Here is a 115,343-nt window from a genome sequence, read left to right on the forward strand (position 1 = left end):
ATGATCCCCCTAGGCGCGCTAATGCAACATTTCTCCCTGCTGACAGGCAAGGGAGTCTTCTCTTTTTTTCTTGGAGCGATGTTATACTACATCTATGTCTACTTCCTTCAACAAAATAAAACCCGTCAATATTTCCGGATATTAGGCCCGGCCACCCTGTTACTTTGGGTGTTCGTCATTGTAGCGCATTATTATTCTTTCCTGCAACCTGCGTGGGACCACACCGTCAGCCGGTTCCGTCCAAACCTCAACGCGGAGCAGTCTGCCGCCGCATATACCAGCGTGAGAAACCTGATATTCCGGCTTACCGTCGCCCCCTGCACCATCCTGTCTTTGGTGTTATGGGAAACCGTCAGGGGCCAGTTTCATCCGCGATGGACCATATTGGGTAAATGCAGCTACGCCATTTACCTGCTGCATTTCCCATTACAGCTCATAGTGGTACTGATCATGCGTGAATGGCACCTGAACCGTCAGCTATTGCTTTCTCCCTGGGCCCTGATCACTTTTATCAGCGGACTTGTTTTACTCAGCCTCGTTGTTTACTATTATTTTGAACGCCCCATTCAAAACAAGATCAGGCAATCCTCCCTCTCCAGGCAAGGTATACTGACGCAGTAAGGTGACGATGATCACCGTCATATGATACCGGAAAAATAAAAATCCATAAGCTATCCGGCCCCCGCTTGCCGGGACTTTTTACAAGCGGGCATTTTGCGCCTCGAAAGCGGCTTTTGTATGAGGCGGCTCCATTTTAAAACGGTATACGTGCACTATCTTTTCGTCCCCGGAAGAAAGATCGTATAAGGTTAGGGCGTAACTGCCATTTTCGTCCGACCAGTCATACTGCAATACTTGCCGGATCAATGTTTCCACTTCCAGCGTGGAGTGGCATACAGTGGTATAGTGTATAGTTTGTTCAGGTCCGCTAAAGTCTATCCTGTATTTCATGTTCGCAGGTTAGGAGTTCAAAAAAAACGATAAAAAAACATCCGCTTAATTGCATAGATTGCTACATCAATATACACAAATCTTCTTAACGGCACACGTTGCTTATTCATTTTGTTCAGCCACCCCCAACCCGATTTTTTTATTCAATACATTCTCATCACTCCATCAGAGATAAATTCTTGGTAACTTCCCAATTATCAGGAAACCTACATTCAATTGAAAACCTTTTAACCCTAGATGATATGATGGAAGCCCGCCCTCCTGTTGTTCCGACCTATTTTCATAGCCTGGACGCCTTCAGGGGCATCGCGGCTATCATTGTGGTATTATTCCACTGGCAAATGTTTTTCTATCCGAATGATGTGTTTATACCCCGTGGTGAACGCAACATAACAATGCCCCTCTATCCTGTTTTATCCATATTCTATACCCATGGAATGGTTTCTGTGGATATTTTCTTTCAGCTTTCCGGTTTTATCTTCTTTTGGTTATATGCTGATTCCATTGCCAAGGGTAAAACAGATTTCAGGAAGTTCTCCATCTACCGGATATCCAGGTTGTACCCGCTTCATATCGTCACGCTGATAGCGGTGGGTATTCTGCAGGCCATCATGTTGCGTCGTATGGGGCACTACTTTGTGATTCAGTATAATGATGCCTATCATTTTTTTCTCAACCTGTTTTTTATGCAGAACTGGGGATTGGAAGTAGGTCCATCTTTTAATGCACCTTCCTGGTCTATTTCGGTGGAGGTGTTTATCTACCTGTTATTTTTTCTTATCTGTAAGATGAAATGGCATACCAACAAGGCGTTGTTGATACTGCTGATACCAGCCGGCGCGCTGACACAGCATTTCTCCCTGTTGATAGGCAAAGGTGTTTTCTCCTTTTTCCTGGGTGCCATGTTGTATTATGTGTATGTATACCTCCTGCAACAGCAAAAAGCCCGTCAGTACTTCCGGGTATTGGCGCCGCTGACGCTGGCACTGTGGGTACTGGTCGTTGTATTCTATTATTATCCTTTTATAGAACAGGCGTGGATCCATAACATCGGGCGTTTCCGTCCTGGTCTTACTGAGGAGCAATCCACCGCCGCCTATGGCACCGTCCGAAATCTCGTGTTCCGGGTTACCGTAGCTCCCTGCACGATCCTTTCTTTGGTGTTATGGGAAACTATCCGGGGACAGTTACATTCCCGGTGGTCCATGCTGGGCAATTGCAGCTACGCCATTTACCTGCTGCATTTCCCGCTTCAAATCACTACCGTATTGATCATGCAACAATTGCACCTGGACCGCCGCCTGTTGCTATTGCCCTGGGTCATGATCGCCTTTATCAGCGTAGTAGTTTTACTCGCAGGGTTGGTCTATTATTATTTTGAACAGCCGGCCCAGGACAAGATCCGACAAGCTACCCTTTCCCGGAAGGGCATGCTGGCTTCCTGAGATAATGATCGCCGCCGTGAAAAGCAGGCAGGCCCGACATACATATTGAATTTATAGTTATCATTTAAAGCGTCAGATACCCGTATGCAGTCATTCCGTGTGACCTTGCTGGTGCTATCCATTTGGATGGCAGGATGCACCGGCAGCAGAAAAGCGACTTATTTTAATGATATTGCTGCCACTACCGGCACCGATGCCGTCGGCCAGTATCCACAGCTAAAAATCCAACCGGGGGATGTACTACAGATCACCGTCAGCGCACCGGACAAGGAGGTGACCCAACTCTTTAATCCCAACGTCACCACTCCTTCCGGCTCTTCAGGAACAGGCATCGATCAGGGATACCTGGTAGACAGCGCCGGCTACATCAGCCTGCCCGTTGCCGGCAAACTGTATGTCAAAGACAAAACCACGGCAACGATCAATGAGGAGGTGATCACCGAACTATCGAAGACGCTTAAAAATGTGTATGTGTCCACACGGATGGTCAATTTTAAAGTCTCCGTACTGGGCGATGTAGCCCATCCGGGCATCTTCAGGATCGGCGCCGAAAGGGCCTCCATCCTCGATGCGCTCAGTATGGCCGGGGACCTGAACACCACCGCCGTCCGTAATGACGTGATGGTGATCCGCGAAGTAGATGGTGTGAAACACTACACCACCCTTAATCTTAACAGTAGTAAAACATTGAGCTCACCGTATTACTATCTGGCCAATAACGATGTGGTCTACGTTAAACCCGGTCCGGGTAAACAGTTTCCCACATCGCGACTGGTACAGCTGCTACCAGCTATCCTCAGTGTTATTTCACTGGCAACTACCATTGTCCTTCTTAGTAGATGAAAAACCGTCCTATGGCACCACTCAAAGCAATCCATCACCGGCCCGCCGCCATCGATATGGGCGACCTGTTCCGGAAAATGCTCTTCCACTGGCCTTTATACCTGCTGGCTATCGCACTGGCCGCAGCGGCAGGATGGGCCTACCTCCGGTATACCCCCCCTTCTTATATGTCATCGGCACGCCTGTACATCAAAGACGAGAAAAAAACAGGCGGTGAGGAAACAGACGTATTAAAATCCCTATCCCTGTTTAATAGTGGCAAAAACATGGAAAATGAAATGGAACTATTGCACTCCCCCATCCTGCTGCAACGTGTCATTAGCATCAACCATTTCAATATCCGGTATTTTACGCCACAGCACCTGCAGGATAAAGAATGGTACCCACAGGCACCGGTGCTCATGAAAATACTGAGCGACAGCTCCCGTACCGGTAACTACACCTTCGATGTCACTACCAACAAACAACCATTCGATATAAAAATACATACCGGTAAAAATAAACCGGTCCTTCACGTAAGCGTAGCCGCTAACATCCCGTTTGTAGTGGGCAGAGATACCTTCTCCCTGCAACAAACCCCGCTATCAGCGATGAACGCCGGTCCCTGCCGCATCGAGGTAGATTCCGCCATAGAACAAAGCTACAAATCAGTGGACGATATCACCACAGCCCTGGTCAACCGCGACGCTACCGTGATCGCTATCACCTACAAAGATGCCCTGGCCCGGCGAAGCGCCGATTTCCTCAACGCCCTGCTGGATGAATACAACGACTATACCCTGAGCGATAAAAATAAAGCCGGCATTAAAACGATCCATTTCCTCAACGCCCGGATCGATTCCTTAAAAGAAGAACTAGGCCTGCTGGAAAAAACAGAAGAAGAATTCAAGGTACAACGTGGTATCACCGACATTGATGCCAGCTCCGACCTTGCCCTCGAACAGATAAAAGATGCTGACATTAAACTCAATGAAGCCAACCTTCAACTGGCCGTAATGGACCAGGTAGAACAATATATCAACAACCCCGATAACCGTTATCCTTTCACTCCGGTTACCGGCAGCGTGGACCAGACCCTCACGGGAATGATCAATCGTTATGAAGAAGCCCTGGGGGAACAACGGAAATTGTCGCTCTCCGTACAACCTTCCAATTTCCTCATGGAAAACCTCAGCGACCAGGTGGATGCCGCACGTAATACCATCCGCAACTATATCAGCGGATACCGCCGCAATGCAAACGTGGCCCAACAAGCCACACAACAAAAGGTAAATGCCATACAAGACCAAATAGCCAATATACCGGCTTATGCACGCGAATATATCAATATTAAAAGGCAACAAAGTGTAAAGGAAAACCTCTACCTCTTTCTGCTGAAGAAAAAGGAAGAAGCCTCTGTTACCAACGCCAGCAATGTGATCGACAATAAAGTAATTGCACCGGCTTTTGTACCTGAAAAACCAGTATCCCCCAAAAAACCGATGGTGCTGATCAGCTTCATGGTACTCGCCATCGTGGCAGTGAGCATCTATGTGTACATCAAGTATTTCCTCAATCCACGCATCCTCAGCCGTAAAGAGGTTGAACAAATATTTAACCTGCCGGTGATCGCGGAGATTTTTCAGCATACGGAAGGCACACGTGACTTTTCCCTCAAAAACCACCATATATTGACTGAACAAATTTTTAATCTCCGTACCAATCTCCGCTTTCTCCTGGCAGATCATAAAGGTCCCGCTACCGTGATGCTCACCTCCAGCATCTCCGGAGAAGGTAAAACCTTCCTGTCGGCACACCTAGCCAATTCACTCACCGTTAACAATAAAAAGGTAGTGCTGCTGGAAATGGACCTGCGCAAGCCGAAGCTCTCCGCCTTCTTCGGCCTGGATCATAAGACCGGCATCACCAACTACCTCCTGGGTAATAAGTCCATGGATGAAATCATACGCGAGGTACCCAATACCAGCAACCTGTACCTCGTATCGGCCGGACCGATTCCGCCTAATCCGATAGAACTTATCGAAAGTCCGCGGATGGCTGGTTTGCTGGCAGAGCTCAAAAACAGGTTCGATTATATCGTCATCGACACCTCCCCGGTAGGCGTTGTATCAGATGCGAAGAGTATTGCCTCCTATGTGGACTGTACCCTGTTCACTATCCGGTACAACTACACCCATAAAGCGAGACTGATCGCCCTGGAAGAGAGTATGCGGGAAACAGTCTTCCGGAAAAAAGGACTCATTTTCAATGGCATCGTACAAGACACTTTTTATCCATACTACTATTACGGCAGATATTCGTACAACGAACAAAAGAGCCGTAAGAGCAACTGGGCGACCATCTTCAAAAAAACAGCGAAACGAATTGCGTAGCGTATTTGAAAACAGCAGCTGGCTGCTGATCGATAAAATCAGTAAGCTCTTCCCGGGCATACTGGTGCTGGCCTTACTGGCCAGGCACCTGGGCCCCCGTGTATTTGGTATCTGGAACTACACCATTGCTTTCAGCGCCATAATGGGCAGCATCGCCATACTGGGCATGGACAAGCTGGTGATAAAGGAACTGATGGCCAATGAGGAAGAGCCCTCCCGTATCGTGAGCACCATAGCGTTTATGCGCCTGGTTGCAGCCCTGCTATGCGTAGGTATCAGCATTTTCCTGGTGCACCTGATGAATCCCGACCCGGTATACCTGCTGTGTATCAGCTTTACCTCTTTCACCGTAATATTTCAGTCGTTTGATGTGATGGACGGCTTTTACCAGGTCAGCAACAGCCTGAAAACAGTGATCGTACCCAAGGTGATGGTCTTCCTGCTGTTTTGTATTTTTAAATGTATCGCCATATTTTATGATGCCCCCCTGCGCACCTTCCTCTGGCTGTCCCTGCTGGAGCTGGCCACCACCTACGCCTGGATACTGGGAAGGTATACGTTGCACCATGCGCCGTTATCACTGCGGCAGGTAAGTTTCCATATGGCGCGGCGCCTGCTGGGCAACAGCTGGATGCTCATTATGGCTAACCTCCTGGTAGTGTTGTTTATGAAAGTTGACAACGTCCTGCTGAATATATTGTCCACCCCGGAAGAACTAGGCAACTACGTAGTGGCGGTACGTATCTCTGAATTATGGTATGCCCTGCCTACCGTAGTATCCACCGCCATGTTACCGATGTTGTTCAGGAAGAAGGAAGAAGACAAGGCAGCCTACCTGCATGCCCTGGGCCGATGGCTGCGCATCTCCTGTCTCATCAGTGTATTGCTGGCGATCGTGATCAGCCTGTCAGCCGGCATGCTTATGCAATTGCTTTACGGCGCGGCCTACGCTACCGCCGCCGGTATTCTCCGCATCCATATCTGGTCTGCCATACCGGTGTTTATGATGATGGTAATGGTACAATATCTTTTTGTGGAAGGAAAATACAAGTTATACTTCTATAGCAATATGATGAGTCTTGCGCTAAACATCGTCATCAACCTTGTACTCATTCCACGCATGGGTGGCAAAGGCGCCGCTATTGCCACCGTAGCAGCCTACTTCGGCGTGTATATCATGATGGTCGCGCAAGACAAAAGTAAACAGGCCTGGCTACTAACACGTAAGCTGATACATCCTGCCAGTATATATGGCGATGCAACAGATATCCGTCATACGCTGCGCAAATCATGGAATAACTATTTACTGCCCGGTTCCCATAAATCAATTACCCATGAATAAGGTAAAAAATATAATCAAAAAACTCCTGTCCTCCCTTTTTCCCCGCATCCGCTACAGTGTGGTGGCCTATAGTGCCGAAGGTGAAGACCTGATCCTCAAACGGCTCTTTGAGAAAAAGAAAAAAGGCGTATATGTGGATGTAGGCGCTCATCACCCTTTCCGGTTTTCCAATACCTATCTTTTTTACCGGAAAAACTGGCGCGGTATCAATATAGATCCGCAACCCGGTATGCACCTGTTATTCAACAGATACCGGCCCGGCGACATCAATCTGGAAATGGGTGTTTCCGGCATCCCACAGGAACTTACCTACGCTATTTTTAATGAACCGGCGTTGAATACTTTTTCCGCCGAAAAAGTACAGGAATACACGCAAAAACCCTGCTACCAGGTAATTGATCGCAAAAAAGTAAAAACTGCACCATTGGCGGATATACTGGACCGGCACCTGCCACAAGGCACCTCCATTGATTTTATCACTATCGACGCAGAAGGAATGGACCTCGAAGTACTTCGCTCCAACAACTGGGACAAATACCGCCCGTCCTATGTGCTGGTAGAATCACAGCCGTTTGAACTGGAAAAAGAAGGCGATAGTGAGCTGCTCGGTTTCATGCGGGAAATGGGCTATTTCATTTTTGCCAAAACCTACTATACCTATTTCTTCAAAAACAATCGCCTGAAAGGCAATGAATGGTTATGATACAGACGCCCGTTTTGATATTGGTATTTAACCGGCCCGATAAAGCCCGGGAACTAATGTTGCAGCTACGGCAACAGCAACCCGCCATTTTGTACGTCGCGGCTGATGGCCCCCGTGCTGATAAGCCGGAAGAAGCCCTTCAGTGCGAAAGAACGCGGCAGGCGGTGTTATCGGCCATCGACTGGCCCTGTGCAGTAAAAACCTTGTTCCGTCCGCACAACCTCGGTTGCGGCAAGGCAGTGAGCAGCGCCATCAGCTGGTTTTTTGAGAATAATGAAGAAGGAATTATACTGGAAGATGATTGTATGCCCGACCCTACTTTTTTTACTTTTTGTACTGCGATGTTACGGCACTACCGCCATGATTCGGCCGTGATGCATATCAATGGCAGCAACTTTCAGTTTGGCCGGCAACGTGGCGATGCCTCCTATTACTACTCCCGCTTTGCACATATCTGGGGCTGGGCATCCTGGCGCCGTGCATGGCAGCAATACGATTTCACCCTTCAGCGTTACCGGGGCTTTTCAACAGAAGGACTTGGTCCCGCACTGAAACATGATATGCATGCCATTGCTACGCAACGGCTGGACACCTGGGATGTGCAATGGTTCCTCAGCGTTTGGTTTAGCCGCGGATGGACGATCACGCCCAATGTAAGCCTGATCAGGAATACCGGCTACGGTGCCACGTCCACGCATACACTGCGTGAACCTCGCTGGTTTAAAAAAATAGTATATGGCGAGCTGCCCGCTATCACTCATCCTTACGTACGCCGTATCGATGAAGCCGCCGACAGCTACGCCGCCACAGTGATGTTTTCGCCCAGTCTCTGGTATACCACTGTTCGCCGTATTATCAAAGGAAGCCCTGCACTCTTCCGGCTATACGAAAACCTGGTTATACGAAGAAAACTTTTCAACAGGAAAATAACCAAATAAAAAAATAACCAAATAAAACCATAACAACATGGATACCGCTTACCTGGACGTTAAAAGCAGCAATATCCTGGTGGAAATTTTCAGGGAAAGTATGCCCCTGCTGATTGCCGCATGGCTGCTGACGGCCTACCACCGCAGGCGGATCAATGTCCTCGACATGTTGTTATATGCCACCGCCACCGAGGCTTACGCCATGATGGTCATTGGACCTACTTTTAACGCAACCTTCTTTGTATCCCTCTTTCTTACCATTGATCAAATACACCAGGTACTGACCGGCCGTTTGCGTATCCGGCGGGAGTACCTGGTACTGCTGTTGCTACCCCTACTTTCACAGATGATGGTCATGATGCTGAGCCAGCTATATCAGGACCCGTTTTCCCTGAGCGGCAGTATGACGGCCTATTACATCCGGCCTATTTATTTCTATCTTAAAAATTACCTGCCCCTGCTGGCAATTGGCTCCCGTATTCTACAGGAGAGAGATAGCCTGTCGTTTGAAGGAATGCTGCGTACCATAAAAAAAATAGCGCTGTATTCCGCCGGTATCGGGATGTTACAGCTGTTTGTACAGGTAGTGCTACAAAACGATATACTGAGCGAGCTGCTGGGACTACAGCAACGTTATATGCTGGAACAGATCAACGGTCCCATGGGCGTAAGGATACAGGCATTTTTTGCCGAGCCGAAGGTCTTCTGCGCTTTTATATCCCTCACCATCCCGGTATTTTTGCGCGACCGGCAATACAAGGCTGCGATCTGGGTTTTCCTGATGGCGGTACAAACTTCTTCCCAAACATTCTGGATCAATATGCTGTCGGCCCTTATTGTATTCCTGCTGCTGAAACCTATCCGGCTGGTGCGTTTTAAGGCGCTGGCCAGTTTGGGCGTTATCATCGGTATTTTCCTGGGGGTTGCGGCAGCGAAGGATTCCCTGATACAATATTACCTGCAGAACAGGAATGGGGCGATTTCACGGATGTTGCTGGAACGTTCCGTCAGCCGCTACGATACACAGTACTGGCAGCAAGACAACCAGGTACTGGGCATTCCGCTGCAACGCGATATGGAGTTACCGATAGTGGACTTTTTAAAAGATCATCCTTACCTGATATGGACCGGTTATGGACCGGGTAACAGCTCTTTTATACCAGGACACTATTTTTCCGGGCAGCTGCGGTACATGCAACAACTCGAAGGTGTAGGCGGGCATAACCTGAATATGCGCTGGTTTTATATCCTCGCGGAATTTGGCATAGCGGGACTGTTGTTCTTTTTTTGGTTGTTCACACGGGCCGACAGACAACTACCTCCCTTTCAGCGCAACTACCTGGCGTATATAGTCGTCTGCTTTTTTTTCAGCCAGATAGATTTGTTCCTCGTGATCACGGCGATGTTATGTCAGACGGACGTTGCGGAGGAAAGCATAGAGCAACCGGTTTTAACTTAAAAAGATGAAAATATACCTGGACAATATCGTTTTCTCCATTCAACAGGCAGGCGGTGTTTCCGCCTACTGGCACGAACTGCTGAAAGGCGTTTGCCACAGCGGGCTGCCGGTATACCTGCTAAATGTGAATCCGGCGTCCACCAATGTTTTCGAGCGGCAGATACCCTATCAGCAATGGCCTTGTATACAGGAAAGCATCCTGCCGCGGAAAGTCCTGCGTTATCTGCCGCTTCGATGCCGGCTGCCGGCCAGGTCCATTTTTCATGGCGGTTATCTGAGGGTATCCCCGCAAAAAGACGTACTGAACATCCTTACCGTACACGATTTTGCACATGAGCGGAAACTGTCCACCGCCTTTCCCAGGGGGCTTGTCAACATACGGCAGAAAGCCTATGGCATCCGTAAAGCAGACGGTATCATCTGTATCTCCGACAGCACCCGGCGGGAGCTGCTGCATTTTTATCCGCATACTGATCCGGATAAAATCACGGTGATACATCATGGTATCAGCGACGATTTTTTCCCGTATGTACTGCCTGTCCCACCCGGGCTTCGTCCGCCTTTCATACAGCAACCATTTGTGTTATATGTGGGTGGCCGGCATCACTACAAAAATTTTTCCGCCGCGGTAAAAACTGTCGCGCTGTTGCCACCCGAATACCGGCTCGTCGCTGTGGGTGGCGGACCAGCCACCAAAGCGGAAAAAACGCTGCTGCAACAATTTATCCCGGGCCGGTATCAATTATTCCCCGTAGTGAACACCCCCGAACTCAACTACCTGTACAACCAGGCTTTTTGTCTGTTGTATCCTTCCGTATACGAAGGGTTTGGATTTCCGCCGGGAGAAGCCATGAAAGCGGGGTGTCCGGTGGTGGGCTGTCGCTGCACCTCTGTGCCGGAAGTAGTAGGCGATGCGGGACTGCTGACTACCACGCCCGATGCAGCAGCCTTTGCGGCCTGTATCCGCAGCCTGGAATCGGCCCCGCTGCGGCAGGAGCTGGTTGACAAAGGTTACCGGCAGGCAGCGCTGTTCTCCTGGAAAAAAACAATCGCCGCCACTATCCGCTTTTATCATCATTGCTGGAACCATAAATTTTCAGAACATGAATATCCTGTTTAAAATGGCGGATGCCGCCAGAATCATGATCCGGTCGGGAAGGGGGCCCGGCGCCCTCCTGCGGGGTGGCGCGTCCATTGCCTCTACCCAGCTGGTGTACAACTGCAGCCATTATATCCGGTCGCTGCATACGATATTGGACGTGGGCGCCAACATCGGCCAGTTTGCGCTGGCGGTAGCGCATCGCTATCCGCAGGCGCGTATTTATTCCTTTGAGCCAGAACCGGATACCTACCTCCGCCTGCAACAACATACCCGGAAAATACCCGCTATCCGGACGTTCAATTTCGCACTGGGCAGCAGCGATGGCGCGCTCACCTTTTACAGCAACGCCTACTCTCACGCCAGCTCAGCACTACAGGTATCGGCGGAACAGATACTGCTGAAACCTCAGACCGCCCATACCCGTAGTATGGAAGTGCCGGTAAAACAACTCGACCAGCTGCCGGACCTGCCGATGAAAAGCCCTACCCTGCTGAAGCTGGACGTACAGGGATTTGAACAGGAAGTGCTGCGCGGGGCTTCCGCCACCTTACGGCAAATAGACTATCTCTTGTTTGAAACCTCTTTTATTCCGATGTACAATGGAGAACCCCTGTTTGATGAGATGCATCATTTTGTAAAATCGCTTGGATTTGATTTCATAGCACCGGTCGGATTTCTCCAGTCCGACAACCTGCAGATCCTCCAAATGGATCTCTTGTACCAGCGAAGAGATAATTGTTAGAAGAATCGGTACGTGATTAACTAATCGTTTATGCATATCTGATTATGAAAACCGCCCTTAATGTCCCCCTACTGCTCCGGCAACTGGTAGATTGCCTGGTACTTACGACAGCTTATCTGCTGGCTCAGCAGACTGTTGCAGTTTTTCAGCATATTTCCCATAACCCCTTCAATGTTGTTGGCTGGTGCATCAGTCTCACGGCCTGGCTCATCGCCGGGTCATACCTGCACCTGTACGACGATTTCCGCTCCCGCCCCTTTTCCTATGAGTTTATGGCCATCGTTAAAACACTGCTGATGCATTTTTGTATCCTGACGTTTGTCATATTCTACTTCTTCAAACTGTTTTATTCTCCCAGAGCCTTCATTGGCATATACAGCGCCTATATATTCGTTGGTATGATGTTTTCTAAAATCCTGATCAAAAAACTATTTCTCCGTATCAGGATGAAAGGTTACAATATGAAAAACATACTGATCGTAGGCGCCGGGGAAACAGCAATGCACTTCCACAATACCATTGCTTCCAATGATCATTATGGATATCAATGCGTGGGGTTTGTAGATAATACGCCCAATCAATCTATCAATGGTAAATACCTGGGACCTCTTTCTTCGCTCGGGCATATCCTTGAAAATCATGAGATCGACGACGTAGTGCTGGCTATTCCGGAAAGCAGCCGGGAAGAAACGGAAAGCATCATCATTGCCAGTGAGAAAGCGGCCAAAAGGGTGAAGATCATCGCCGATTGTTACCAGCACTGCACCGCTACGGTGAGTATGAGCCTGTTCGGGCATTTCCCGGTCATCACCATTCACTCTTCCCCGCTGGACCATACCGGTAATCAACAGTTCAAACGCCTGTTTGACATCTGTTTCACCCTTTGTCTGCTGATCACCTTTTCCTGGTTATTTATATTGATTGCTATACTGATAAAAATTTCTTCTCCCGGACCTGCTATCTATAAACAGGAGAGATGGGGACTGAAAAATAAAAAACTGACCTTTTATAAGTTCAGGACCATGAAAATGAACAGTGAATGTAACAGCGATGGCACCTTTCAACCTACGCTGCGCAACGACCCACGGGTAACCAGGATCGGTAAGTTTCTGCGGCGTACCAACCTCGACGAACTGCCACAATTTTTCAACGTCTTAAAAGGTGATATGTCTTTCGTCGGCCCGCGGCCACATGTTACTCCCATCCACCTGGAATTGCAGAAAACAGTGCAGCACTATATGCTGCGTCACCTGGTAAAGCCCGGCATCACCGGCTGGGCTCAGGTGAATGGCTGTCGCGGTGAAAGCGAACGGCTGGACCGGCAACAGCAACGTATCAACATGGATATCTGGTATATCGAGAACTACAGTTTCTGGCTCGATTGTCAGATCATTTTTCAAACCATCGTGAATATGATTAAAGGAGATAAAAATGCCTATTGAAATAAAGCCCTCCGGTAAACGTATCCTGATGATCACCACCAACTATGCACCGGAGCCCAATGGCACCGGTAAATACAACGGTGAACTCATCAACTGGCTGGCCGCCAGGGGTTACGACTGTACCGTACTCACCACCTATCCCTATTATCCCGAATGGCAGGTCAGCGCGGCCTACCGTCCTAAAAAGTATTTTTTCTCCCGGGAATATATCGCCGGTGAAAGCAGGCCCGTGCGGGTGTATCGTTGTCCGCATTACGTACCCGCGTTGCCTTCCGGGAAAAAACGGGTGCTGCAGGATTTCAGTTTCAGTCTCGCTGCCTCCGGAAAAATGATGCACCTGTTGCTGCAACGCCGTTACGACGTGGTGATCACCATTGCTCCTTCGTTTCACCTCGGATTACTCGCCGCCGGCTACAAAACGTTGAGGCGTACCCGTTTTATTTACCATGTGCAGGACATGCAGATAGAAGCCGCGCGCAACCTGGGTATGCTGCGTTCTCCGTGGTTATTGCAGCAGCTCTTCCGGCTGGAAAAATTTATTCTCCGGAAGGCAGATGTGGTGTCCTCCATTTCCCCGCAAATGGTGAGCAGTATTGCCGCCAAAGCCAATCGTGATGTACAGCTGTTTCCCAACTGGGTAGACGTCACGCGTTACTTTCCCATAAACAACCGTGCCGCGTTAAAGGAACAATTTGGTTTTCCGGCAGATAGTAAAATAATATTATACTCCGGTGCGCTGGGTGAAAAGCAGGGACTGGAAACCATGCTGGCGGCCGCCCGGCAGCTAAAGCATGATCGCTGTCTGCGTTTTGTGATTTGTGGCGACGGGCCTTACAAACAACAACTGGCAGCGCTGGCGGCCGAATGGGGACTAAAGAATATCTCGTTTCTGCCCTTACAGCCCGCGTCTCGTTTCAACCTGTTCCTGAACATGGCCGACCTGCACCTGGTGATCCAGAAAGGACAGGCCAGCGACCTGGTGATGCCTTCCAAACTGACGACTATACTGGCGGTAGGCGGCGTACCTATTGTAACCGCCAATGAAGGCTCCGGTTTGTACGAGCTGATCAGCAAACACCGTATAGGCATTGCCGTGAAAGCAGATGATGCCACGGCGCTAAGTACCGCGATTGTAAAAGCATTACAGGAAGAAACAGTAGTAATGGCGGAGAATGCCCGTCGCTATGCATTGGAGCAACTGGCCCTCGACGGGATCATGGAACGTTTTGAACGAACGATTTTGCAGGCGCCTTGATGGCCACGATATTCTGGAAAGAAAAAATTTCATAGTGGGCGGGGTTGTATTTACCAAGGGGTTGCAGTCCATCCGGTAATAAACGATAAAAATGATATCCCGGCAGGAGATCGATAATATCTTTAAAAAAGGTGCGGGATATTACATTCATCTCATTAAATTCTATCTGTATCACTTTTACCATACCAGCGGCAATACACTGCCGGGCTCCTTTCAGCACGGGCAATTCATGCCCTTCCGTATCAATTTTCAACAGGGCGATCTCCCTGATTTCCCGGGAATATACAAAATCATCCAGCGTAGTTTGGGTAATAGCCACTTCTTCCGCCACACCATCGTGTAATGTTTCAATTACTTCCCGGTACATGCTGGCATGTTCAGAGCCACCGGCGCCGGAATAATCGTAGATCACGGTATTGGTTTCCTCTTCGCCGGCAGCCATCTTAACGGGTATAAAATCATTTTTGCCGGCGCTGATCTTCAGCTTCTGATAGGCGACCGGATGGGGTTCAAAAGCAAAAATAGGCAGGTGTATATCATATCGCCGCAGCATCTCGGAATAGTTCCCCACATTGGCGCCAATATCGAAGATAACGCCGGAGGCTAACATCCCTTTTCGTTTCAGGTATCGGATAAATGCTCTTTCTCCTGAAACCCGTTCATTTTCGTGGTTTCGGATGCCTAGTCCCCACATGCTGATTTTGTAAACGATGAGGTGCAGGGGATAAAACAATTTTCTAACAAACAAAAAAACGAATAACTGCTTGAAGGCACGATTCACTATGTGCATATGTTTCCGGTATTAAAGGGTAAATATTGCAGTCATTAATACAACATGAAGATACGTCCTTAATAAGGACAAACAGCCATTCATTTTGTTCATTCCCTTATGTAAAAACCGGTCTGATCAACATCAGAAAGGAGTCCTTATTAAACGACAAAACCTTTAAACGGGGTAGTTTAAAGGCTTTGTCGTTTTGTTTCATTTTACGCGGGCTTTCACCGCTCAAACCGTTCCGGATGGAAAGGTTGCAGGTCCATCGATGTTGGTTGGCCAGCGACCAGTTCAGCCACCAGTTTACCGGTAGCTGCACCGAGACTGATACCCAGCATCGAGTGACCGGTGGCAACTGTCACATTGCGATAACGCGACAGGTTGCCGATATAAGGCAGGCCATCGGCGCTGCAGGGACGGTAACCGTACCATACCTGGTCTGCCGGTGGCACTGCCATATCAAAACCGGGGAAGTACCGTTTCACCGAATCGAAGATACCCTGCACGCGCCGCATCCGCGGCGGAGTATGCAACGGGGTGATTTCCATGGTACCACCGAAGCGGATTTTATTGCCATCCATCGGGGAGATAGCCACCCTCGCTTCACTGAGGATGATGGAATGATGCACTTTAAAAGGTGTATTCTCAAAGGTGACGGAATAGCCCCTGCCGCCTACCATAGGGATGTTGAGTCCAAACTGCCGGGCTAAGGCAGTACTCCACACACCGGCGGCCAGTACTACATGGTCCGCTTCATGGGTAGCAGCGCCGGAGCGCACCCCCGTGATCCGGTTACCGGCCGTCACAAAGCCGTTCACCTCCTGCTCCCGCAGGAACTGAACCCCTTTTTTTTCGAGGAAGGTCAACAGGCTGCGCATCAGCAAATTGGGATACAACTGCGAATCGCCGGGAAAATACACCGCGCCCAAAGCCTCCATAGGCATGTCCGGCTCCATTTGCGACAACTGCTCCCTATTCAGCAAGCGGGCTTCTATACCCAATGCAGCCGCTTCTTTGATGGTATCCTGTGCATGATGTGCGTTCTGCTCCGTTTGAAACAGTTCCATCATACCGATAGGCGCGTAGGCGAAATCAAGCCCAGGTACGGCAGCCCATGATTCGTAAAGCTGTTTGCTCAGCAGGGCAATATCACGCAGCGGCACGGCCGAACGCTCCACATGTTGTTTGGTAGCGCTTTTCATGAATTTCAGTCCCCAGTTGACCAGGTCGCGGTTAAGGGAAGGCTGGATATAAAACGGACTGGAGGCATTGAGCATCCATTTAAGTCCCTGCCGGATAATGCCCGGCGTAGCCAGGGGTACAAAATGGCTGGGACAAACATAGCCGGCATTACCATAGGAACAGCCCTGCAGCAGGTCGCCACGGTCAATGACAGTAACGCTGTAACCTGCCTGTTGCAGGTAAAAAGCGCTACCCAGCCCGATAATGCCGCCGCCGATGATGATTACTTTCATAGTATCAGATTACCTGTAGTCCGTAAGCGTAAGGATCGTCTTCCGGATCAATAGAAATAGTGTTGTATCCATATACCCTGGCCCATCCTTCGATGCTGGGACGGATAGCCGGCATGCCACCTATGGTGGTCTCCTCTTCTATCCTGCCGGTGAAGCGGGAACCGATGATGCTTTCATGTACAAAAGCATCGCCGCTTTTCAGCTTTCCTTTGGCATACCATTGCGCCATCCTTGCGGAGGTACCGGTACCACAGGGAGAACGGTCAATCGCTTTATCGCCATAAAACACCGCATTGCGTGCCGTGGAAGTGGAATCCAATACAGCGCCCGTCCACAGCACATGCGAGCAACCATTGATCTGCGGATTGTCCGGATGCACGAAACTGCGGTTTTCGTTGATCCGTTTCCGTAGTTCCCTGGCCCAACCGATCAATTGGGAAGCAGTGAAATGTTCCAGTCCCGGGAAACGTTCCTGTACATCCACGATGGCGTAGAAGTTGCCGCCATAAGCCACATCGACTGTCAGCGGGCCCAGATCGGGGCAATCTACCACGATACCGGTAGCCGCCAGGTAAGACGGAACATTGGTGAGCTTCACGCTTTTCACTTTGTTACCCTGCTGCTGGTATTTTACTTCCACCAATCCGGCAGGTGTTTCCATTCTTACCCGTCCCCGTGTCTGCGGATGAATGAGCCCTTCTTCAATAGCGATCGTAATGGTACCGATAGTGCCATGGCCGCACATAGGCAGACAGCCGCTGGTTTCGATAAAAAGCACTGCCACATCATTGGCCGGATCATGAGGCGGATACAGGATACTGCCGCTCATCATGTCGTGGCCGCGGGGTTCAAACATCAGGCCTTTCCTGATCCAGTCGTACTCACGGAGAAAGTGGTCTCGTTTTTCGCTCATATTACTGCCTTTCAGGACAGGGCCACCGCCGGCCACCAGCCTGACGGGGTTACCGCAGGTATGTGCATCGATGCAGAAAAAAGTATGCTTCAAGTGGATATAATTTGCTGGTTAATAAAATGGCACGCGCTTAACGGGTGAACTGGTTATCCACCAAACGCCATATAGCACGGGGGTTGGCGGACTTGAGTTCATCCGGCAGCAGCGTGTCCGGGAACTGCTGGAAACATACCGGTCTTACCCAGCGACGGATAGCCGCAGTACCGACGGAAGTGAAACGGGCGTCAGTAGTGGCCGGATAGGGACCGCCATGTACCATGGCAGCGCATACTTCCACACCGGTAGGGGGTCCATTCAGGATGATACGGCCGGCGAGGGTGATTTGTACATCGATGACTTCCTGCCATTGGGCGAGGTCTTCATCGGTAGCCATCACGCTGGTGGTGAGCTGCCCTTTCAGGCTGCGCAGCACGGCCAGGAGTTCCGTTTTGTCTTTACAGTTAACAAGCAGCGCATGTGGTCCGAATACTTCTTCCCTTAGTACCGGGTTGGCCAGAAGGGCAGCGCCTGTAGTAAGTGCCAGCGACGGCCGTACTGCGTCGTCGTCGAAATCGGGTACCGGTGCGGATGGCAGTGTTACCTCACTGTTTGCAAACATACGACTACGGCCCTGGATAAACGAAGTACGAATGCCGGGATGCAACATTTTCTGCGGCGCCGTTTTTTCCAGCGCAGCACCCAGCTGTTGCTGGAACTGCGTAAAAGCAGGGCTTTCCAGCCCTATCAGCAAACCGGGATTGGTACAAAATTGCCCGGCTCCGAGCGCAATGGAGGCGGCAAAGGTCTCCGCCAGTTCCCCGCTACGGGTATGCAGCGCCTGCGGCAGAAACACCACCGGGTTCACACTGCCCATCTCGGCAAAAACAGGGATCGGGTTCTCCCGCTCCGCCGCATAGGCGCAGAGGGCTTTACCGCCCTGTAAGGAACCGGTAAAGCCAACGCCTGAGGTATAGGGATGAACGACCAGTGCTTTGCCGGTATGATAGTCGCCGGTAACATGTTGCACCGTATGCACGGGCATACCGCATTGCGCCACAGCCGCCTGTATCGCTTCAAAAACCAATAAAGACGTACGGGCATGCGCCGGATGACCTTTCACCACCACGGTAGCACCGGCGGCCAGTGCGCTGGCGGTATCACCGCCGGCAGTGGAGAAAGCAAAAGGAAAATTACTGGCGCCAAATACCACTACCGGTCCTACCGGCAACAACATCCGCCGGATATTGGGGGTGGTGTCTATCACGGCTTCCACCCAGCTGCCTTCTTTTATCAGGTCGGCAAAACGTTGCAGCTGTGTGGTGGTGCGTACGATTTCGCCATTCAGCCTGGCCGCAGGCAGATTGGTTTCTTCTCCGGCAGCCTGCACCAGTACTTCGCGCCGGGCGGTGATCTCCGCACCGATGGCTTCCAGGAAAGCCGCCCGTTGTACGGGCGGAATATCTTTATACTGTTCGTAGGCTGTGGCAGCCTGTTGCATTATCTGATCTATCTGCATCCTGTTGAAATTATAGAGAGAGATAATCGGGCAGTACAGGGCGTTGGGCTACTGCCGTACGTATTACCTGCAGCACTTTTTCCCTTTCGGCACCCTCCAGTACTAAACGCGGCGCTCTTACGAATTCGCTGCCCAGTCCTACTTCGGCTTCCGCCAGCTTGATAAATTGTACCAGTTTGGGATACAGGTCCAGCTCCAGCAGTGGCAGGAACCAGCGATAGATATCCAGCGCTTCTTTAACCCTGCCGGCCTTTACCAGGCGGTAAATGGCTACTGTCTCCGCAGGGAAAGCATCTACCAGTCCGCCTACCCAGCCATGCGCGCCCAGTACCATTTCTTCCAGTGCTAACGTGTCGAGACCGCATAATATTTTAAAGCGGTCGCCAAAACGGTTAATCATCCGTGTTACATTGGATACGTCGCGGGTAGATTCTTTAACCGCCTGGATATTAGGCAGTTCCTGCAGCTGGTCAAAGATATCGAGGGTGACTTCAATTTTATAATCGACAGGATTATTATATACCATGATGGGCAGGTCGGTGGAAGCGGCTACGGTTTTAAACCAGGTAGCGGTTTCGCGGTCGTCGCTGCGGTAGCGCATAGGTGGCAGCAGCATAATACCGGAAGCGCCCCATTTTTTGACTAACCCGGCCTGACGGATGGCTTCACGGGTAGCGCCTTCGGCGATGTTTACCACAACGGGAATTTTACCGGCTACTTTTTCTACGGTGAATTTTGTCAGGGATTCTTTTTCAGCCGTTGTCAGCGTACTGGCTTCTCCCAGTGAACCGCCGAGGATAATACCATCAATACCGGCTGCCAGCTGAGCCTGCAGATTTTTCTCAAACAAGGGGAGGTCCAGTTCATCGCCTGCGGTAAATTTGGTAGTGATGGCGGGAAATACGCCTTTCCATTCGATAGACATCATGTTTTCTTTTTTCCTCAAAAATATCCCGGACGCCCGCAGGCGGCTTTCCCGATAGTAATCAATTATAGCCTGATATTAACCAGTTTTGAAAAAAACAGGCATACCTTACCGTTTTTTAACCAGTTCCCCGACCAAGCGGTTACAATACGGTTAATATTCGTAATATTGACCCATTCACCAACAATCCGCCAATGTTATGAAAGTCTTACAGTTTACCGTACCTGTGGCACTCGATAAATCCATCATCGTGCAAAAAGACGTATTACCCTTTTTTTACCCGCACCTGCACCGGCACCAGGAAGTACAGCTCACCTGGGTACAACAGGGAGAAGGCACCCTCGTCGCCGATAACAACATGCATGCATTCCGCCCCAGCGACATCTTCTGGCTGGGCGCTAATCAACCTCATATCTTTAAAAGCGACCCGTCCTATTTTGCACCGCGGAACCGTAAAAAAATTATGGCACTGGTGATCTTCTTTAATCCCGATGGCAACCTCGCATCCCTGTTCAACCTCCCTGAGATGAAACCCCTGAAGAACTTTGTACAACAGCAGCAATGCGGTTTTAAAGTACCTTCCCTGCAAACACCGGACATCTCTGCACAGATGCTACGCATATCCAACAGCAACGGGCCTGAACAACTCATGCACTTTGTGGAACTGCTCCGCCTCCTGTCCGGCTACACGGATATTAGCCCGCTGGCTACCGTCAATAAAAAGGTAACGGTGAGCGATCATGATGGTATCCGCATCGGGAATATCTATAACTATATCATGCATAATTATGAACATCCGATCACCCTGGAAGATGCTGCCAGTCAGGTTCACATGACACCACACGCTTTTTGCCGCTTCTTTAAAAAACATACGCTGCATACTTTTGTGTCGTTCCTCAATGAAGTGCGTATCAACGAAGCCTGTAAAAAACTGACGGACGGTAATTATGATAATATTGCTACAGTAGCCTATACAAGCGGGTTTAACAGCATCACCAATTTCAACCGGGTGTTTAAATCCGTTACCGGTAAGTCCCCCAGCGAATATCTTAACAGTTATTTTCAACATGTGGAGAAAACAAACTAAGAAGGCTGACCAAATGGTCAGCCCGGTAGTTTTATCGTGTATCCGTTATCGTAAGTTAATTCACTTCACAGGGATTTCCATATTCCTGCCATTCTTTTTGGAGTCTTCATTTTTGGGTAACCTGATTTTCAGCACACCATCATCGTAATGTGCATCAATCTTATCTTTGGATACCCCTTCGGGAAGATGAAAACTGCGGGAAAAACTGCTGTAGTTATACTCCTGCCGGCTGTATTTGCCGCTCTTTTCTTCTTTCTCTGTTTCTGTTTCCGCACTGATAGTCAGCAATTCGCCTTCCAGTTCTATTTTAAAATCAGATTTCTTTAAGCCAGGGGCTGCCATCGACAGCCTGTAACTTTCTTTGTCTTCTGTTACATTCACCGCAGGAACAGTCAATGCATGTACCCCGTAAAAATCGCTCGCCCAGTCTTTCCAGGGGCGGAAAAAATCATCAAATACAGATGGTAAACCTGCACGTTTGGTTACTGTTTGTGTAGCCATAAGTACCTCCTTTTTTTAAAACAAACCTACAACATCGTATACATGCAAAGAATGAGGCCAGTCAGCCGGAAACCTGATTAAAATCAATCTTTTACCCGTCTCAACAGTTATAACATTCATTGCAGGATAACTGTTAATAGGGTATAAAAACTTATCAGTCACCCCTATAAATAATAACCCCATGCGCATATATCAGCTGCTGATGCTCATTCCCTTCTCATGGATATGTTATCACACTTCACAGGCACAACAATCCGAAAGTAAAGCCGCCGCTGCCATCCGGCATATCAAGGAAACAACCAGGGCAGGACTGGATTCGCTGGACCGCGAACAGGAGAAAATAGATGGCGATGCCATCCACCTGAAAAAAGAAGCGATCGCTGACTATAAAAAAGAGATAACCGATATCCGGCGCAGCGAGGTTAAACTGCGGCGACGGGTCAGAGAAGAATCGAAGATAGCGGATGAAAAATGGGAATCTTTCAAGACCTCGGTGGAAAAGGATTTCCACACGATTAAACAACGGGTGGAACATCTCCGGGAAAAAGTAAAAAAAGGGCTGCCGGACAACGACCAGCAGGGGCCACCATCCGAAAACAATTCCGCTCCCACTACCCTGCTGACATAAACAGTTTACATCACCAGCACCGCAGCGCCTTTCACATGGCCGCCCCGCAACGCCAGTATCGCTTCATTAGCCTGTTCCAGCGGATAGGTTTGTATAATGGCAGATACCGGTACATGCTGCAACAGTTCCATCAGCAACTTCCCGTCCTCGCGGGTAAGATTGGCTACCGAATGAATGCTGCGTTCTTCCCACAACAAACGATAAGCAAACCCGGGAATGTCGCTCATATGGATGCCGGCGCAAACCACCACCCCGCCTTTGTCTGTCTGCGATAACGCTTTCGGCACCAGCGCACCATCCGCCGCAAAAATGATAGCCGCGTCCAGCGGTACCGGCGGCTCGTCCAGTGAGCTACCCGCCCATGCGGCGCCCATCTTCAGCGCAAAACTTTCGCCGGCCTTATCATCGGGACGGGTAAAAGCGTAAATGGATTTATAATGAAACTGCGCTATCTGCACAAGGATATGTGCGGCGGCGCCAAAACCATAAAAACCAATATGCTGCGCGTGTTCGGGCAGCATACGCCAGCTGCGGTACCCGATCAAACCAGCGCACATCAGCGGCGCACCACCGGGATGCACATAGGTTTCCGGTATAGGTAAACAATAAGCGGCCAGTGCAACGGTGTATTCGGCATAACCGCCGTTAACGTTGTAACCGGTAAAGAGCGCATGTTCGCACAGGTTCTCCTGGCCGTGTGAACAGAATTTGCAATGCCCGCAGGTATACGCCAGCCAGGGTATGCCCACCTTATCGCCTATCGCCGGAGAAGTTACACCATCTCCCACAGCCACTACTTCACCAATAATCTCATGCCCGGGTATGAGTGGCAATTCAGGCGTCGGCAGTTCACCATCGATGATATGCAGATCTGTTCTGCAAACGCCGCAGGCGATCACCCGCACCAGCACCTGTCCGCCTTCGGGCACAGGTACCGGTACCGTTTGCAACGTCAGTGGCTGTCCTTTCTTTTCCATCACCATAGCGCGCATGGCGGAGGGGATATTATTCATGATAAGAGCGTTTATTGCGTTCCATACAAAGTCATCTCATGCAGCAGTTGAGCGCCGGACCAGCCACCGTTGACTATCAGGCGGCGGAGCGTAAACAGTACCTTTCCCGGCGCAGGCAGGTGGTTCAGCTGAAAAGCAGCCTTATAACCGGCCTGCTGTACGTGTGTGATGATGCTGTCGTTGTACGCACCAAAGGGATAGGCGAAATACACGACCGGTCTGCCGGTGATTTTTTCCAGCTGCTGCCGGGGCGTCACCAGTTCCTGATGCCAGTCCTTGTAACCCTCCGGAAAAGGATGGTCCCAGGTATGACTGGCCACCACATGCCCCTGGTCTGCCAGTGCTTTGATCTGTGCGGATGACAGGTAATGCGGTTTGTTTAAAGTAACCGTCATCACAAAAAACACGCCTTTAAAATGATACCGTTCTAACAACGGCGCTGCTACCGTGTAATGCTCGGCATGGGAGTCATCAAAAGTGATCATACAGGCATGGGCAGGAAAAGGTTTACGCTGCTGTAGCAGCGCCACCATCTCATCCGGCAGGATGGTATGATAGCCGCTGTCAGATAACGTTTTCAGCTGCCGTTCGAACTGATGACGGTCAATATGCAGCCCGTCGTTTTTATGTGTTCCCGGTTCTGTGATATTGTGGTAACACAATACCGGGAGTTGCTGGGCGGAAGCCATGAGGGAGAGGCAACAGCCCCAGATAACAAGGAAACGTTTCATGGTTATTGGTATTGAATATAAACCGGGCGGGGAAACAGTGCCAGCACTTCTTCCGGTTCCATCAGGTGGCCGCCCGTGGCGATGTCTACCTCATAAAACAGTTTAAAGCCGGTAAACTGTACCGGTTGACCGGCAATCCAGCTCCGGTAAGTGTTTTTCTTTTTTGCCACGCTGCCGAATCCGTCCATGTCCATCACCAGCTGTACTTCCGGGCGCAGTTGTATGTTTTTATAGCCGGTGACCATGCCTTGCGTAAAACGGTGCACCACCAGTATTTTCGGCGGCAGCTGATGTTGTTTCACCAAATTAGCCAGCCAGGAACTGGCGTAGTTGATATCCTCCGCATCCATGGTGCCAATTACGGAACACGGTACCTCGCCATGTTTCATGGAATATTCCGGATCAATACCCAGGTGTACTTCCGGCCGCAACAGGTATTTCTCCAGCAGCGGCAGTTCTTCCTGTACGGTGCTGTGCCCGGGTTGTATATCCAGGAAAACGATCGCATGTGCCTGCGCGGCTATCTCCAGCGCTTTATTGATCGCGGATTCCGGCATCCGTAAGCGGTATTTACCGTCTTTACCCGGGCTACGCTGGGCGGTGACCGCGATATAATGAAAAGCCGGCAATACAGGCATAGACGAATCTGCCGCCTGCCACATCGCAGCGGCAGCGGTCAGATGCGCCAGCATGGTATCTACCGGCACGGTACCCAGCACGCCCAACCTGGGGGTATAAAAATTCCCATAGTAGGCCACAATGCGGTAAAAAGGCAACAACGCCCCCGGCAGCGGGTAGTCACGCTGATAAGGCCAGGCAATGGCAGCAGAATCATGCAACAGGTGCAACATCTTTTGCCGGTAAACCAGGGTATCCGGCGCCGTTGGTTGATTGACAGGAGCCGTTTGTTCGGTTACAACAGGTTTGGAGGGCCTTTCTTCTACCGGAGACCGGGAGGGCTTCCATATCATCCATGCCAGCAATAATAAGATCAGTAACAAGATCAGTATAACAATGATCAACTTTCCTGCTTGTTTCATCGTAGTACTTTATAACACTGTCATAACAAACTCCGAAGGCAATCGGTTGTGGATAAAACGTATATTGCTGGTATGACAGACAAAAAAGAGGTAGGTTTATTCGAAGACTGGTTAAAAAGAATTGTGGAGCATCCGCTTGAAGCAGAAAAACGCCGTTTTATATGGGAAGTGATGAGAAGTCCGTTTGTGGAGTTTCATTATAGCCTGTTAAAAGACAACTCCCTGGATGAACAATTCAGAAGGGATTTAATGCACCGGTTCAACGAACACGGAGAAAAAGCCGAAACACTTTTACTATCAAAATTAGATAACGGCGAAGACAAGGATTTCCAGGCAGACATGATTTTCCTGTTGGGGAAAATGAGTAAAAAGCATAAAGCCACTACCCTCGCATATGCCCGCAAATTTGCCGAAAGTAAAAACATCTATGAAAGAGACCGGGCCATTATTGTACTGGGCTGGATAGGCACGATGGAAGATACCCACATTTTTGAAAATCATCTGTTACAGGATACCGATATGCATTGCAGAGCCTGGAGTGCCTCTTCCTTTATGCAATTGTGGTTCAAAGAGGAAAGTGAAATGCTGAAACAAAAGGCATTCCGGGTCTATAAAATCGCGCTGGCAGCCGAAAAGGACTATTTTGTGCTTTCCGTGATCTTGTCTGCTATCAGGGAAATGGGCAAAACCAAACTCGGCATTTCCCAAACTGCCTTAGATGAATTGGATACCGAAAAAATCGATGCATCAAAAGTCAAAGCCCTGAGATTTTTGGATAAAGCGTTAAAATCCTGACGATCATCGGGAAGATGATGGTTGTTTTTCCCTTTCGGGAGATGACTATAAGGGAGAAAAAACAAAACGTACCATATTCTTAAAACAAAAAGTACAATTCCCGTTATCATTGGCATTTAGCTAAAAACGCTACTGTAGCCAACTCTCACCTATCAGGCATTTTCAATAATACACCTGATAATACACCTTTCTGTACACCCAATGCGTATTATTAATAGAATAGCACTATCTAAATCATTATAAATTGATAGCATAAACATTAGACAAATTTATATAGCTATTTTATTCAAACGTTTTGCAGCCTTCCACCTGCCAGGGTATCAGCGCCAAAACCAATACTGTCAATGATTTCCAACATATTATCATTTTATCCAATTATACGTTTCGTTCGTACGCCCCTACAGTCAGCCAATTTTTTTTTAAGTGCCTTGTCACAAAAAGTCCACTTCACCTGTCCTTGCTGAAAATGGATTTTATGACTAAAAGCGCTCATGCTACCTCCTGCAGCAAAACAATTCATTACTGGTCAGGTATTACCCTATCCGTATTTATCGGTTTTCATCTTTTTAACCAGCTGACTTCATTGATAGGCGCCGACGCGCATATAAAAGTGATGCAGGCTTTCCGGACCGTATACCGGCATCCGGCAGTGGAAACCATTCTCCTGATAGCGGTCCTGTTCCAGGCAGTAACCGGGCTGAAAATGGTTTTTACGCGTAAACGCAGCAGTACCGTAGAAAAGATCCAGGTGTATTCCGGGTTATACCTCTCCTTCTTTTTGTTTTTTCATGTGGGAGCCGTGTTATACGGCCGTTGGCTGGGGATGAACACTCATTTCTACTTCGCGGCAGCCGGACTGAATATGTACCCGGCTATGTTCTTTTTCATTCCGTACTACCTGTTGGCCGTGGCGGGGGTAACCTTACATGTGGCGGCTGTTCATTACCGCAAAACCGGCTCCCTGGGCTGGTCACGGGCCATTGCGATCACCGGGGTGCTGGCTGCCCTGTTGATTATCATCGGCTTCACCAATCGTTTTCAATGGCGGGAGATACCGCCTGCCAACAAAGCCTTTATCCAACAATCGTTCGGGGGCTAACGGAGCTTGTCGGGGTTGCGTACAAAATAAACCGTATGGATACCTTCCCCGTCCATCGATAATAGCATAATGGTATCCACCGCACCGGTGGCGGCATTGTAACAGATGATGCCTGGTTCGCCATTGATACCGGCTACCTCGTAACGCAGTTCCCGATCGCGTTTGGTATAGATGCCCAGCAGGAAAGCTGTTGCTGCAGTACGGCCGGTTAACGGTATGCGGGCGGCGGCAGCTTTTCCTCCACCATCGGAGTAGATGGTAATATCTTCTTTGAGGCAACTCATGAGGCGCGCTGCATCGCCACCGGAGCAGGCTTCCATAAATGCCTGGAATAAAGCGTTGCGCCGCTCACTTGCCGGCGTATACCGTATTTTACCGGCTGCTATTTTTTCCTTCGCGCGGTGAAACAGCTGCCGGCAATGATCCGGCGCGAGGTCCAGTATCGCCGCAATTTCTTCATAATTATAACTCATTGTTTCCCGCAGGATAAACACCGCCCTTTCCGATGGATTGAGGGTTTGCAACAGGATCAGCAAGGCAAAGGAAATATCCTGGTCATGGATATACGAAAAACGTTCCTGGAATATGGGGGAGGGTAAATCGATACCGGGATAGACCGTTTTTTTACGTGCTTCCAGCAGGGAAAAACAACGGTGCATCACCGCTTTAACGAGGTAGTTTTCCGGATGCCGAATGGCGGCTGTGTCCTGCCGGGAATACGCCAGGAATACTTCCTGTAGTATATCTTCCGCATCCATGGCATTTTTGGTCATCTTATAGGCTACCGCAAACAAAGTGCTGCGGTATTGTTCAATCACTGTCATCTAACAATTTTGGGAACCTTTTATGGCATAGTAGGCATCGCCCCAGTCGCATAACGCCTGGATAGTGGGCACCAGTTGAATACCGATGGGGGTGAGTTTGTATTCCACGCGGGGTGGTGTTTCCGCATATACTTTCCTCTCGATGATACCGTCACGTTCCAGTTCGCGCAATTGCAGCGTGAGCGTGGCATGGGTAATGTCTTTCATCTTTTTGCGTAATTCTCCGAAACGCATCGGGCATTCCTTGCGGATAGCATTCAACAATAACAATTTCCATTTCCCGCCGATTACCTTCATGGCTTTTGTCATGGCACAGTTATTTTCTTCTTCCCATAGGAGTTTCCCCGACTGTGTATCTATCTGAATATCATCAATAGTATTTTTTTTCATACCAGGTATTGTTCTTTAAACTACTTGTTACAATTCGCCACCATGCTCAACTTTGACATCCTAAAGTTAACGAAAACAGGATATTATGAACAGACTGTCTCTAAAATGGTTATCGCTGGTGATTGTATCAACATCCGTATTTCTCGCCGTCATCGATATTTTTATTGTGAACGTGGCTTTGCCCTCCATTCGCCAGGGGGTGCAAGGTACTGAATCCGATATGCAGCTGATTATCGCATTGTATTTATTGGGCTATGCCGCCTTCCTGATCACCGGCGGACGGCTGGGTGATCATTACGGTAAAAAAAGGGTATTCATCGTATCCATGCTGGTATTTACTTTCAGCTCATTGTTGTGTGGCATTGCTCAAACGGCGTGGCAGCTGAATACCGCCCGTTTCATTCAGGGCATCAGTGCCGCCTTTATGATCCCGCAGGGTATCAGCTATATTCATGTGTTGTTCCCCGAACATAAGGAGCGTATCAAAGCACTGGGTGTTTATGGCAGCATTGCCGGTTCTGCTTCTGTAATCGGGCAGTTCCTGGGCGGTATCTTACCGGATATACACTGGATAGTATCCGGCTGGCGTTTGTTATTTCTTATCAACCTGCCGCTGGGATTGGCTGCTGCGTTGTTAGCAGCCCGCTATCTTACAGACACGGTACAACAGCGGGAAGGCCGTTTTGATATCAGCGGAGTGGCCTTGCTCACCATAGCACTGTTCGGACTCGTATATCCGTTGATCCGTGGCCGTGAGTCAGGCTGGCCGCTGTGGAGCATACTTGCCCTGGCAGGCGCTGTAGGAGCCTTATTCCTGTTCCGCTACGATCAGCAACGCAAACTATCGGCCCGGAAAAATCCGCTGATCGATATGCAGTTGTTTTCCTACAAGGATTTTAACATCGCCTTATGTGCCGTATTGTTTTATTTTATGGTGCAGGATTCTTACTTCCTCATCAATGCTATTTTCATGCAAACGGGCCTGGGATATAGTTCTTCCGAAACCGGCGTCCTCTTTGTTTTTCAGGGGGTGGGCTACGTTGTGGCGTCACTGTTATCTATCCCATTGGTAAAACGTTATGGTAAACGGGTATTGCAGGGAGGCGTGCTGATCATGATGGTATCGCTGGTGATGCACCTGGTGTTTTTCTCCACGGGCAGCATTCCTAAAGCAGCGTTGCCGGTTATTCTATTTTTCTATGGTACCGGCTGTGGTTCCGTATTACCATCACTGCTGACCATGGCGCTGAAGAGTATTCCGGTACGTTTTGCCGGCGCTGCCTCCGGTACCTTTTCCACTTTCCAGCAAACCGCTATCGCATTAGGCATCGGCGTCAGCGGCGGGATATTCTTCAGTTTACTGGGGCATGTGCCTTCCCTCGCCGCCTATATGGGCGCCTATCAGGTCGCAACAGGCGTCAACATTGGTTTTCTCGCGCTGGTCAGCATCTTCCTGTACATCCTGCCCGAAGGGCAGCAAACAACAACGGTAACGGCTATACACTAGGTCTCTTTTTTTTCTCATAATGCCGGTGGAACCAGTTTTTCACCACCTGCGTCAACGCTACGTAAGCGATCAATATCAACACCAGCCAGCCCCAGAAAGCCGCCGGCAGCGGTACAAAACCGAAAGTACCTGCCAGCGGTGATACGGTGAGCCAGGCGCCTGCCGCCACAATAGCCACTGAAGTAAAAATCAGTGGCCAGCTGGCCCGGCTCTCAATAAAAGGAATGCGGTTGGTACGGATCACATGAATGATCAGCGTTTGCGTAAACAGCGATTCTATAAACCATCCGGTGTGAAACAGGTCAGGATTGTGCCAGGCATTAAATCCATATAGCAAAAGGAAAAAAGTAATGTAGTCAAAGATGGAACTGATAGGACCTATGACCAGTATAAAGTTCCGCAGTTCTCCCATCGTCCATTTGCGGGGTTTCACGAGCCAGCCGGCGTCTACATTATCGGTCGGAATAGCGGTCTGTGAAAAATCATACAGCAGGTTGTTGATCAGCACCTGTATGGGTAACATCGGCAAAAAAGGCAGGAACGCACTGGCGCCTACCACGCTGAACATATTACCGAAATTGGAGCTGGCCGCCATACGGATATACTTGATGATATTACCAAAAACGCGGCGGCCTTCTTCCACCCCTTGTTCCAATATCAACAGGCTATTTTCCAGCAGGATGATATCGGAAGCTTCTTTGGCGATATCTACGGCAGTATTCACAGAGATACCCACGTCTGCGGCTTTTAATGCCGGTGCATCATTGATACCATCGCCCATAAAACCTGTCACGTGGCCGTTTTGCTGAATCGCTTTGATGATACGCAGCTTATGAACAGGCGCCAGCCGCGCAAATACGTGATAATTCATGACGTCTGCCACCAGTTGTTCGTCTGTCATTTGCTCTATTTGTGGCCCGGGCAGGATGCGGTCCACATTCACTCCTACTTTGCGGCAGATGTAGGTGGTGATGGTTTCATTATCCCCCGTCAGTATCCTTACATCCACTTTCAGCGCACCCAGTTTTTGCAGGGCTTCGGAGGCTGTTTCCTTGGGCGGGTCCAGGAAAGCGAGGTAACCGGACAGTATCAGATCTGTTTCATCTTTAACACCATATACCGGCGCATCCGGCGCGCCTGGCATCCATTTGTAGGCCAGCGCCACTACGCGGAAGCCCTGTGCATTCAGGGCCGCTACCCGCTCCAGGCATTGTTGCCGTTGCGCCGGGGTTACCGGCATGGCGCGACCAGTAATTGCCACCTGGGTGCATTGTTCCATCACACTTTCCACCGCACCTTTGCAAATGAGAATATTGAGTCCTTCCTTATTTTCCAGTACAACAGACATGCGTTTACGCACGAAATCAAACGGGATCTCATCAATTTTACTGAATGCCTCCCGTACCTGCAAGGCAGCCGCCATCTCCTCATGGTCCAGGATCGCTTCATCCATGAGGTTTTTGAGGCCGGTATGGTAATAACTGTTCAGATAGGCATAATCCAGCACCTGCTGGTCGGCATCGCCATCCGGATTGAGGTATTGTTCCAGCACGATACGGCCTTCCGTGAGCGTACCGGTTTTATCGGTACAGAGAATGTCCATGGCGCCGAAGTTCTGGATGGCATTGAGTTTTTTGACGATGACCTTTTTACGGGACATGGCCATAGCCCCCTTGGAAAGGTTCACCGTTACGATCATGGGCAACATTTCCGGGGTAAGTCCAACGGCGACAGACAAGGCAAACAGGAACGCTTCCAGCCAATTGCCCCGGCTGAATCCATTGATCACAAATACCGCCGGCACCATCACGATGATAAAACGGATCATGAGCCAGGTGAAACTGTTGATACCTTTATCGAAACTGGTAACGACCTGCTGGTTGTTCATTTGCGCAGCCAGCGCGCCGAAATCGGTAGCTTCCCCGGTGTGTACCACCAGTGCGGTAGCGGAGCCGCTTTCCACATTGGTGCCCAGGTAACAGTTGTTGTTGGTATAACCGGCAGGTTCCGGTGTGGCAGTTTTCTCTACCGGCAATGATTCCCCGGTCAGCACAGCCTGGTTGAGAAACAGGTCTTTGGCATTGAGGAGTCTTACGTCTGCCGGTATCATATCTCCGGCGCCGAGCCGGACGATATCGCCGGGAACAAGCATCTTCAGCGGTATTTCCTGGTCTTGTCCATTGCGGCATACGGTGGCATGGGTGCTCACCAGCGCTTTTAGTTTCTCCGCCGCTTTATCGGCCCGCATTTCCTGTACATAACGGATGGCTACGCCCAGCACGACCATGGTAAAAATGACGATAGTAGAACGCACATCACCGGTCAGTAAGGATACTAATCCAAGAACCGTCAGCAGGATCACCAACGGGTTTTGCAGGCTGCGCCATAACCGCCGCCAGGGCGACAGCGGCTTTTCCGCCTTTACTTCATTGAGACCAAACTGCGCTCTCCGTTGCGCTGCTTCTGCGTCCGTCAGGCCTTCCGCCACAAATCCAACCCTCGTCTTAACATCTTCCAGGGGAAGCTCCATCAGGCTTCCGGTTTTATGATTGCTCATCGGGAAATGATTGCATGATTAACAGCCGGCATAGCCTTCCTGTTCAATATAGGGGGTTACGGATGGGTGATAAATATGGGGATATTGGCGGTGCGCAATACATTCTCCGCGTCGCTGCGGTGGAAAAAACGGGAAGTAGCGCTACGGCCGTATGCGCCGTAGGTAACGATACAATCATTCCGGCGGATCAGGTAAGCCAGGAAAGCAGTGGCCGGCTCACCGGTCAGTTTTTCGGTGGTTACCTGGTCATAGTGAAGCGACAGGTAGCTAATGATCTTCTCTTCTTCCGGGATATGATAATGGTTCTTTTCCTCTACATACAGCAGTTTTACCGGGGTACTGCCATACTCCGGAAAGAGGGAGGTAAAGGTGCGGATGGCATAAACGGATGAGAAAGTTCCGTTGTACGAAAAAATGATTTCCCGGACAGGCCGTACTGTTTCCGGCAATACCATCACCGGACATTCGGCAGCAGCCAATGTTTCCTTTACAAAACGGGTAGGTATGCTATCCGGCATGTCGCCAAAGGAAATGTCAGCGGTGAGTAACAGCAGGTCGGCGAAGCGGCTTTCTTTGACAATTTCCTGTACCGGGAAACCATTTGTTTCCACTATCCGCAGCCCGACAGCCGCTTCACTGCAGACATCCTTTAACTGACGGATATTGGTAGTGCGTTGCCATTCCAGCGCAGCCCTCCCTTCGGCAGTGATCTGGGCATAATTCACCGCATAACACTCGGGATACATGGAAGTCATGGGTACCATTTCCGCAGAGAAATTATCCAGGCATATGATAGTCAGCCTGGCTTGCTGTTCCTGAGCAAAATAGCGGAAGGCTGCTATCTGAGAGGCAGAAAAATGCAGCGCATCCACCGCCGCGATGATCTTTTTCATGGTAATATGATTTAGTGGTGAGCGACAAATACAGGCTGACTAACCAGTTTTACAACCGGCTTCATTGGGTTCGGCACAAACAGGTTGGACAACTGGTTTCTGCCGAAGGCTCCCATCACGATCATCACTTTTTCCTTCATAAAAAGGTATTCCATCAGGGTAGCTTGTACATTATTATCTTCCAGTATCTCCAATGAACTGTCGACATAGTGCATATGCAGCCATTCTTCCAGCTTTTCCCTATCGCCTTTTATCGGTTGTCCTTTGGGCGTTACACTGAGCAAGGTGGCCTTGACCCCGAAGAGTTGCGGTAACAGGTAGGTGAACTGTTTGATGGCATACATCGCGGCATGGCTGCCGTTATAGGTAAAAATAATCTCGTCTATTCCTTCAAAATTTTCCGGGGCAATGAATACAGGACATTCCGCCTTTTCCAATATTTCCTCTACAAAGGAGGTGGGAGTAGATTCCCGGCGCCAGGAGAAGGAGGTGCTGCCATCTACTACCAGCAGATCGGCATACCTGCTTTCCCGCAATACAGCAGTTAGCGGAATACCTGTATGCTGATGAATGACACAGTTTACGCCGCTGTTTTCACAATGGTCGCTGAAGCGTTTGATATTCTCGTCCCGGTACAATTCTTTCTGCTGTTCAATACGCGCCCCCGGAACCGGTGCTATCACACCTTTTTCCCGGATTTCATCCACCGAACGCAATTCCATTTCCTGGTTTTCCAGGAATACGCCGGTCAGCCTGGAATGCGTGAGATTGCCTAAATAACAGGCAAAATCCAGGCAACTTTTGCTCATGCAAACAGCATCTGTTATAAATAGTATCTTTTCCATAAACTGTGGTTTATTCAGTTTCAGGTTCTTCCGGCAATTGGAAAGCGGTCGCTTTTTCGCTATCACCGGCATTTAATTCTTCGAGGGTAAGGTGGCCGGTAGTAGTGGTTTGTAACCAGAGATTACCTTTTTTGTGCAGGACGCGTCCATGCAGGCCGAAAAGGCACTTCAGGTCATGTTCCACTGCCAGCGCGGTACGGTAGTGGCTGACATCCAGCCAGCCAAAGCTGTGCAACATTCTGACTTTTTCAATAGGGGTATTGGAGGATAACCGGTCTTTTTCATCCGTACATTCACCGGGCAAACCGGATTTGCGGAAAAATGCCAGCTTCAGCCCCGGATACAGGTGGTGAAACCGTTCCTGTATATCGGATATAATCGCTTCTTCACTAATATAGATCTGCATAACCCAAGCTTTAAAATGCTGATACAATATTACAACAGGCTCTGTTTCCTGGAAATGAGATCAGTCAGGACAGACCCTGACAGTGGTCATATTCTTTGCCGCAAGCGCATAAATCCTTAACTTTCGGGCGATAGTGCCTTTATACCTGAAGAATCATCGATATGAATTTACATGTCAGCGATCTGGACATAGATTTACAGCTCAGCATTTTCGCCGCGCTGATGCAAAAAACGCCTGGCCTTGTGGCGGTGCGGGAAATAGGCTCCGGCAGGTTGAAATACATCAATGAAACCGGTACCAAAATGCTGGGCACAGACGATTTTCCATCACTGGAACTACTGCTGGAACAACATCAGCTCGGCGCCGGAAAAGTAGCCCTCGGCAATGCGTTTCTGCAGGACGAAGCTGTATTACAGGAACGGCAATGGCATAATATACAGGGAGAAACCTTTACCGGTCTCTATGAAGAAATGGTATTTAAACACGGTAAAGAGCAGTACTGCTTTTTCCGTATTTCAGACAGCCAGTCCGACCGCCGTTACCGCCTGCAACTCAGCAAAGAACTGCAACGTTTCGGCGCATTGTTTAACTATGCCAGCATTGGTATTATCGTTGCCAACCAGGAAGGTAATATCATCCTGATCAATGATTTTGCCCTTTCCCAGTTCGATTACCGCCGGGAAGAGCTGACCGGACAGAAAGTGGAAGTACTCATTCCCCGGCGTGTACATGATAAACATATCGGGCACCGCGAAAGATACAACAACGCACCTCAGAGCAGGCCTATGGGCATCGGGCTGGATCTTTTTGCAGTACGCCGCGATGGTTCTGAGTTTCCGGTAGAAATCAGCCTTAGCCACTATTCCAATGAAGAAGGGCATTTTGTGATCGCCTATATCAGCAATATCACCGAAAGGAAAAAAGCGGAAGAAAGAATAGAACGGCTCAACAATGAGCTGGAAAGCATGGTGGAAGAACGTACCCGGCAGCTGGTACAGGCACTGGCCGATCTGGAAGCATCCAAAGAAGAACTTACGGCGGCGCTGAGTAAGGAAAAAGAACTCGGTGATCTTAAATCCCGATTTGTATCCATGGCCTCCCATGAGTTCAGGACACCGCTGAGCACCATCCTGTCGTCCGCCTTCCTCGTCAAACACTACGCTGCCGAGGCAGAACAGCCGGTGCGCAACAAACATATCCAGCGTATAGTCAACGCCGTTAGTTTTCTCACCGATACGCTCAACGACTTCCTGTCTGTCGGCAAAATCGAAGAAGGCAAGCTGCAGGCGCGGTATTCCATGTTCCAGATCAATGATTATTTCCAGACTATTATACAAGAGATGCAGGGCATCATCAAAGAAAGTCAGACGATAAGCTATGAACACACCGGTGGAGACGTTTGCTGGCTGGACACCTCGCTGCTCCGGCATATTGCCATGAACCTGCTGGGCAACGCCATTAAATTTTCCCCTCCCGATAGTACCATTGAGATGTATACCACAATGGAAGATAACCTGTTCACCCTGATGATCAAAGATTATGGCATCGGTATGTCGCAGGAAGACCAGCAACATCTCTATGAGCGGTTTTACCGCGGCGCCAATGTGAGCAATATCCAGGGTACCGGCCTGGGACTGCATATAGTACAGAAATACAGTGAACTGATGAATGGCGCTATTTCCTGCGCCAGCGAACTGGGCAAAGGCACCGTGTTCACCATCACCTTTCCAACTGATCCGATAAACACCCCGTAAGCATATGAAAACGATTTTGCTGATAGAAGACAATGAAGAATTAAGGGAAAACACCGCAGACATCCTGGCCATCGCCGGCTACCAGGTACTGACGGCTGAGAATGGAATGACTGGTTTTGAGAAACTGCTGGAACACCAACCAGACCTGGTGATCTGTGATATCATGATGCCTGTGCTGGATGGTTTCGGCGTACTGCACCTGATGCAACAGCATGAAGCGGTAAAAGACACTCCTTTTATTTTCCTGACAGCTAAAACAGAAAGAGCCGATTTCCGGAAAGGCATGGGCATGGGAGCCGATGACTATCTCACCAAACCCTTTAGTGGCACGGAGCTGTGGGAAACCGTCGCCAACAGGCTGCGCAAGGCCGACATCCGCCGCAAAGAATTTCCGTCCAACCTGCAGGGGATGAACAGCCTCATGTATGAAGCTACCGGCAAAGGTACTTTGGAAGGACTGGCCGAAGGACGCAACACCGATAAATACCGCAAAAAACAAGTGATCTATACCGAAGGTAACCACCCTACCCGCCTCTTTTTTGTACAGAAAGGCAAGGTAAAAACCTGCAAAACCAACGATCAGGGCAAGGAACTGGTATTGGATATTTATGCAGAAGGGGATTTCCTCGGCTACAACGCCCTGCTGGAAGGCACCATATACAAAGAAACAGCGGTGGCCATGGAAGAGAGTGAAATTGCCGTGATACCGGCTTCGGATTTCCAGGAGCTGTTAAATAATAACCACGAAGTAGCCGCGCAGTTGATTAAAATGCTGGCCAAAAATGTGACCGATAAAGAACAACAGTTACTCGGACTGGCTTACAATTCCCTGCGTAAAAAAGTAGCAGAAGCCCTGCTGAACCTGCTCAAAAAATACAATCCGCCTAAAGGCACGCCGCTGGTGATCAACATCAGCCGGGAGAACCTGGCTAATATTGCGGGTACCGCCACCGAATCATTGATTCGTACCCTGGGCGATTTCCGCGATGAACAACTGATCGAGATAAAAGAAGGTGCGGTGGTTATTCTCAACGAAAAGAAGCTGGCGAATATTCTGGCTTAAACCTGCGGGAAAGACTGTTGCAGGTAGTGCCGGAAATCAGTATCGAGCCGGTCAAAATGCTGCTGTACCATGGCAAATCTTTTTTCTATCATCCATTCCGACGCGGCGGCTGTCTCCAGTTCCACGGTGGCCGGCACGGATGCCAGTACGCCCTGTTGCTCACTGATCTCGTGACGCAGCAGGGCTATTTGTTCGTCCATTTTAAGAAACCGGCTCTGAAAATGTTCCAGCCACCCCAGCTCCTCCCGGTCGAACTCTGTTGATAAAATACGGGCCAGTTTCAACTTAAAACGTATATTCCCGTCTTCCAGCACTTTCAGCAGGTATTTACGTGATTCATGCTGAGCCCGCAGTTCTTCCAATTTGTCCTTCATCTCCGTTGTTTAACGTAATCCGGCACAAATTAAAACAGCGGCAGGTCCCTATCTATGACCGGAATCAGATCCGTTCCTGATATCCGTCATTGCTCCTGCTTTCGCCTTATATTTCAATGCCTTCCGGCCCTCACGGCTGTTTGGCTGCGGTCAGGGGGCGAAGCAATTTATCCAATACATTGATGCCGGTGGCAGGGATTACCACCGATTGTTTGATCATTAACAAACGGGAGATAGTATAGTTATCACCCCGGATCTGTGAAAGCAGCACCACTTGCCCCTTCCGGGGTTTGTCTTTCCAGAGATAGACACGATTGTTTCCTTCCGTATAGTGGTCAGCGTTAGTACCCATCAACGTCTGCAGCTGCGATACGATTTCAGCATTGCGCGGACTGGCAACACGGTTGGTTTCCGTCATCTCCACGCCGGCCTTATTGGTACGGGCTTCATCTTCAAACAAAAAGGAAATGTTTTTATCCCAGCCATGGACATTATCGGAGTCATCTGTCAGCAGCAGGCCACCATAGCGGTAATCACCTACCCTGTCTACCATCTTACGGGGCAACCCGGTTACCGGGTCGGTATCGGTCACATGTTTTTTGAAGGCCAGACTGCTGTTTACATCCATGGTCCAGTAATACTGATAAAGATCTGTCCTGATATTACAGGCACCGGTCATCATCAACAACAGGCACATCACCCCATAAAAAGTAATACGGTACATACGATAGTTCAGGTTCGTGTTTCAGTAAACGGTGAGGCTGCAAAGGTATTGCATACCATTCATAAAAAATTGGCAGGAAAGCCTTGCAAACTAAATCGTTTAAGCTTATTTTTATTCAGACTGCTGCAAACTTAAATTCCACGACATGAAAAAAATGCTTCTCCTGTTGACCACGGCCTGTATACAGCTATCGGTCTATGCCCAACAACCTTTCAATGGCCTGGACATGAACCTGGGCAACCTCTCCCGCCTCTCAGATGCCAAAACGCGCTCTATCAGCCCGGAAAACATTACCGGCGAGCCCGGCAAAGGCGGCATGGCCTCCCTGGAACAGGGCAATGCCCGTCACGCGGCCCGCGAACTGGGCCAGGGCTGGAAGGTAAACCCCTATATTTTCATAGAACCCGGCAAAACCGTTACCCTGGCAGAAATTACCGGTCCGGGTGCTATCCAGCATATCTGGATGACCCCCACCGGCAACTGGCGGTATTCTATTCTCCGTTTTTATTGGGATGATGAAACCACTCCTTCGGTAGAAGTACCTGTAGGCGATTTCTTCGGAATGGGCTGGGGCGAATATGCCCAGCTCAATTCCCTGGCCGTATGCGTGAACCCCGGCAGTGCTTTTAACTGCTACTGGTCCATGCCTTTCCGGAAAAAATGCCGCATCACCATGGAAAATATCAACACAGAAAAAATGACCCTGTATTACCAGGTAGACTATACGCTGACCACCGTTCCGGAAGATGCCGGTTATCTCCATGCGCAGTTCAGACGCGCCAATCCCGTGAAAGACGCCAGTTACACGCTGGTGGACGGCATCCGTGGAAAAGGCCAGTACGTAGGGACTTACCTGGCCTGGGGTATCAACAATAACGGCTGGTGGGGAGAAGGAGAAATCAAGTTTTTTATGGATGGCGATAATAAGTTTCCTACTATCTGCGGTACCGGCACAGAAGATTACTTCTGCGGTTCCTATAACTTCGATGTGAAAGGAAAATACCAGGAGTTTTCTACACCTTATGCAGGGCTGCCACAAGTGATACGGCCCGACGGACTGTACAAATCACAGCAACGGTTCGGACTGTACCGTTGGCATATCATGGACCCCATCCGTTTTGAGAAGGACCTGAAAGTAACTATACAGGACCTGGGCTGGCGTAGCGGCGGCCGTTATCTGCCACAACAGTCCGATATCAGCAGCGTAGTGTTCTGGTACCAGCGCGAACCGCATGCCCCTTTCCCGAAACTACCGGATATGAATACACTGGAAGTGAACTAAACTATTCCCATTTAAACATTCTCACAGACAATACCGCAATAATAGCCGCCCATACGGTAAGGCCGCCCAATTCCACCGGCACCTGCCAGATATGAGCGCCTTCAAAGGCGATTTTACGCAGGCCGTCCACAAAAAAAGTCAATGGCAGGTATTCGCAGAAAGTGCGCAGCCATACCGGGTAATTTTCCACTGGGAAAAAGAGTCCGCATAACAATATCTGCGGTACCGTAATGGTATTGGCTACCGGGGCGATGGAACTTTCATTGCGGATTACGCCGCTGATCATAAACCCGATACCGGTGAAGATGACGAGCCCGAAAACGGAGAGCAGCAACATTTCCAGGAAAGTGAAGATACCGTTGATCAGGGTGAAATCGAATGCGAAATAGCCCAGTGCGGTGATGATGATAAAACAGATGATCTGGAACACCAGCCGGCTCAGCATTTCACCGAACAACAGCGAAGCGCGGCTGATAGGCGTTACAAAAATACGTTTCAGTACCAGCGTATGCCGCAGGTTAAACAGCAGGAAAGCGGAGCCGAATACGCCTGCCATCAGCAGGGAAAAGCCCAGCTGTCCGGGGAGGATAAAATCGATCTGGCGGTATACGCGGCCGGGAACCGTTATCACATCCATTTTGGCGGCGATTGGCTGGCCTTGCAGTACTTTTTGATTGATGCCGTTGGTAACCGACTGCAGCGCCGCTTCTACCAGGGGCCTTTTATCGGCTACCGCACCGGAGCTGAGCAGTGTAAAACCATATTGCGGCACAGGACCCGTTAATACGGGGCTGGCTATACGAATAATACCGGCGATACGTCCTTTCTTTAAAGCGTTTAGCTGTGCCAATGAGTCTGTTTCCTTAGACAGGCTGAAGATGCTGACTTCTTTCACCGCATGGTAAACAGGGCTGCTGGTATCGCTGCCGGGAGCAATGGCTACAGGGATTTTCACGGCGGTATTATCTACCATCGCACCAAATACCGTTACAAAAATAATAGGAAATAATAGGGCGAATACAACTGAAGTAGGGCTACGCAGGGTAGCTATCAGGCTTGCCCTGGCCATGACCAGGCCCGCCTTCAGCTGACTATATTTTTTTGTCATACGGGGCCAAAGCTACAGTATTCTTTCAAAGATTCATTTTCCCGGAACATATTATATTTGCCGATTATCTTGCAGCCCCCTAATACCCAAGCTACTCATGAAAAAAGTGATTACAGGCAAAGATATCGTCCGCCAACTACGGGCAGACCTGATCGGCAAAGACTCGTACCGTGGCGTAACGCTCACTTACACCTGGCTGGCTAATCAGTTCGGGCATTTCTCCCTGGGTTTTATTCCCACTTTTGTCGGATTCCTGATACTGAAAAAATACGTCACCGAAGAACAAGCCGCCCTTTATGCCGCCGGTGCCGTCAGTTTGTTCTGGCTGGCCTTTGAAACCTTCAATTTCCTGGGACCGTTACTGTCCCGTAAATCCAGGAGCGCCTATGTTTTTCAGCCTGCCTGGGGCAATATTGCGTTTGATACCATCACCGATCTGATCTATTTCTGGTCAGGCGCCCTGATGGCCTCTATCCTTTGCGCCTATACGACCATGGCGCTCGTTATGTTGCTGATCCTGACGGTGATGGTGTTATACCCTGCCTATTACTGGTATCTCACCAAAATGTACCTGCAAACGCCCTCCTACCCTTTTCAGTTCAGGTTGAGCCAGTGGAGCACCGAACATATCCCCGACCAGCAAATTGCCCTGATACGCCGTTTCCTGGATAACAGGGACCAGGGCATGCACCTGTTCCTCTTTGGGCCCAAACGCAGCGGTAAAACGAGTCTGAGCGTAGGCATCGCCACGGAACTGTCTATCCGCCACCATACCGCCGTATATACCTCTGCCATGAAGCTGTACTGCATGTTCTTTGAACATGACGACGATACCGCTGCCGATGTGTTATGGACCTGGCGTAAGGCTTCTATCCTGGTGATTGACGACATCAATCCGGGTAGCCCTATCAAAAACGACCTCATTACACCGGAGCAGTTCCTGAGTTTTGTGGATACTTTTTCGACCAATGATATTAACCGCACGGTGTTGCGGCAGACCAACGTGATCTGGGTATTGGGTGATGATGATGTATCACGGAAACTGTCTGAACGATGGCAGGATATGCTGCTCAGCATTGGTGTGGAGAAAGAGAAACTGTTGTCTCTCAATCTCCAGCTATATAGTCAGCCTGCACCTAAGGCAGAATATGATTTGCATATGCAAAGCTGATCAGATGTGTGAGGCTCTTCACCTCGAAACGTTTATACATCGGGATGATCCGCTTTTCGATGGCCGATTGGGACACCCCGAAACGGGCAGCGATTTCTTTAAAAGAGAATCCTTCCGCCACGAGGGACAGGGCCTCTTTTTCCTTTTCTGAGATAGCGTAGTGGCGGAACAACTGTTTATTCAGCTCTTCCTCGAAAGCTGATTTTCCCGGACCGTAGGCGGCGTAACGCATCACGTTGCCCAGCTGGATACTTTCATTTTTCTGGGAATGCCCGATAATGGCTGTCACATGGCCCTCTTCTGTCGCAAATACACCTACTTTGGAGATGAGCGGCACATGCGTACCGTCTTTATGTATCTTTTTCAGTTCGATGGTAAAACTGTATTGTTCGAGATCCTTCTCCCCGGTCATGTTATGCAGGAACATCAGGGCCTTATCGTTCAGTTCATTGGAAAAGGGGGCATATTCCGGGGCGGTAATGTTGACGATGGTCATCATGGTAATTTCATCGTCGCGGTACCCCAGGAGTGGTTCCCAGCCATCCGCATATAGCATGCGGTTTTCCTTAAATGAATAGATATAGATCGCCTCATCCGGGAATCGCCGGATGTTTTGTTTGTAAAGCCTTGCTTCCGGACTGTTCAGGTCAGCCGGTACGTCTGTAATAAATGTTTTGGAATAATGCCCCAACTTATCAGGATCCATTCGTTTTTTGTCCTAAAAATAGAAATAATATCACAACCTGCGTAATTACACAGTTGACTGATTATGAACCTACTGGTAATTTTGCGCCTGTAAACCATCCGTAATGGATCTGCAGGAAAGACCGTTCAGAGGCCTTTTGTCCAGCGAATTCACCCGGCTGTTGGTCCGGCAGGAGGCAAGAACCGGTGACCACAGCAGGGATGGGTTACCAACCCGAAGTTGACTTTAAAGAATGTGTTAAAAACCGAGGAAAAGTTTGTTAGAAAAAACCCCATCCTCATTGTTGCAATGTCCCCCCAGGGATACAGTTACGGAGCATGGACCGGCTCCATCCGGGTCCATGCCTGTACTTATCCTGACCGGAGAACAGGCAGCGCCTTAAAAAGAGATTTTGTGTTAAGGTTGTCATGATTTTTTTGACTGTTGAATTACCCGAAAGTTGTTAATCCTACTTGTTTCGTTTGTGAAGCAGTGAGGTGGAGCTCCCCGGCTCCACCTTTTATTTTAATCCGGTATCCGTTATATTTGTTATACGCAATTGTAACACCCAAAGACACCCAGCAAAAATGAAGATTATTATTTTCGGGGCCTCCGGCGCCGGTACCAGTACCCTGGCTAAAGCATTTGCCCGGGAAAACGGTTATACGTACGTAGAGGCAGACGACTATTACTGGCTTAAAACCGAACGTCCTTTCGAAACCAAGCGGAACCCTGCCGAACGGAACCAGCTGTTCCTCGAAGAACTGAACAGCCACGATAAAGTAGTGGTAGCCGGCTCTGTTTTTAATTGGGGTCCTGACATCCCCGGCCTGTTCGACTTCGCCGTATTCCTCTGGCTGCCCCCTGAAATCAGGATGCAACGGCTCATACTGCGGGAAAAACAACGCTACGGTACCCTGCTGGACTCCGACCCCTGGTTTAAAGCAGAAAATGAGGCCTTTATTACCTGGGCATCCCGGTACGACGAGCCCGGTTTTGCCGGCAGGAGCCTCACCCATCATAAACACTGGATCACGCAATTAAAGGTGCCGGTACTGGAAATCAGCGGAGACTTCCCCCTGGCCGAAAGATTGCGGCGGGTGCAGGAGAAACTGGCCATTATCAGTCAAAAGGAGCCGCAACGCTAAGGCAAACCCCTCTTCCTGCAGTGATATGAAACAAAGCGCAGGCATCCTGCTCTACAGAAAAAATAACCGGATCACGGAATATTTCCTGGTACATCCCGGCGGACCTTTTTTTGTTAAAAAAGATGCCGGCTGGTGGAGTATCCCCAAAGGAGAAATAGAGCCAGGCGAAGCTGCGCTGCAGGCTGCTATCCGCGAATTTGAAGAAGAAACAGGTTATCAGCCCCACGGTACGTTCATTCCTTTACAACCTATCGTACAAAAAGGCGGCAAACAGGTTATGTGCTGGGCCACCGAAGGAGACCTCGATCCTGAAAAAATTATCAGCAATACCTTTGAAATAGAATGGCCTCCCCATTCCGGCAAAAGAAAACAGTTCCCGGAAATTGACCGGGCCGGTTGGTTTGATGCAGATAACGCGAAAAAGAAAATCAACCCGCAACAGGCTGCCTTTATTGAGGAGTTATTAAAAACCCGGCGCTAAAGCACCGGGTCAGGGCACTAATATTTTATGATCAATTGCTCTTTTAATGAGCATCGCAGTATTGCGGGCGTTTAATTTCCCCAGCAAATTACGGCGATGGCTATCCACCGTGTCACTGCTGATAAACAGTTTTTCGGCTATTTCATGGTTGGTATGCCCGTTGGCGATGAGCCACAACACCTCCTTTTCCCTTTTGGTGATATGCAGCTCCCGTGTACGCGCAGCACCCGCAGCTGTCTGCAGTTCAGCCGACAGATACGTGTGACCACTGTATACATCATGAATAGCCCTGAGTAACTCTTCCTTATCAGCGTTTTTCATCAGACAGCCACTGGCGCCGCTTTCCAGCATCTCCTGGATACCCCGGTCATCTTTATGATAACTGAGCCCCAATACCATCACCCCGGGATGATTTTTTTTGATGCGTAAACATAAATCAGCCCCGGCAATATCCGGTAACATGGTATCCAACAAGACAACGTCCGCCTGGTGATGCAACAGGAAATCCAGACAAGATTCCCCTGTTCTCGTTCCACCTGCCAGTTCTATATCTTTTTCAAAGCTGAGTAAAGCGCGTAGTCCCTCCAATATCAATGGATGATCATCCACAAAATATAATCTGATCATGGTTTTTCATATTTGCTGTAACGTTGGCATGCTTCGGCATGGCATTCCGGGCAAACAACCTGTTTTAGATTTCATTTACTACCCGTAATATATAAAAAAAAGAGAGATGATGCGCATCATGAAAAGTTCATGATATTAACAGGCTATTATTCCATCCCGGTTTTACGTCCGGTTGCAGAAAACCTAATAGTGACAGTCCCACGCCGGCAATACCTTCGAGTACGTTATAACTGTTGTGATAATCGGGATGATGAAAAAATTTATACCCGGCGGGCCCATCCTGCCAGGTGTTCATACCAAGCGTTATTTGCAGCCAGTTGGCCGCTGCTTTTTCTATCGCGGGATCACCGGTAGCCATTGCGGCCTGTTGCAATATATGGGCAATACCCGCACTACCATGGCACAGGCAAGCATCGTATACAGCGCCGTTTTTTTCATTGCGGTGTTTTGCAACATCGTGGAAAATAGTGAGCGCCGTTTCAGTATAATCCGCCCGCTGCAATCTTTTCCCCGCACCCAGTAACATAGTAGCGATACCCAGATCCCCATAACACCAGCCCAAACGGCTATGGACATCGCCAACGCTGTTGCCGGAAGCGTCTTTTAAAACCGGGAACAACGACTCCCCGTCTTCCTTCTCACTTTTCCGGGTAGTCATCAGCCAGCTGATGCCTTCCTCTATCAAACGACGCGCAGTATCCCTGGCAATCCCTTTTTCGTATATCCGTCCCAGTATGGCAAGGATAGCCGGTACACCATGCGCCAAACCGAGGTTGTAGAGGTCGGTTGTTTTATACTGTTCACTGCGGGAAGAAAATACATCCTTCCACGTAATGCCCGCCGGATAACGGTGCGCGGAGCTGGCCAGATAACCCACCAGTCGCTCCAGTACCGGTTTTGCCACGGGCAATGGCCGTTCCAGGAAATACAACGCGGTACCCAGGCCTTCATGCAGAAAATCATTTTTACCGGCTGATAAGGTCTCCTCCATAAAATCGGCTACCATCCCGTCAATCTCCCCGAAAGCATCTTCCAGCTCATCTTCTTCAATAAAGCCCATTTGTGTAAGATGCTGCACACACCACCCTACACCCGCCACGCCGCCGCAGAAAGAGCCATTCATAGGTTGTTCCGCCAAAGCCTGTATACTCTTTTCCATTATCATCAGCACCTTATTCAGGTGTTCATCACCGGAGGTATGCTGATAGTAGTAGGCATAAAACAACGCGCAACCGGTATATCCTCCTAAAAGCCCGGCATTGTTATCGTTGGCAGTAAATACGTCCAATTCCCGGCTGATATTTTCCAGCACGGTTGAAATTTCTTCTTTATGGTTCATCGTTCGAGATAATAAATCGTCACCAGGTTCCCGGATTAAAATCCCGGGTTATGAATGTTTGTGAACAGCATTTTTTGCATACCCCTAAATATAATAGCCCCGGGCTTTAACCCGGGGCAGCCGTAATCCGTGAATTCCGTTTAATACACGCAGGAGTCTACACTGCAGATCGGCGCGCCTGTGCTTACGCACTTGCGGGAACCCGCCAGGTTTTCTGCACCGGCAGTCTGTATGTTTTTGCTAAGGTCAGATACCCTGATCTTGCCTAAGCTGAGTTTTTTTTCAGTTTGCTTTTTCATCAGTATCGTTTTTAAATACAAATGTTTTGTTTAGAATCTGCAGGAGCCCTCGCTGCATACGGGTGCGCCCTGACTCAGACAAGCGAAAGGGTGAGAGTTGCAGGCAGCAGAACGCTGCTCAGCAGCGCCGGTAGCCAGCGTACCTTTGCTAAGGTCAGATACTTTGATCTTTCCCAGGCTGAGCTTTTTTTCAACTTGTTTTTTCATGTGCAATGGAATTTATTTTTTATAAACAATTAACCACCTTGGAAGCCGGAGGCGTACATTTTGCCATCAGGCTGCATCCTGTATAAGTAGGCGCTTTTACGTCAATATTACCAGGTTGGGAAGCATTCAGTTTAGCTACTTTAATTTTGTTGAGCACAAGCTTTTTCTCAAATGTTTTTCTCATAAAACAAATTTTATAGGTTTAAATAATAAAGAAGAATGATAAACAGATAAATGAATTTTGGACAGACATCATTTATTTTGAGGGTGATAAAACAGGTTTTCTTTCGGATTACAGGATACTGATAAATATAAGCAGAAACTATGAGATCCCGGCTCACGGAAAAACGTGATTTTTAGGAAAATATTTGTTGAAACATGAAATTTAACGGTTTTACGGGATAGCCATTCGCGCCTTATTCTATTATCTTCAGTGATTTAAGCCGCGCACGAGAACCATGATCCAGGCCGAAAACTTTTATGTTGTCAGAACGCCGCTGCTGCCGGTAGACACCGCCGGCAGCCTGGCCCACCCGCACCTCGCTCAACAGATACAACAACTGCTGCAAACACCTTATATCCGCGAAGCTATCTACATCGCTTCTCCGGAATTATTCCGGGAACTGGAAAAATGGGAACAGGGACAGCCCGACGATAAACTGCTGTATTCCCTGTACCGCTATCTGTTACGCATGAGCAGCCGTTGTACGCCCTACGGCCTCTTTGCCGGCTGTGCTACCGGTACTATCAGCGATCAATCCGGTATACGCCTGCATCACCACCGGCACCATGTGAAACAAAGCCGCCTCGATATGAACAACGTAGCGGAACTGGTGGCTGCCTTTACGGCGATACCGGCCATCCGGGAACAACTGCTGTATTTCCCCAATAGCTCCCTGTACTTATCAGGTAGCCGTTACCGTTATGCCGCCTATAGCCTCTCCAATAAATTCCGGCACTATTTCCTGACGGCCGTCAATACCAGTCACTACCTGGATAGTATACTGGAAAAAGCGGCGCATGGTATCACCCTGCAGGCCATACGTAATAGCCTGATAGACGAAGCGGCCGGTATCACGGCAACAGATGCCGCCGGGTTTACGGAAGAACTGCTGCAAAGTCAGCTGCTGGTCAGTGAACTGGAACCTTCTGTTACGGGTGAACTGTTTTTCCGGCGCTTCCTGGAACGGGTGTCGCAACTACAGCATACCGGTCCGTGGTTGCCCACCCTGCAACGGATACAGACTTTGTTGCAAGACCAGCAAAGCGGCATTCCCGCCTACCAGGAGATACACGCGCTGATCAAATCCTTATTACCCGATACCAGCGAAAAAGATCTTATCCAGACGGATCTATTTATGGCCACCTCGCAGAATACGCTGAGCCATAGCCTGGTACAGGATATTACCCAACAGGTGGACCAGCTGCGTAAACTGATGCGGCACCGTCCGCATACCGATCTGGATAATTTCCGGCAGGCTTTCAGTCAACGGTATGAAGAAAGAGAAATACCCCTCTCCCTGGCGCTGGACCCTGAAGCGGGCATCGGCTATGGCAGCCAATCAGGGCACCATACCGATCATACACCGCTGGCAGACGACATCATCATCACCACACCTGATACGCCCATCACACAAACCGGCAGTAAACTACAGCAGTTCCAGCAACGCCGGTTATACCGCTGTCTACAGGAAAACAGCGCCGAAATTTTACTCAGCGATGCCGACCTGGACGAGCTGCGGGAAAAAGAACTTCCTCCGCTACCCTACAGCATGTACCTGATGGGCAGCATACTGGGCGCCAGCGCCGCCGCTATAGACGCCGGCGATTACCTGTTCGATCTCAATGGTTGTTCAGGGCCTTCAGCCGCTAATTTACTGGGACGGTTCTGTCACGGCGACGAACAGCTGACCGCCCGCCTTAAAGCCAGCCTCGACCGGGAATCCGCACAGGAACCGGACAAGATCTTCGCCGAAATTGTGCACCTTCCCGAAGCCCGCACCGGCAACATTCTCATGCGCCCACCCTTACGCCCCTACGAAATTGTATACCTCGCTCATTCATCCGTATCCGCCGATCATCAGCTACCCCTGTCCGATCTGATGGTAAGTGTGCAACAGGGCCGTATAATATTACGTTCCCGCAAACTGAATAAAGTGATCGTGCCACGGCTCAGCACCGCCCATAATTATCGCCATGGTCTGCCGGTGTATAAATTCTTATGTGAACTGCAATACCAGGACTATCCCGGTAACCTGGGCTGGTCCTGGCTGCTGCAGGGCAACGAAACATTCCTGCCAAGGGTACGTTACCGCAACATCCTCCTCAGTAAATGCACCTGGACACTGGATAAAAAAGATTTCCCTGAATCCGACAGCGGCAAATCCTCCCTGGCTATCTTCCAGGCCTTTAAAACCCAATGGCAACTGCCCCAGCACCTCGTCATCATAGAAGGAGACAACGAGCTGCTGATAGACACTTCCCAGGAATCCGCCCTGCAACTGCTTCTCCAGCAATTGCGCAAAAAGGGCCGGCTCACCGTACAGGAGTTTTTACATACGCCTGAAAACTGCTGGATAGAAGGTCCGGAAGGCAAACATACCAACCAGCTCGTGATACCTGTATACGACGCGGTACCCGCTGCTATAACCCCAACGGACACACGCCCCGATACCACCTCCCTGCCCCGGCAGTTTATGCCCGGCAGTGAATGGCTATACGTAAAAGTTTATTGTGGCACCCGTACTGCGGAGGATTTCCTTGAGGTAACATTACTGCCACTGGTACAGCAACTGGAAGAAGCACAGCTGATCGACAAATGGTTCTTTATCCGGTATAACGACCCCGATCATCACCTGCGTATCCGTTTTCACCATGCTACCAATACTGATTTCTGGAAGACCGTGCTGGAACAGTTCTACGCCGCCGTGCAGGCTTTCCCGGGTAAAGACCTGCTATACCGTATACAAACAGATACCTATGAACGGGAAGTAGAGCGTTACGGTGCTGCTACCATGGAAATGAGCGAGACCGTTTTTTATTACGACAGCGAAGCGGTCCTGCAAATCATTCAGCTATTGGATGAAGAAGAAGGTGAAGATTACCGCTGGCAGCTGGCACTACGCGGCACAGACATGCTGCTGCATGATTTCGGTTTTACGCCCGACGAAAAAACCGCTTTTATGGAAAGACTGCAACAGGGATTTTTCCGTGAATTTGGCGGAGACAAAGCACTATTGCTACAACTCAATAACAAGTACCGGCGCGAAATGCGTACCGTACAGCAGATCCTCAATCCTCATGAAGATGAAGCCAGTGGCTTCCTTACGGCAGTGTCCTTCTTCCGGCAGCGCTCAGAAAAGATCCGCCGGTTGCTGCATCAATATGGGCCACTGCCGGAAAAAGCAGCTTTATTATCCAGCTATATCCATATGTTCCTGAACCGTATCTTCCTCGCCAATCAACGTAAACAGGAACTGGTACTCTATCACTTCCTGCACAAACACTATGCTTCCCAGGCCGCCATCCGGAAGCAACACACTCCCTCCGGCTCTATTCATCACATAAAATCAATACAGTATGAAAAAGAAAAATGAGAAAAAAATGAAGCTGACCACTATTAAAGTAGCCAGACTGACCAGCGCTCAAACTGAAAAAAACGCCGCCGGCGTTATCCATCCTACCACTACGGTGATACGGACATTTGATTGTTAACAAAACCAGGGTTGCGTTACCACCCGTAACGCAACCTATATATTCTCAAAAAACACTTCCTCGATCTTTACAGCGGCGGGCGTTGTTTCAGTCGCTATATGCGCAGCATAGCCACCATGGAGCGTTAACGGCGTCAGCGTCCAGGTAAACCCTTGTAATTCCACTGCTTCAGCAGAGAGGATATGTATTGATGGCAACTCCACAATACCGACCCCATTTGCTTTTCCTACCGCTTCCTTGATGGTCCAGTATTCATAAAACTGTAACTGTGGGTCCGGGGCAGATAATACCTGTTGCCATTCCGTTCCGGTAAACTGATCCTTAAAATCACCGATATCAATAGCACCTCTTGCTTCAATATCGATCCCTATTCTGCCGGCGGTATCTACCGCACACACCACCATATTGCCCGAATGAGAAATATTAAAATCCGGTCCTGACGGCCAATACGGCCGCCCTGACGGCGTAAAACGCAATCCTGCCAGGTCCAGCGATTTGCCCAGGTCCGCAAATGCCCGTAGCAGCAGATGTTTCCCCAACAATGAAGCATGGGCGTCCTGCCAGCGATGAAATCTTAAGACTTTCTGTTGCCCCTGTTCCGGTAATTTATCCAGCAGCCGGTTAAAACTGCGATCAGACAAAGGCGTATCAAAAATGGAATAATAAATAGAGACAGCCATAAACGGAAGTTATATTCTTTTCTTCGATTTGGCTATACTGGGGTGATGATAAATTTATACCCGCTCCAGCTGAGAGAAGGCATCTCCCGGTATCCAATAGCCGGAGCCGGCTGCGCAGGGCTAAAATTGGGAAATAAAATATTATCTTTAAACGCTTGCTAATTTTAACATCTGATTAATATTCGGGTTAGTATTCGGGCAAAAGAGCTTTGGGAAAGCTGCTTTGTCTTTTATAACACAATGGTCGTAATCTTCCCCCAAAATTGTCGCAACGCCCCCTGAAGCATTATCTGTACTTACAATAGTTTTGCTTAAAAGCATGTTATGTCACAGATTAATGTATACCTCAATTTCGACGGAAAATGTGCCGAGGCGATGAAGTTCTATCATTCCTGCCTCGGCGGCGAGCTGTTCCTTCAGACAGTAAAGGAATCTCCTATGGCCAATGACTGGCCCGCCCATAAACAGGATCATGTGTTGCACTCCAGTATCACCAAAGGACCATTACTGTTGCTGGCCTCCGATATGGGTGAAAACCCTGCCGGTAATAACATCAGCATCAGTCTCACCTGTGATAGTGCTGCAGAGCTGGAAGAAGCTTTTGAAAAACTATCCGCCGGCGGCGAACGCACCCGGCCTATACATGATTTTTTCGCCGGCAAAATAGGCGCACTGAAAGACAAATACGGCTTCTATTGGGTACTCTATTCCCATAACGGAAAACAGTAAAGTTGACAGTACTCCTGACCAACCTGGCAGCCACCGCCGGCGTATATTGCCAAAACGGCGGAATTTTAATCTGGATACATATTTGAGCGCCTTGCCATTATGGAAAATGCACTCACTTTTTTAACTCATCATCCGGTAAACGACGCCGGTTTACTGGATGCATATTCTCAAACGGTTACCGGTGTGGTAGGCACGGTCGCCGAATCAGTCGTACACATTGAAGTACAACGTCCTGTCAATGACAGACGCAACCCGGAACGGAAAACACAAGGCGGCTCGGGATCGGGCTTCATCATTTCTTCCGACGGCTTTATTATCACGAACAATCACGTGATTGAAAAGGCAACCAGCATCCGGGTTTCTTTTGTTGACGGCAGGAAAGTCAACGCAGAAATAAAGGGCGCCGACCCTTCTACCGATATTGCCGTGCTCAAGATTGATGAGACCGGGCTAAAAGCCATGTCTTTCGCGGATTCGTCAGCGTTACAGGTAGGCCAGATCGCTATCGCCATCGGTAATCCCATGGGCCTGCAATACACCGTTACTGCCGGCGTGGTAAGTGCATTGGGCCGCACCCTCCGCGCCAGCAACGGCAGGCTTATCGATAACGTGATCCAAACAGATGCCGCACTCAATCCCGGCAACAGCGGCGGACCGCTGGTCAACTCCCAGGGACAAATCATCGGCGTTAACACCGCCATGATCCCCGCTGCACAGGGACTCTGTTTCGCCATCTCCTCCAATCTCGCCGCCCAGATAGCCGGCCAGCTCATTCTTCACGGCAAAGTAAGACGCGCCCAACTCGGCATCGCCGCCCAACCCGTGAAACTCACCCACCGTATGATCGCGGCCAATAAACTTACTGCCGAAACCGGTGTATACGTTTTTGAAACCGTTCCCGATGGGAATTATGATAACAGCCAGTTACATACCGGCGATATCATCGTGGCCTTCGATAACATACCGGTGGCTACGGTGGATGATATGCATCAGCAACTCACAGAAAAACAGATTGGACGGAAAGTATTGGTGGATGTGTTGAGAGGAGGACATAAAATAACGGTTACGGTTATCCCAGGGAACGCTGATAGCCATGATTATCAAGGGTTTCGCTGATTAGCAAAGATCGAACCGAAGATCATCTTTAACTCATTAAAACTGAAAAGGCTGACCGTTTGGTCAGCCTTTTCAGCAATTATTTCAATCTCCGCATATATCTTCGCTAATCAGCGATAATCATGGCCATCACAGTTATGTTTTGGCTTTCTCGAAATTTCCTCCTTCTTTATTCCCCTCTTTTGTACTTGTTTTTAGCAGGATGACCACCGGAACGTCCGACTGTTTGTTGGGCAGACGCAGGAAATACTCTTCTCTGCCGATCAGTTCAGGTGTGAGCGGAACATTATTTTGCAGCATGGAAACACCTGTCAGGTAGGTACGGGCAGGCATTTTCACCCGGAGATTACCGGAAACGGGCATATTGAACACTACCATGTATACGCTGTCGGTACCGGTTTTGCGGATATAATAACCCCAATCCTGTTTTTCAAAACCGGCATAGGTGCCGTTATAAATAGCGTCGCCATTCACTTTCATCCAGGCGCCGATGTTGGTCATCAGGTCCTGTTCTTCTTTGCGGAAGGTGCCGTCGGCTTTGGGACCGAAGTTGAGTACGAAGTTGCCGTTGAGGGAAACGCTTTTCACCAGCATCTCCAGGATTTCGTTGGCCGACTTCACATGTCCCATCCATTTGGCATGGTAGCCCCATTGGTTTTCCGGTACGGTCATGACTGCTTCCCAGTCGTTGCCATGCACATCTTCGATTTTTTCGGGGAGTTTTCTTTCCCATCCTTGTTCATAATCGCCCATCAAGCGGCCGTTGGAATCGAAGTGGCGGGCGCCTTTTTCATCGGCACGTAAGCGGCTACCCATCACCAGTCCGGGGTGGATGGATTGCAGGTACTGTTCCAGTTCGTCCGTGAAAGCGCCGTCGTTTTTCCAGGACGCGTCCCAGGTACCGTCGAACCAGAATCCTTTAATAGTAGGATAACGTTGCAGCAGTTCCGCCAACTGATTTTTGACGAACACCTGGAAACGTTTTCCGGCAGCGGAATCGGCGGCGTTCTTCAGAGAAGGCCGGTAGTCCGGATGATTCCAGTCAATGATGGAGAAATAGAGATATACGTCGATTCCGGCTTTGTTGTAGGCATCGATCATCGGTCCCAGCAGGTCTTTTTTCCAGGGGGAAGCGGCGATATTATATTTGGAATATTTGCTGGGCCAGAGGCAAAAACCGTCGTGGTGTTTGGTGGTAATGATCATATACTTCGCACCCATATCCTTCGCCTGGGAAGCCCACTGCTGCGGGTTGAAATTCACCGGGTTAAACTGACGGTACAGTTTATCATATTCCTCATGTGGCATCTCTTTCCAGGAGCGTATCCATTCCGCGGCGCCGTTATAGACCTTACCATTCCATTCACCGCCGGCGATGGCATATACACCCCAGTGAATGAACTGTCCGAAGCGGAGCGACCGCCAGCGGGCCATATCAGCGTCTGTACGGTTGCCGATGCGATGCGCACCATGTTGCAATGCGATCGTATCTTTCTTAGGCGGTTGGGTTTGTGCGGTAGCCTGCATCATCAAACTGCAGCAGGCAGCGGCCAGCAGGCCGGTAAACGTTTTATTCATAACGATGAAGTCTGTAATGTCCAGGTGATAGTGTCGGTCAGTGTTTTGCCCTGCTGTATACCGGTGGCAATAATGGTGTTCACACCCGGTTGCAGGGTAACATGATCGAACAGGAAATCTTTTTTGTTGGCGCCGGTTTTGCCGGGCAGCGGCTTGCCTCCATTCACGGAAATGGTAACGTGATCCATATTACTGAATACTTCTACCTGTACGCTGGCTTTCTGACGAATGTTGTTGCGGCGTTCCGCGATATAGATCATCGGCTCCGGATTCCAGTTGGCTTTGTACCAATAGAAAGCGTCTTTTTTCTGCTTACGGTCGTAGGTAATCAGTCCTTTCAGGTTGCGGGCATTCACACCTCCCCTGTTCCACATGGGTACCGCAAACTCAAAGGTATTCCACAAATAGGAAGCCGCTATATACGGATGCTGCTCGATAATAGCCCATTGCTTCACATGCGTGGCGGTTTGATAGGTTTCCGGGAAAAACTGCCCGCTTACCGGGTTAAAATGCGTGGACAGCGTATCGGTGTGTTGGTTGATATTACCATCAGCTCCATACTCGGTCAGCATCAGTTTATAATCCGGATATTTTTGTTCCAGTCCTTTTACCCAGCCTTCCAGGTCTCCGATCTTTCCTTCATACCAGCCATAGTAACGATTAATGCCCTGTATATCGGCAGCCAGGTTAGCGGGACGGTCCATCTCGCCATAACCGCTCACCGCAGTGGTATAACGGTCAGGATCTTCTGTTTTAGCCACATCATTCAGTTGACGGGTGAGCACCGCCACATGTTCATCGGGTGTTTTGGCATACACTTCATTGTGCAGGCCCCACACGTAAACAGACGGGTGGTTGAAGTTCTGCCGGATCAGTTCTGTCAGTTGCTGTTTGGCATTATCGCCTTCTTTACCGGAAGCGTTGTTGACAAAAGGTATTTCTGCCCAGATCACAAAACCCATACTATCACAGCGGGAATACAGGTACTCCGCCTGCTGGTAGTGGGCAAAACGAATCGTGGTAGCGCCTATTTCACGGATCATGTCCAGGTCGGCCTTGTGTTGGGCGTTGCTGAGCGCGTTGCCGCAGTCCTGCCATTCCTGGTGACGGGTAACGCCGTGCATAATATACGGCTGACCATTCAGGAAAAAACCTTTGCCGGGCACCACTTCAAAACGACGGATACCCAGTGGTTGCGTCACGGCATCCAGTGCTTTACCATCCACGATAACCGTGGTGGTCAGCGAATACAGGTAAGGGTCTTTCAGGCCGTTCCACAAATGCGGACGGTTCACCTGCAGGTCCTGCCGGATGATATTAATGCCCTGCGGGCTGACATTGATTTTTTTACTGTTGATGGCCACCTGCTTGCCTTGCTGATCTTTGATCACGGTTTGCACCACGATGTCTTTATGATGCAGTTGTTTGTTTTCGATTTTAGCCGTGACGTTGATCGCCGCTTTTTGTGCACTGACATCGCTTTGACGGATATAGATGCCAGGCGATGCATAGTCGGTGGTGGAGATATTGATATCGTTGGTAACGATTAAACTAACCGGCCGGTAGATACCACCGAAGATACCAAACAGGAAATGGTTGATAGGCAACACATCTTCCCGGGCGCTGTTATTGGCTTTCACCACAATGGTATTTTCAGCGCCATACTTCACGGAATGGGTGATCTCATAACAGAAAGCAGAATAGGAACCTTTGTGTTCGCCGATCAACCGGTTGTTGACATACAAACTGGCGACAGAGCCTACGCCTTCAAAACGCAGGAACAGGCGTTTACCCTTTAATTGCGGATCTACGGTAAACACTTTACGGTAGCAGGCTTCGCCGGCATAAAAGTTTTTACCTTCCTGCATATCCTGGTTATTCCAGGTATGCGGTACCGTTATATTTACCCAGCCGGTATCCGGCTGGTCTTTATCGGTTGTAAGCGCACCTTTACGGAAAGACCAGCCATCGTTAAAAGACTGTACTTTACGGCCATCCTGCGCGTAGCCCTGTAAAAACAGGGTTGCGCACAGGATGGCGGTTATAGAGAATTTCTTCATCATGTAAATTTATTTCTGGTAACCATCGTTCTGCGTCAGCACCGCATCTTTGTTGACATCGATTTCAGATTGCGGGATCGGCAGGTGTATATTGAAATCGCTGATGGTAGGCGCCGTTTTCGGATTGTACTTCCGTACACGGTCCACCAGTTTTTTGGTACGCACCAGGGTCAGTCTTCTCAGCTCTTCTGCGGTGAGTTCCCTCGCTCTTTCATCCAGGATGTAGTCCATGGTTACCTGGGCAGCCTGTACCGGCGTAGCATGGGCACGGCCACGGATTACGTTGATACTGGCAGCAGCATCGTCCAGGCGGCCTTGCAGCAACTGGGCTTCTGCCAGCAGCAGGTAGGTTTCGCCCAGGCGCATCTGTATCCTGTCTTTATAATCCTGCGCCCCTTGTATGTCCTGTGGCTGGAACTCATACCACTTGGTGGTATGTGCATAGATGTTCTGAATGGTATCAAATCCGGTCACCACTACCTGCTGACCATACTTCGGAGAAGCAGGATCGTTGTAATAATAAGTACGGCGAATGTTGTACGGTGAGTTACGCATGTCTGTTTTTTCATACAGCTCGTAAGTCCACCAGTTAGTAGGTCTGATCCTGCCAATACCGCGGCCACCGAGGGAATCGGCGACTTTCATCCCCGCCACGTTGACGTAGAAAGGTCCCCACTCACGACGACGCTGGTCAAATTCAGTAGAGCCGCCACCGGGAACATTGTATTGCTGCTCTATCACCCAGATAGCTTCTGTATTACCCTGGCTGCGGCGCATGTTACCGTAGATAAACATATCCGCGAAAGGATCGCCGGGCTGTGCTGCTTTTACACCATAACGGGCAGTAACGAGATTGAAAAATTTACTGTCGATCACTCTTTTGGCAGCGGCTTCTGCGTCAGCAGGTTTATTGGCACGCAACAGCGCTTCTGCCAGCAACTGCGAAGCAGCGAACTTATTGATACGGCCCTGTTTTTTTACGTTGGCCGGATCGGGCAGGTTCTTTTCTGCAAAAGTGAGATCATCAATCATAAACTGTATCACGTCCGCTTCAGCAGCACGGGTATAATCCGTACGCGGTACGGTTACCGGCTCTTTGATGATGGGCACGCCACCAAACAGGATAGACAACTGGTTATACGCATAGGCACGGAAAAAGCTGGCCTCCGCCTTGTAGAAATCGCGCTGTTGCTGGGTGAGCGATGCTTTAGGATTAGCCGCAGCTGCAATAATATTATTGGCAGCATTGATCACTTTGTAGTTCCAGTTCCAGATGGAAGACAGGGAGCCCGTTTGCGGATTGAGATTACGGTAATCTTCATAAGGTACCTGTATTGCAGCAGCCTGACCGGTAATAGCCATGTCGGTGCCTACATAAAAAGTAGCCAACAGACTCTGTATGTTACCATAGTCATTACGCATAATACTTTGCAAACCAGTACTGGCGGCTTCGAAGCCCAGTTCATCTACCAGCGTATTGTCTGGTGCATATTTGGATTTTAATTCTTCATCAAGGAAGTGTTTACTGCAGGACGTGCCCCCGGTGATCACCAGGCCGGCCAACAGGATACCGTATATATAAGATGATTTTTTCATTGTCTTACATTTTTAAAATTACAGACTGATGTTAACACCAAACACAATTGTAGCCGACAGCGGATAGAAGTCCGAGCTCTGTTGTCCGCCACCCTGACCATTGTTCAGTTTGGAGGTGACAGAAGTAAAGCCCGACGGTGCTGTTTCCGGGTCCCATCCCAGCCACCTGGTGAAAGTACCCAGGTTACGGCCGCTCACATACATCATCAGGTTACCGATCTTACGGCGTTCCAGCATTTTTTTATCGAATGTATAGCTCAGCGTCACGTCTTTAATGCGGATAAAAGAAGCATCCTGCGCATACTTATATCCTTTGGGATTGTTGTATGCCAGTGATGGATTGGTATTGATTTTATTTTCTGAAGTCCAGTAAGGCAGATCAGCCGGCAGGTTCACGGTACCTCCCTGGTCACGGATATCGAGGATATTGTTGGGACGCAGCTGCCCATGTACATCCTGGATGAAGATATTCAGGGAGATGTTTTTGTACGTGAAGGTGTTCGTCAAACCGGCGATGTATTTCGGCAGTTGTGTACCCAGATAGGAACGGTCCGCAGCGTCAATTTTGCCGCTGCCGTCGCGGTCCAGGAATTTGATGTAACCTGGTTTAGCGCCCGGATCAACCTTCATATCCTCTCCTTCCTGCCAGATACCGATCATGGTGTAATCGTATATGCCATACAGTGGTTTACCGATGAACAGGTTATTACCAATATCATCTTTATTATCTCCATAGAGGGCTACTACTTTGTTTTTATTAAAGGAGATATTGAAAGATGTCTGCCAGGTGAAATTATCAGACTGGATGTTACGGCTGTTGAGCAATATTTCCAGGCCTTTGTTGGCGGTTTTGCCGATGTTGTCGAACACGGAAGTATAACCGCTGATAGCAGGGATTTTTCTGCTGAGCAGCAGGTCATAGGTATTGTTGCTATAGGCCTCGATAGTACCACTCAGGCGGTTATTCCACAGGGAGAAGTCCACGCCTACGTTCAGTCCTTTGGTTGTTTCCCATTTCAGGTTGGGGTTACCGAGTGTATCGGGTACCACACCGATGGTAGTAATACCATCGTAAATGTATTGCACCGTGTTCATGCGTGTCAGCGTCTGATAGGCGCCGATGGCCTGGTTACCGGATTTACCGTAGGAAGCGCGCAGCTTCAGTTGGGAGATCACCGGTGCGAGATCGGTCATGAATTTTTCGTTGTGGATGTTCCAGCCTACAGCTACGGATGGGAATACACCGTATTTGTTATTGCTGCCGAAGCCGGAGAAACCGTCACGGCGGATAGTAGCGGTGAACAGGTAACGGCTGTCATATACATAGTTGGCGCGGAACATCTGTGATAACAGGCTCCCTTTGGAATAACGGGATTCTGTTTTCTGTACCTGACCGGCGGTGAGGTTGTTGAAATCCAGGTTATCGTTGATAAAGGAATTGGCTTTCAGTTTGGTAGAGAACAGCTCATCCTGTTGGGCACTGTACAACGCGGTGAAATCGAGCGCATGTTTTTTGATGTTGGTCGCATAGCTCAACAGGTTTTCCACGATCCACTGTTTGTTCTCTTCGTTGTATACTTCTGCAGAACCCAGCAGGTCGCCGCTTTTGCGGCCGGTGTAGCTGGCGGTGCGGAGCGGCCGGTAACCATAAGAGCCGTTGATACGGTATTTCAGGCCTTTCAGGAAATTAGGCGCTACTTCCGCATAACCACTGGTCACCATATTTTTGCTGCGGTTCAAACCTGGATCGTACAGGTTCACCAGCGGGCTTTGATACAATGTTTGCGGCGCAATCGGATACACTTCATAATCGCCTTTGGCATTGTAGAGCGAACCGTATGGGCTCAACGCGTTAGCATCGAACAGGGTGGCTTTACCACCGTCGTTGTTATTGTTGACGAGGAACATGTTTAACCCGGTTTTCAGCCAGGAAGTAACGTTCGCGTCTATATTAGCGCGGATACTGGCGCGGTTATACTGGAAACCTTTAATGGTACCGCCTTGTTTGAGGTAGGTGCCGGATACATAATATCTGACGTTATCGGTACCACCGGATATGCTCAGTTCATGGCTGTGGATATAGCCCTGCTGGCTGATTTCCTTCTGCCAGTTCACTTCAGGCGCCCCGTTGGCGAAGTTCTGTTGTTCGGTGAGATAAGGCAGATCCGGCGCTGTAGGGCGGCCCGCCTGGATGTTGTACCAGTGGTTTTTGGTACGGTATTGCTCCCCGTTCATGTTCTTCATTACATTCGATTGAAATTCGGGGCCGGCATAACCGTTATACGAGATGACCGGTTTACCGGACTTGCCTCTTTTAGTAGTGATCATAATCACGCCGTTGGCGCCACGGGCGCCATAGATAGCCGAAGCGGAAACATCTTTCAGTACATCGATGGAAGCGATGTCATTAGGGTTGATGTCGTTATAGGTACCGCCGAAGGGCACACCGTCCAGTACAATCAGTGGGGCATTGCTGGCATTGATGGATTTAACACCACGGAGATAAAACGCCGGCGCACTGCCTGGTTTGCTGGTGTTGTTCACAATATTGATACCGGCTGCAGAACCTTGTATGGCTTGCAATACGTTGGTCACCGGCAGGTTTTTAAGTCGTTCGGCAGGTACGGAAGAAATAGAACCCGTTACATCGCTGCGTTTTTTGGTACCATAGCCAACTACCACCACTTCGTTCTGTTGCTCTACCAGCATTTTCATGGTAATGCTGAGTGTAGTGCTGGAAGTAACGGTTACTTCCTGCGGGGCCATACCCAGGTAGGTAAATTGTAATACCACCGGTCCATCCGTGGGCGTACGCAGGGAAAAGCTCCCGTCGTTGCCGGTGGAGGTACCCAGGGATGAGCCTTTCACCCGCACGGATACGCCGGGCAGCGGGCTACCGGTTTCGTCGGTAACCCTGCCTTTGATATCCAGCGGTGCCGCCGCTTCCATCGTAATGGCCGGAGCAACATGGGTAGTTGTTTTAGGAGAAATAAAGATGGATTTGTTTTCAATGACATACTTCAGCGGCTGGTCTTTAAACACCAGTTCAAGGAATTCCGCCACCGGCATATTCTCTACGGAAACAGTCACCGGACGGGCATTGCGGAGCACGTCCCTGCTGGCAACGATCGTGTAACCGGATTGCTGCCGTATCACACCGAAGATTTTCTCCACCGGCACATTCCTGCCCGACCAGGAAATCAGCTGCGCGTATCCCGCGGCGCTGGCGTGCAACATCACAGTGGTGAGAAGAAAAAAGGTCAGCTTCATAACTAACAACATTTTGGTTGGCAACCATCGATGGCTACGGCTACCTGTTGGCACAGGGACATAGCACGCCTGGTCGCAAAGAGCAGTTTTTTGCATAACTTTGCAGCGGTTTGGCTTGTAAAAAATAATGTTCTGGAACACTTTACTTTTTTTGCATGACTATAACCATTCAGCCGAAAGTGGGTCGAAACACTTTCGGTTTTCTATTACAGGCAGGCATGAAAGCTGATATCTGAAATTGTTGTTCACTGTTTTTGCATAACGCCCCTTCTAATGGGCATAACGACTGGTTGATGTTTATTTTTTCATTGTTACAGTTTCCCTATAATTAATTCTCTGTTCTTCAGTTGGAATGCTACTCCTGACTCCTTTAAAAAAGTCAATACACTCGAAAGATTCACATCACTGCCGATCTCTCCTACAAAAGTAATGTCGGGCGGCGTAGATGTATAAGTTACTTCTATATCGTACCAGCGTGCGATGATAGCCATCACGGTGGTTAATTTCTTATCCTGGAAATTAAGGACGCCATTTTTCCAGGCCATGACCGCCGAGGTATCGGCTTGTTTATCCAGCGTCACCGTTCCTGCTGCTTTTTCAAACAACAACTGTTGTCCGGGTTTCAGCACACTGGCATGTTCCGCCATATTCACCTTTACCGCCCCTTGCAGCAAGGTGGTGGTAATACCCGGATCGTCGCTGTAGGAACTGATATTAAAATGAGTACCCAACACGGTGACAGAAGCCTGTTTACCCAGTGTTACCACAAAAGGTGCTTTCCCTTTGGTGACTTCAAAATATGCTTCCCCGGTCAGTTCCACTTTTCGCTCCGCGCCGGTGAAGGCGGTGGGGAAAGTGAGAGAGCTGGCGGCATTCAGCCATACCAGCGTACCATCGGGCAACTGCATTCTGAACTTACGGCCTCTGGGCGTGTGCAGTGTATTGCTGACAGGGTCACCGCTACCGGATGCCTGATATTCTACCTGTCCGTTTTTTAAGATCACCGTAGCGCCTTGTGCACTGCTGATCAGGCCATCATCGCGGTTATCGAGCACCACCTGCTGACCGTTGGCCAGCGTAAGGATAGCGCCGTTTTTGCCCGGCTGTACATCTGCGGCTACCGCCACAGTTGCTGCAGGCGCCGGTTTCCGGTTGTGCAACAACCGGTAACTGCCCGCTGCTGCCAGTATCAATACTGCCGCAGCAGCCGCCCATTGGCGCATACGCCGCATAGGACGAACACGGCCCTGCTCCTGCTGCCGTAAAATATATTGTACTACCGGTTCATATTGTGCCGGATTGTACTGCGGGTCGGCTGGTGTATGGGCGTGTAATTCATTGAGCAACGCCACCCATTCCGCGTCGTCGGACTGTTTACCCAATTCGGCAAACAGCTCTTCCTCCTCTGCCGCTGTGGCGATGCCAGCGTGATACCGCTGCAACAAAAACCTGTAATATTCTTTGGCTTCCACTATAGATCCCCGCTTTTAACTGACTAGACGCATAAAAATTCCGGGTGTACTATGCCGTCTGAAAAAAAATTAAAAAATTCTTAACAACACCCCTACCAGGAACAATGGCAGACAGTCGCCCGTATATTTTTCCAGGTATTCCCGGATGAACTTCCGGGCGGTTACCAGCTGGTTTTTGACCGTATGTTCCGAAATATCCAGCGCTTCCGCGATCTCTTTGCGCGACTTGCCTTCCTGGGTATTCAAAATAAATACTTCCCGGCGGGAGGCCGGCAGCTGGGCAATAGCATTGCGGATATGCAGCTGTAGTTCCTTTACATGGAAACCGGCTGTCATATCCTGGTTATCTTCTATTTCATCGTGTGTGATGGCTTCTACCCGGATTTTTTCACGGGCAATTTTTCTGAGGGCAGAAAGGGAATAATTGGAGGCGATGGTATACATCCAGCCGGCCGGATTCTCGATATCTTCCAGCGTATGACGCAACTGCCATACTTTCAGGAATACTTCCTGTAATACCTCCGCAGCCGCTTCTTCTGAACGGAGTAATTTCCGTACAGAGGCTACCAGTACTGCATTATAACGATGATACAGTATACGAAAAGCTGCTTCATCCCCACCTGCAATCCGCGAAAAAAGTATCCTGTCCTCCTGTAATTTCACAGCGTATTACTGATTTTCATTCCGGAAACAATATATAACAATTTGGAGATTTTCGGATTTTGTGATTTTCGGATTTCGGGGATTGAGGATTCTATTCCCCGGGATTCACCGGCCTAAAAAGGAAAAGCTGCCTCAAATATCAGAGACAGCTTTCCAGATTGGGTCAAATCAAAAAATCTCAAAATCAAAAAATCCGTAAATGTTACGGCCAGTCTGTTTCCACGCCACGGGCGCGGATATAATCCTGAAATTCAGCTAACAGTGAAGTGTTTTCCCGCACCAGCCGGGGCGTTACATTTTTGCTCCGGGCAAAAGCCACCAGCAGGCCCACCGCTTCGCCAATGCCCCATTCTGTCGGATGAAGACGGTAGCAGCCGTTGGTAATATGGGTGGTGCCAATATTTTTATTGGCCGGCAACAGGTTTTCCATTCGTTTGGGTAACAAGGCTCCCAGCGGGATCTGGTAGGGCAAAGAGCCAAAGTCAACATAGTTATTGCCACCGCAGGTAGGATGCAAATCGATGTGGTAATACCCCACGCCAACGCTGTCATGGAACTTTGCAGCGGTATTTTTTTGCGTTTGACCCGTTTGCTGTGCCCGTTGTTCGGCGCCTACATGTTCTTCCAGGATAGTAAACACGGCTTTGATACGCCGGGCTTCGCGGATATAGGGGTATTTAGCCATCCCATCGGCGGTACCCATCATATCCTTGCGCAGGCGGATACCGGGCCATCCTTTACCCCCGTCGGGACGGGGCGCTTCGGTTTGCAGCCAGTAGATCAGCGACAGGTTGAGCTGTTTGGCCCTTTCCACATGATGCCGGAACTGCTCCGGGCTGGCGCCGATCAGGTTACCCAGCATATAATCATTCTGCGGCCAGTTCACGATGGTAGCGCCGCCTTTATAGGTACCTGCCTCAAAATTGTCTTTGTTGATGATACGGCGGTAGTTCCAAAGATTCAGCGTATTGCCGGTGGGCACTCCTTCGGGGTGAAAGCCCAGCAGCTTGGGCGCCAGGGTACGCGGATCGGAATAATGCAGGTCCAGCTGTTTACCCGACCAGGCCGGCGTGAGCCGGGGTACATGGTTCCGCCAGAACTCATACTCCGCTGGCTTTTCGATGACAAAGTTACCGCCGGGCACATAATCCAGCGCGAAACAAACGGTAAAGGCCTGGTTGTTTTCCGGATCACGTTTTTCGGGTGCGTGCAGTTCCCCGGTATCCTGTTTGGATTCGGTACCGGTGACAAACTCGGTGCCGGTCAGCGGCAGCAGATCGCCCATTTCCGTGGCATCGGCAAAGTAGCTGCCCTGCAGGATCACCTCCCGGTCATGGCGCAGGTCCTGCGCTACGAGTGACAGCACTTTGTTACCTGATACGTTGGCACGTTCTACTTTGTGTTCGGTGAGCAGCACCAGGCGGCCGTTGCTGATAAAAGGCGCGAGCATGTCCAACATCACGGCCAATGCCACACGAGGCTCGTGACAGAGCCTGGACACCGAGCCGTCACCTGGGTTCAGGTGAGGCCGTTGCCGGGCATCGGCAGTGAGCGGATAGTTGCGCACATAGTATTCACGGATACGGTTTCTCAGTTCACGATAGCGGGCAGGTGCGCCATGCGTTTCAATCCATGGATGCTCATCCGGCGGAACGGCCTGTTGGGTCAGCTGTCCGCCGATCCAATCTGTTTCTTCGGTGAGCACCACTGTCTGGTTGTTGTGCAATGCCGCCAAAGCTGCGGCCACGCCTCCCAGTCCGCCACCGGCTATCACCAGGTCGGCAGTAATGGTTTCCGGTTTCGCTTTGCCCTTTCCCTTCCCTTTCGGTTTCTTTTCCTGTGCCAGCCCCAATGCAGGCTGCGCAACCACTGCGCCTCCTGTGAGCGCCAGCATCTCTAAAAAGTTCCTCCGTTTCATCATGTCATTTAATTATTTTTTCATTTAGCTATTTAATCATTGGCTGGTCATCATCCCCACAAGTAATCCTCCTTAAAACTCATCAACAAAACATATTCAACAAACTACTATCTCCCCGAATCAGCGTAATCAAACATAATCATGTTCATCATAGTTACCAGCCTGTGTTCTGCGTCAGCCCCCTGTTAATATCCCTTTCCGATTGCGGTACGGGCATCAGCATCAGCTTATCAGTCCAGAAGCGGGTTTCACGGGTCTTGCGCAGGTCCAGCTGGCCGCTGTAATCTGGAATGCTGTTCAGATCTGTTTCGGCGGTTGTTTTGAAATTCGGTACCGGCGGCATGGCAGCGGGATTTAAAGCGATACCCACTACTTTACCCGGCATCACGAGGCTGGCAACGTTCCAGCGACGGATATCGAACCAGCGGAAACCTTCTATGGCCAATTCCACGGTACGTTCACGACGGATCAGTTTACGCATTTCCAGCTGGTTGCCCTGTATTTCGGTAGCTACCGGTGGTTGCCCGGCCCTTTGTCTTACCTTATTGATAGCGGCAGTAACAGTACCATCGAGCTGTCCCAGTTCTATTTTGGCTTCTGCGTAGGTCAGCAGTACTTCAGCATACCGCATCAGGATGAAGCTCACGCGGGAAAGGAACACGTTTTCATCCGTCATGGTGTATTTGGTCCACAGGTAACCCACACCGCTTTTATTGGGACCAAAAGCGTTGTCATAATCGGCATTGCCTTTTACAGACCAGGTGCCATCTGCATTTTTAAAGGAAGTCTTATCGCTGTAGATGTCATATACAAACGTGGTATTATTCATCATCAGCGTATCCCCCGGCAAAGACACGGTGTATTTCAGGCGCAGGTCGCGGTTTTTGGAAGGATGCAATGGATCGTACTTAGTGGATTCATCGATTCTTTTACCATCGGTACATTCAAACATATCCACCAGGCGCTGTGTCGGGAAACGGCCCGACTGGCCACCGGCGGCGCGGGAGGCGTTGCCCAGCGGCAGGTAGGTGAAAGAGCTGGCGAGGGCATCTGTATAAAAAATCTCAAACATGATTTCATTACCGGCATTGGGCTTCTGTCCGCTGCGGGTAAACAGGTCCTGGAAACGCGGGTTGAGCGAGAGCCCTGCGTTGTCGATGACCAATTTGGCCGCATCGGCAGCTACGGCGTAGTCTTTGTTGTTCAAAGCGGTACGGGCTTTCAGGCCAAGGGCCAGGGATTTGCTGACCCGGCCTCTCACAGAGGGCGCCCAGTCGAGCGATTTGGCAGCTTCGTCCAACTCATTGTAGATGAATTTAACGATGTCCTGTTTAGGTGTCCGCAGCTGATTGTAAAACTCACTCGGCTGCAGCGGTTTGGTGATCAGCGGTGCATCACCGAACATAAAGGCCAGGTAAAAATAAGCCCAGGCACGCAGTACACGGGCTTCTGCTTCCATGCGGCTATAGATGGCCGGCGTTACATTGGGCTTGGCTTTCACCATGCCGTCCAGCATGGTGTTGGCACGCTGGATGGTGGTATAGGCGAACTTCCAGATCGTTTGCGGATGTGTGTTATAGGTATCGAAGGTACCTTCTCCCAGCTCGTTGGCACGGAGAATGGCGATGTCGGTCCAGCCATCGGTACCGGATTGATAAGGCACGGTACCAAACTCCCATTTAACCGATCCGTATACTGCTGTCAGCGATACGTTGATTTCATTTTCATTGTTCAGGAAGGTGCCTGTTGCCGGTGCGCTCAGCGGCTGCCGGTCCAGGAATTTATTACAACCTGACATACCTGCCAGGAAAAAAGTGCAACCAATGATGCTATAGAAAAGTTTTCTCATGGCTTAGAAGTTTACGTTAAGACCGATGGTGTAGGTTTTCATGATCGGGTAGTATTCTCCCGCGGTATTTGTCTGTTCCACGTCGAAGCCGGGGAAGAATTTATCCACGGTGAACAGGTTCTGGCCACTGGCGTAAACCCGCACGGAGCGCAGCCTGGCTTTGCTGGTCAGCGACTTGGGCAACGTATAGCCCAGTACCACGTTTTTCAGGCGCATATAAGCACCGGAACGCATCCAGAAAGACGAGGTGACGTAGTTGTTGGCAATAGCGTTGTTGGTCAGCCTGGGGTAAGCCGCATTCGGATTCTCCGGGGACCATGCATCTGTTTGATGCTGGAAGATAGTACCCTGGAAACTGGCAGAATAGAACGGTTGTGCACCTGTACCGGACATATAGTTATTCCGTTTACCTACCCCCTGAAAGAAGATATTCAGATCAAAACCTTTGTACTGGCCATTGAGAGACAGACTGTATTCATAACGGGGGAAGGAATTACCCAACACCACACGGTCATAAGCATCTATTTTACCATCCGGTTTACCATCGGGACCGCCGATATCTGCATAGCGGATATCGCCGGGTTTCGTGTTGGCAAAGTGGAAAGGCGCGTGGTCCACTTCCTCCTGTGACTGGAAGAAGCCCAGTGCCTGATAACCAAAATAGGAATTCAGCGGATAACCTTCCCGCATGATCAGTGAACCATTGATATATTCTTTACCGCCAAGGCTGACCACTTCATTTTTCACATCAGAAAGATTGGCCTGTACAGCATAGGTAAATTCACCGGCACGATCTTTCCAGCCGATGCCCAGTTCCCAGCCCGTATTGCGCATAGAACCGATATTCACGAAAGGTGCACCCAGCCCTACATACGCCGGTACCCCATCGAGTTGCAGCATATCCGTAATGTTCCGTTTAAAGTAATCTGCTGTTACCGTCAGGTGATCGTTGAGTGCGGTAAAATCGATACCGGCATCCAGTATTTTAGATGTTTCCCAACGGATAAAAGGATTAGCTGCAGTACTCAGCCCATAGCCGGCGTTTACGACATTGTTGAAATAATAATCAAACGAACCACCACTGCCATACATGGCATAGGTAGGATAGTAATTAGGCACACCATTTACCACCAGGTCCTGGTTACCAAGGGAACCATAAGAGCCTCTGATCTTGGCACTATTGATCACATGACTGATAGCTTTCCAGAAGTTCTCTTCAGAGATGCGCCAGCCGGCAGACACGGACGGGAACAGTTTCCACCAGTTTTCTTTCCGGAAGCGGGAGGATGCATCGAAGCGGCCGTTGAGTTCCAGCAGATATTTATCCTTGTAGCTGTAATTGATCCTCGAATAGGCAGATGCCATCGCATATTCGCTTTGGGAACCTGACATGGTTTGACCCAGCGGATCTGCCGCATCCAGATAGGGCAGTTTAGTAGAGAGCAGGTTCTGACGTTGTGCGTTGACATAGCTGGTTTTAAACAGTTCGGTGGTGAAACCGCCCAGCACCTTAAAGCTGTGTTGTCCTATGCTCTGGTTATAACTGGCCTGCGAGCGGAATACGTTACGGGTGGTTTGTGAGCTATTATCAGCCAGGGAGTTATTGGCCGGCCAGTTCTTGGAAAACAACAGTTGATTATTAGCCAGATCGGGTACATAGTATTTGTATTGTTCTACCAGCGTGCGGGCGTGTCCGTTAGCGGTATTAGAGCTGTAGCTGGCCAGCAATTCCATACCTTTAATGGGTTTGTAGGTCAGCGTACCGGTGAGGATACGGGAATCGGTCACCCGTTTGTCCCAGCCACCATCCAGCGCTTGTGCCGCCGGGTTCAGGTTGGACCATCCTTCGCCCCATTCGCCGGTATTGAACCGTCCGGGTGCGATAGCCGGCAGGCCAATCATACCGCGGATAATACTTTGCGGGTTGGATTGTCCGGGCCAGTTACGTTCTGTTCTGTTGACCACCACATCGGCAGCAGCAGATAATTTATTGGTGATAGCAATGTCTGTATTAAAACGCAGGTCCAGGCGTTTGAAATTGGTGTTGGCGGTAAGACCGTTCTGGTCCAGGTATCCGCCGGAGCCGTATACTTTAATTTTTTCACTGCCGGCAGAAAGGCTCAGGTTGTGGTTATGCATGATACCGTTGTTAACCAGTATCAGGTCTTCCCAATCCGTATTAAAGCGGGCAAAATTATCCGGGCCCATTTTTTCATAGTCGGCGATCTGCTGTGTGAAAGCTGGTGGCAGCCCGCTGTTCGCCTGAGCGATGTCCCAGTATTTCATGTGATCGAGGCCGTTGACTTTTTTCGGCAGCGTGGAGGGAGTCTGTTTAGCCACATATCCGTTGTAGGCAACACTCACGCCGCTGATACCCCGTTTGGTCGTGATGAGTATAACGCCGTTGGCTGCGCGGGAACCGTAGATAGCCGCTGCAGCAGCGTCCTTCAGCACGGAGATGCTGGCGATATTATTAGGATCGATCGCATCGAGACTCATTTCAACGTTATCGATGAGCACCAGCGGATTCTGGCCCGCGTTGATAGAACCGATACCGCGGATACGGATAGTACCGCCGTCGCCGCCCGGTACACCGGACTGCTGGGTCACCGTTACGCCGGGCGCCGCGCCCTGTAAAGCCAGCGAGGCAGAGGCCACAGAGCGGGTATTCATGGTTTTACCATCGATGACAGATACAGCACCGGTGAGGTTTACTTTTTTCTGTGTGCCGTAACCGACCACCACTACTTCACCGATTTGTTTGTTGGAAGATTCCAGGAAGATGTTGACTTCGCGTTGACTGACCGCCTCCAGCTCCTGTGTTTTATATCCGACAAAAGAAAAAACAAGTGTAGCCGTTTCCGTAGTACCGGCGAACTGGAAGTCACCGTTTGCGTTGGTGGTACCGCCTTTAGTGGTGCCTTTCATGACTACGTTGACCCCTATCAGCGGGGTACCGTCTTTGTCTTTCACACGGCCTTTGAACAGATAACTTTTTTGTGCGTAGGCATGTGGTTGTTGCAGGATGGCGAGCAGCAGCAACAATAAGCTGCTTAATCGCCAGTGACGGGTAAATTTTCCCATACAAAACGAATTTTGATTGATAAAAATGCTTGAAACAGATAGTTGGTTGATGACCGGCCGACTGCGCCGGTGAAGCCGATTACAGGTATTGTTTGATCCTTTTTATTGTCTAAACATATGGTTGATGACAGATGGCATTTTTGTTTTCACAGCTGACTGCCGGGTAAGGTCCCAAAAATTTTGCTGCTGTGCGGTGAGCACCTGTGTAGCCACTATCCAGCTCTGTGTCCAGCCGGTGAGCGTATTCCAGGCGCCCCAGCCTACATCAGCATTGGAAGCCCAGTATTCCCAGCGGTTAAATTCAAATGCACGGAACCAGGCCCCGTCCAGGTCCCGGTGTTGTTCGCTTTTCACCTGGATACGGGTGAGGAAGTCAGCCAGCTTGCCGACAGCCGCCTTATATTCTCCATTGCCGGTTGCATGGGCAGCTTCGTTAAGACTAAAAAAGGCGAAGTTGCTGGTGTAGAGCATATCTGCAATAGGATCACCATTGGCGAAAATAAGCGGCGCTTCATGCAGCCCATAGTCTTTATTACTGAGCGTGCGGCCAAATTTGCCTTTACCACTGCCCAATTCTTCCCGGATAGCGCCGCAGGCGTCCTGGTTGCGCAGCAGTTCCCGTACCAGCGTATCAAGCCAGCGGCGGTGTTCCGGTGTATCTTCCACTCTTACCAGCCATGCCAGCGGCAGCACCATACGGGCGCGTTCCTGTTGTATACCGTTGGTCCATTTCCACTGTGCGGGATAGGCTTCCATCGTTATTCGTATAGCCGTTTTCGTTTTTTCCAGCAGGGGCTGGTAACCTGTTTTTTCGTATAGCCACAGATAGAGCGCCCACATCCAGGATTCGAAATGCGGCGCCGGATTGATCACATCGCGTTGTTGATAGTATTGCCAGCCATGCTGTTGGAGCGCTTTGTCTTCTATCCGGTCGGAGCGGAAGCCGTTTTTGCCGGTCGTTCTGAAGTTGGCGAGAATATTTTCCACGATCTGCAGGTCCCATTTGTCTGTACCGAGATAAGCGGAAGCGCCGAGCATACCGAGAATAGCGCGGGCGTTATCATCGCCGTAATAAACGTAGGGATGTGTATCAGACCATCCGAGCAGACCGTAGCTGGCGCTACCGGGTTTATTTCGTTCCTGTGCGCGGAGGTTGGATACGTTGAAGACGAAGTCGATCAGGTTAGCAGCGCGTTGCAGATCGTCGGCATTGTGCAGGTATTTGCCGGCCGCAGCCAGTGCATAGGCCGCTTCTCCCTGTACATCTGCACGAAGCCAGTACCGGTATTGCTGCTGACCGTTGTAACTAATGCGGGAAGCATGTCCTTCCAGGAGGCCGAGCAAACCGTTCCCGTTTGCTGCATCTGCCGGCAGTGGCGGGCCTACCGGGTTGCGGCCATCACTTTGATATTTTTTCCATTGGTCTTTCCAATCGGGATGAATAAAGAAACGTGCCTTCGAAAACCACTCCACCCCTTTCCGGATACTTTCTGCCTGTGCATTGGCCGGCAATTTTTCCGAGCGTGTATACATTGGCGTTACATCCGCCGGCCAGTGCTGAAAAGCCGTTACTTCCCTGCCCGTGAGCCAGGTAAGAATGTAAGCCCATACTGCTTTCCAGGCATTGTCCGGACCATAACGGCCGGTTGCGAAGTTGGTCATTTTAGTGGCCGCCAACAACATATTATCATGCCGGAATAATAACGGAAAAGTGGGTACGTCGCTGATTCCATAGGCTGCCTGGTCCAGCCCCGCTACTTTAGCCAGTACTATCAGCGGACTATCCGCTTTGACCGGTACCAGATAACAATCATTAATGCCCAGGATGCTCATTGGTTTCAGCTCACTGCCAAATGCGGTAGTCGTCACCACACCACGTTCCAGTTGTGTGTGCAGCGTATCTCCGGTGATATCCAGTCCGGCCACCGCCTGCGGATATTCCATATATATCCGCAGCTGTTTCCGACGGGCCGCCTGTAATAGTGCAGCGGGGATATTTGTTCTGACCGCCGGATAACCATCCGCTACGATGATAAGCGCATCCCCTTTGGCAGCGGCATGTACGCCCTCCGCAACCGTACCGGCCAGCCGCAATGGGAATGCCTCCTTTTGCAGCAGGCGATATAAATCGTTCTCTACAGAACCACAGAATATTAATGTGTGGCCATGACCAGCATAGGCAAAATGGCATAGCAACAGCCAGCAGCTGGTGACCAGTAGCTTTAGTTTCATCAGAACGTGCGTAGAATTTTGGTTGTTTATTTATAAAATTTCTGGCCGAAAGAAATCCACTTTATAATATAACCGACTTGATAAGGCCCAATATAGTAATTGTTTTAATTAATAAAGCCATAATTATTTAATTTTTTTAAAAACAAAACAAAAGGGCGGGTAATAAAAATCTTAAACTTATCAAGTAACAGAAATAAGACCTCGTCCCCGGATCACCGCGCACACTGGCAACCGAAAATCTTCGGACTCGTTTCCTCTCTCTTAATCCTTATTCAACAAACGTTTCAACACCGCAGGATAACAATATCCGGTATCGGTACCCGCGCCTTCCATAAAGGCGCCATAGGTAATGCTATCACCGAAACACAGGATACGATGATGTTTGCGCAGCAGGCGATGCTGCTTCAGGTAGGCATACAGTTGTTCCGCCATCAGCCGGTAACCGGCAGCAGTAGGGTGAATACCATCTTCCCGGCCCATATTGGCCGCATTGATGATCAGCGAAGCTGCCGATCTTTGAGGCTCACCCCGGCGTAAAAAAATATCGTGGAGATCGAGGCAATACACTTTTTCAGCAGCGGCGATAGCTTTTACAATCGCAACAGCACTGTCTATCCGCTGATTGGGATCAATATCGTACAAAGTACGTTGGTGGCGCTGAAAGAGATACCCCGTATCTACCGGCAGGGAAGTCATGAGCACCACTGTCGCCCCATGCTGCCGGAGACGCTGCACCAGCTTACGATACTGTATATCGTACTGTGTAAAGGGAAGTAACTTCTGAGAATTGACCATATCATTGGTACCGGCCATCATCACTACCAGATCGGGTTTCAGGGTTATCACATCTTTCTCTGCTCTCAACAGCAGATCGCTGGTACTATTACCACCAATACCTTTATTGATGACGGTATACGGACGGGAAGCACAGGCCATACAAGCCATCAGACAGCATAAGAGCAGATAACGGTAATTCATGGCAACCAATATACTCAAAACAAATCCGAATTACCAATGATTAGTAATTGGTGATTGTTTTCAGTATTTTTATGGTTCAATTTTATAGCAGGACCAAGGGATGGGAGATCAGTATAACAACGAGGATGCATTCATACAGCAACTGGCGGCAGGAGACGAACAGGTTTTCCGGCAGCTGTTTGACTGGCATTACCAGGCCTTGTGTTATTTTGCCGGCTCCATCATTGCACATACCCATGCGGCGGAAGACCTGGTGCAGGAAGTCTTTTCCAAACTATGGGACAAACGGGGCGACTTTCAAAGCACCGCCAGCATCAAGGCTTTCCTGTTTATTGCTACCCGCAATGCCTGCCTCAATTATTTGAAACAACAAAACAGACTATCGGAAAGGGAACAGGAATTCCTCTATCACCAGGAAGCACAAACCGTCCCCGCCCCTGCCGGCTTTGACCCGCTGCTGGCGGAAACAGAACTACTGCAACACCTGTACAACGCCATTGAACAACTGCCCACGCAATGCCGGCGCGTGTTTAAGATGGGTTACCTCGAAGGCAGGAAAAATGAAGAGATCGCTACAGCGCTCAACATTTCCTATAATACCGTCCGTACCCAGAAACTGCGGGCGCTTAAACTGCTGCGCAGCAGCGTACTGAAAAATCAGGTACTGCCCTTACTGCCACTGTACCTGACATTGCTGAAATATTATGACTATAAAGGATAAAACCATGCTCCAACACGCTAACCCCATCATCGTTACCTTACATGATGCCATTCAACAGGGACTGACCACCGGTATCCCCTACGATTTTGATTTGCTGGAAGAATATGCCGGTCAATTAAAAGTGCTGATTTTTGAAACCGCCGTACAGTCCGATGAGCAGCTGGACCTGCACGATTTATACCTTGAAAAAGATATTGCCGGCATGATATTCCGCAGTGATCTGCAGGTAGATAATACCATTTTCGATTTTGAGCTGGACACCTACTCCTGTTTTCTGCAGATAGCCGGCAACCTCCGCTGCCGCAACCTGGTAGCCGGTTGCGCCATCATACACGTAGCAGGGAATGTAACCGTAACAGATACATTACTTGGTTTTTACAATCACGGCGAAATCACGATCGGCGGTGATCTTCATGCTAAGTTGTGGATAGAAGATGATCACCAGACCCTTGTAAAGGGCGCCGTACATGCCGTTAGCTTTATGCCGGATGAACCCATTGCCACGCCTGATTATACGGACTGGCACGATATATTACTGCCGGAAGCCGCCACCACCCTGCTGGACAAGGAGTATCTTTTTGGCGGCGATGTACGGCTGATACAAATGATCATCGACGGGCAACCTGTTTTCCGCAGTGACCTTTAAGTTCAAATCAGAACATATCTATTTTAAAAAAATTTCAAAATTTCTGTCTTTTTCTTTCATCGAACTTAACAAGTTGTTGTTTCTATAGTAAAATATCAACTTTGGGAGTTCCAGACAGCCAACAACCGGATACATTTTTACAAAGGGTCGCCTACCTGATCAGCCGGCACCAGCAAGACCAGCTCACCGCCGGTGAAGCCGAAGAGCTGCGTGCCTGGCGGGATGCCTCACCGGAAAACCGCTTTTTCCTGGAACAGTGGAACGATACCCGGCTGTTAGGAGAAAAACTGCAACAATACACCCGGTCCGATGTAAACACCGCCTGGGAAACCTTTCGGAGCAGGCACTTCGCTCCCGCAACAACAAAAAGATTCCGGTTAACCTGGTGGCAATGGAGTGCCGCCGCCGCCATCGCACTGCTGGCCGGCGCTACCTGGTACCAGCAAAGTATCCGTCCCGCTAAGCCCCTGGCCCAACACCAGCCGCAGGCGCCGGTAGTACCCGGCAGCAGCAAGGCCACCCTCACCCTGGCCGACGGCTCCACCATCACGCTCGACAGTACCGGTAGCCAGGTGATTGCCCAGGGCGCTGCCAGCATCCACCAGCACAACGGACAACTCCGCTACGATATACAAGACCCGGTAGCCACACCGGCACTGAATACACTGACGACTCCCCGCGGTGGCCAGTTCCGGGTAACGCTCCCGGATGGCACCGCCGTATGGCTTAATGCCGCTTCCTCCATTACCTACCCCACCGCCTTCCGCGAAGGCAACAGGCAAGTCAGCATCACCGGCGAAGCTTATTTTGAAGTCGTAACCAATGCCAACCAACCATTCCGGGTGACGGTCAATGACCACACCACCGTAGATGTGCTGGGTACCAGCTTCTGTATCAGCGCCTATGCCAACGAATCCGCCATCAGTGCTACGCTGGTGAGCGGTGCGGTGAAAGTCAACACCGGCAACACTTCCCGTGTACTGGCGCCCGGCCAGCAGGCACAAATCGCCCACGGGAATATTCAGGTGGGGCAGGCGGATGTTTCCGCCGCCATCGCCTGGAAAAACGGGGAGTTCTATTTTCATAATGCCGATATACCGGCCATCATGCGGCAACTGGAAAGATGGTACGATGTGCACGCCATCTACGAAGGGAATATCCCTGTCCGCACCTTCCAGGGCGAAATACAACGCAACCTGCCGCTGGAAGACGTACTGGAAGGCCTGCAGTCAACAGGTATCCACTTTCATATGCAAGGAAGAAACATTATTGTACAACCATAAAATGTCATGATTCACAACGAAAGCAACCAGCCAACCAATTAAAACACCGTGCGGCTGTCTGTTCCAATAAAAAACCGGAGGTGATTGGACCCACCCCCGGCGAAATGTCCGGACAAAGACAGTCATGATTCAGGCTCGACACCTTAAACACTGATTTACTTACATCCAAACCAATGCAAATCTATGCAATTGAATCCTTATGCGAAGACGCTTTCTATACCAGCGTCTTTACCAACCAAAATTGCACTAACAATGAGATTAACAGTGATGTTACTGATTGCGGCCACACTCAAGGTTTCTGCCGGCGCTACGGCGCAGACAGTGTCCCTTTCTGCGCGCAATGTCTCCATGGAAAATGTTTTTTCGGCGGTGAAAAAACAAACCGGCTACCTGTTCTTTTATGACCGGGCCATGCTCCGCGATACTAAACCGGTGAACATACAGGCGCAACAACAATCACTGCCCGATTTCCTGTCTGAAGTGTTTAAAGGTCAGCCGCTGGACTATACCATCAAGGACAAAACTATTTTCATTAAACGGCGCGACCTGCCGGCGGCTCCTGCCCCACAGCAGCAGCCCGTTACCGGTACGGTGAAAGATGCCTCCGGGGTACCCCTCATCGGGGTAACCGTAAAGGTAAAAGGCACCCATAACGGCGCTATCACCAATACGGAAGGGAAGTTCAGCATCAAAGCCCAACCCGGCGATGTATTGTACATCACCTATGTAGGCTTCGAGCCTAAAGAAATCACCGTTGGCAATACCACCGACTTTCCGGTGGTATTACAGGCGGCCGTTAACGCGCTCAATGAAACCGTGGTGGTGGCCTACGGTACTACCAGCAAAAGATTTAATACCGGTTCCGTGACCAGCATCAAAGCCAATGATATTGCTTCCAACCCCGTGATGGACCCGCTGGCCGCTTTACAGGCCAGGGTACCCGGACTACAGATCAACTCCACCAACGGCTTGCCCGGTGCAGCGTTCAATGTCCTTATCCGGGGTCAGAACTCCGTATTACAAGCCAACCAACCGCTGTTCATTATCGACGGCGTGCCTTTCATCTCTGACCCCCTTAATGAGTTTACCTCCGCCAATGGCAAACAAAGCCCGCTGGCCTCTATCAACCCGGCCGACATCGAACGGATCGATGTACTGAAAGACGCCGATGCGACTTCCATCTACGGTTCCAGGGGCGCCAACGGCGTGGTACTCATTACTACCAAACGCGGCAAAGCCGGTAAAACAAAGACTGATTTCAATGTTTATACCGGCGCCGGTAAGGTAGTGAACATGGTAGACATGCTCTCTACCCCACAATACCTCCAAATGCGCAGGGAAGCGTTTAAAAACGATAATAAAACGCCGGACGAGGAAACGGCTCCGGACCTCCTGCTGTGGGACCAGCAAAAAACCACCGACTGGCAAAAACTCATGATCGGTAATACCGCCCATCTGACAGAAGCCCAGGGTAGCGTATCCGGCGGCAGTACCCAAACACAGTTCAGATTAAGTGGTACCTACCGCAAGGAAACCACCGTCATGCCCAACAAACTCGGTATCACCAAAGGCGCCGGCAGCCTGAGTGCAGACCATAGTAACAAAGACGGCCGTTTTCATATAGGCGCGGTGGTTAACTACTCCTCCCTACGCGACAACTCTATCGCCGCCAGTCTCGCCAGCTTTACCGACCAGGCGCCCAACTATCCCATCTACGATTCTCTGGGCGGTTATTACTGGACACTCAACGGATTAAATCCGATGGCCTACCTGTTGCGCAGTTCCAATGCCCGCACCAACAACCTGGTGGCCCAGTCAGATATCCGATATACGCCGGTGCCTGGTCTTAATCTAAAAGCCAACGTGGGTTACACGCAAACCAATATGCAGCAAACACTGTTGCTGCCCGGCAAAAGCTTTAACCCCAATCAAGGTATCGGTAGCTCCGCCCAGTACGGAAATACAGATGTCAGCACCTATATTGTGGAACCACAGATAGATTATACCACCACCATTGCCAAAGGTACCCTGCAGCTACTGGCAGGCGGCAGCTGGCAACAGGCGCTCCGTCAGGGCAGTTGGGTAATCGGTGAAGGCTACTCCAGCGACGCCATGCTGGAAGACATGAGCTCTGCTGCCAAACTCACCCCTAAACAAACCAGCTACGCGCTGTACCGCTATAATGCCGTATTTGGCCGTATCAATTACAACTGGGATGAAAAATACCTGGTTAACGCTACTTTCCGCCGCGATGGCTCTACCCGCTTTGGTCCGGGCAACCGTTTCGGCAATTTTGGCGCTGTCGGCGCAGCCTGGATATTCAGTAAAGAATCTTTTATCCCCGAAGGTTCCATCCTTAGCTTCGGTAAACTGCGTGCCAGTATTGGTAGCTCCGGCAATGACAATATTCTTGACTATGCCTATCTCGACGCCTGGTCAACCACTTCCCTCCCCTATGATGGTATCACCGGACTTACGCCCGCCAGGCTCGCCAACCCTGAGTACCATTGGGAAACAAGCCATAAAAAAGAAGTGGGCCTCGATCTGGGTTTCTTTAAAGACCGTCTGCTGATCACCGCCGACTATTATCACAATATGTCAGATAACCAACTGCTGGACTATAAACTATCACCACAGGTAGGATTCCCCAGCGTACTGCGTAACTTTCCGGCCAAAGTGCTCAACAGCGGCTGGGAGTTTGAAATCAATTCCATTAACATTCAACGGAAAGCCTTTACCTGGCGCAGCTCTTTTAATCTCACTATCAATAAGAATGAGTTAAAAGAATTCCCAAATATTGAATCTTCCACCTATAAAGACCTGCTGGTGGTGGGCAAGTCGCTGACTATCCAGAAAGGTTTCCAGTTCACCGGCATTGATCCGCAAACAGGTCTCGCCCTTTTCCGGAAAGCGGACGGCAGCACCAACAGCACCGTGTACGACCCGGATGACAATATTATCCTCGGTGATAAAACGCCTAAGTTCTACGGCGGACTGCAAAACACCTTCTCCTATAAAGGCATTAGCCTGGAATTCTTCTTCCAGTTCGTAAAACAGGAAGGTGGCTCTTTCAACTATGGCTATGGCCTGGCCCCCATCGGCTCCGGTGCGAACCAAAACCTGGACGCCCTTGGACGCTGGACTACTCCCGGACAGGGAGCCAGTGCGCCGAAGGCCACGCTCGGCAGTGGTGCGGCCAACGCCCGCAGCTTTGCACTCTCTTCCGCGCAATGGGGCGATGCATCTTTTATCCGGTTAAAAAATCTCTCCCTGCGATATGATCTGTCCAAATATGTACAGCAATGGAAACTGGGTGGCGCCAGCATCTATGGCACCGCACAGAACCTGTTCACCATTACCGGCTATGAAGGGTATGATCCTGAAACACAGGGCCGGTCGATGCCTCCCTTGAAATCATATACCATAGGATTACAATTGTCTCTCTGATAAAAAATATTGACATGAAACGCATTCATATATTCTTCGTTTTACTGGCTATCTCCGCAGGCGCCGCCTGTAACAAGTTCGTAGATACGCCTTTGCCTAAAAACGAACTGGTGTCCCAACTGGTGTTTACAGACGATAAGACCGCCACCGCAGCGGTAACCGGCCTGTATACCAGCATGAACGCCTATAACTACCAGTTTGCCAACGTGCTGATGAATTTCCTCTCCGCCATGCAGGCCGATGAACTGTACTATTACACTACCTTCGACAACTACGACGTGTTCCGGGAAAACCGGCTGGTTCCCAGCAGCCAGTACGTGCAAAGCATGTTCGCTGATCAGTACTCCTTTATTTACCATACCAACGCCTGCCTGGAAGGTTTGCGCAATAACAACGGCCTCTCTCCCGCGGTTAAAAACCAGTTGATCGGAGAGTCCCTGTTCATGCGCTCTTTCTTCTATTTTTACCTGGTCAACATGTACGGAGACGTACCGCTGATCACCAGTACCGACTACGAAAAAAACGGTATCATACCCCGTATAGCCAGGTCCGTTGTATATGACACCATTATCAAAAATCTGAATGAATCCGTAGCCCTGTTGAATGATGCCTATCCAACGGGAACGCGTATACGCCCCAATAGGGCCGCCGCTAATGCTTTACTGGCAAGGATTTACCTATACAACCAACAATGGACGCTGGCAGAAACCTCCGCAACTAAGGTTATCGGCGACAGCAAATATTCCCTGTTGCAAGACCTGAACAAAGTATTCCTGGCCAACAGCGGAGAAGCCATCTTCCAGCTGCAACCCGTGAATGTAGCTTTTGGCCGTAATACCTGGGAAGGATTTACCGCCGCACCCGCCAATGCCACGGCCGCAGCCGTGTTCCGGCTGGATACGCTGCACCTGATCAGCCGTTTTGAAACCGGTGACCTGCGGCTCGCCAACTGGACCGGCTTTCGTAAAACTACCGCCGGCGCTACCTATTACTTCCCCTTCAAATACAAAGTGAGGGCTAATACCGCAGGTCCGGTAACTGAATATTCTATGGTACTCCGGCTGGCCGAACAATACCTGGTCCGTGCGGAAGCCCGCATACAACAAGGGAAACTGGATGATGGCCGCGCCGACCTCGACGCCATACGCGTTCGGGCTGGCCTACCCAAACTGGCCACCACTCTCGGAAAAGAGGATCTGCTGAAAGCCGTGGAAAAAGAAAGGCACCTGGAACTATTCACCGAATGGGGCCACCGCTGGTTTGACCTGAAACGGACCAAACAATCTACCGCTGTGTTGCAACCCATCAAAGGCGCTAACTGGCAGGCTACAGATACCCTGTATCCTATTCCTGTAAATGCTATCAGCACCAATCCCAATCTCACCCAAAACGAGGGCTATAAATGATGCGTTATTTTTCATTTGCCATATTGTTCCTGATGCTGCTGACGGGCGTTGTGCACAACGCCCGCTCACAGCAGCGGGTAACCATCGTACCGCAATATCCGCAGCGCGGCGATGTGGTAACGGTGACCTACGATCCGCAGGCGCCGGCAGCCACCATCCCTGACAGCGTTTCGAATATCAGACTGGTGTTTTCCTACTCTAATTTTTATGATGTAGCCACCACCATACCCCTGCAACGACAGGGCCGTCAATGGACAACCTCCTTCCGCCTGGCAGGTTTCGCCACCTATGCTACCTTTTACCTGGAAAGCGGTGAGTTTACCGACAAACCCGCAGCAGACAGCCATTACGCCATCCCCGTATACGCCGGCCACCAGCCGGTGAAAGACGGCTTGCTGTATAAGGCCTACAGTCTCACTGCACAAAGGGGGAAATCGCCTAAACTCGCCGCGGAACAGGCCGCCCTGTATCAACAGGAACTGGACCTCTACCCCGATAACTACGAGGCGAAAGTGCGGCAGCTGCACTACCGGATGCAGACCTCGCCGGAAGCCCGGGAACAGGCACTGAACGTGATTGCACAGAAATTCAACAGCGCCCCTTCCAATCCCGGCAACCTCAACAAAGTGACTATGGGTTACCTCATCATCGGAGAGAAAAGCCGCGTAGACTCCATCCGCCAGGTAGTGATGCAACGGTATCCTGACAGCGAACCCGGTATAGAACAACGCGCCGCCACGATCGCCAAAGAACGCGATACCACTACCCGCATCCAACTGCTGGAACAGGCCCTGCAAAAGGAAACACCGGCCAATACACAATATTATACCGGCATGCACCAACAACTATTCGATTTGTATGCCGCCCGACATAACACCGCAAAAACGTTGTACCATGCCCGTAAAGTGGCTACCCAACGCCGCAATCCCTGGACCACCACCACCTGGAAAGAACTGGCTTCCACGCTGCAACAATACCAGCTGGCGCCGGATACCGCCCGCTACTATGCGCAGCTGGCACTGTCGCAGGCAGATAGCTTTCCCGCAGGTATTATCCGCTACTTCCCGGAAACAGGTTATATCTATCCTTATGTAAGCGCTGATACCCGCATGGCGGTTACCCGCAAAGCACAAGGCAACCTGCATTCCCTGCTGGGGCTCATCGCCCTCCAACAGGGACGCCTGCACGAAGCTGCGCAACAAATGGACTCCGCACTGGTCATCTCCCCGGACAATGAAACACTGGACAACGTTACCACGTTTTATACCCGTACCGGTAACAACGAAAAATTGAAAGCCGTACAACAGCTGCGGGAAAAATTACTGCTCGATAAAGTACGGCCACAGCTGATTAACCGCCCCGCACCTTCGCTGCAGTCCTTTGTGGACATGCAAGGCAAACCGGTGTCAGCAGCGCTGCTGAAAAATAAAATAGTGCTGATTGATTTTTGGGCTACCTGGTGCGGACCCTGTATGCAGGAAATGCCTTACCTGCAACAACTGTATGAACATTATAAAGACAATCCCAGGGTGGTTTTTATGGTAGTCAACAGCGGCGCCCGCAATACCCTCGCCGATGCCCGGGGATGGTTCGGTCATAAAAAATATTCCTTCCCGGTATATTACAATACCGATCCGGATATCAGCGATAAGTTCAGATTCAACATGATTCCGGCTACCTATATCATAGACCCGAAAGGTAATATCCGTTTCGCCAACGTAGGTTTTGAAGGCGCTGAAGTAGCCGCTAAACTAAAGCTGCAGCTGGACCTGGTGGAAGCCGCCTCATTCTGATGCCAGTACAGCCGCTATCGCTTTGATCAATCCCTTGTCTGTTACCCCATCCATTTTCCAACCGCTTTTCATTCTCCTGATAATGCCCTTGCTTTCATCATTCAGGTAGACATCCCACTCCACACAATCCCCTTCCTTACAGGTTTCCATGACGGGAATCGCTTCTCCCTCATAGGCTGTATCCTTATATGAAAACTCCAGCGGCACGGCAGCGCTCTTCAGTTGGGTAATCATATCTTCCAGGAAACTGATCATGCGTTTGCGCTGGTTGCTGAAGGAAGCGCTCCACTTGTTTTTACCGGCGCGTTTATGTGCCAGCTTAAATTTGAAGCCGGACATCTTTGTCGTATAATCGTCTGCGTTAATTTTATCCACCTGCTGGTTGGCGAGGATGTACCAGTGATAACCGGTACCTACCGGAACGCCGGAACCTTCCGGGGCATGGCCGGCGCGGCGTTTGATCACATCGTAGGAAATTTCCCAGAGATCGGGCGTGATTTTGGTTTCGCGCCATACACCGGCATCGTAGTTCCATTTATGACTACGGCCTATTTTCATGCCGGTATATTGTTTTCCTTCAAACTGTTTCCAGGCGTTATAATTACCGGCAACGGATACTTTTTTCTTCGTTGCCGGCTTTTTCTTTGCTACAGCAGCCTTTTTACGGGAAGGCGCGGAAACCGTTCTGGTTGCTGCCATCGTCAATCATTTTTAACAGGATGGCATCAATAATCAGACCCGACTTATAACAATACCAGCTGCTGGTGCAGGTGTTGCAGGGTAGTGGCGGCATCGATACACAATCCCCCATGTGTTTTGGAGGTTTGCACAATCGTGCTCCGCGTAGCGGTGAGCCAGCGGAAACGGGAGGCCAGGTCGAGCATACCGATAGGTCCGCCCTGACGGCCACCGGCACATATTTTTTCAATGGCACAGAGATAGGATGCCAGCTCATGAATATCTATGGTCGGGCACAAAGCGCGCAACCTGGACTCATCCAGTATGTAGCGCATCTGCAGGAATTTTTGTTTTTTACAGTAGAGCATGACACCTACGTTGAGAAACTCTTCCCGCTCTACCCGTGGCACTACGCGTATAACGGCGTACTCATATAAGTGAAGTTCTTGCATATACTGCTTCTTTTACAAAAATATCGGAAGAGGCAATCCTCCTGGTTAAAAACTGTACATATACTTCGCGTCTTTCTGCGGCAGTAAGGCCGTCCTGGCCGGTCAGCCATTCTTCCGGTACCAGGTCCACGATAGCGCGGATACGCTCAGGCGTAAGGATAGCCCGGAAAGCGCTGTCCACCTCCGCTATCTGCGAGGCCTGTGGCAACAGTACATGGTCTTTCACTTTGGCAAAAGGCCGGGTGGACTGTTCTTCCCAGTTATCCCAGGAGTGATGGAAATACAGGGAAGCACCGTGGTCTATCAGCCACAGTTCCTGGTGCCACATGAGCATATTGGTATTACGCACGGTACGGTCTACATTGGTCAGCAGACAGTCCAGCCATACAATTTTGGACGCCAGCGTTTCATCGATGGTGGTCACCACCGGATCGAAGGTGATGGCGCCGGAGAGGTAGTGCAAAGCCAGGTTAAGGCCTACACTGGATTTGAGCAGGTCCTGAATTTCTTCATCGCCTTCATTTCTGCCGTAATCTTCTGTGAGTGCCGCGAATACGATTTCCGGCACTTTAAGGCCCAGCGCCCGGGCCACTTCTCCGCCGATCAGCTCTGCAATCAGCGCTTTTACGCCCTGACCGGCGCCTCTGAACTTCAGCACATACAGGAATCCGTCGTCCGCTTCTGTAAGCGCAGGCAGGGAACCCCCTTCCCGCAAGGGAGTTACATAGCGGGTTACCTGTACGGTCCTGAGTGGATATTGATGATGATTCATACCTGACATAACTGTTTCCATCCTGCTGTAAGGACGGCCCAAAATAGGTCATTTTTTCCAGAAATCAGGAGGGTAAGGCATTTCAGGGCACAGCATCCACAAAAATATGCTGCCAGTCATTTTTCATGCTGATAACACCCCAGCCATAACGGTGGGCATTATTGAGCGATTCGTTATCATCTTCTTCATAGGCAAATTCCCGTTCATCATCATCGTGATGTACCAGCAGTTGCAGGGAAGGATACTGGCTTCCCTGGCAGAAACGAAGCATACTGATATCTCCGCCCCCGCCGATATTACCACAGGCCAGTATGGGGCGTTTACCGATAAAATATTGAATGTTGACCGGTTTTTCTTTTTGATCGTTCAGCTGATAAAGGCCTTTGAGGAGCATGATGTCATTTACACGGGCGCTATCTACATAGGCATAATGAAAGGTACTCCCGATCACCTGTTCCGGCGGAATACCATAATATTTCCAGGAGATAGCCCTGATAAACTCCACCGTACCACCGGAGCAGATATAAATTTTGAACTGGTTGTTTTTCAGGTATTCCAGCAGTTCCAGCTGGGGCTGATATACCAGCTGTGCGATGGGTACGCCCAGCACCGGATGTCTGGCGTTGTCGAAAAACAGGCGGACAGCCTCGCGGAAGTCGGTTTCCGTCATGCCGGTATGCGTAATGTTCATCAGGTCGAGCAAACCGTTGCGCCCCATGGCTTTCAGGTAGGCCCGGTTTTTCTCCAGCACCGCCTTGTAGGGTTGTTTGTTGCGTAATGCCGGCGTTTTGGCCACCAGCTGGTTGATACGGAAAACAACGAACAGCTCCTGTATGACCGGTTTTTCCGCCCATAGGGTACCGTCGTTATCGAAGGTAGCGATACGGTCCTCCGGCGGTACGTACCCGGAAGATTGTCCGTTGGTGACAGCCGATACAAACCGGATTATAGATTCCTTCACCGCACTATTGTTCCAGGAAGGCAGGGGATCGCCCTGTGCCTGCACAAAGAAGGACAACAACTGGAAACAGGCCACCAGCCACCAGTTGCCGCCTTTAAAGATATGGCCGGACAAGAGGGTCATTTTCTTTCTTTAACAAATTTTCCATCCTTATCAAAAAAGAGGCGCCGGAAGTCGTTGTCCTTTACCACCATTACCTCCCATTCCGCCTGTATTTTTTTGGGAGAGATCAGCCGGTGCACCTTATCCTTCACGATATGGTACCCCGGATAATGGTCAGCCAGGTACATGCCGATATTTTCCGGCAGTTTGACATTGATGGCTCTTTCACGGGCCCTGATCAGGTTACCGTTGCGGTCGTATAACGCTTCTATGTCCAGCTTGTCGCCGGTCAGCGTGAGGGTGTAATATTCGTCCTGCAAACTCGGTTTATTTCTCTCTTCAATCTCCCAGTCCCGCTTATACAAGCCTGTCGGTATCTTCATGATCTGGTTCAGGCTGGCATTGGGGAAACGTTTCTGATAGGCTTCCAGTATTTCAGGTGGCAGGTCTCCTTTTTTGATACGCTCCGCTTTCAGGATGGTCTCCTCGTCCTGCGCCCCTACGCTCAATGCCGGAAGTGTTAAAAGCATCAGCAGGAGCCAGTATACCTTCAACGTTTTCATACCATAACATTTAAAATGTGATGAATACAATAACTGTTGTAAGAACAGCTGGCAGCGGTAAATAGTTTAGCTTCCCCCGGCAGGCGGAGAAGTCCGGATTCCGATTTGTTTCCTATATTTAGGCGGTAGAAAAAATCCAACACATATTGTCAAAGTCATCTATCCCGGATGAAAGAGAGCAATTGAAAGCGATAGCTTCAGGTAACGAGGCCGCCTACACGCGCATGTTTAACACCTACAGCCAACAGGTGTTCAACGCCGCCATGCTGTATCTCAAAGATGCTCCGGCTGCGCGGGAAGTAGTACAGGAGATTTTTCTGAGGGTATGGTTAAAGCGGGAGATGCTGGATACTATTGATAATTTCTCCGACTATCTTTTTATACTGACCCGTAACCATATATATGACAGCTTCCGGAAACAACTGGTGAAACAGAAAGCCATGGCTTACCTTGAAACCCAGGAGCCAGGTTATGCCAACGATACCGATCACGTAGTGCAGGACCATCAGTATCAGCAAATACTGCATAGTGCCATTGATACGCTTCCCCCTGCCCGTAAACAAATTTACCTGGCGCGTAAACAGGGACTGAGCAATGAAGAAATCTCCCATCAGCTGAACATCTCCGTTCACACCGTCAAAAAACAATTACAGCTGGCCCTGCGGTCTTTGCGATCCATTATCAAACAACAACTCAATAATTTTTGGATTTTTTGATTTACGGATTTAGGAATTTATTTAGACATTTTGCTATTTAGAGGATGTCAAATATTTCAATGTTCAAATAAATTCCTAAATCCGTAAATCAAAAAATCCCTAAATCCTTCATTATCAGCTTAAATTTTTTTTTCAGCGGGAGTACTCCCTTTTACTTCATCGTTCGTCTTTATAGCTGTCACCAATTCTAAAGTCGCAATGACCGTCGCTGAAATCAGGCAATTACTGGAGAAATACAAGCATCAGCCGCTGAGTACGGATGAGTTGGAGCAACTGCAACAGGCAGTGGCCAGCGGAGCTTTTGAAGAAGAAATCAAAGCTGATATCCTGCATACACTATATACACAAGCCGCCCCTCCCGCCGAATGGGCACAGGAGGACCAGGCTGCCATGTTACAACAGGTATTGCAGACGGCGCCATTGCAGCCGGTGCGCAAACGCTGGATGTATGCCGCTGCCGCAGTGCTGGCTGCTGGTATTGTCACCAGCGCCGTATGGTTTATGCGCCGGCCGGCAACACCGCCACAGGTAGTAGCCGCCGTTAAAACCAATCCACTGGCGCCGGGCAGCAACAAAGCCATGCTCATATTGGCCGACAACAGTACCATCTCGCTGGACAGCACCCATAGCGGCTCATTGGCCGTACAAGGCAATACCCGGATCAGCAACACCAACGGCGCCCTCACCTATAAAGGCAACAACGACGATCAGCAACCGCTGTACAATACCGTCGTAACTCCCAGGGGCGGACAGTACCAGCTCACCCTGGCCGATGGCAGTAGAATATGGCTCAATGCCGCCAGCAGCATCCGTTTCCCGGCAGCCTTCACCGGCAAAGAGAGATTGGTGGAAGTAACCGGAGAAGTATATTTTGAAATCAGCCGGCAAGCCAATAAACCTTTCCGGGTAAAAGTGAAAACCCCCGGCGTGGAAGAAATGACCGTCACCGTATTGGGTACCAGCTTCAATGTAATGGCCTATGGCGATGAACAGGCCATCCGCACTACCCTGGTAGACGGCGCCGTACAGGTAACACGCGGCAGCCGGCAAAGCCTGTTGAAACCCGGTTACCAGGCCAGCATCGCCTCCAATGGCGGTACTTTCGAAACCACCGAAGCCGATATTGAACAAACCCTCGCCTGGAAGGAAGGCAAATTCCGTTTCCGTAATACCAATATCCGCACCATTATGCGGCAGCTCGCCCGGTGGTATGATATAGCAGTCGTCTACGATGGTAACGTATCTGACATAGACCTGACAGGGGTGATCTCCCGGCGGGAAGATGCCGGCGCGCTGCTGAAGGCACTCGAAACTACCCAACGCGTAAAATTCACAGTGGACGGGCGCACTATCACGGCCAGACCCGTGGCGCCACACTAGTACTTATACCTGTAACAATTATATAACGCTTAAAGATTTTCATGTTATGAACACTTGTTAATACTATCAACCATTACAGGTAGTAAAAAACCGGACCCCGATTGCAGTCAGGGCCCGGCAAAAATGGCTACCAATTTCACTCGTCATTAGAAACTGATTTTTTAAAAGCCACGAATACAAAAATATGCAACAACTTACTACTGGCAAAGCCTGCCGGTCAGGCCGGCCTTTGCTCCGAAAATTTCTGTTGGTTATGAAATTAACTGCCACCCTTCTACTGGCTGTCACCCTCCACCTGAGTGCCAAAAGCTACTCACAGACGGTTACCCTCAAAGGCAAACGCCTCGCCCTCTACGATGTGTTCAACAACATCAGCAAACAAACCGGCTACGAGTTTGTGTACGATGAAAAACTGCTGCAAGGTGCGGCGCCTGTTAATATGAACGTCAGCAACGCCCCGCTTACCGACGTGCTGGACAAATGCCTGAAAGGCAAGTCCCTGGAATATGCCATCGTGAACAAAATCATCGTTATCAGTCCCAAACCGGCGCCCGAAAGCGTGTTACAAGCCGCTCCCATCAAAGGTACCGTTACCGGCGCCGATGGTAAACCCCTGTTCAACATCAGCATACAGGTAAAAGGTACTATCCGTGGTACCATCACCAACGAACAAGGCGGCTTCTCCATACAGGCAGATAAAAAAGATGTGCTGGTATTCAGCTCTATCGGTTATGAAACAAAGGAAATCACCGTTGGCAACAATACCACGCTGACAGTAGTGCTAAACGCGGCCAATACACAATTAACAGGCGTACTGGTAACCGCCCTCGGTATTAAACGCTCCGAAAAAACCATCACCTATGCCATGCAGCAGGTGAGCGGCGGAGAGCTGACCAAAGCCAAAGACCCTAACCTGATCAATACCCTTAATGGTAAGGTAGCCGGTCTTTCCATCTCCCCCAGCGGCTCCGGTATAGGCGGATCTGCCAAAGTGGTATTGCGTGGCGGCAAGTCGGGTGTAGCCAGTAATCAGGCCCTCTATGTAATAGACGGGGTACCGATGAACAACAGCCTCACCAACCAGCCTTCCAGCGTTTTCGGTGGCAGCAACGCCTATGATGGCGGAGACCCGATCTCCAATATGAACCCGGAAGATATCGAAAGCATCTCTGTATTGAAAGGCGCCTCCGCAGCTGCGCTGTATGGCAGCCAGGGCGCTAACGGTGTTATCATCGTTACCACTAAAAGCGGCAAGTCCGGTAAAACGCAGATCAATTTCTCTTCCAGCGCCAACCTGGCACAGGTAGCCTATAAACCGGAATTTCAAAACAACTACGGCGCTACCAACGCCACTTCTCCGCAGAGCTGGGGGGCAAAACTCAGCAGTCCTGGTGGAGACAACCTCTCTTCCTTTTTCCAAACCGGTCAGACTTACACGAACTCCATCAGCCTGTCTGCCGGCTCAGAACAAATGCAGACCTATTTTTCCTACGCCAATACTGCCGGTACCGGCATTGAGCCAGGCAATAAACTGGGTCGTAATAACATCAACTTCAAGGAAACAGGTCATTTCCTGAATAACAAACTGACCGCAGAAGCAGATGTGAACTATGTAACACAGAAAATCGATAATACGCCCCTGTCCGGATTTTACCTTAATCCCCTGACAGGTTTATATCTCTTCCCCCGGGGCAGAGACATCCGGCCTTTCAAAGACCAGTTTGAAACACCCGACCCTACCCGTAACTTCCTGCCAGTGCAGAATTGGGCCTACCTGGAAGATATCCAGCAGAACCCCTGGTGGGTCACCAAACGTGATCCGAACTCGCTTAACAGGAACCGCTTGTTACTCAATGCCAGTCTGAAATATGAGATCAATTCCTGGCTTAATGTGCAGGCTCGTGGTAGTATAGACCGTATCAACGATGTATATGAACAAAAAATGTACGCCGGTACTTATAAAGTATTAGCACCCGCTAATGGTGTATACAACTACAACAATGCCACCACCACTCAGCAATATGGCGATCTGATGCTGAATTTTAATGTTCCCATCAACAAGGACTTACGGCTGACCGGCCTGGTAGGTGGCGCACTGCGTGATCTGAAAACCAGCGGCGTGAAATTCAATTCCGGCCAGGACGGACTGAAAATCGCCAATATATTCGTGATTCAGAACTTCAATACCATGAATGCCGTCAATTCCGGTACCTTGCCGGAAAACCATGGTCAATACCAGTCTCTCTTCGGCAGCGCCAATCTCGCCTGGAAAGAGATGGCCTATCTGGACATCACTGCCCGTAACGACTGGGCTTCCAACCTGGCTTTCACGCCCAGCAACAACTACTTTTACCCTTCCGTGGGCCTGAACCTGATCCTGAGCCAGATGATGGAGATGCCTAAGGCCATCAGTTTCCTGAAAGTAAGAGGTTCTTATGCAGAAGTGGGCAACTCTCCCACCAACTACAAAAGCCATCCGGCAGATAATACATTTGGTGTAGGCAGTGTTACCGGTAATCCACAAACACCTTTCACCAATCTGCGGCCGGAGAAAACCAAGTCGCTGGAGTTGGGTATGGAATGGCGTTTCTTCGACAACAGGCTGACTGCTGACATCACCTACTATAAAACCAATACCAATAACCAAACGCTGAATATCGACGCTTCAAACGCTTCCTATAACCAGGTGTTCTTCTTTAATGCCGGTAATGTCCAGAACAGAGGTATAGAGGCGGTGTTCCATTATGACGTGTTCCGTGGTGGTAAATTCCAATGGAATACCGGCATCAACTACTCCGTGAACGACAACCGTATCCTGGAATTATCCGACATCAACCCTCAAATTGTATTGAGTGGAGCCTCCGGCGCCAACTTCATGTCCAAGTTCAAAGTTGGCGGTTCCTTTGGAGATATCTATGGAACGGTGTTACAGCGGGATGCACAGGGCCGTATCATGATCGACGACAAAGGCGCTCCTATTAAACAAGGCGGCGACTTTGTATACCTCGGCAATGCCAATCCCAAATGGCAATTGGGCTGGAACAACAATCTTTCTTATGGCGACTTCTCCCTGTCTTTCCTGATCGACGGTAAATTCGGAGGCCAGGTAATGTCAGTAACGCAGTCCGTGATGGACCAATACGGTGTTTCGAAAGCTACCGGCGATGCCCGTGATGCCGGCGGCGTGGCTGTCAATGGCGTAGGTCCCAATGGACAGCCTGTTACCAGCGTAGATCCACTGAAATGGTACAGCTCCATTGGTGGTCGCGAAGCGGTATCCGGCGAATACATGTACAGCGCTACGGTAGTGCGTTTGCGGGAGTTGTCTCTGGGCTATGCTGTTCCGGTAAAAAACAGCTGGGTAAAAACCCTGCGTTTCAATCTGACCGGCCGTAACCTGATTTATTTCCACAAAAAAGCGCCATATGATCCGGAAATGACCATGTCTACCGCCAACGACCTGTCCGGTGTAGACATTTTCATGCCACCTGCTACCCGCAACTATGGCTTGTCGCTGAACGCAACCTTCTAACCCTTGCTTGTCACTGTAAAAACTGAAAACATGAAACGTCTCAATATATTCCCCGGTAAATATCGTCTACCCGCTATCGTAGCCGGGATGCTGCTGGCAATGAGCGCCTGCACCAAAAACTTTGAGCTCTACAATACCGATAATACCGGTGTTCCCAATGGTATGCTGGAGGCCGACTTCTACAACCTCAGCTACCTGAAGACAGCCACCATGGCTATTTATAATTTCTCCGGCGGTGGAGACCCAAACTCGTTCCAGGTACAACAAAACCTGAACGCCGACTGCTTCTCCGGATATATGGCTTCCGCCACCCCCTTTAATGGTGGCAGAAATAATCTGAGTTATTTCATGATGACCGGCTGGAATGGTGAAGCCTTTAAAGTAGGTTATGTCAACGTCATGAGCAACGTGGCCCTGTTACGTCAGTCCAATATTCCCAAAGACTTCCCCGCCGTATGGGCAGTGGCACAAATTGTACAGGTAACCGCGATGAGCCGGGTAACCGATATCTACGGGCCTATTCCTTACAGCAAGGCCGGTACCGCCAAAACCAATATCGATTACGATAGCCAGCAAGACGTGTATGCCCGCTTCTTCAAAGAGCTGGACACCGCCAACGCCACCCTCCGCGATTTCATTGCCAGCGGCAAAACATTGCCATTTAAATTCGGCGATTTCGATCTGGTATATAATGCCGACTTCACCAAATGGCTGCAGTTCAGCAACTCGCTTCGTTTACGTTTAGCCATGCACGTTATCAATGCCGACGCCGCACTGGCCAAAGCCGAAGCGGAGAAAGCCCTGGACCCTGCAAAAGGCGGCGTGATCACCGGCAACGATGGTAATATGAACGTAAGGATTCCCGGCGCCGGCTATACGAATCCGCTGGTATTCATTGCACAGAACTGGAATGATATCCTGATCAACGCCTCCCTCCAGTGTTACCTCACCGGTTACAAAGATCCGCGCATCAGCAAGTACATGTCCAAATCCACCGATGCAGCTATTCCCTCACAATACGTAGGTATCCGGCTGGGCGCTGTTACCGGCTCCAACTCCAAAAACGACTACGTAGGTTATTCTGCGCTCAACTACCAGGACGGCGTATTTAGCCTCAATACCCCCGTACAGCTGATGACGGCGGCAGAAGTATACTTCCTGCGGGCGGAAGCGGCGCTCAACAACTTCGCCAACGCCGGCGGAACGGCACAGGACCTGTATGAAAAAGGCATCAATACTTCCCTGGACCAGTGGCATGTGGCAGATGCCAACTATGTGAACAGTACCAACAAACCGGATGCTTATGTAGATCCCAAAAATGCGCAGAACAACCTGCCCTCTCCTTCCGACATCACCGTGAAGTGGGATGAAAGCGCCGACAAGGCACACAAACAGGAACGTATCAGCACCCAGAAATGGCTGGCCATGTTCCCCGAAGGGCAGGAAGCCTGGACAGAGTTCCGCCGCACCGGTTATCCTAAACTGTTCCCGGTAGCGGTCAACAACAGCAACAATACCATCAGCACTACCCTTCAGGTGAGAAGGCTGCCCTTCCCGCAAAATGAATACAATACCAACAATGCCGCCGTTACCAAAGCCATTGGTTTGCTGAGCAAACCTTCAGATGACGGCGGAACCGCACTGTGGTGGGACAAAAGATAACGTGACCCGTGACGTGGAAATGATATCGCAGGATAACTGTGTAGCTTGATAATATCTAAAAACCCAATGCTCCTGATGAGCAAAGCGCATTCATACAAAAAAGCATTTTTTGCTTAGCGCGCCGGTAACATCCGCGCCTGCCCCTTTTATGATCCGCGCAATACCCCGTTCATCAGGAGCATTTATTATCATCATATCAATCACCGTTAAAATTTACGTATGAAAAAACAAATCCGCGTATGGTCGTCCATCCTCATGCTGACCTCCTGTTCAACCCTTCTCTTCATGCCCTCCTGTAAAAAAGAAGAGACAGTTTCCGGTAATCAACAGCTCAACAACAAACCAAAAGAAGAAACCGTCACCAAAGCCGGTGGCAAATCTGTCTGTTATGTAGAAGTCAACAGTAACAGCCTGCTCAACACCGGTAAGTATACCCTTACCACCGGCGGCCAGCAACTGTTTGACATCGCCATTATTTTTGCAGCGAACATCAACTACAACACCAGTACCGGCAAAGCCGTGCTGTACAACAATCCGAACGTGACAAATGTACTGGTGAACAAAGCAACACAGATTGTTCCGCTGCAAAACAAAGGCATGAAAGTATTATTATCTATTCTGGGCAATCACCAGGGCGCCGGCTTTTGTAACTTCACCAGCCGCACCGCCGCCAGGGCGTTCGCCCAACAGTTGGCCGATACCGCCAATTACTACGGACTGGATGGTATCGATTTCGATGATGAATATGCCGACTATGGCGTCAATGGCCTGCCACAACCCAATGACAGCTCTTTCGTGATGTTGCTCGATGAGCTGCGCAAACTGATGCCCGCCAAGATCATCTCGTTTTATTATTATGGACCGGCAGCTTCCCGGCTTTCCTGGGGCGGTAAAAAAGCAGGCGACTTTGTGAACTACAGCTGGAATGCGATCTATGGCAGCTATTCCGTGCCTAACGTAGCCGGTTTGCCCAAGTCCGCCCTGGCCCCCGCCGCCGTGGATATCCAAAGCACCAGTCAGAGTACCGCTAATTCACTGGCCACCCAAACCAGGAATAACGGGTATGGCGTGTACCTGTGGTATAATCTTACCAGCACCGATAAACATGTGTATTTCTCCGGTGTGTCCAATATTCTGTATGGCAGTAGCGTAACGTATACGCCTTGATATAGCGCCCCCGGGACTGAAGTCCTGGGCTAAATCCTGTGAAGACCCTTTATTTACAGCGATAACATGCTCCACCCAGGGCTTTTTGCCCTGGGTTTTGTTTTAGGTAGATAGATGAGCTGTTCTCTATAGGCTTCCTTCTTCCACTACCTAAAAATATTTTTCGGTGTAACCCTGTCATTATCAGTCCCATCCGGATGAAATGGCCGTTATTTCTATCTTTCACCTTGACAAATTCAAAAAAATTCATTTATCTTCATAGAAGAATGCAATCGATTGATGCTAGTCAGCGATTGTATGTCCCGGAGACCATTGTACGGAGAATAATAACGTAGCAACACCTATAACAAACGGAGACCCATGACACTGCAGCTGAACCCTTTCCCAACGAAGATCATAAGCAAACATCCTTAACAGACGGAGACCCATGACACGATAGCCGAACGAAGATCGTAAGCAAACACCTGTTACAAACGGAGACATTGTACTGATGCAGTCAGACCTACAACTGACAGCGCCCCGCTATGTAATTACCTGAACGGACAACCAGGATCTTTTCTTTAATAATTCACCTAAAAACAAACCCTTATGATCAAACATTTATCGTTTTTGTTAGCAGTACTGTTGAGTACTGCCGGCATTTGCGTACAGGCACAAAACAAGCCTTTTCCGCAAGCCATCAGTTACCCCAACTGTATCAAGCCCAACAACGTTACCCAGGCAGCCATGAACGCCAGCGTAGCCAGCTATTACGATTACTGGAAAGCTGCTTATCTGAAAAACAACCTGACCACACTCCCGGGTGGTTACTATGTAAAAGGCGATATTACCGGCAACCCGGACGGCTTCGTAGCACTGGGATCTTCAGAAGGACAAGGTTACGGCATGGTCATCGTGGCACTGATGGCCGGTCATGATCCCAATGCCCAGACTATCTTCAACGGCTTATTTAAAACTGCCAGAGCGTACCACAGTGTCAACAATCATAAGCTGATGGGTTGGGTAGTAGCCAATGCCACCGCTGCGCAAGGTCATTTCGACTCCGCCACAGACGGTGATATGGACATTGCCTACGCACTTATCCTGGCACACTACCAATGGGGCTCCGGCGGCACCATCAACTATCTCGCAGAAGCCAAAGACATGATCAACAACGGCCTGAAAGCCAGTTACGTTACCAACAGCAAACGCCTCGGTCTCAGCGACTCCGATTCCAAATCCACGCTGGATACCCGTCCATCCGATTGGATGATAGACCACATGCGCGCCTTCTACCAGGAAACCGGCGACGCCACCTGGAACACGGTGATTAACACCTGTTATAGCGTATATTCCCAATTCTCCGCTACCTATACGCCTAACACCGGCCTCATCTCCGACTTCGTGGTAAAGAACCCTCCGGAACCAGCCCCCCAGAACTTCCTGGATGAGTACCCCCCTACCAATGAGTACAATTACAACGCCTGCCGCGTACCGCTGCGCATCGTAATGGACTATGCCATGTTTGGCAACAGCAACGCCCTTACCATCACCAACAAGATGGTGAACTGGATTAAAACCAAAACCAATAACAATCCCACCGCTATTGTAGACGGCTACAAACTGAACGGCAGCAACCGCGGCACCGGTCAGGAAGCCGTATTCATCGGGCCCTTTGTGGCAGCATCTGTCGTTAGCAGCAATAACCAGGCTTTCCTCAACGCCGGCTGGAACTGGCTAAAGTCCGCCAAAAGCGGCTACTACAGCGACTCCTACGGACTGTTATGTCAACTCTTTATCTCCGGTAACTGGTGGATCCCCGGCAGTGGCGGCGGTCCGGTAAATGTACCGCCTACCGTGAGCATCACTTCCCCTGCTAACAATGCCGCCTATACGGCGCCGGCTTCCGTTACCATCAATGCCGATGCCGCCGATAGCGATGGTACCGTTACCAAAGTGGAATTTTTCAATGGCAGCACCAAACTGGGCGAAGATACCTCCAGTCCGTATTCCTATACCTGGAACAACGTAGCAGCGGGCACTTACAGCCTTACCGCCAAAGCCACCGACAACGGTAACAGCAGCACCACCTCTTCGGCTGTCAGCATTACCGTAAGTGCCACACCCGGCTGCAACCCCGTGGAGGCCAGCGGCGATGACGGCAACGTAGCCGCCAATGTACTGGACAACGACCTGAACACCCGCTGGTCTGCCAGCGGTGATGGACAGTGGATACAGTTCTGCCTGGGCAGTGCCCAATCGGTCACCGGTGTGGATATCGCCTTCTACAAAGGCACCGAACGCAAAGCCAAATTCGATATCCTCGTGAGCAACGACGGTACCAACTGGACCACCGTAGCCGCCGGCCGCCAGAGCAGCGGCACCTCCAATGCGTTTGAATCGTTCAACTTTACGGCAGTAACGGCGAAGTATGTACGAATTCTCGGTCATGGCAATAACGTGAACGCCTGGAACAGCTATACCGAGGTAAAAGTAAAAACGCAGACAGCCTTTGCTGCAGCGTCGTCCATCGCTGTCATCCACCCCGTGAATGATGCGCCCAAAGCTGCTAAGCTGCAGGTAGATGCTTATCCGATCCCCTTCCGGGAAGATTTACATGTGACCTATACACTCGAAAAAGCGGGCGTGGCCAGTGTCATTGTATACAACCTCACCGGCCAACCGGTAGCAGTGCTGGCGAACGGACAACAGTCCGCAGGCAGCCATCAGGCTACTTTCCATGGCGGACGTCAGGCAGCCGGTGTATATATCATCAAATTGGTACAGGATGGTAATACCGTCATTAAAAGGATCGTGAAAGAGCAATAAATTTGAGTATTTGGTTATTTGATTATTTAGAAAATGCGGCGGATATCAATCGCTGCATTTTCTAAATAATCAAATAACCAAATAACTAAATCATCAAATTACCGGTTGGCGTGTATGCGCCAAATAACATTACCGGCATCATCCGTCACCGGTAAATCGCCGTCCGCCAACATATGTGATGCCTACCGGACGGCCATGGCCCCATAGCTGCCGCCTACCCGTCACCCGGTCCATTCCTACAGGGTTACGCAGTTCCGGATGGTGGCCGATCCTACGCCAATATAAAGTCCTGTTAATACAACTCCCATACCTTCACATTAGCTGTCGCAACAATATATTACTGATATTATTATTTGATTTTATGTTTTTATTGACCGATATTTATACACCCTATGAAAATATCAAACTGAGAAATTTAGCTAGGAATTTTTCATTTGTAAACCTGATTTAACCATATAACATGAAGCCACACACCGTCCTTGTTATCGACGATGATGCTGATGACAGGATTTTCTTCAGTGAAGCCATTAAGAAAGTCTCGCCAGAAGTGGAGACTCATTACTGCGAAAGCGGTATCCAGGCCATAGATCTGCTTTTCAGTAAAAAACTGGTCAATCCGGACTACATTTTCCTGGACATGAACATGCCGATGATGAACGGCAAGGAATGTTTAATAGAGTTGGGGAAGCTTATTCAGCGGAGCATTACCAAGGTAGTGGTGCTGAGTACCTCCAACATGGTGGAAGACGTACAGGAATCCATGGCGCTGGGCGCCCGCCTGTTTCTCACCAAACCGGATTCTTTTGATGCCCTTTGCCGTATTTTAAAAGATGTGCTGGAAGAAAAATGGCACAAATGTTTTAAGTAGTTTTCTTCACCAGGAAACTAATCCTTCCGTTGCATTCCATGTATGCTTTCTCTATCCTTTCCAGTGAGTCCTGTTTTGTTTCGAGTTTAAGACTTTCCATCAGATCAGATTTACTCAAAGAAGCGAACTTCATGTTTTCCCAGTGGATTTGCCCGCTCTCGCAGAGTAACAGGGGTTTGCCCTTTATGATACCATTGACCTTATCATTGGCAGCGCATGCCCATGCTATCAGCCGGTTGATGGTCACCATTACAGTTGCCGCAACAACGGTGGACCAGTAAGGCGACGCGCCTACTACTCCCCTGGCGAGAATAGCACCCAGCATGATAATGATAATGGTGTCGAAAGGAGAACGTTTTCCGAAGATGCGCATACCGCCCAGCCGGATGAGGGTTAGTGCGATAAAAAACATACAGCCCGCGCGTACAGACATTTGCAGTACGTCCAGCTTTTCTCCGTCGCCCCAGATGGTATCAAGGAAAGACATATCACACGAATTTTATCTGTTCATAGGCCGGCGCAGCGTCGAGGTAACCGGCAGGTTTGAATATTTTGCCTTCCAGTTCATGATAGGCGGTAAAAAACCGTTCCAGTTCCCGCATCATTCTGTCCGGCACCACATCCAGCTCCTTATACATCCTGGAAAGGAAAGGTACCGCCACGTAGCGGTCCCGGCGCACCGGCTGCCCATCTGCCTCATATATAACCGCCTTGATAGCGCCAATTAACCGGCATTTCATCATACAGCCGGTAAATGTTTTGAATTCAGACAGCACCATCACATCCAGCGGATTACCATCTTCCGTCCGGGTGCCCGGAATAAACCCCATATCAAAGGGGAACATCATACCCGCAGGCAATGCCTGGCTTAACACAAAGAATCGCGACACGGGGTCGAAATCATATTTTTCACTGCTCCCTTTGGGTGTTTCAATCACCACATGCAGCTCTTTTATAATCATGAATACGCAATTAACCTGGTCAACAATAAAAGAGATAAATAGGCGGACAGCTGCATCGATCAAAAAAAGTACCAATCGAAGAAGGCTGATTGAATATTTACATAGCAGGCAAAACAACATTAAAGACGGCGCCTTCGCCCAATGCGCCAAATGCACGGATACATCCTTTGTGGTTAATGGCGATCTTGTTGCACAGCGCCAATCCGATACCGGTGCCTTCATATGCCGTGCGGTTATTGAGCCGCTGGAAGATCTGGAAGATCTTGTCTTCATACACCTGGTTAAACCCGATACCATTATCTTTCACGGATATCAGGTGGTAGGTACGGCTGGTATCCAGTTCGGGATAACCGGCAAAATCTTCGGGCAATAACAAGCGCGCGCTCACGTGAATATACGGGTCGCGGTCTTCTGCAGTGAACTTCAGCGCGTTGCCCAGTAAGTTATACAACAGTTGAGTCATCTGCAGCGGCACGGCCGGAATAGTGGGCAACGGGTCCACGATGACCGTTGCATTTTTCTGACCAATGCTCACCTCAAAATCGTTGAGTACATGTACCATTATCTCGTTGAGGTCAGTAGGCACAAAGGCTTCGTCGGTCCGGTTAAGGCGGGAGAAATTCAGCAGGTCATGAATCAGCTGCGACATCCGCCGGGCGCTGATCATCATTTTTTCGATGTACAGTTTACCGGTGTCGCTGAGCATATCCTGCCGGGAATCACAAAGCAGGCCTGCAAAAGTATGGATCTTGCGCAAGGGTTCCTGTAAATCGTGACTGGTGACAAACGCAAATTGTTCCAGTTCCTTGTTGGACTTCTCCAGGTAATAGTTGGCCTCTGTAAGTTCAATTGTCCGTTGCGCTACGATGGCCTCCATTTCCTGGGCTACCTGCATATACCGCGCTTCACTTTCCTGTAAGGCGGAGAACAGCTTTTTCTGCTCCGTTACATCGCGGGCAATTTTTGAAGCGCCTACAATACGGCCCCTGGCATCTTTCAAGGGAGAAACCGTGAGGGAAATATCCAGCAGCCGCCCGTCTTTGGTACGACGTTTTGTTTCAAAGTGCTCTATTTTGACGCCTCTTCTCAGGCGGTCTATGATCTCCACCTCTTCCTGCGCCCGGTCAGGCGGAATAAGCATCATGATCGATTGACCGACGGCTTCACCGGCAGTATAACCAAACAGTTTTTCCGCCCCGGGGTTCCAGCTGGTGATGATCCCCTCCAGTGTTTTACTGATAATCGCATCATCAGATCCCTCAACGATGGCTGCTAAGCGGGCCATATGAATCTGGGCGGCTCTCAGCTCAGTGATATCGATCAGCATATTAACGGCGCCGGCTACACGACCGTCTTCGTCTATAATAGGATCGGGGTAAGGTTGTACATTTCTGCGGGTACCATCCGGTCTTTCCACTATAATTTCCTCCTCGCGGACCACTTCTCCTGTTTGTAAAGCCCTGGCCATGGGACAGGTTTCCAACGGCATCGGGGTGATACCATCCGTATCAAAGATTTTCCAGGAGCCGCACCACATGTCTTTTCCCACAACAGGCGCCCGGCCCCATAAAGCTACTGCCGCCTCGTTATACCAGAGAATACGGCCTTCTGCATCACAGGTATAGATGGCCGCCGGCAGGTTTTGTAACAAATGCCGGTAGTAACGTTCACTGCTGGCCAAGCGTTGCAGGGCCCTCACCTGGTCCGTTACTTCCACCGCTACCATCATAATACCGGTAATGCTGCCCTGGTAATCCTGTATAGGGTGAAACACATAATTAAAATAATGTTTGACATCCAGCCGGCGGTAGGCCAGGGTCATCTCCTCCCCTTTGCCTTCATAAGGTTGGCCGGTCAGCAGTACATTGTCCAGTATTTCCCGGTACCCTGCATCCTGCAGCCAGGGTACTACTTCCAGCAGTGGTTTACCGACAAACTGCGCTTCCGTTAAACCGGTCAATTCCAGATAGCGGCTGTTGGCCAATTCTACGATATGATCTTTACCCCTTAGTAACAGGATGGCCACCGGGGCCTGCCGGAACACGTCCCGTAGCTGGTTGGCTACATGGTTCCGCACTTTTGAAGTATTGACATTGGCATCTACCCTGGATATCAGTTCCCGGGAAGAGAAGGGTTTAGCCAGATAGTCATCTGCTCCTGCTGCCAGCCCTTCTACCGTAGCTTCTTCACCGGCTCTTGCAGACAACAGCAATACCGGCAGATGCATAGTATCGGGGTTATCCTTCAGTAGTTTCACCAATCCAAAACCATCTACCAATGGCATCATCACATCGCTGATCACCAGATCAGGCAAACGCCGCTGAATAGCTTCCAATGCGGCAACACCATCTCTGACAGCGATCACCTCGTAGCGGTCGCCCAATAATTTGCAGATATAATCCCGCATGTCTGCATTGTCATCCGCCAGCACGATACAGGGTTTTTCCGGTTGTGCCGTACCGGATAACCGCTCCTGTTCAGGGATATCCCAGCGGGAGGCTTCCTCCACAAAAGCATGCTCCCCACCCGTATAGGCGTGACCGTGAGAAGGAGAAATTTTGTCCGCCGGCAGGTGTGCATATCCTAATGGAATACTGACCGTGAAGGCAGTGCCTTCGTTTTCCTGGCTGCTGACCTGTATATTGCCGCCATGCAGCTTTACCAGTTCATGCACCAGCGAAAGCCCGATACCGGTACCTTCCTGGCTCCTGCCACTGTTGTTGTGCACGCGGTGAAAACGTTGAAAAAGATGTGGCAATTCCTGCAGCGGAATGCCCACGCCGGTATCTTCCACGGTTAACTCCAGGGAATCGTTATGTTCCTCCAGGCGAATGGTAATCTGTCCTTCCAGCGTGTATTTAAAAGCATTGGAAACGAGATTCAGTACAATTTTCTCCCACATATCCCTGTCTACATATACCTCCCTTGATAACGGCCGATAGCTGGTTACCAGCGCCACGCCCGCCTTCCGGATAGCCGGCTCAAAATTGCTGACCAGGTCGCGGGTAAATGCGGCGATGTCTACCGGGGCGTAGCTGGCATGCATTCTTCCGGCTTCAATGCTGGAAAAATCCAGCAACGAATTCACCAGTTTCAGCAGGCGGCGGGTATTGCGTTGTGCCAGCTGCAATTCTTCCTTCATACCCACAGGCAGTTGATCAGCGTGTTGCAGCATATCTTCCAGTGGTCCCAGCATCAGCGACAGCGGTGTTCTGAATTCGTGGCTGATATTGCTGAAGAAAATGGTTTTGGCGCGGTCTATTTCCATCAGGGAGTTCACCCGTTGTTGTTCTTCTTCATAAGCCCGGGTACTGGCTATCGCGGCGCCAATGTGATCGGCCACCAGCTGAAAAAAGGACTGATAGCGCTCATCCAGCTGCCGGTAAGGATTGAGGCCGATGATGAGCAGACCATAGGGTGATTCTGCATTGTTGTAAGACACCGGCACTACCCAGGCCTGGTCGGGCGACTCTTTCCAATCTCCCCCCGGCAACGCTCCTACCTTACTCCGCAAATGTTCCACGAGCAAGGGCCGGTTGAGCCGGAGTGTCGCCGCTACCGGCCAGAACAGGCTTTCATCGTGCGTGGTAACCTGGCGGGGAAAAATATTTTCCGGCAGGTCATTTACCGTATAGCCTTTCAGGTTAGCAGACGCCTGATCCGCCACATAAAAAAAAGCAAAGGGGAAATCCGACCGGTTTTCCTGTAATGCCAGCAAACTGTTGGTATATACTTCCTGTATCCGTTTGTTATTGAGATTAAAACGGGCCAGGTCTCTCAAAGTACGCATCTGACGGGCAGATACGATACGGTCGGTATCATCCGTATTGGCGCAGAGGATACCCTCCGGTACGCCATTATTGCCGGGGATAGGGCTATATGAAAAAGTGTAGTAGGTTTCTTCCGGGTAACCGTTGCGTTCCATGATCAGCTGCAACGCCTCGTCGTACGTGCCTTCGTTGTTGCTCAGGCACTGCTCTACGCGCGGCTCAATCGTATCCCATATTTCCTTCCATACCATATGGGCCGGCTGTCCCAGGCAGGCAGGGTGTTTGCCCCCCACAATCGCCCGGTAAGCATCGTTATAAAAATTAAGCAACTCAGGTCCCCACCAAACAAACATGGGCTGACTGGAAGTAAGGATAATCCGTAAGCAGGTTTTCAAGCTGGCAGGCCATTGATCTACCGCGCCAATGGAGGTTTTCTCCCAGGGGTAACTACGAATCAGGGCGCCGGTTTCACCACCACCGGCAAGAAAAGGATATTTATCGCTATTAACTGTATCAACAATGGCCATCAGGTGTATGTCGTTTAAATCCGCTATAAATATAAGGATTTAAATGAACCGGCTAACACGAAATGGTGATGCATCAGGCCGCCACGGCCTTGTTCAGAGAAAGCCGCCATAAGCCGATCACGCTGATGATACATACCACAACCAGCACCGCCCAAAACACCACGAAGCCCCAGCGTTCGATGATAAGCGTTCCGCTTCCCGGTCCCAGCACCAGCGCCACCGACCAGGTCAGCGAATAAGCCGCTGCATAACGTCCCCGGTTACTATCGTTGGAACGTCCCATGATAACGGAGTTGATAAATGGAAAAGCCATCATTTCACCTATGGTAAAAAATACCACTGCCAGCAATGCCAGCAGAATTGGCCATACCGGCGGCATCAGGAAAAACAGGTACCCGACGGTGGTTACCACCACACCGCCTATAATGTAGTACATGGCTGTTTTACGGGATTCCCAGTGCCTTACCAGCACCATCTCAAACAGGGCGATGATGATACCGTTCAGGCCCAGCAACAGTCCTATCACCGATTCATTGATATGCCAGTTCTCTTTCCAGTAGATAGGTACCAGGCGGAAAATAAGACTGAAAGAAGTGGTATATATCGCTACCCAAATCAGGAAACGGAACAGGAATTTATCTTTCCAGATAGGCAGGTCCCGGGAAACGCCTGCTACCGCCGCTTTTTTGGGGACACCCTGGCGATGAGGCAATAAAAAGGTGATCAGCAAACCTACCAGGATATAGACACAGCCTTCTGACCAGAACAACAGGTGATAGTTGATGGCAGCCAGTATCCCACCCAGGGAACTACCCAGGGCCCAACCCAGGTTGGTGGCCAAACGATTCAGTGAATAAGAACGGGTGAGGTTCTCCGGTTTGGAGTAAGCAGCAATAGCAGCACCATTGGCAGGGCGGAAAGCTTCGGCTACAAAGCTCAGCACCACCGTCATCACACACAAGACAGGAAAATGGGTGATATACCCGAAAGCAAGGAATAAAAAGCCGCCGATCACAGATGCAAATATCTGTACGGCACGGAAACCCAGTTTATCAATAAAATAGCCACTGGCTAAAGTGCCCAGCACCGCCCCCACTCCAAACAAGGTAATGATAAGCCCTGCATCCGCAATATTCCGGTGCAGGCTTTTGGTGAGGTAGATACTCATAAACGGCGCCACCATCGTCCCCGTACGGTTAATCAATATCACCAGGCTCAGCAGCCAGGTTTCCCTGCTCAGGCCACTGAATGAAGACCGGTAAGTCTGCGCAATCTTTGCTAGCATGTTCCCTTCTTTGTTTCTTTAAATGATTCGTTTGGAAAAATATGGTACGCTTTTTAGTATGTAAATTTCACATTAAGCTGCTAGTTTTAATTAGTCCAGTTTAGAGATTTCAGGTAGACCAGTTCTCCTGCTATTTATTTAGCTTTGTTACATGCCATCTATGAAAGTTAACTTTACAAAACGCATACAACAAAAGATCCTGTACCTTGTAGGCCCTCCCGAAACCGTTACCCTGGAGAACCGCATTTTCAACTCGATGTGTTTGATTGCAATGGTGGTAAGCCTGGTGCAGGCGCCGTTTAACTATTTCACCGGCCTGCAGATGACCGGCTTTATTTTCGGCATCCTGCTGATAGCCTTATGTGGCCTCTATTACCTTTCCCGCTTCAGAAACCGCGCAGCACTGAGTATAGCCATTACCGTTGTACTGGTCAACCTGTTGTTTGCCTGGATCTATTTTGTCAGCTCCGGTATTTCCGGCGCCAGCCTGATGACGTTTACCCTCACCTTTTTTCTTATCATGATGGTAGCGCCCCGCGGGCAGTATGTAATATGGCTGGTATTCAACCTGTTGCTGATGGCGGGCATTATATTGACAGAGTACTATCATCCCGAACTGGTGCCCAATATGTATCCCGACCACGCGTCTAAAATAGTGGACCTCTCCGCTACCTATCTCACCAGCGTATTGGTTATTTTCTTCGGTACCATCTACCTGAAAAATGCCTATAACCGGGAGAAACAGCAAAGAGAAGAGAAAACCCGGGTACTGGAAGTACTGAATACGGAGAAGAATAAACTGTTTTCCATTATTTCGCATGACCTGCGCAGCCCCATGGCTTCCATTCAATCTTATCTTGAACTAATGAAAGATATACAGCTGCCGCCGGAACAAAAGCTGCAACTGGAAGCAGAGCTGTTGCAGATGGTGAACAACACGCAGGACATGCTGTACAATATACTGCTATGGTCCAAAGGCCAGCTGCAGGGACTTAGCGTACACCTGGCGCCTGTCAACGTGCACAAGGCGGTGATGCCCGTACTGGACATTCATTCGACCTTTATCACCAACAAACGACTGCAACTGCATACCGATATTGATAAAGACCTTACCGCCATGGCAGACCTCAACATGTTGCAGCTGATTATCCGTAACCTGGTGGGCAATGCCATTAAATTCACGCCGCCCGGCGGGCAAATCACCCTGGAGGCACACCGGCAGGACCAGCAATGCCAGATTGTGATCCGCGACACCGGCACCGGCATAGATCCCAAACGCACGCCGGAGATCTTCTCGCTCAAAGCCCGGTCCACCTTTGGAACCGGCAATGAGAAAGGAATTGGCCTCGGCCTCTACCTCTGCAGCGAATATACCGCTGTACAGCAGGGCCGTATCTGGTTTCAGAACAATCCGGACAAAGGTTGCTCGTTTTTCCTGTCTTTTCCTTTGGCCTGATCACAGAAAATTGTATCTTTGCCCCATCATGTGAGCATTACCCACACACATATAATTCTTTGTTCCGCTCCGGAACCTTGCGTCCAGCAAGTCATTTAGCATATAATTTTATTGACATAAACAAATCGGCCCGGCATGCCCGGAGATTATTTTTTCACCTAAATTTTTACCCATGAGACAAGTAGCACACACCATCACCCGGAATTTTATTGTTTATATGACAAAGAAAAAACATGCTACTTACCGCACAACATATCCATTTTCAACTGCCACCCAACCGCGTATTATTTGATGACCTGCATTTCACCCTTGACAAAAACGACCATGCCGCCATTACCGGCGACAATGGCGCCGGCAAGTCTACCCTGCTGAAAATACTGGCAGGCATACTCGCGCCCCAAAGTGGCACCATTATCCGAAATGCGCCACTGTATTATGTTCCGCAACATTTCGGGCAGTTCAACGACCGGACCGTAGCGCAGGTATTGGGTATAGACGCCAAAATACACGCCCTGCAGGCCATTCTCAACGGCGATACACAGGAAAGTCATTTCGATGTCCTCGGTGACGATTGGGATATTATGGAACGCTGCGAACAACTGTTCGCCCGCTGGAATATTGCCCATATTCCGCTGACAACGGCGTTTTCACAGCTGAGCGGCGGAGAAAAAACCCGTACTTTCCTCGCAGGCAGCGACCTGGTGGCGCCTGCCGCCATCCTGCTCGACGAACCTACCAACCACCTCGACAAGACCGCACGGGCACAGCTATACGAATGGGTGGACCGCAGCAGCAAAGCTTTACTGGTGGTGAGCCACGACCGGCAACTGCTGGAATTGTGCCACCCTATCTGGGAACTGTCCAACGCCCGTATGCAGGTATATGGCGGTAACTATTCTTTCTATGAAAGTAAAAAAGCAGAGGAGAAAGCCGCCCTGCAACAACAGATCGCTCATGCGGAGAAAACGCTGAAAGAAGCGAGGGCCGCGCAACAACAGGCTTTTGAAAAACAGCAGCGGGAGAATGCCCGGGGCAACAAAAGCCGCAAAGAAGGTGGTTTGCCCAAAATCCTGATGAATGGCCGCAGAGACCAGGCCGCCAAAACCACTGCCCGTCAGCAGGAGGCGCACGCGGAAAAAGTCGCCGGGCTGCAAGCCACACTGGATGCCGCTTCGTCCAACGACCAGGTGGCCCGTATCATGAAAGGGCATTTCGCCACCCCTCCCGGCCACAAAGGGAAAATACTGGTGCAGGCAGAAAAGCTCAACTATGCCCATCCTGGTAATGAGCCACTGTGGCCGCAGCCGCTCGATTTTATCATTAAAAGCGGCGACCGCCTCGCCATTGCCGGCAACAACGGCAGCGGTAAATCCACCCTCATTAAACTGATCACGGGAAAACTGCCGCCCCAACAGGGACGCCTATACGTAGCTTCCTTCAGCAGCCTGGTATTGGACCAGGACTATAGCGATATAGACCGTAGTAAAACCGTATGGCAACAGGCGGCTGATAACAATGAAATCAAGTTGCCGGAAGGTGCGCTCAATACGATGCTGGTGCGGTTCCTCTTTGGACCCGATACCTGGAGCAAATCCTGTAGCGCATTGAGTGGCGGGGAAACCCTGAGGCTGGCGCTGTGTTGTATGACGCTCCGGAGCCAATCGCCCGATATGATCATCCTGGACGAGCCCACCAACAACCTCGATCTGACCAACATCCAAATGTTGACGCAGATATTCGCGGCCTACCAGGGAACGCTGGTGGTGGTATCGCACGACGCCCGCTTCCTGTCAGAAACGGGCGTCACGGAAACATTACAATTATAACTTTAATTGCCCAGTGTTTTCAGGGCCAGGTAAGCCATCAGACCGGCGCCTGTTTCCAGGGCCTGTTCATCGGCATCGAAAGTGGCGGTGTGCAGGCCGGAGACAATGCCCCTGGCCTCATTGCGTACACCCAGGCGGTAAAAGCAGGCTTCCGCATTCTGTGTGAAGTAGGCAAAATCTTCCGCCGCCATCCAGATATCCAGGTCAACCACATTATCCGCACCCAGGAATTCTTCCGCATGGGTGCGGGTAATGCTGGTCAGTTTTTCATCGTTGATGAGCACCGGGTAACCCTGGTGTATTTCAATATCGCAGGCGCCTTCCATGCCTTCGGCAATGGAAATTGCCATCTTCTTAATTTTAGCATGCGCTTCCCGCCGCCATTGCTCGTCCATAGAGCGGAAAGTACCTTCCAGTCTTACCTGATCGGGGATGACGTTGGTAGCGCCCTGCGCCAGCATCTTCCCAAAAGATAAAACAGAAGGCAGCAACGGGTTCACCCGGCGGCTTACAATCTGTTGCAACGCTATCACAATATGACAGGCAATCACCACCGGGTCTATACCCAGGTGGGGCATAGCGCCGTGACCGCCTTTACCTTTCACCGTAATAAAAATCTCGTCGTTGCTGGCCATATAACGACCACCCCGGAAGCCCACCTTACCTGCCGGCAGTTCCGGCATGGTATGTTGCCCCAGCACATGGTGGGGACGCGGATTTTCCAGCACCCCTTCCTTGATCATCATACTGGCGCCGCCGGGGATCAGCTCTTCCGCCGGTTGAAAGATAAATTTCACCGTACCGGCAAAATCGTCTTTCATTCTGCTGAGGATAGTAGCCGTACCCAATAACGACGACGTATGTACGTCGTGGCCACAGGCATGCATTACCCCATCGTGCTGCGATTTATAAGGCACCTCATTGAGCTCGCGGATGGGCAGGGCGTCGATATCTGCCCGGAGCGCCACCACCTGGTCACTTCCCGGCTTATTGCCCTGCAACAGGGCTACCAGACCGGTATTGGCCATAGGTTCAAAAGGAATGCCCAGGTCCTTCAGTTTGCCGGCGATAAAAGCAGCCGTATTGATCTCCTTATAGGAGAGTTCCGGGTGCGCATGAAGATAACGCCTGTTGGCGATGGTTTCTTCCTGGATACTGCCGGCCAGCTGCCGGATTTTTTCTTTAAGCATTGACAATATTTTTTTCCTTTTCCAGGAAAGCGCTGATGAAATCATCGTCTGTCAACTGCGGATAAGCGGCGATCACACGGTCTATTTCTTCCAGCTGTCCCGGGGATAAAGTTTCGGCTTCATCCAGGCACCAGATACCTTCCAGTAGTCCCTGCCGCCGCAATACCTCGTGGATACCGGCGATAGAGCCATGGAAAGCGTGGGATGGATCGAACAGGGCCGCATTCATATCCGTTACCGCGATCCCTTCTTCCAATAGTTTTCCTGCACCTGAATAATCCTCAAGTATACACTTTTTTATGCGATCGAAGAGCGGCACTACTTTGCCGGTCCATACAGACCAGTGCCCCAGCAAGCCGCCGGCAAAACGTTTGATCACCTCGCGGCCGTCGACCATAAAGCGATAGCTCGTCAGCAGGTCCGCCACAATATTGTCGTCGTTGCCGGTATACAAGGCAATATCATTGCAGCGGGAGGAATGACAGACCGCTCTTACCACGTCCAGCGTCTGATAACGGTTAAAAGGCGCTGTTTTGATGGCTTTCACCCCTGGTATCTCCACCAGCTGTTCCCAGAAATGATAACTCAGTATTCGTCCGCCTACAGAAGGTTGCAGGTAAAACCCAAAGATGGGGATGATTTCCGACACCGTCCGTACATGCGCGATCAGTTCGCCTTCCGACAGATGATTTAAACCACCCAAACTTAATAAACCTATATGGTAACCATACTTCAGTGCGGTCTTGGCTTCTTCCACTGCTTGCGCCGTAGGGCCGCAGAGGCCGGCCACTTTGATAAAAGGCCGTTCCAGTTGGGCCGCTTCAATTTCTTCCGCAGCGAGGCGGAGCACGGTTTCATACAGTCCGACTTTAGGGTCGCGGATGGCGAACTGGGTAGTGTGTACACCTACTGCCACGCCACCTACGCCGCTGGCGATATAATAGCGGGTCAACCGGCGCTGACGGCGTTCATCGAGTTTACGGTCGGGGTCCAGCGCCAGCGGGTGCGCCGGGATAACAGTACCACTGTATAATAAATCCGGTATCATGATTTGTGCTGTTAAGGTTGATGATTAAAACTGTCCTTCCCTTTCCTGGAAATGCGTAGCCTTGGAGATGGTACGGCCGCCCTGTTCCAGCCAGGCCGCCGTGAGCGCGATCATCTCTTTGAGGGATACCTTCGGGTACCCAAACAAGCGGAAACTCTCTGCCGCATTGCTCAGCAGCGCGGTGCTCTGCTCTTCGTTGTGGAACACCGGCGTTTTACCGAGGTGTTTGCCAAACTCCGCCGCAATCCAGCGTACCGGCGCTGTTTCCGGTCCGGTGATGTTGAGCAGTTTAGCCGGGGCAGAACAATGTGCAAAGCTACGCAACGCCATTTCGTTGGCATCGCCCTGCCAGATCACGTTTACGTGTCCCATGCGCAGATCGATCGGTTTTTCATCCCGTACCGATTTCGCTATTTCCAGCAGTACGCCGTACTGCAGATCGTTGGCATAATTGAGGCGATATATCAGTACCGGTGTGTTATATTTTCCGGAGAAGTGCTGAAATACCCGTTCCCTGCCGAGGCAGGACTGGCCGTACTCCCCTACCGGCGCGGGCGCCATGGACTCGTCGGCCCCGCCGTTTAAAACCGGCGTCAGCGGATATACGTTACCGGTAGAATATACTACAATGCGGGAGTTTCGGTATTTCTCCGCCACCCGTCCCGGCAGATAGGCGTTCATAGCCCAGGTAAAGGCCTCCTTACCGGTAGTGCCAAATTTGGTACCGGCCAGGTATAGTACGTTTTTTACGTCCGGCAGCGCGGCGAGATCGGTTTCATTCAACAAATCGGCGGCAATGGTTTCAATACCATCTTGTTCCAGTTGTTCTTTCAGTCCGGGTTCCGTTAGCCTGGACACGCCGATCACCCTGCGGGGCACGCCGGATTTATCGATGGCCTGTTTGGCCAGTTTAGCCAGGCTGGGACCTATTTTACCGCCTACACCGAGCAAGAGAATATCGCCGTCCAGCGCCGCCATAGCGGCTACCAGAGCGTCTGATGGTTGCAACAGGGCTTCTACTGTTGCCTGTATATTGCCTGTCATTGGATGGATGGTTTTATGTGGAAAGATGATAAATCTATTTGTTGCGCACTGTCGTTGTCGAGATACAGGATAGCTGAAGGATGGGTACGCAGGATTGAAGATGGATATTTTTCCTGTATCGCGTCTTCCAGCGTATGACGCACCGCCGTCGCCTTCTTTTCACCGGGCACCATGCAAAAGATATAACGGCCACGCATCAACGCTGTTACGGTAAGCGTGAGCGCCCATTGCGGCACTTCGTTGAGCACGGTGAAACAGCCGTCGTTGACCTGTTGCTGACGGCAGGCCTGGTCCAGGTCTACTATCTTCACCAGTGCCGGGTCGTTAAAATCGGCGACATGCGGATCATTGAAAGCGATGTGTGCATTTTCGCCGATGCCCATATATACGATATCAGTAAGATATTGTTCCAGCAGCGCGGTATAACGCAGGCATTCCGCGTCCTTATCCGATGCCTGGCCATCCAGGTAAAACACATCCCGGAAGGGTACTTTAGAAAAAATACGCTCCCGCAGGAAGTTGCCAAAACCCTGTGGGGCATCGGCCGGCAGGCCGGCATATTCATCCATATGGAAAGCGTTGACGCGCGACCAATCGATACCCGGCTGCAATACCAGCGCCTCCAGGAACTCCTGCTGAGAGGGTGCTGCCGCAAAAATGATATTGACCATGGGTTGCTCCGCCAGTAAACGGGTCATCACCGCTGCCGCCTGTGCTGCCGCAGCTTCGCCCATGGCGGTGCGGGCAGGATATACCTGCACCTGCAGCGTGTCTTTTAAAAAAGAAATCATAAAAAACGTATATACTTTCAGGTTACCATTAGCTCATTTCCGCTTTACCTTCAATGATTACCCTGCTAACCCTGATTTGTTCGTCAAAGAAAATAATATCGGCATCCTTCCCTTCTACCAGGGAACCTTTGTGGCCGGCAATACCAGCGATGGCAGCCGGTGTAGCCGTTGCCATGCGTACCGCCTCTACCAGCGGCACTTCCGCCAGGTTGACCATTGTGCGTACCAGCTGGTCGGCAGTAGCCACACTGCCCGCAAAAGAGCTGCGGTCCGGCAGTTTGGCAACACCGTCTTCCACAATTACCGGAAGGCCATTGTCCAATCCACCCAGGATACTGGGACCCGGCCCCATACCCGCCGCCCGCATGGCATCGGTGATGAGTGCCGTTTTACCCGGCCCTTTGATTTTATAGACCAGTTTCAACAATGGCGCCGGCAGGTGTACGCCATCGGCGATGATCTCTACCGTCATCTCATCTATCAGGTAAGCGGCTTCAATAGCCCCGGCATAGCGGAAAGCATTACGCCGGGTAACACCCGACATAGCAGAATACATATGTGTAATATGCGTATAGCCGTTCTCGTATGCTTCCAGCATTTCTTCATAAATAGCATCGGTATGGGCCGCAGCAGCCAGAATACCTTTTGAACGCAGGTAACGGCCAAAAGGCAACGCTCCCGGTAATTCCGGTGCGGCGCTCCAGCGCGTGACGACTTTGGAAGCAGCCAGCACTTCCATGTATTCTTCCGCATCGGGATGGCGGATATATTTAGGGTCCTGCGCCCCGCGCTGGTTCATGGCTACATAAGGACCTTCCAGGTGAAGTCCCGCGAAACGGGCGCCAGTCGTATTACGCAGCTTAGCCGCTTCGTATATTTCAATCGCTTTTAACAGGCTGGCTTTATCACTGCTCAGCGTAGTAGGCACGATAGTGGTCGTCCCAAACTGACTATGTTTTTTGGCGACTTCCAGGAAAGCCGTTACAGTGCCATCCATAAAATCATGACCACCACCGCCATGCACATGCAGGTCAATAAAACCCGGGGACATATATAGTCCTTTTACGTCGATTACTTCCGCACCGGGCGCCTCCACATCACGGTCACTCACCGCCAGGATGCGGTTTCCTTCCACTACCAGGGTACCATTACGGATCATCCGGTAGGGCGTTATAATATGACCATTGATAAACTTAATTCTTTTCTGCTCCATGTAATTCTTTTTCAGGGTGAACGATCACTGATGGTTTTGAGGACAACCATCGCCTGATTTTATGACCATAGAAAGCATAAAATATCAGGTACAGATAACAGGGGAACAATACCCAGTAGGCATGCCGTACATCGAAGTGGTCCGCGAAGTAACCATACAGTGGCGGTAACATCGCATTACCGCTCAATCCCATGATCATCAGGGAACCTCCCAGTTTGGTAAAACGCCCCAGGCCATCGAGTGCCAGCGGCCAGATACCCGCCCATACCAGCGAGTTCGCAAAGCCCAGCAACACGACAAACCAGATGGATATGTCCGCCGTATGTCCCAGCATCGTGACCGTTCCTTTCATATAAATAATACCAATAGTAAACAACGCGCCCAATAAAGTACAGATGCGCAGCGCGTTTACCTGGCTGAGAAACTTCGGAATAGTGACAATCCCCAGCAGATACCCGCAGATAGTCACAAACAGCGTATAAGAGGGGAATGTTTTCGCTTCCATCAGCGGGATATGCATAGAAGTAGCATAACCGATGATCGTATCAATGGCTACCACCTGCGTACCTACATGCAGGAAAATAGCTACGGCGCCCAGTATCAGGTGCGGGAAACCAAAAATATTCTTTTTGCCGGCATTGGCAGCCGCCACTTCTCCTTCTTCTTTTTCCGTATCAATATCGGGCAAAGGAGAGTAACGTACCAGCAATCCTAACAAAAACAATACGACGGCCACCACACTATAAGGCATGATTACGCGGCGGATCAGCAGGTCCAGCTCCGCCTCCCTGGCAGCGCCGCTCATATGTTGCAACTGCGCAAACAAAGCGCTGTCCGTAGGTTTCAGGATCACGGCAGCAAAAATCAACGGCGCAATAATACCCGCGCCTTTGTTGCAGATGCCCATGATACTGATACGCTGCGCCGCACTCTCTTTCGGACCCAGGATCGTGATATAGGGATTGGCGGCCGTTTGCAGCACCGCTAACCCCAGTCCGATGGTGAACAGTCCCAACAGAAATACTTCGTATGTCCGTGTGAGTGCCGCCGGGATAAATATCGCCGCACCCAGCGCCATCGTCCAGAAACCAATCATAATCCCGTTCTTAAACCCGACTGCTTTCAGCAGGTACGAAGAAGGGACCGACATAATAAAATAGGAAATGTAAAAAGCGAAAGCCACGAGATAAGACTGAAAGTTGGTCAGCTCGCAGGCAATCTTAAAGTACGGTATCAGAATAGCGTTGACCCAGGTAACGAAGCCGAAGATAAAGAACAGCATCCCGATGATCAGGATGGAGATGAAAGTATCTCTGCGGCTCAGCTGACCAGGATCTACCCGGTTGGTGTTTTTCATATCAGCTATTTTAGCATGGGCGGGCAATGATGAATCATTACCCGCCATCTATTATAAAGTGGGTTCCCACCCTTTTTCATATTCGCGTTTCCAGTATTGCTGTGCAGCCGCATCGTTGAGGATATGGCCATTGCTGGTATCTATGTGCAGCGCATTGCCGGAGCGCAGCGAA

95 protein-coding genes (2 of these 95 cut by a window edge) are annotated in these 115,343 nt (G+C 50.1%); 42 read left to right on the forward strand and 53 right to left on the reverse strand.

The window, feature by feature from the left end; all coding sequences use genetic code 11:
* Positions 1-621 carry the 3' portion of an acyltransferase family protein gene (locus ICL07_RS03415; protein WP_188086537.1) on the forward strand. The gene continues 576 nt to the left of window position 1, outside the view, so only the last 621 of its 1,197 coding nucleotides appear in the window; its start codon lies off the left edge, out of view; its stop codon occupies positions 619-621.
* Positions 622-699: 78 nt separating this feature from the next.
* On the opposite strand, the gene ICL07_RS03420 is transcribed toward ICL07_RS03415, so the two are convergent.
* Positions 700-951 (reverse strand): hypothetical protein, encoded by a 252-nt coding sequence (locus tag ICL07_RS03420; protein ID WP_188086538.1) that lies wholly within the window; start codon positions 949-951, stop codon positions 700-702.
* A 242-nt stretch (positions 952-1,193) separates the two neighbouring features.
* Here ICL07_RS03420 and ICL07_RS03425 point away from each other — a divergent pair, with 242 nt between their 5' ends.
* From ICL07_RS03425 to ICL07_RS03475, 11 genes are all read left to right on the forward strand, one after another.
* Complete coding sequence (locus ICL07_RS03425; protein WP_188086539.1) at positions 1,194-2,396, forward strand: acyltransferase family protein; 1,203 nt, start codon at positions 1,194-1,196, stop codon at positions 2,394-2,396.
* A gap of 84 nt (positions 2,397-2,480) precedes the next feature.
* Positions 2,481-3,239 (forward strand): polysaccharide biosynthesis/export family protein, encoded by a 759-nt coding sequence (locus ICL07_RS03430; protein WP_188086540.1) that lies wholly within the window; start codon positions 2,481-2,483, stop codon positions 3,237-3,239.
* Between the two features lie 11 nt (positions 3,240-3,250).
* Complete coding sequence (locus ICL07_RS03435; protein ID WP_188086541.1) at positions 3,251-5,611, forward strand: GumC family protein; 2,361 nt, start codon at positions 3,251-3,253, stop codon at positions 5,609-5,611.
* Positions 5,604-6,953 carry a flippase gene (locus ICL07_RS03440; protein WP_188086542.1) on the forward strand — a complete coding sequence of 450 codons (1,350 nt, stop codon included), beginning with the start codon at positions 5,604-5,606 and terminating at the stop codon, positions 6,951-6,953. The genes ICL07_RS03435 and ICL07_RS03440 overlap by 8 nt, the downstream gene beginning before the upstream one ends.
* Positions 6,946-7,656 (forward strand): FkbM family methyltransferase, encoded by a 711-nt coding sequence (locus ICL07_RS03445; RefSeq protein WP_188086543.1) that lies wholly within the window; start codon positions 6,946-6,948, stop codon positions 7,654-7,656. Before ICL07_RS03440 ends, ICL07_RS03445 begins: the two co-directional genes overlap by 8 nt.
* On the forward strand, positions 7,653-8,594 hold the full coding sequence (locus ICL07_RS03450) for a nucleotide-diphospho-sugar transferase (protein WP_188086544.1): 942 nt from the start codon (positions 7,653-7,655) through the stop codon (positions 8,592-8,594). The genes ICL07_RS03445 and ICL07_RS03450 overlap by 4 nt, the downstream gene beginning before the upstream one ends.
* Positions 8,595-8,622: 28 nt before the next feature.
* Positions 8,623-10,044 carry an O-antigen ligase family protein gene (locus tag ICL07_RS03455; RefSeq protein ID WP_188086545.1) on the forward strand — a complete coding sequence of 474 codons (1,422 nt, stop codon included), beginning with the start codon at positions 8,623-8,625 and terminating at the stop codon, positions 10,042-10,044.
* Positions 10,045-10,048: 4 nt separating this feature from the next.
* Positions 10,049-11,164, forward strand: a complete 1,116-nt coding sequence (locus ICL07_RS03460) for a glycosyltransferase family 4 protein (protein WP_188086546.1) — start codon at positions 10,049-10,051, stop codon at positions 11,162-11,164.
* A complete protein-coding gene (locus ICL07_RS03465; RefSeq protein ID WP_188086547.1) occupies positions 11,148-11,888 on the forward strand; it encodes an FkbM family methyltransferase in 741 nt (246 codons plus the stop codon). Before ICL07_RS03460 ends, ICL07_RS03465 begins: the two co-directional genes overlap by 17 nt.
* A 44-nt stretch (positions 11,889-11,932) precedes the next feature.
* Entirely contained in the window at positions 11,933-13,330 is a 1,398-nt protein-coding gene (locus ICL07_RS03470; protein WP_188086548.1) for an undecaprenyl-phosphate glucose phosphotransferase, read from the forward strand.
* A complete protein-coding gene (locus ICL07_RS03475; RefSeq protein ID WP_188086549.1) occupies positions 13,320-14,585 on the forward strand; it encodes a WcaI family glycosyltransferase in 1,266 nt (421 codons plus the stop codon). Before ICL07_RS03470 ends, ICL07_RS03475 begins: the two co-directional genes overlap by 11 nt.
* Here ICL07_RS03475 and ICL07_RS03480 read toward each other — a convergent pair.
* From ICL07_RS03480 to ICL07_RS03500, 5 genes are all read right to left on the reverse strand, one after another.
* Complete coding sequence (locus ICL07_RS03480) at positions 14,545-15,375, reverse strand: FkbM family methyltransferase (protein ID WP_188086550.1); 831 nt, start codon at positions 15,373-15,375, stop codon at positions 14,545-14,547. The two genes, ICL07_RS03475 and ICL07_RS03480, sit on opposite strands and share 41 nt — an antisense overlap.
* A gap of 209 nt (positions 15,376-15,584) precedes the next feature.
* Positions 15,585-16,835 (reverse strand): NAD(P)/FAD-dependent oxidoreductase, encoded by a 1,251-nt coding sequence (locus ICL07_RS03485; protein WP_188086551.1) that lies wholly within the window; start codon positions 16,833-16,835, stop codon positions 15,585-15,587.
* 4 nt (positions 16,836-16,839) lie between these two features.
* Positions 16,840-17,841 carry a 4-hydroxyproline epimerase gene (locus ICL07_RS03490; RefSeq protein ID WP_188086552.1) on the reverse strand — a complete coding sequence of 334 codons (1,002 nt, stop codon included), beginning with the start codon at positions 17,839-17,841 and terminating at the stop codon, positions 16,840-16,842.
* Positions 17,842-17,878: 37 nt separating this feature from the next.
* A complete protein-coding gene (locus ICL07_RS03495; RefSeq protein WP_188086553.1) occupies positions 17,879-19,303 on the reverse strand; it encodes an aldehyde dehydrogenase (NADP(+)) in 1,425 nt (474 codons plus the stop codon).
* 10 nt (positions 19,304-19,313) lie between these two features.
* Positions 19,314-20,231, reverse strand: a complete 918-nt coding sequence (locus ICL07_RS03500; RefSeq protein ID WP_246484968.1) for a dihydrodipicolinate synthase family protein — start codon at positions 20,229-20,231, stop codon at positions 19,314-19,316.
* A gap of 196 nt (positions 20,232-20,427) precedes the next feature.
* Here ICL07_RS03500 and ICL07_RS03505 point away from each other — a divergent pair, with 196 nt between their 5' ends.
* Complete coding sequence (locus ICL07_RS03505; RefSeq protein ID WP_188086554.1) at positions 20,428-21,315, forward strand: AraC family transcriptional regulator; 888 nt, start codon at positions 20,428-20,430, stop codon at positions 21,313-21,315.
* A 60-nt stretch (positions 21,316-21,375) separates the two neighbouring features.
* Here the strand turns inward: ICL07_RS03505 and ICL07_RS03510 are convergent, their stop codons facing one another.
* Positions 21,376-21,816, reverse strand: a complete 441-nt coding sequence (locus ICL07_RS03510) for an Hsp20/alpha crystallin family protein (protein WP_188086555.1) — start codon at positions 21,814-21,816, stop codon at positions 21,376-21,378.
* Positions 21,817-21,997: 181 nt separating this feature from the next.
* On the opposite strand from ICL07_RS03510, the gene ICL07_RS03515 reads away from it, so the two are divergent.
* Entirely contained in the window at positions 21,998-22,444 is a 447-nt protein-coding gene (locus ICL07_RS03515) for a hypothetical protein (protein WP_188086556.1), read from the forward strand.
* Positions 22,445-22,449: 5 nt separating this feature from the next.
* Here ICL07_RS03515 and ICL07_RS03520 read toward each other — a convergent pair whose 3' ends face one another.
* From ICL07_RS03520 to ICL07_RS03530, 3 genes are read right to left on the reverse strand one after another with little or no spacing between them, the layout of a single operon-like run.
* A complete protein-coding gene (locus tag ICL07_RS03520; protein ID WP_223151737.1) occupies positions 22,450-23,457 on the reverse strand; it encodes a zinc-dependent alcohol dehydrogenase family protein in 1,008 nt (335 codons plus the stop codon).
* Positions 23,458-23,468: 11 nt separating this feature from the next.
* A complete protein-coding gene (locus ICL07_RS03525) occupies positions 23,469-24,188 on the reverse strand; it encodes a polysaccharide deacetylase family protein (protein WP_188086557.1) in 720 nt (239 codons plus the stop codon).
* 2 nt (positions 24,189-24,190) lie between these two features.
* Complete coding sequence (locus tag ICL07_RS03530; RefSeq protein WP_188086558.1) at positions 24,191-25,228, reverse strand: hypothetical protein; 1,038 nt, start codon at positions 25,226-25,228, stop codon at positions 24,191-24,193.
* Positions 25,229-25,300: 72 nt separating this feature from the next.
* Here ICL07_RS03530 and ICL07_RS03535 point away from each other — a divergent pair, with 72 nt between their 5' ends.
* Positions 25,301-26,023: a HEAT repeat domain-containing protein gene (locus tag ICL07_RS03535; RefSeq protein WP_188086559.1), complete on the forward strand. Its 723-nt coding sequence runs from the start codon at positions 25,301-25,303 to the stop codon at positions 26,021-26,023.
* A 475-nt stretch (positions 26,024-26,498) separates the two neighbouring features.
* Positions 26,499-27,122, forward strand: coding sequence for a hypothetical protein (locus ICL07_RS03540; RefSeq protein WP_188086560.1), 624 nt, complete (start codon positions 26,499-26,501; stop codon positions 27,120-27,122).
* On the opposite strand, the gene ICL07_RS03545 is transcribed toward ICL07_RS03540, so the two are convergent.
* Together ICL07_RS03545 and ICL07_RS03550 are read right to left on the reverse strand one after the other, a co-directional pair.
* A complete protein-coding gene (locus ICL07_RS03545; RefSeq protein WP_188086561.1) occupies positions 27,119-27,946 on the reverse strand; it encodes a sigma-70 family RNA polymerase sigma factor in 828 nt (275 codons plus the stop codon). The two genes, ICL07_RS03540 and ICL07_RS03545, sit on opposite strands and share 4 nt — an antisense overlap.
* Entirely contained in the window at positions 27,947-28,336 is a 390-nt protein-coding gene (locus ICL07_RS03550; RefSeq protein WP_188086562.1) for a winged helix-turn-helix transcriptional regulator, read from the reverse strand.
* Positions 28,337-28,421: 85 nt separating this feature from the next.
* Between ICL07_RS03550 and ICL07_RS03555 the strand changes: the two genes are divergently transcribed.
* A complete protein-coding gene (locus ICL07_RS03555) occupies positions 28,422-29,843 on the forward strand; it encodes an MFS transporter (RefSeq protein WP_188086563.1) in 1,422 nt (473 codons plus the stop codon).
* Here the strand turns inward: ICL07_RS03555 and mgtA are convergent.
* Genes mgtA through ICL07_RS03575 form a run of 4 tightly spaced genes read right to left on the reverse strand, consistent with a single transcriptional unit; the run spans position 29,833 to position 34,544 of the window.
* Entirely contained in the window at positions 29,833-32,400 is a 2,568-nt protein-coding gene (gene mgtA, locus ICL07_RS03560; protein WP_188086564.1) for a magnesium-translocating P-type ATPase, read from the reverse strand. The genes ICL07_RS03555 and mgtA overlap by 11 nt on opposite strands.
* Before the next feature lie 56 nt (positions 32,401-32,456).
* Positions 32,457-33,293 (reverse strand): universal stress protein, encoded by an 837-nt coding sequence (locus ICL07_RS03565; protein ID WP_188086565.1) that lies wholly within the window; start codon positions 33,291-33,293, stop codon positions 32,457-32,459.
* Positions 33,294-33,304: 11 nt separating this feature from the next.
* Entirely contained in the window at positions 33,305-34,138 is an 834-nt protein-coding gene (locus ICL07_RS03570) for a universal stress protein (RefSeq protein WP_188086566.1), read from the reverse strand.
* Between the two features lie 10 nt (positions 34,139-34,148).
* Positions 34,149-34,544 carry a hypothetical protein gene (locus tag ICL07_RS03575; RefSeq protein ID WP_188086567.1) on the reverse strand — a complete coding sequence of 132 codons (396 nt, stop codon included), beginning with the start codon at positions 34,542-34,544 and terminating at the stop codon, positions 34,149-34,151.
* 161 nt (positions 34,545-34,705) lie between these two features.
* Here ICL07_RS03575 and ICL07_RS03580 point away from each other — a divergent pair, with 161 nt between their 5' ends.
* A complete protein-coding gene (locus ICL07_RS03580; RefSeq protein ID WP_246484969.1) occupies positions 34,706-36,298 on the forward strand; it encodes a sensor histidine kinase in 1,593 nt (530 codons plus the stop codon).
* A 4-nt stretch (positions 36,299-36,302) separates the two neighbouring features.
* Positions 36,303-37,361 carry a response regulator gene (locus ICL07_RS03585; RefSeq protein ID WP_188086568.1) on the forward strand — a complete coding sequence of 353 codons (1,059 nt, stop codon included), beginning with the start codon at positions 36,303-36,305 and terminating at the stop codon, positions 37,359-37,361.
* On the opposite strand, the gene ICL07_RS03590 is transcribed toward ICL07_RS03585, so the two are convergent.
* The gene (locus ICL07_RS03590; RefSeq protein WP_188086569.1) at positions 37,358-37,735 is read right to left on the reverse strand and encodes a hypothetical protein; all 378 of its coding nucleotides are present in this window, start codon (positions 37,733-37,735) and stop codon (positions 37,358-37,360) included. The two genes, ICL07_RS03585 and ICL07_RS03590, sit on opposite strands and share 4 nt — an antisense overlap.
* 130 nt (positions 37,736-37,865) lie before the next feature.
* Positions 37,866-38,459 carry a hypothetical protein gene (locus ICL07_RS03595; protein ID WP_188086570.1) on the reverse strand — a complete coding sequence of 198 codons (594 nt, stop codon included), beginning with the start codon at positions 38,457-38,459 and terminating at the stop codon, positions 37,866-37,868.
* Positions 38,460-38,604: 145 nt separating this feature from the next.
* Here ICL07_RS03595 and ICL07_RS03600 point away from each other — a divergent pair, with 145 nt between their 5' ends.
* The gene (locus ICL07_RS03600; RefSeq protein WP_188086571.1) at positions 38,605-39,741 is read left to right on the forward strand and encodes a glycoside hydrolase family 172 protein; all 1,137 of its coding nucleotides are present in this window, start codon (positions 38,605-38,607) and stop codon (positions 39,739-39,741) included.
* A gap of 1 nt (position 39,742) precedes the next feature.
* Here ICL07_RS03600 and ICL07_RS03605 read toward each other — a convergent pair whose 3' ends face one another.
* Complete coding sequence (locus ICL07_RS03605; RefSeq protein ID WP_188086572.1) at positions 39,743-40,849, reverse strand: ABC transporter permease; 1,107 nt, start codon at positions 40,847-40,849, stop codon at positions 39,743-39,745.
* Positions 40,850-40,946: 97 nt separating this feature from the next.
* Between ICL07_RS03605 and ICL07_RS03610 the strand changes: the two genes are divergently transcribed.
* Complete coding sequence (locus ICL07_RS03610; protein ID WP_188086573.1) at positions 40,947-42,020, forward strand: AAA family ATPase; 1,074 nt, start codon at positions 40,947-40,949, stop codon at positions 42,018-42,020.
* Here ICL07_RS03610 and ICL07_RS03615 read toward each other — a convergent pair.
* Positions 41,986-42,726 carry a LuxR C-terminal-related transcriptional regulator gene (locus tag ICL07_RS03615; protein ID WP_188086574.1) on the reverse strand — a complete coding sequence of 247 codons (741 nt, stop codon included), beginning with the start codon at positions 42,724-42,726 and terminating at the stop codon, positions 41,986-41,988. The genes ICL07_RS03610 and ICL07_RS03615 overlap by 35 nt on opposite strands.
* A 566-nt stretch (positions 42,727-43,292) precedes the next feature.
* On the opposite strand from ICL07_RS03615, the gene ICL07_RS03620 reads away from it, so the two are divergent.
* Both ICL07_RS03620 and ICL07_RS03625 read left to right on the forward strand, forming a co-directional pair.
* On the forward strand, positions 43,293-43,853 hold the full coding sequence (locus ICL07_RS03620) for an AAA family ATPase (RefSeq protein WP_188086575.1): 561 nt from the start codon (positions 43,293-43,295) through the stop codon (positions 43,851-43,853).
* A 25-nt stretch (positions 43,854-43,878) separates the two neighbouring features.
* A complete protein-coding gene (locus ICL07_RS03625; RefSeq protein ID WP_188086576.1) occupies positions 43,879-44,334 on the forward strand; it encodes an NUDIX hydrolase in 456 nt (151 codons plus the stop codon).
* A 9-nt stretch (positions 44,335-44,343) separates the two neighbouring features.
* Here ICL07_RS03625 and ICL07_RS03630 read toward each other — a convergent pair whose 3' ends face one another.
* From ICL07_RS03630 to ICL07_RS03650, 5 genes are all read right to left on the reverse strand, one after another.
* On the reverse strand, positions 44,344-44,961 hold the full coding sequence (locus ICL07_RS03630; protein WP_188086577.1) for a response regulator: 618 nt from the start codon (positions 44,959-44,961) through the stop codon (positions 44,344-44,346).
* Positions 44,962-45,088: 127 nt separating this feature from the next.
* Positions 45,089-46,300 (reverse strand): lanthionine synthetase C family protein, encoded by a 1,212-nt coding sequence (locus ICL07_RS03635; protein WP_188086578.1) that lies wholly within the window; start codon positions 46,298-46,300, stop codon positions 45,089-45,091.
* Positions 46,301-46,440: 140 nt separating this feature from the next.
* Entirely contained in the window at positions 46,441-46,599 is a 159-nt protein-coding gene (locus ICL07_RS03640; RefSeq protein WP_188086579.1) for a hypothetical protein, read from the reverse strand.
* Positions 46,600-46,629: 30 nt separating this feature from the next.
* A complete protein-coding gene (locus ICL07_RS03645; protein ID WP_188086580.1) occupies positions 46,630-46,806 on the reverse strand; it encodes a hypothetical protein in 177 nt (58 codons plus the stop codon).
* Positions 46,807-46,825: 19 nt separating this feature from the next.
* Positions 46,826-46,990 (reverse strand): class I lanthipeptide, encoded by a 165-nt coding sequence (locus ICL07_RS03650; RefSeq protein ID WP_188086581.1) that lies wholly within the window; start codon positions 46,988-46,990, stop codon positions 46,826-46,828.
* A 274-nt stretch (positions 46,991-47,264) separates the two neighbouring features.
* Here ICL07_RS03650 and ICL07_RS03655 point away from each other — a divergent pair, with 274 nt between their 5' ends.
* Positions 47,265-50,402, forward strand: coding sequence for a lantibiotic dehydratase (locus ICL07_RS03655; protein WP_188086582.1), 3,138 nt, complete (start codon positions 47,265-47,267; stop codon positions 50,400-50,402).
* A complete protein-coding gene (locus ICL07_RS32585) occupies positions 50,386-50,520 on the forward strand; it encodes a hypothetical protein (protein ID WP_281389411.1) in 135 nt (44 codons plus the stop codon). The genes ICL07_RS03655 and ICL07_RS32585 overlap by 17 nt, the downstream gene beginning before the upstream one ends.
* Before the next feature lie 35 nt (positions 50,521-50,555).
* Here ICL07_RS32585 and ICL07_RS03660 read toward each other — a convergent pair whose 3' ends face one another.
* On the reverse strand, positions 50,556-51,200 hold the full coding sequence (locus ICL07_RS03660) for a 4'-phosphopantetheinyl transferase family protein (RefSeq protein ID WP_188086583.1): 645 nt from the start codon (positions 51,198-51,200) through the stop codon (positions 50,556-50,558).
* A gap of 324 nt (positions 51,201-51,524) precedes the next feature.
* Here ICL07_RS03660 and ICL07_RS03665 point away from each other — a divergent pair, with 324 nt between their 5' ends.
* Together ICL07_RS03665 and ICL07_RS03670 are read left to right on the forward strand one after the other, a co-directional pair.
* On the forward strand, positions 51,525-51,929 hold the full coding sequence (locus tag ICL07_RS03665) for a VOC family protein (RefSeq protein ID WP_188086584.1): 405 nt from the start codon (positions 51,525-51,527) through the stop codon (positions 51,927-51,929).
* Positions 51,930-52,028: 99 nt separating this feature from the next.
* Positions 52,029-53,045: a S1C family serine protease gene (locus ICL07_RS03670; RefSeq protein WP_188086585.1), complete on the forward strand. Its 1,017-nt coding sequence runs from the start codon at positions 52,029-52,031 to the stop codon at positions 53,043-53,045.
* Positions 53,046-53,180: 135 nt separating this feature from the next.
* Here the strand turns inward: ICL07_RS03670 and ICL07_RS03675 are convergent, their stop codons facing one another.
* The 11 genes from ICL07_RS03675 to ICL07_RS03725 form a co-directional block, all read right to left on the reverse strand.
* The gene (locus ICL07_RS03675; RefSeq protein WP_188086586.1) at positions 53,181-54,623 is read right to left on the reverse strand and encodes an alpha-L-fucosidase; all 1,443 of its coding nucleotides are present in this window, start codon (positions 54,621-54,623) and stop codon (positions 53,181-53,183) included.
* Positions 54,620-56,686: a glycoside hydrolase family 2 protein gene (locus tag ICL07_RS03680; protein ID WP_188086587.1), complete on the reverse strand. Its 2,067-nt coding sequence runs from the start codon at positions 56,684-56,686 to the stop codon at positions 54,620-54,622. Before ICL07_RS03680 ends, ICL07_RS03675 begins: the two co-directional genes overlap by 4 nt.
* Before the next feature lie 6 nt (positions 56,687-56,692).
* Positions 56,693-58,279, reverse strand: a complete 1,587-nt coding sequence (locus ICL07_RS03685) for a RagB/SusD family nutrient uptake outer membrane protein (RefSeq protein ID WP_188086588.1) — start codon at positions 58,277-58,279, stop codon at positions 56,693-56,695.
* 18 nt (positions 58,280-58,297) lie between these two features.
* A complete protein-coding gene (locus ICL07_RS03690; RefSeq protein ID WP_188086589.1) occupies positions 58,298-61,549 on the reverse strand; it encodes a TonB-dependent receptor in 3,252 nt (1,083 codons plus the stop codon).
* Between the two features lie 311 nt (positions 61,550-61,860).
* Entirely contained in the window at positions 61,861-63,021 is a 1,161-nt protein-coding gene (locus tag ICL07_RS32360; RefSeq protein WP_188086590.1) for a FecR domain-containing protein, read from the reverse strand.
* Between the two features lie 69 nt (positions 63,022-63,090).
* Complete coding sequence (locus ICL07_RS03700; protein ID WP_188086591.1) at positions 63,091-63,684, reverse strand: RNA polymerase sigma-70 factor; 594 nt, start codon at positions 63,682-63,684, stop codon at positions 63,091-63,093.
* Positions 63,685-63,886: 202 nt separating this feature from the next.
* A complete protein-coding gene (locus tag ICL07_RS03705) occupies positions 63,887-65,605 on the reverse strand; it encodes an FAD-dependent oxidoreductase (RefSeq protein ID WP_246484970.1) in 1,719 nt (572 codons plus the stop codon).
* A 151-nt stretch (positions 65,606-65,756) separates the two neighbouring features.
* The gene (locus ICL07_RS03710) at positions 65,757-67,451 is read right to left on the reverse strand and encodes a RagB/SusD family nutrient uptake outer membrane protein (RefSeq protein WP_188086592.1); all 1,695 of its coding nucleotides are present in this window, start codon (positions 67,449-67,451) and stop codon (positions 65,757-65,759) included.
* Positions 67,452-67,454: 3 nt separating this feature from the next.
* A complete protein-coding gene (locus ICL07_RS03715; RefSeq protein ID WP_188086593.1) occupies positions 67,455-70,535 on the reverse strand; it encodes a SusC/RagA family TonB-linked outer membrane protein in 3,081 nt (1,026 codons plus the stop codon).
* A gap of 102 nt (positions 70,536-70,637) precedes the next feature.
* On the reverse strand, positions 70,638-72,767 hold the full coding sequence (locus tag ICL07_RS03720) for a hypothetical protein (protein ID WP_246484971.1): 2,130 nt from the start codon (positions 72,765-72,767) through the stop codon (positions 70,638-70,640).
* A 261-nt stretch (positions 72,768-73,028) separates the two neighbouring features.
* A complete protein-coding gene (locus ICL07_RS03725; RefSeq protein ID WP_188086594.1) occupies positions 73,029-73,745 on the reverse strand; it encodes an SGNH/GDSL hydrolase family protein in 717 nt (238 codons plus the stop codon).
* A 100-nt stretch (positions 73,746-73,845) separates the two neighbouring features.
* Between ICL07_RS03725 and ICL07_RS03730 the strand changes: the two genes are divergently transcribed.
* From ICL07_RS03730 to ICL07_RS03755, 6 genes are all read left to right on the forward strand, one after another.
* Positions 73,846-74,466: an RNA polymerase sigma-70 factor gene (locus tag ICL07_RS03730; RefSeq protein WP_188086595.1), complete on the forward strand. Its 621-nt coding sequence runs from the start codon at positions 73,846-73,848 to the stop codon at positions 74,464-74,466.
* Positions 74,450-75,112, forward strand: coding sequence for a hypothetical protein (locus ICL07_RS03735; protein ID WP_188086596.1), 663 nt, complete (start codon positions 74,450-74,452; stop codon positions 75,110-75,112). The genes ICL07_RS03730 and ICL07_RS03735 overlap by 17 nt, the downstream gene beginning before the upstream one ends.
* A gap of 101 nt (positions 75,113-75,213) precedes the next feature.
* On the forward strand, positions 75,214-76,395 hold the full coding sequence (locus ICL07_RS03740; protein ID WP_188086597.1) for a FecR family protein: 1,182 nt from the start codon (positions 75,214-75,216) through the stop codon (positions 76,393-76,395).
* Positions 76,396-76,647: 252 nt separating this feature from the next.
* Positions 76,648-79,842, forward strand: coding sequence for a TonB-dependent receptor (locus ICL07_RS03745; RefSeq protein ID WP_188086598.1), 3,195 nt, complete (start codon positions 76,648-76,650; stop codon positions 79,840-79,842).
* Positions 79,843-79,856: 14 nt separating this feature from the next.
* Positions 79,857-81,248 (forward strand): RagB/SusD family nutrient uptake outer membrane protein, encoded by a 1,392-nt coding sequence (locus ICL07_RS03750; protein ID WP_188086599.1) that lies wholly within the window; start codon positions 79,857-79,859, stop codon positions 81,246-81,248.
* Positions 81,245-83,041 carry a TlpA disulfide reductase family protein gene (locus ICL07_RS03755; protein ID WP_188086600.1) on the forward strand — a complete coding sequence of 599 codons (1,797 nt, stop codon included), beginning with the start codon at positions 81,245-81,247 and terminating at the stop codon, positions 83,039-83,041. Before ICL07_RS03750 ends, ICL07_RS03755 begins: the two co-directional genes overlap by 4 nt.
* Here the strand turns inward: ICL07_RS03755 and ICL07_RS03760 are convergent.
* The 5 genes from ICL07_RS03760 to ICL07_RS03780 form a co-directional block, all read right to left on the reverse strand.
* Entirely contained in the window at positions 83,033-83,740 is a 708-nt protein-coding gene (locus ICL07_RS03760; RefSeq protein ID WP_223151738.1) for a hypothetical protein, read from the reverse strand. The two genes, ICL07_RS03755 and ICL07_RS03760, sit on opposite strands and share 9 nt — an antisense overlap.
* A 44-nt stretch (positions 83,741-83,784) precedes the next feature.
* Positions 83,785-84,171 carry a DUF3037 domain-containing protein gene (locus tag ICL07_RS03765; protein ID WP_188086601.1) on the reverse strand — a complete coding sequence of 129 codons (387 nt, stop codon included), beginning with the start codon at positions 84,169-84,171 and terminating at the stop codon, positions 83,785-83,787.
* Positions 84,149-84,943 carry a HipA family kinase gene (locus ICL07_RS03770; protein WP_188086602.1) on the reverse strand — a complete coding sequence of 265 codons (795 nt, stop codon included), beginning with the start codon at positions 84,941-84,943 and terminating at the stop codon, positions 84,149-84,151. The genes ICL07_RS03765 and ICL07_RS03770 overlap by 23 nt, the downstream gene beginning before the upstream one ends.
* An 82-nt stretch (positions 84,944-85,025) precedes the next feature.
* Positions 85,026-86,027: an HAD family hydrolase gene (locus tag ICL07_RS03775; protein ID WP_188086603.1), complete on the reverse strand. Its 1,002-nt coding sequence runs from the start codon at positions 86,025-86,027 to the stop codon at positions 85,026-85,028.
* Positions 86,024-86,569 carry a hypothetical protein gene (locus ICL07_RS03780; protein WP_188086604.1) on the reverse strand — a complete coding sequence of 182 codons (546 nt, stop codon included), beginning with the start codon at positions 86,567-86,569 and terminating at the stop codon, positions 86,024-86,026. The genes ICL07_RS03775 and ICL07_RS03780 overlap by 4 nt, the downstream gene beginning before the upstream one ends.
* Positions 86,570-86,715: 146 nt before the next feature.
* On the opposite strand from ICL07_RS03780, the gene ICL07_RS03785 reads away from it, so the two are divergent.
* The 7 genes from ICL07_RS03785 (at position 86,716) to ICL07_RS03815 (ending at position 98,702) form a co-directional block, all read left to right on the forward strand.
* Positions 86,716-87,285 (forward strand): RNA polymerase sigma factor, encoded by a 570-nt coding sequence (locus ICL07_RS03785; RefSeq protein ID WP_188086605.1) that lies wholly within the window; start codon positions 86,716-86,718, stop codon positions 87,283-87,285.
* A 198-nt stretch (positions 87,286-87,483) separates the two neighbouring features.
* A complete protein-coding gene (locus ICL07_RS03790; RefSeq protein WP_188086606.1) occupies positions 87,484-88,665 on the forward strand; it encodes a FecR family protein in 1,182 nt (393 codons plus the stop codon).
* A gap of 253 nt (positions 88,666-88,918) precedes the next feature.
* The gene (locus ICL07_RS03795; RefSeq protein WP_188086607.1) at positions 88,919-92,197 is read left to right on the forward strand and encodes a SusC/RagA family TonB-linked outer membrane protein; all 3,279 of its coding nucleotides are present in this window, start codon (positions 88,919-88,921) and stop codon (positions 92,195-92,197) included.
* 30 nt (positions 92,198-92,227) lie between these two features.
* Positions 92,228-93,859 (forward strand): SusD/RagB family nutrient-binding outer membrane lipoprotein, encoded by a 1,632-nt coding sequence (locus ICL07_RS03800; protein ID WP_188086608.1) that lies wholly within the window; start codon positions 92,228-92,230, stop codon positions 93,857-93,859.
* 219 nt (positions 93,860-94,078) lie between these two features.
* Positions 94,079-95,026 carry an endo-beta-N-acetylglucosaminidase H gene (locus tag ICL07_RS03805; RefSeq protein ID WP_223151739.1) on the forward strand — a complete coding sequence of 316 codons (948 nt, stop codon included), beginning with the start codon at positions 94,079-94,081 and terminating at the stop codon, positions 95,024-95,026.
* 588 nt (positions 95,027-95,614) lie between these two features.
* Positions 95,615-97,834: a glycosyl hydrolase family 8 gene (locus ICL07_RS32365; protein WP_188086609.1), complete on the forward strand. Its 2,220-nt coding sequence runs from the start codon at positions 95,615-95,617 to the stop codon at positions 97,832-97,834.
* Between the two features lie 460 nt (positions 97,835-98,294).
* A complete protein-coding gene (locus tag ICL07_RS03815) occupies positions 98,295-98,702 on the forward strand; it encodes a response regulator (protein ID WP_188086610.1) in 408 nt (135 codons plus the stop codon).
* Here the strand turns inward: ICL07_RS03815 and ICL07_RS03820 are convergent.
* The 4 genes from ICL07_RS03820 to ICL07_RS03835 form a co-directional block, all read right to left on the reverse strand.
* On the reverse strand, positions 98,695-99,189 hold the full coding sequence (locus ICL07_RS03820) for a DUF421 domain-containing protein (protein ID WP_188086611.1): 495 nt from the start codon (positions 99,187-99,189) through the stop codon (positions 98,695-98,697). The genes ICL07_RS03815 and ICL07_RS03820 overlap by 8 nt on opposite strands.
* 1 nt (position 99,190) lies before the next feature.
* Positions 99,191-99,664: an inorganic diphosphatase gene (locus tag ICL07_RS03825; protein WP_188086612.1), complete on the reverse strand. Its 474-nt coding sequence runs from the start codon at positions 99,662-99,664 to the stop codon at positions 99,191-99,193.
* A 97-nt stretch (positions 99,665-99,761) separates the two neighbouring features.
* Positions 99,762-103,961, reverse strand: coding sequence for a PAS domain S-box protein (locus tag ICL07_RS03830; protein ID WP_188086613.1), 4,200 nt, complete (start codon positions 103,959-103,961; stop codon positions 99,762-99,764).
* A 73-nt stretch (positions 103,962-104,034) separates the two neighbouring features.
* Entirely contained in the window at positions 104,035-105,246 is a 1,212-nt protein-coding gene (locus ICL07_RS03835; protein ID WP_188086614.1) for an MFS transporter, read from the reverse strand.
* 160 nt (positions 105,247-105,406) lie between these two features.
* On the opposite strand from ICL07_RS03835, the gene ICL07_RS03840 reads away from it, so the two are divergent.
* Together ICL07_RS03840 and ICL07_RS03845 are read left to right on the forward strand one after the other, a co-directional pair.
* A complete protein-coding gene (locus ICL07_RS03840; protein ID WP_188086615.1) occupies positions 105,407-106,702 on the forward strand; it encodes a sensor histidine kinase in 1,296 nt (431 codons plus the stop codon).
* A gap of 233 nt (positions 106,703-106,935) precedes the next feature.
* A complete protein-coding gene (locus ICL07_RS03845; RefSeq protein WP_188086616.1) occupies positions 106,936-108,528 on the forward strand; it encodes an ABC-F family ATP-binding cassette domain-containing protein in 1,593 nt (530 codons plus the stop codon).
* A gap of 2 nt (positions 108,529-108,530) precedes the next feature.
* Here the strand turns inward: ICL07_RS03845 and ICL07_RS03850 are convergent, their stop codons facing one another.
* The 7 genes in view from ICL07_RS03850 to ICL07_RS03880 are tightly spaced (at most 51 nt apart) and all read right to left on the reverse strand, a layout consistent with a single transcriptional unit that may run on beyond the window.
* On the reverse strand, positions 108,531-109,718 hold the full coding sequence (locus ICL07_RS03850; protein WP_188086617.1) for a M20 metallopeptidase family protein: 1,188 nt from the start codon (positions 109,716-109,718) through the stop codon (positions 108,531-108,533).
* On the reverse strand, positions 109,711-110,766 hold the full coding sequence (locus ICL07_RS03855; RefSeq protein ID WP_188086618.1) for a dihydrodipicolinate synthase family protein: 1,056 nt from the start codon (positions 110,764-110,766) through the stop codon (positions 109,711-109,713). Before ICL07_RS03855 ends, ICL07_RS03850 begins: the two co-directional genes overlap by 8 nt.
* 24 nt (positions 110,767-110,790) lie before the next feature.
* Positions 110,791-111,810 (reverse strand): NAD-dependent epimerase/dehydratase family protein, encoded by a 1,020-nt coding sequence (locus ICL07_RS03860; protein WP_188086619.1) that lies wholly within the window; start codon positions 111,808-111,810, stop codon positions 110,791-110,793.
* Positions 111,807-112,601 carry a glucosamine-6-phosphate deaminase gene (locus ICL07_RS03865; protein ID WP_188086620.1) on the reverse strand — a complete coding sequence of 265 codons (795 nt, stop codon included), beginning with the start codon at positions 112,599-112,601 and terminating at the stop codon, positions 111,807-111,809. The genes ICL07_RS03860 and ICL07_RS03865 overlap by 4 nt, the downstream gene beginning before the upstream one ends.
* Positions 112,602-112,629: 28 nt before the next feature.
* A complete protein-coding gene (gene nagA, locus ICL07_RS03870) occupies positions 112,630-113,814 on the reverse strand; it encodes an N-acetylglucosamine-6-phosphate deacetylase (RefSeq protein ID WP_188086621.1) in 1,185 nt (394 codons plus the stop codon).
* Positions 113,795-115,171 carry a sugar MFS transporter gene (locus tag ICL07_RS03875; RefSeq protein WP_188086622.1) on the reverse strand — a complete coding sequence of 459 codons (1,377 nt, stop codon included), beginning with the start codon at positions 115,169-115,171 and terminating at the stop codon, positions 113,795-113,797. Before ICL07_RS03875 ends, nagA begins: the two co-directional genes overlap by 20 nt.
* Positions 115,172-115,222: 51 nt before the next feature.
* Positions 115,223-115,343, reverse strand: the end of a protein-coding gene (locus tag ICL07_RS03880) for a Gfo/Idh/MocA family oxidoreductase (RefSeq protein ID WP_188086623.1). 1,220 nt of this gene lie beyond the right edge of the window; only the last 121 of its 1,341 coding nucleotides appear in the window; the start codon falls outside the window, past its right edge; it ends in the stop codon at positions 115,223-115,225.

Origin of the sequence: Chitinophaga qingshengii (assembly GCF_014529935.1) — a bacterium.
In the GTDB taxonomy this organism is placed as follows: Bacteria; Bacteroidota; Bacteroidia; order Chitinophagales; family Chitinophagaceae; genus Chitinophaga; species Chitinophaga qingshengii.

Bases quoted from the DNA above. Each gene is read 5' to 3' on its own strand.
- ICL07_RS03725 (WP_188086594.1), bottom strand. From the start codon at position 73,745: ATGAATTACCGTTATCTGCTCTTATGCTGTCTGATGGCTTGTATGGCC.
- ICL07_RS03680 (WP_188086587.1), bottom strand. From the start codon at position 56,686: ATGATGAAGAAATTCTCTATAACCGCCATCCTGTGCGCAACCCTGTTT.
- ICL07_RS03585 (WP_188086568.1), top strand. From the start codon at position 36,303: ATGAAAACGATTTTGCTGATAGAAGACAATGAAGAATTAAGGGAAAAC.
- ICL07_RS03565 (WP_188086565.1), bottom strand. From the start codon at position 33,293: ATGAAAAAGATCATCGCGGCGGTGGATGCGCTGCATTTTTCTGCCTCT.
- ICL07_RS03815 (WP_188086610.1), top strand. From the start codon at position 98,295: ATGAAGCCACACACCGTCCTTGTTATCGACGATGATGCTGATGACAGG.
- ICL07_RS03660 (WP_188086583.1), bottom strand. From the start codon at position 51,200: ATGGCTGTCTCTATTTATTATTCCATTTTTGATACGCCTTTGTCTGAT.
- ICL07_RS03675 (WP_188086586.1), bottom strand. From the start codon at position 54,623: ATGAATAAAACGTTTACCGGCCTGCTGGCCGCTGCCTGCTGCAGTTTG.
- ICL07_RS03710 (WP_188086592.1), bottom strand. From the start codon at position 67,451: ATGAGAAAACTTTTCTATAGCATCATTGGTTGCACTTTTTTCCTGGCA.
- ICL07_RS03605 (WP_188086572.1), bottom strand. From the start codon at position 40,849: ATGACAAAAAAATATAGTCAGCTGAAGGCGGGCCTGGTCATGGCCAGG.
- ICL07_RS03715 (WP_188086593.1), bottom strand. From the start codon at position 70,535: ATGGGAAAATTTACCCGTCACTGGCGATTAAGCAGCTTATTGTTGCTG.
- ICL07_RS03550 (WP_188086562.1), bottom strand. From the start codon at position 28,336: ATGAAAAAAAATACTATTGATGATATTCAGATAGATACACAGTCGGGG.
- ICL07_RS03510 (WP_188086555.1), bottom strand. From the start codon at position 21,816: ATGGCTACACAAACAGTAACCAAACGTGCAGGTTTACCATCTGTATTT.
- ICL07_RS03755 (WP_188086600.1), top strand. From the start codon at position 81,245: ATGATGCGTTATTTTTCATTTGCCATATTGTTCCTGATGCTGCTGACG.
- ICL07_RS03745 (WP_188086598.1), top strand. From the start codon at position 76,648: ATGAGATTAACAGTGATGTTACTGATTGCGGCCACACTCAAGGTTTCT.
- ICL07_RS03545 (WP_188086561.1), bottom strand. From the start codon at position 27,946: ATGACAGTGATTGAACAATACCGCAGCACTTTGTTTGCGGTAGCCTAT.
- mgtA (WP_188086564.1), bottom strand. From the start codon at position 32,400: ATGAGCAATCATAAAACCGGAAGCCTGATGGAGCTTCCCCTGGAAGAT.
- ICL07_RS03445 (WP_188086543.1), top strand. From the start codon at position 6,946: ATGAATAAGGTAAAAAATATAATCAAAAAACTCCTGTCCTCCCTTTTT.
- ICL07_RS03845 (WP_188086616.1), top strand. From the start codon at position 106,936: ATGCTACTTACCGCACAACATATCCATTTTCAACTGCCACCCAACCGC.
- ICL07_RS03470 (WP_188086548.1), top strand. From the start codon at position 11,933: ATGAAAACCGCCCTTAATGTCCCCCTACTGCTCCGGCAACTGGTAGAT.
- ICL07_RS03625 (WP_188086576.1), top strand. From the start codon at position 43,879: ATGAAACAAAGCGCAGGCATCCTGCTCTACAGAAAAAATAACCGGATC.
- ICL07_RS03735 (WP_188086596.1), top strand. From the start codon at position 74,450: ATGACTATAAAGGATAAAACCATGCTCCAACACGCTAACCCCATCATC.
- ICL07_RS03495 (WP_188086553.1), bottom strand. From the start codon at position 19,303: ATGCAGATAGATCAGATAATGCAACAGGCTGCCACAGCCTACGAACAG.
- ICL07_RS03875 (WP_188086622.1), bottom strand. From the start codon at position 115,171: ATGAAAAACACCAACCGGGTAGATCCTGGTCAGCTGAGCCGCAGAGAT.
- ICL07_RS32585 (WP_281389411.1), top strand. From the start codon at position 50,386: ATGAAAAAGAAAAATGAGAAAAAAATGAAGCTGACCACTATTAAAGTA.
- ICL07_RS03790 (WP_188086606.1), top strand. From the start codon at position 87,484: ATGACCGTCGCTGAAATCAGGCAATTACTGGAGAAATACAAGCATCAG.
- ICL07_RS03835 (WP_188086614.1), bottom strand. From the start codon at position 105,246: ATGCTAGCAAAGATTGCGCAGACTTACCGGTCTTCATTCAGTGGCCTG.
- ICL07_RS03770 (WP_188086602.1), bottom strand. From the start codon at position 84,943: ATGAATCATCATCAATATCCACTCAGGACCGTACAGGTAACCCGCTAT.
- ICL07_RS03615 (WP_188086574.1), bottom strand. From the start codon at position 42,726: ATGGATCCTGATAAGTTGGGGCATTATTCCAAAACATTTATTACAGAC.
- ICL07_RS03500 (WP_246484968.1), bottom strand. From the start codon at position 20,231: ATGATGTCTATCGAATGGAAAGGCGTATTTCCCGCCATCACTACCAAA.
- ICL07_RS03575 (WP_188086567.1), bottom strand. From the start codon at position 34,544: ATGCAGATCTATATTAGTGAAGAAGCGATTATATCCGATATACAGGAA.
- ICL07_RS03480 (WP_188086550.1), bottom strand. From the start codon at position 15,375: ATGCACATAGTGAATCGTGCCTTCAAGCAGTTATTCGTTTTTTTGTTT.
- ICL07_RS03800 (WP_188086608.1), top strand. From the start codon at position 92,228: ATGAAACGTCTCAATATATTCCCCGGTAAATATCGTCTACCCGCTATC.
- ICL07_RS03780 (WP_188086604.1), bottom strand. From the start codon at position 86,569: ATGAAAACGTTGAAGGTATACTGGCTCCTGCTGATGCTTTTAACACTT.
- ICL07_RS03610 (WP_188086573.1), top strand. From the start codon at position 40,947: ATGAAAAAAGTGATTACAGGCAAAGATATCGTCCGCCAACTACGGGCA.
- ICL07_RS03465 (WP_188086547.1), top strand. From the start codon at position 11,148: ATGAATATCCTGTTTAAAATGGCGGATGCCGCCAGAATCATGATCCGG.
- ICL07_RS03665 (WP_188086584.1), top strand. From the start codon at position 51,525: ATGTCACAGATTAATGTATACCTCAATTTCGACGGAAAATGTGCCGAG.
- ICL07_RS03515 (WP_188086556.1), top strand. From the start codon at position 21,998: ATGCGCATATATCAGCTGCTGATGCTCATTCCCTTCTCATGGATATGT.
- ICL07_RS03520 (WP_223151737.1), bottom strand. From the start codon at position 23,457: ATGAATAATATCCCCTCCGCCATGCGCGCTATGGTGATGGAAAAGAAA.
- ICL07_RS03630 (WP_188086577.1), bottom strand. From the start codon at position 44,961: ATGATCAGATTATATTTTGTGGATGATCATCCATTGATATTGGAGGGA.
- ICL07_RS03825 (WP_188086612.1), bottom strand. From the start codon at position 99,664: ATGATTATAAAAGAGCTGCATGTGGTGATTGAAACACCCAAAGGGAGC.
- ICL07_RS03865 (WP_188086620.1), bottom strand. From the start codon at position 112,601: ATGATTTCTTTTTTAAAAGACACGCTGCAGGTGCAGGTATATCCTGCC.
- ICL07_RS03460 (WP_188086546.1), top strand. From the start codon at position 10,049: ATGAAAATATACCTGGACAATATCGTTTTCTCCATTCAACAGGCAGGC.
- ICL07_RS03420 (WP_188086538.1), bottom strand. From the start codon at position 951: ATGAAATACAGGATAGACTTTAGCGGACCTGAACAAACTATACACTAT.
- ICL07_RS03570 (WP_188086566.1), bottom strand. From the start codon at position 34,138: ATGGAAAAGATACTATTTATAACAGATGCTGTTTGCATGAGCAAAAGT.
- ICL07_RS03600 (WP_188086571.1), top strand. From the start codon at position 38,605: ATGAAAAAAATGCTTCTCCTGTTGACCACGGCCTGTATACAGCTATCG.
- ICL07_RS03620 (WP_188086575.1), top strand. From the start codon at position 43,293: ATGAAGATTATTATTTTCGGGGCCTCCGGCGCCGGTACCAGTACCCTG.
- ICL07_RS03840 (WP_188086615.1), top strand. From the start codon at position 105,407: ATGAAAGTTAACTTTACAAAACGCATACAACAAAAGATCCTGTACCTT.
- ICL07_RS03670 (WP_188086585.1), top strand. From the start codon at position 52,029: ATGGAAAATGCACTCACTTTTTTAACTCATCATCCGGTAAACGACGCC.
- ICL07_RS03590 (WP_188086569.1), bottom strand. From the start codon at position 37,735: ATGAAGGACAAATTGGAAGAACTGCGGGCTCAGCATGAATCACGTAAA.
- ICL07_RS03760 (WP_223151738.1), bottom strand. From the start codon at position 83,740: ATGGCAGCAACCAGAACGGTTTCCGCGCCTTCCCGTAAAAAGGCTGCT.
- ICL07_RS03775 (WP_188086603.1), bottom strand. From the start codon at position 86,027: ATGACCCTCTTGTCCGGCCATATCTTTAAAGGCGGCAACTGGTGGCTG.
- ICL07_RS03485 (WP_188086551.1), bottom strand. From the start codon at position 16,835: ATGAAAGTAATCATCATCGGCGGCGGCATTATCGGGCTGGGTAGCGCT.
- ICL07_RS03750 (WP_188086599.1), top strand. From the start codon at position 79,857: ATGAAACGCATTCATATATTCTTCGTTTTACTGGCTATCTCCGCAGGC.
- ICL07_RS03655 (WP_188086582.1), top strand. From the start codon at position 47,265: ATGATCCAGGCCGAAAACTTTTATGTTGTCAGAACGCCGCTGCTGCCG.
- ICL07_RS03555 (WP_188086563.1), top strand. From the start codon at position 28,422: ATGAACAGACTGTCTCTAAAATGGTTATCGCTGGTGATTGTATCAACA.
- ICL07_RS03540 (WP_188086560.1), top strand. From the start codon at position 26,499: ATGACTAAAAGCGCTCATGCTACCTCCTGCAGCAAAACAATTCATTAC.
- ICL07_RS03795 (WP_188086607.1), top strand. From the start codon at position 88,919: ATGAAATTAACTGCCACCCTTCTACTGGCTGTCACCCTCCACCTGAGT.
- ICL07_RS03730 (WP_188086595.1), top strand. From the start codon at position 73,846: ATGGGAGATCAGTATAACAACGAGGATGCATTCATACAGCAACTGGCG.
- ICL07_RS03635 (WP_188086578.1), bottom strand. From the start codon at position 46,300: ATGAACCATAAAGAAGAAATTTCAACCGTGCTGGAAAATATCAGCCGG.
- ICL07_RS03850 (WP_188086617.1), bottom strand. From the start codon at position 109,718: ATGCTTAAAGAAAAAATCCGGCAGCTGGCCGGCAGTATCCAGGAAGAA.
- ICL07_RS03530 (WP_188086558.1), bottom strand. From the start codon at position 25,228: ATGAAACAAGCAGGAAAGTTGATCATTGTTATACTGATCTTGTTACTG.
- ICL07_RS03860 (WP_188086619.1), bottom strand. From the start codon at position 111,810: ATGACAGGCAATATACAGGCAACAGTAGAAGCCCTGTTGCAACCATCA.
- ICL07_RS03685 (WP_188086588.1), bottom strand. From the start codon at position 58,279: ATGAAAAAATCATCTTATATATACGGTATCCTGTTGGCCGGCCTGGTG.
- ICL07_RS03820 (WP_188086611.1), bottom strand. From the start codon at position 99,189: ATGTCTTTCCTTGATACCATCTGGGGCGACGGAGAAAAGCTGGACGTA.
- ICL07_RS03805 (WP_223151739.1), top strand. From the start codon at position 94,079: ATGAAAAAACAAATCCGCGTATGGTCGTCCATCCTCATGCTGACCTCC.
- ICL07_RS03595 (WP_188086570.1), bottom strand. From the start codon at position 38,459: ATGTACCGTATTACTTTTTATGGGGTGATGTGCCTGTTGTTGATGATG.
- ICL07_RS03430 (WP_188086540.1), top strand. From the start codon at position 2,481: ATGCAGTCATTCCGTGTGACCTTGCTGGTGCTATCCATTTGGATGGCA.
- ICL07_RS03435 (WP_188086541.1), top strand. From the start codon at position 3,251: ATGGCACCACTCAAAGCAATCCATCACCGGCCCGCCGCCATCGATATG.
- ICL07_RS03525 (WP_188086557.1), bottom strand. From the start codon at position 24,188: ATGAAACGTTTCCTTGTTATCTGGGGCTGTTGCCTCTCCCTCATGGCT.
- ICL07_RS03855 (WP_188086618.1), bottom strand. From the start codon at position 110,766: ATGATACCGGATTTATTATACAGTGGTACTGTTATCCCGGCGCACCCG.
- ICL07_RS03705 (WP_246484970.1), bottom strand. From the start codon at position 65,605: ATGATGAAACGGAGGAACTTTTTAGAGATGCTGGCGCTCACAGGAGGC.
- ICL07_RS03765 (WP_188086601.1), bottom strand. From the start codon at position 84,171: ATGCAAGAACTTCACTTATATGAGTACGCCGTTATACGCGTAGTGCCA.
- ICL07_RS03580 (WP_246484969.1), top strand. From the start codon at position 34,706: ATGAATTTACATGTCAGCGATCTGGACATAGATTTACAGCTCAGCATT.
- ICL07_RS03830 (WP_188086613.1), bottom strand. From the start codon at position 103,961: ATGGCCATTGTTGATACAGTTAATAGCGATAAATATCCTTTTCTTGCC.
- ICL07_RS03650 (WP_188086581.1), bottom strand. From the start codon at position 46,990: ATGAGAAAAACATTTGAGAAAAAGCTTGTGCTCAACAAAATTAAAGTA.
- ICL07_RS03535 (WP_188086559.1), top strand. From the start codon at position 25,301: ATGACAGACAAAAAAGAGGTAGGTTTATTCGAAGACTGGTTAAAAAGA.
- nagA (WP_188086621.1), bottom strand. From the start codon at position 113,814: ATGGAGCAGAAAAGAATTAAGTTTATCAATGGTCATATTATAACGCCC.
- ICL07_RS03640 (WP_188086579.1), bottom strand. From the start codon at position 46,599: ATGAAAAAGCAAACTGAAAAAAAACTCAGCTTAGGCAAGATCAGGGTA.
- ICL07_RS03450 (WP_188086544.1), top strand. From the start codon at position 7,653: ATGATACAGACGCCCGTTTTGATATTGGTATTTAACCGGCCCGATAAA.
- ICL07_RS03425 (WP_188086539.1), top strand. From the start codon at position 1,194: ATGATGGAAGCCCGCCCTCCTGTTGTTCCGACCTATTTTCATAGCCTG.
- ICL07_RS03455 (WP_188086545.1), top strand. From the start codon at position 8,623: ATGGATACCGCTTACCTGGACGTTAAAAGCAGCAATATCCTGGTGGAA.
- ICL07_RS03690 (WP_188086589.1), bottom strand. From the start codon at position 61,549: ATGAAGCTGACCTTTTTTCTTCTCACCACTGTGATGTTGCACGCCAGC.
- ICL07_RS03645 (WP_188086580.1), bottom strand. From the start codon at position 46,806: ATGAAAAAACAAGTTGAAAAAAAGCTCAGCCTGGGAAAGATCAAAGTA.
- ICL07_RS32365 (WP_188086609.1), top strand. From the start codon at position 95,615: ATGATCAAACATTTATCGTTTTTGTTAGCAGTACTGTTGAGTACTGCC.
- ICL07_RS03475 (WP_188086549.1), top strand. From the start codon at position 13,320: ATGCCTATTGAAATAAAGCCCTCCGGTAAACGTATCCTGATGATCACC.
- ICL07_RS03505 (WP_188086554.1), top strand. From the start codon at position 20,428: ATGAAAGTCTTACAGTTTACCGTACCTGTGGCACTCGATAAATCCATC.
- ICL07_RS03720 (WP_246484971.1), bottom strand. From the start codon at position 72,767: ATGAAACTAAAGCTACTGGTCACCAGCTGCTGGCTGTTGCTATGCCAT.